The 115,343-nt window shown below is 56.4% G+C and carries 101 protein-coding genes (1 of these 101 only partly in view); 60 read left to right on the forward strand and 41 right to left on the reverse strand.

Annotated elements, in window-relative coordinates:
- A protein-coding gene (locus tag AAZT04_RS19930) for a DedA family protein (RefSeq protein WP_020825184.1) crosses the window boundary here: on the forward strand, window positions 1–488 show its 3' portion. It extends 283 nt beyond the left edge of the window; 488 of the gene's 771 nt are visible here — the last part of the coding sequence; the start codon falls outside the window, past its left edge; it ends in the stop codon at window positions 486–488.
- Between the two features lie 27 nt (window positions 489–515).
- Here the strand turns inward: AAZT04_RS19930 and ilvN (AAZT04_RS19935) are convergent, their stop codons facing one another.
- The 7 genes from ilvN (AAZT04_RS19935) to sgrR form a co-directional block, all read right to left on the reverse strand.
- Window positions 516–809, reverse strand: a complete 294-nt coding sequence (gene ilvN, locus AAZT04_RS19935) for an acetolactate synthase small subunit (protein WP_020825185.1) — start codon at window positions 807–809, stop codon at window positions 516–518.
- A gap of 3 nt (window positions 810–812) precedes the next feature.
- Window positions 813–2,507 carry an acetolactate synthase large subunit gene (ilvB, locus tag AAZT04_RS19940; protein WP_048762919.1) on the reverse strand — a complete coding sequence of 565 codons (1,695 nt, stop codon included), beginning with the start codon at window positions 2,505–2,507 and terminating at the stop codon, window positions 813–815.
- A gap of 111 nt (window positions 2,508–2,618) precedes the next feature.
- Window positions 2,619–2,732, reverse strand: coding sequence for an ilvB operon leader peptide IvbL (gene ivbL / locus AAZT04_RS19945; protein ID WP_218167600.1), 114 nt, complete (start codon window positions 2,730–2,732; stop codon window positions 2,619–2,621).
- An 88-nt stretch (window positions 2,733–2,820) separates the two neighbouring features.
- Window positions 2,821–3,525: a thiamine ABC transporter ATP-binding protein ThiQ gene (gene thiQ / locus AAZT04_RS19950; protein WP_174573728.1), complete on the reverse strand. Its 705-nt coding sequence runs from the start codon at window positions 3,523–3,525 to the stop codon at window positions 2,821–2,823.
- Between the two features lie 114 nt (window positions 3,526–3,639).
- On the reverse strand, window positions 3,640–5,244 hold the full coding sequence (gene thiP, locus AAZT04_RS19955) for a thiamine/thiamine pyrophosphate ABC transporter permease ThiP (protein ID WP_434681461.1): 1,605 nt from the start codon (window positions 5,242–5,244) through the stop codon (window positions 3,640–3,642).
- Window positions 5,220–6,206, reverse strand: a complete 987-nt coding sequence (gene thiB, locus AAZT04_RS19960) for a thiamine ABC transporter substrate binding subunit (RefSeq protein WP_434681463.1) — start codon at window positions 6,204–6,206, stop codon at window positions 5,220–5,222. Before thiB ends, thiP begins: the two co-directional genes overlap by 25 nt.
- 394 nt (window positions 6,207–6,600) lie before the next feature.
- Complete coding sequence (gene sgrR / locus AAZT04_RS19965; protein WP_046374530.1) at window positions 6,601–8,262, reverse strand: HTH-type transcriptional regulator SgrR; 1,662 nt, start codon at window positions 8,260–8,262, stop codon at window positions 6,601–6,603.
- Window positions 8,263–8,352: 90 nt separating this feature from the next.
- Here sgrR and sgrT point away from each other — a divergent pair, with 90 nt between their 5' ends.
- The 3 genes from sgrT to AAZT04_RS19980 all read left to right on the forward strand — a co-directional run bounded on the left by sgrT (window position 8,353) and on the right by AAZT04_RS19980 (window position 11,505).
- Window positions 8,353–8,526, forward strand: coding sequence for a glucose uptake inhibitor SgrT (sgrT, locus tag AAZT04_RS19970; RefSeq protein ID WP_020825191.1), 174 nt, complete (start codon window positions 8,353–8,355; stop codon window positions 8,524–8,526).
- 159 nt (window positions 8,527–8,685) lie between these two features.
- Window positions 8,686–9,891 (forward strand): sugar efflux transporter, encoded by a 1,206-nt coding sequence (locus tag AAZT04_RS19975; RefSeq protein ID WP_020825192.1) that lies wholly within the window; start codon window positions 8,686–8,688, stop codon window positions 9,889–9,891.
- 141 nt (window positions 9,892–10,032) lie between these two features.
- The gene (locus AAZT04_RS19980) at window positions 10,033–11,505 is read left to right on the forward strand and encodes a DASS family sodium-coupled anion symporter (RefSeq protein ID WP_020825193.1); all 1,473 of its coding nucleotides are present in this window, start codon (window positions 10,033–10,035) and stop codon (window positions 11,503–11,505) included.
- 134 nt (window positions 11,506–11,639) lie between these two features.
- On the opposite strand, the gene leuD is transcribed toward AAZT04_RS19980, so the two are convergent.
- The 5 genes from leuD to leuL all read right to left on the reverse strand — a co-directional run bounded on the left by leuD (window position 11,640) and on the right by leuL (window position 16,495).
- Window positions 11,640–12,242 (reverse strand): 3-isopropylmalate dehydratase small subunit, encoded by a 603-nt coding sequence (gene leuD / locus AAZT04_RS19985; RefSeq protein ID WP_020825194.1) that lies wholly within the window; start codon window positions 12,240–12,242, stop codon window positions 11,640–11,642.
- 9 nt (window positions 12,243–12,251) lie between these two features.
- Window positions 12,252–13,652, reverse strand: a complete 1,401-nt coding sequence (gene leuC / locus AAZT04_RS19990) for a 3-isopropylmalate dehydratase large subunit (protein WP_046374527.1) — start codon at window positions 13,650–13,652, stop codon at window positions 12,252–12,254.
- Window position 13,653: 1 nt separating this feature from the next.
- A complete protein-coding gene (gene leuB / locus AAZT04_RS19995; RefSeq protein ID WP_041414192.1) occupies window positions 13,654–14,745 on the reverse strand; it encodes a 3-isopropylmalate dehydrogenase in 1,092 nt (363 codons plus the stop codon).
- A 2-nt stretch (window positions 14,746–14,747) separates the two neighbouring features.
- Window positions 14,748–16,322, reverse strand: coding sequence for a 2-isopropylmalate synthase (gene leuA, locus AAZT04_RS20000; RefSeq protein WP_020825197.1), 1,575 nt, complete (start codon window positions 16,320–16,322; stop codon window positions 14,748–14,750).
- A gap of 89 nt (window positions 16,323–16,411) precedes the next feature.
- On the reverse strand, window positions 16,412–16,495 hold the full coding sequence (leuL, locus tag AAZT04_RS20005) for a leu operon leader peptide (RefSeq protein WP_104410921.1): 84 nt from the start codon (window positions 16,493–16,495) through the stop codon (window positions 16,412–16,414).
- Between the two features lie 686 nt (window positions 16,496–17,181).
- Here leuL and leuO point away from each other — a divergent pair.
- From leuO to cra, 5 genes are all read left to right on the forward strand, one after another.
- Window positions 17,182–18,129 carry a transcriptional regulator LeuO gene (leuO, locus tag AAZT04_RS20010; protein WP_129941537.1) on the forward strand — a complete coding sequence of 316 codons (948 nt, stop codon included), beginning with the start codon at window positions 17,182–17,184 and terminating at the stop codon, window positions 18,127–18,129.
- A gap of 463 nt (window positions 18,130–18,592) precedes the next feature.
- Entirely contained in the window at window positions 18,593–20,395 is a 1,803-nt protein-coding gene (locus tag AAZT04_RS20015; protein ID WP_434681468.1) for an AMP-dependent synthetase/ligase, read from the forward strand.
- 322 nt (window positions 20,396–20,717) lie between these two features.
- A complete protein-coding gene (ilvI, locus tag AAZT04_RS20020) occupies window positions 20,718–22,436 on the forward strand; it encodes an acetolactate synthase 3 large subunit (RefSeq protein WP_041414196.1) in 1,719 nt (572 codons plus the stop codon).
- A gap of 2 nt (window positions 22,437–22,438) precedes the next feature.
- Window positions 22,439–22,930: an acetolactate synthase small subunit gene (gene ilvN / locus AAZT04_RS20025; RefSeq protein ID WP_004932806.1), complete on the forward strand. Its 492-nt coding sequence runs from the start codon at window positions 22,439–22,441 to the stop codon at window positions 22,928–22,930.
- 216 nt (window positions 22,931–23,146) lie between these two features.
- Window positions 23,147–24,151, forward strand: a complete 1,005-nt coding sequence (gene cra, locus AAZT04_RS20030) for a catabolite repressor/activator (RefSeq protein WP_020825201.1) — start codon at window positions 23,147–23,149, stop codon at window positions 24,149–24,151.
- A gap of 46 nt (window positions 24,152–24,197) precedes the next feature.
- On the opposite strand, the gene AAZT04_RS20035 is transcribed toward cra, so the two are convergent.
- A complete protein-coding gene (locus AAZT04_RS20035) occupies window positions 24,198–24,638 on the reverse strand; it encodes an L-alanine exporter AlaE (RefSeq protein ID WP_048762928.1) in 441 nt (146 codons plus the stop codon).
- 869 nt (window positions 24,639–25,507) lie between these two features.
- Here AAZT04_RS20035 and mraZ point away from each other — a divergent pair.
- The 16 genes from mraZ (at window position 25,508) to lpxC (ending at window position 43,358) form a co-directional block, all read left to right on the forward strand.
- Entirely contained in the window at window positions 25,508–25,966 is a 459-nt protein-coding gene (gene mraZ, locus AAZT04_RS20040; RefSeq protein ID WP_041414198.1) for a division/cell wall cluster transcriptional repressor MraZ, read from the forward strand.
- Between the two features lie 2 nt (window positions 25,967–25,968).
- Entirely contained in the window at window positions 25,969–26,910 is a 942-nt protein-coding gene (gene rsmH, locus AAZT04_RS20045; protein ID WP_020825204.1) for a 16S rRNA (cytosine(1402)-N(4))-methyltransferase RsmH, read from the forward strand.
- Entirely contained in the window at window positions 26,907–27,227 is a 321-nt protein-coding gene (gene ftsL, locus AAZT04_RS20050) for a cell division protein FtsL (protein WP_012005204.1), read from the forward strand. Before rsmH ends, ftsL begins: the two co-directional genes overlap by 4 nt.
- A 42-nt stretch (window positions 27,228–27,269) precedes the next feature.
- Window positions 27,270–29,033, forward strand: a complete 1,764-nt coding sequence (locus tag AAZT04_RS20055) for a peptidoglycan glycosyltransferase FtsI (RefSeq protein WP_020825205.1) — start codon at window positions 27,270–27,272, stop codon at window positions 29,031–29,033.
- Complete coding sequence (gene murE / locus AAZT04_RS20060; protein WP_174573735.1) at window positions 29,020–30,507, forward strand: UDP-N-acetylmuramoyl-L-alanyl-D-glutamate--2,6-diaminopimelate ligase; 1,488 nt, start codon at window positions 29,020–29,022, stop codon at window positions 30,505–30,507. Before AAZT04_RS20055 ends, murE begins: the two co-directional genes overlap by 14 nt.
- Window positions 30,504–31,865 (forward strand): UDP-N-acetylmuramoyl-tripeptide--D-alanyl-D-alanine ligase, encoded by a 1,362-nt coding sequence (gene murF, locus AAZT04_RS20065; protein WP_262244756.1) that lies wholly within the window; start codon window positions 30,504–30,506, stop codon window positions 31,863–31,865. Before murE ends, murF begins: the two co-directional genes overlap by 4 nt.
- Window positions 31,859–32,941 carry a phospho-N-acetylmuramoyl-pentapeptide-transferase gene (gene mraY, locus AAZT04_RS20070; protein WP_012005208.1) on the forward strand — a complete coding sequence of 361 codons (1,083 nt, stop codon included), beginning with the start codon at window positions 31,859–31,861 and terminating at the stop codon, window positions 32,939–32,941. The genes murF and mraY overlap by 7 nt, the downstream gene beginning before the upstream one ends.
- A 2-nt stretch (window positions 32,942–32,943) precedes the next feature.
- Window positions 32,944–34,263 carry a UDP-N-acetylmuramoyl-L-alanine--D-glutamate ligase gene (gene murD / locus AAZT04_RS20075; protein WP_434681475.1) on the forward strand — a complete coding sequence of 440 codons (1,320 nt, stop codon included), beginning with the start codon at window positions 32,944–32,946 and terminating at the stop codon, window positions 34,261–34,263.
- Window positions 34,264–34,265: 2 nt separating this feature from the next.
- The gene (gene ftsW, locus AAZT04_RS20080) at window positions 34,266–35,462 is read left to right on the forward strand and encodes a cell division protein FtsW (RefSeq protein ID WP_104410976.1); all 1,197 of its coding nucleotides are present in this window, start codon (window positions 34,266–34,268) and stop codon (window positions 35,460–35,462) included.
- Window positions 35,463–35,465: 3 nt separating this feature from the next.
- Window positions 35,466–36,530: an undecaprenyldiphospho-muramoylpentapeptide beta-N-acetylglucosaminyltransferase gene (gene murG, locus AAZT04_RS20085; RefSeq protein WP_046374518.1), complete on the forward strand. Its 1,065-nt coding sequence runs from the start codon at window positions 35,466–35,468 to the stop codon at window positions 36,528–36,530.
- A gap of 83 nt (window positions 36,531–36,613) precedes the next feature.
- On the forward strand, window positions 36,614–38,092 hold the full coding sequence (gene murC / locus AAZT04_RS20090; protein WP_020825211.1) for a UDP-N-acetylmuramate--L-alanine ligase: 1,479 nt from the start codon (window positions 36,614–36,616) through the stop codon (window positions 38,090–38,092).
- Window positions 38,082–39,002: a D-alanine--D-alanine ligase gene (locus tag AAZT04_RS20095; RefSeq protein ID WP_046374517.1), complete on the forward strand. Its 921-nt coding sequence runs from the start codon at window positions 38,082–38,084 to the stop codon at window positions 39,000–39,002. Before murC ends, AAZT04_RS20095 begins: the two co-directional genes overlap by 11 nt.
- A 1-nt stretch (window position 39,003) precedes the next feature.
- Entirely contained in the window at window positions 39,004–39,855 is an 852-nt protein-coding gene (gene ftsQ / locus AAZT04_RS20100) for a cell division protein FtsQ (RefSeq protein WP_020825213.1), read from the forward strand.
- Window positions 39,852–41,108 carry a cell division protein FtsA gene (gene ftsA / locus AAZT04_RS20105; protein ID WP_004950148.1) on the forward strand — a complete coding sequence of 419 codons (1,257 nt, stop codon included), beginning with the start codon at window positions 39,852–39,854 and terminating at the stop codon, window positions 41,106–41,108. The genes ftsQ and ftsA overlap by 4 nt, the downstream gene beginning before the upstream one ends.
- 74 nt (window positions 41,109–41,182) lie before the next feature.
- Window positions 41,183–42,337, forward strand: a complete 1,155-nt coding sequence (gene ftsZ, locus AAZT04_RS20110) for a cell division protein FtsZ (RefSeq protein WP_004950150.1) — start codon at window positions 41,183–41,185, stop codon at window positions 42,335–42,337.
- 103 nt (window positions 42,338–42,440) lie between these two features.
- Complete coding sequence (gene lpxC, locus AAZT04_RS20115) at window positions 42,441–43,358, forward strand: UDP-3-O-acyl-N-acetylglucosamine deacetylase (protein WP_037426060.1); 918 nt, start codon at window positions 42,441–42,443, stop codon at window positions 43,356–43,358.
- A 14-nt stretch (window positions 43,359–43,372) separates the two neighbouring features.
- Here the strand turns inward: lpxC and AAZT04_RS20120 are convergent, their stop codons facing one another.
- Window positions 43,373–43,897 (reverse strand): DUF721 domain-containing protein, encoded by a 525-nt coding sequence (locus AAZT04_RS20120; RefSeq protein WP_020825215.1) that lies wholly within the window; start codon window positions 43,895–43,897, stop codon window positions 43,373–43,375.
- Window positions 43,898–43,923: 26 nt separating this feature from the next.
- Here AAZT04_RS20120 and secM point away from each other — a divergent pair, with 26 nt between their 5' ends.
- The 3 genes from secM (at window position 43,924) to mutT (ending at window position 47,765) form a co-directional block, all read left to right on the forward strand.
- Complete coding sequence (gene secM / locus AAZT04_RS20125) at window positions 43,924–44,457, forward strand: secA translation cis-regulator SecM (protein ID WP_041414203.1); 534 nt, start codon at window positions 43,924–43,926, stop codon at window positions 44,455–44,457.
- Between the two features lie 90 nt (window positions 44,458–44,547).
- Window positions 44,548–47,259 carry a preprotein translocase subunit SecA gene (gene secA, locus AAZT04_RS20130; protein WP_020825217.1) on the forward strand — a complete coding sequence of 904 codons (2,712 nt, stop codon included), beginning with the start codon at window positions 44,548–44,550 and terminating at the stop codon, window positions 47,257–47,259.
- Window positions 47,260–47,360: 101 nt separating this feature from the next.
- A complete protein-coding gene (gene mutT, locus AAZT04_RS20135; protein ID WP_020825218.1) occupies window positions 47,361–47,765 on the forward strand; it encodes an 8-oxo-dGTP diphosphatase MutT in 405 nt (134 codons plus the stop codon).
- A gap of 41 nt (window positions 47,766–47,806) precedes the next feature.
- Here the strand turns inward: mutT and yacG are convergent, their stop codons facing one another.
- The 3 genes from yacG to coaE are packed head-to-tail and all read right to left on the reverse strand — an operon-like array spanning window position 47,807 to window position 49,421.
- Entirely contained in the window at window positions 47,807–47,998 is a 192-nt protein-coding gene (gene yacG / locus AAZT04_RS20140) for a DNA gyrase inhibitor YacG (protein WP_020825219.1), read from the reverse strand.
- A gap of 50 nt (window positions 47,999–48,048) precedes the next feature.
- Window positions 48,049–48,801: a cell division protein ZapD gene (gene zapD, locus AAZT04_RS20145; RefSeq protein ID WP_020825220.1), complete on the reverse strand. Its 753-nt coding sequence runs from the start codon at window positions 48,799–48,801 to the stop codon at window positions 48,049–48,051.
- 5 nt (window positions 48,802–48,806) lie between these two features.
- On the reverse strand, window positions 48,807–49,421 hold the full coding sequence (gene coaE, locus AAZT04_RS20150; protein ID WP_434681481.1) for a dephospho-CoA kinase: 615 nt from the start codon (window positions 49,419–49,421) through the stop codon (window positions 48,807–48,809).
- A 459-nt stretch (window positions 49,422–49,880) separates the two neighbouring features.
- Here coaE and AAZT04_RS20155 point away from each other — a divergent pair, with 459 nt between their 5' ends.
- Window positions 49,881–50,924, forward strand: a complete 1,044-nt coding sequence (locus AAZT04_RS20155) for a GMP reductase (RefSeq protein ID WP_020825222.1) — start codon at window positions 49,881–49,883, stop codon at window positions 50,922–50,924.
- A 65-nt stretch (window positions 50,925–50,989) separates the two neighbouring features.
- Here AAZT04_RS20155 and hofC read toward each other — a convergent pair whose 3' ends face one another.
- The 4 genes from hofC to nadC all read right to left on the reverse strand — a co-directional run bounded on the left by hofC (window position 50,990) and on the right by nadC (window position 55,170).
- On the reverse strand, window positions 50,990–52,189 hold the full coding sequence (hofC, locus tag AAZT04_RS20160) for a protein transport protein HofC (protein WP_046374514.1): 1,200 nt from the start codon (window positions 52,187–52,189) through the stop codon (window positions 50,990–50,992).
- Window positions 52,186–53,634, reverse strand: a complete 1,449-nt coding sequence (gene gspE, locus AAZT04_RS20165) for a type II secretion system protein GspE (RefSeq protein ID WP_046374513.1) — start codon at window positions 53,632–53,634, stop codon at window positions 52,186–52,188. Before gspE ends, hofC begins: the two co-directional genes overlap by 4 nt.
- Window positions 53,631–54,080 (reverse strand): prepilin peptidase-dependent pilin, encoded by a 450-nt coding sequence (gene ppdD / locus AAZT04_RS20170; protein WP_046374512.1) that lies wholly within the window; start codon window positions 54,078–54,080, stop codon window positions 53,631–53,633. Before ppdD ends, gspE begins: the two co-directional genes overlap by 4 nt.
- 199 nt (window positions 54,081–54,279) lie before the next feature.
- On the reverse strand, window positions 54,280–55,170 hold the full coding sequence (gene nadC / locus AAZT04_RS20175) for a carboxylating nicotinate-nucleotide diphosphorylase (RefSeq protein ID WP_046374511.1): 891 nt from the start codon (window positions 55,168–55,170) through the stop codon (window positions 54,280–54,282).
- A gap of 85 nt (window positions 55,171–55,255) precedes the next feature.
- On the opposite strand from nadC, the gene ampD reads away from it, so the two are divergent.
- Window positions 55,256–55,852, forward strand: a complete 597-nt coding sequence (gene ampD, locus AAZT04_RS20180; RefSeq protein ID WP_020825227.1) for a 1,6-anhydro-N-acetylmuramyl-L-alanine amidase AmpD — start codon at window positions 55,256–55,258, stop codon at window positions 55,850–55,852.
- Window positions 55,852–56,706 (forward strand): beta-lactamase regulator AmpE, encoded by an 855-nt coding sequence (gene ampE, locus AAZT04_RS20185; protein ID WP_020825228.1) that lies wholly within the window; start codon window positions 55,852–55,854, stop codon window positions 56,704–56,706. Before ampD ends, ampE begins: the two co-directional genes overlap by 1 nt.
- Window positions 56,707–56,776: 70 nt before the next feature.
- Here the strand turns inward: ampE and hemL are convergent, their stop codons facing one another.
- Window positions 56,777–58,066: a glutamate-1-semialdehyde 2,1-aminomutase gene (hemL, locus tag AAZT04_RS20190; RefSeq protein WP_046374509.1), complete on the reverse strand. Its 1,290-nt coding sequence runs from the start codon at window positions 58,064–58,066 to the stop codon at window positions 56,777–56,779.
- Between the two features lie 179 nt (window positions 58,067–58,245).
- On the opposite strand from hemL, the gene clcA reads away from it, so the two are divergent.
- Together clcA and erpA are read left to right on the forward strand one after the other, a co-directional pair.
- Window positions 58,246–59,685, forward strand: a complete 1,440-nt coding sequence (clcA, locus tag AAZT04_RS20195; RefSeq protein ID WP_401527470.1) for a H(+)/Cl(-) exchange transporter ClcA — start codon at window positions 58,246–58,248, stop codon at window positions 59,683–59,685.
- A gap of 89 nt (window positions 59,686–59,774) precedes the next feature.
- Entirely contained in the window at window positions 59,775–60,119 is a 345-nt protein-coding gene (gene erpA, locus AAZT04_RS20200) for an iron-sulfur cluster insertion protein ErpA (RefSeq protein WP_004950184.1), read from the forward strand.
- 58 nt (window positions 60,120–60,177) lie between these two features.
- Here the strand turns inward: erpA and AAZT04_RS20205 are convergent, their stop codons facing one another.
- The 4 genes from AAZT04_RS20205 to mtnN all read right to left on the reverse strand — a co-directional run bounded on the left by AAZT04_RS20205 (window position 60,178) and on the right by mtnN (window position 62,776).
- Window positions 60,178–60,426, reverse strand: a complete 249-nt coding sequence (locus AAZT04_RS20205; RefSeq protein WP_116691283.1) for a hypothetical protein — start codon at window positions 60,424–60,426, stop codon at window positions 60,178–60,180.
- 226 nt (window positions 60,427–60,652) lie between these two features.
- The gene (locus AAZT04_RS20210; protein ID WP_020825232.1) at window positions 60,653–61,267 is read right to left on the reverse strand and encodes a TRIC cation channel family protein; all 615 of its coding nucleotides are present in this window, start codon (window positions 61,265–61,267) and stop codon (window positions 60,653–60,655) included.
- A complete protein-coding gene (gene btuF, locus AAZT04_RS20215; RefSeq protein WP_176984200.1) occupies window positions 61,267–62,073 on the reverse strand; it encodes a vitamin B12 ABC transporter substrate-binding protein BtuF in 807 nt (268 codons plus the stop codon). The genes AAZT04_RS20210 and btuF overlap by 1 nt, the downstream gene beginning before the upstream one ends.
- A 1-nt stretch (window position 62,074) precedes the next feature.
- The gene (mtnN, locus tag AAZT04_RS20220) at window positions 62,075–62,776 is read right to left on the reverse strand and encodes a 5'-methylthioadenosine/S-adenosylhomocysteine nucleosidase (protein WP_020825234.1); all 702 of its coding nucleotides are present in this window, start codon (window positions 62,774–62,776) and stop codon (window positions 62,075–62,077) included.
- Window positions 62,777–62,905: 129 nt separating this feature from the next.
- Here mtnN and dgt point away from each other — a divergent pair, with 129 nt between their 5' ends.
- Together dgt and degP are read left to right on the forward strand one after the other, a co-directional pair.
- Window positions 62,906–64,423 (forward strand): dGTPase, encoded by a 1,518-nt coding sequence (gene dgt / locus AAZT04_RS20225; RefSeq protein WP_020825235.1) that lies wholly within the window; start codon window positions 62,906–62,908, stop codon window positions 64,421–64,423.
- Window positions 64,424–64,613: 190 nt separating this feature from the next.
- Window positions 64,614–66,053: a serine endoprotease DegP gene (gene degP, locus AAZT04_RS20230; RefSeq protein WP_020825236.1), complete on the forward strand. Its 1,440-nt coding sequence runs from the start codon at window positions 64,614–64,616 to the stop codon at window positions 66,051–66,053.
- A gap of 221 nt (window positions 66,054–66,274) precedes the next feature.
- On the opposite strand, the gene barA is transcribed toward degP, so the two are convergent.
- Entirely contained in the window at window positions 66,275–69,007 is a 2,733-nt protein-coding gene (gene barA / locus AAZT04_RS20235; protein WP_261135767.1) for a two-component sensor histidine kinase BarA, read from the reverse strand.
- Window positions 69,008–69,075: 68 nt separating this feature from the next.
- Here barA and rlmD point away from each other — a divergent pair, with 68 nt between their 5' ends.
- The 8 genes from rlmD to AAZT04_RS20275 all read left to right on the forward strand — a co-directional run bounded on the left by rlmD (window position 69,076) and on the right by AAZT04_RS20275 (window position 80,113).
- Window positions 69,076–70,425, forward strand: a complete 1,350-nt coding sequence (gene rlmD, locus AAZT04_RS20240) for a 23S rRNA (uracil(1939)-C(5))-methyltransferase RlmD (protein WP_261135765.1) — start codon at window positions 69,076–69,078, stop codon at window positions 70,423–70,425.
- A 9-nt stretch (window positions 70,426–70,434) separates the two neighbouring features.
- Entirely contained in the window at window positions 70,435–72,666 is a 2,232-nt protein-coding gene (relA, locus tag AAZT04_RS20245; protein WP_020825239.1) for a GTP diphosphokinase, read from the forward strand.
- 155 nt (window positions 72,667–72,821) lie between these two features.
- Window positions 72,822–73,616 carry a nucleoside triphosphate pyrophosphohydrolase gene (gene mazG, locus AAZT04_RS20250; protein WP_116691278.1) on the forward strand — a complete coding sequence of 265 codons (795 nt, stop codon included), beginning with the start codon at window positions 72,822–72,824 and terminating at the stop codon, window positions 73,614–73,616.
- A 375-nt stretch (window positions 73,617–73,991) separates the two neighbouring features.
- Window positions 73,992–75,629, forward strand: a complete 1,638-nt coding sequence (pyrG, locus tag AAZT04_RS20255; RefSeq protein WP_020825241.1) for a glutamine hydrolyzing CTP synthase — start codon at window positions 73,992–73,994, stop codon at window positions 75,627–75,629.
- A gap of 81 nt (window positions 75,630–75,710) precedes the next feature.
- On the forward strand, window positions 75,711–77,006 hold the full coding sequence (eno, locus tag AAZT04_RS20260; RefSeq protein ID WP_020825242.1) for a phosphopyruvate hydratase: 1,296 nt from the start codon (window positions 75,711–75,713) through the stop codon (window positions 77,004–77,006).
- Between the two features lie 297 nt (window positions 77,007–77,303).
- Window positions 77,304–78,494 carry an NAD(P)/FAD-dependent oxidoreductase gene (locus AAZT04_RS20265; RefSeq protein WP_048762943.1) on the forward strand — a complete coding sequence of 397 codons (1,191 nt, stop codon included), beginning with the start codon at window positions 77,304–77,306 and terminating at the stop codon, window positions 78,492–78,494.
- A 10-nt stretch (window positions 78,495–78,504) separates the two neighbouring features.
- Window positions 78,505–78,876 carry a hypothetical protein gene (locus tag AAZT04_RS20270; protein ID WP_020825244.1) on the forward strand — a complete coding sequence of 124 codons (372 nt, stop codon included), beginning with the start codon at window positions 78,505–78,507 and terminating at the stop codon, window positions 78,874–78,876.
- 46 nt (window positions 78,877–78,922) lie between these two features.
- The gene (locus tag AAZT04_RS20275; RefSeq protein WP_020825245.1) at window positions 78,923–80,113 is read left to right on the forward strand and encodes a methionine gamma-lyase; all 1,191 of its coding nucleotides are present in this window, start codon (window positions 78,923–78,925) and stop codon (window positions 80,111–80,113) included.
- Window positions 80,114–80,147: 34 nt separating this feature from the next.
- Here the strand turns inward: AAZT04_RS20275 and AAZT04_RS20280 are convergent, their stop codons facing one another.
- The 8 genes from AAZT04_RS20280 to AAZT04_RS20315 all read right to left on the reverse strand — a co-directional run bounded on the left by AAZT04_RS20280 (window position 80,148) and on the right by AAZT04_RS20315 (window position 91,001).
- A complete protein-coding gene (locus tag AAZT04_RS20280) occupies window positions 80,148–81,671 on the reverse strand; it encodes an HAL/PAL/TAL family ammonia-lyase (RefSeq protein WP_434681536.1) in 1,524 nt (507 codons plus the stop codon).
- A 10-nt stretch (window positions 81,672–81,681) separates the two neighbouring features.
- On the reverse strand, window positions 81,682–82,539 hold the full coding sequence (locus AAZT04_RS20285) for a quaternary amine ABC transporter ATP-binding protein (RefSeq protein ID WP_053090385.1): 858 nt from the start codon (window positions 82,537–82,539) through the stop codon (window positions 81,682–81,684).
- 5 nt (window positions 82,540–82,544) lie between these two features.
- A complete protein-coding gene (locus AAZT04_RS20290) occupies window positions 82,545–83,390 on the reverse strand; it encodes an ABC transporter permease (protein WP_048762945.1) in 846 nt (281 codons plus the stop codon).
- Window positions 83,391–83,457: 67 nt separating this feature from the next.
- Complete coding sequence (locus AAZT04_RS20295) at window positions 83,458–84,423, reverse strand: ABC transporter substrate-binding protein (protein ID WP_048762946.1); 966 nt, start codon at window positions 84,421–84,423, stop codon at window positions 83,458–83,460.
- Window positions 84,424–84,475: 52 nt separating this feature from the next.
- Window positions 84,476–85,867 carry an amino acid permease gene (locus AAZT04_RS20300; protein WP_048762947.1) on the reverse strand — a complete coding sequence of 464 codons (1,392 nt, stop codon included), beginning with the start codon at window positions 85,865–85,867 and terminating at the stop codon, window positions 84,476–84,478.
- A gap of 100 nt (window positions 85,868–85,967) precedes the next feature.
- Window positions 85,968–87,503: a histidine ammonia-lyase gene (hutH, locus tag AAZT04_RS20305; RefSeq protein WP_020825250.1), complete on the reverse strand. Its 1,536-nt coding sequence runs from the start codon at window positions 87,501–87,503 to the stop codon at window positions 85,968–85,970.
- Window positions 87,500–89,191, reverse strand: coding sequence for a urocanate hydratase (gene hutU, locus AAZT04_RS20310; protein WP_020825251.1), 1,692 nt, complete (start codon window positions 89,189–89,191; stop codon window positions 87,500–87,502). The genes hutH and hutU overlap by 4 nt, the downstream gene beginning before the upstream one ends.
- A gap of 463 nt (window positions 89,192–89,654) precedes the next feature.
- Entirely contained in the window at window positions 89,655–91,001 is a 1,347-nt protein-coding gene (locus tag AAZT04_RS20315) for an MFS transporter (RefSeq protein WP_048762512.1), read from the reverse strand.
- Between the two features lie 321 nt (window positions 91,002–91,322).
- Between AAZT04_RS20315 and queE the strand changes: the two genes are divergently transcribed.
- On the forward strand, window positions 91,323–91,994 hold the full coding sequence (gene queE / locus AAZT04_RS20320) for a 7-carboxy-7-deazaguanine synthase QueE (protein ID WP_434681494.1): 672 nt from the start codon (window positions 91,323–91,325) through the stop codon (window positions 91,992–91,994).
- Window positions 91,995–92,023: 29 nt separating this feature from the next.
- Here the strand turns inward: queE and queD are convergent, their stop codons facing one another.
- Window positions 92,024–92,383: a 6-carboxytetrahydropterin synthase QueD gene (queD, locus tag AAZT04_RS20325; RefSeq protein WP_020825254.1), complete on the reverse strand. Its 360-nt coding sequence runs from the start codon at window positions 92,381–92,383 to the stop codon at window positions 92,024–92,026.
- Between the two features lie 437 nt (window positions 92,384–92,820).
- Between queD and cysJ the strand changes: the two genes are divergently transcribed.
- The 3 genes from cysJ to AAZT04_RS20340 all read left to right on the forward strand — a co-directional run bounded on the left by cysJ (window position 92,821) and on the right by AAZT04_RS20340 (window position 97,140).
- Complete coding sequence (gene cysJ, locus AAZT04_RS20330; RefSeq protein ID WP_434681497.1) at window positions 92,821–94,620, forward strand: NADPH-dependent assimilatory sulfite reductase flavoprotein subunit; 1,800 nt, start codon at window positions 92,821–92,823, stop codon at window positions 94,618–94,620.
- On the forward strand, window positions 94,620–96,335 hold the full coding sequence (cysI, locus tag AAZT04_RS20335; protein WP_174573751.1) for an assimilatory sulfite reductase (NADPH) hemoprotein subunit: 1,716 nt from the start codon (window positions 94,620–94,622) through the stop codon (window positions 96,333–96,335). The genes cysJ and cysI overlap by 1 nt, the downstream gene beginning before the upstream one ends.
- A 70-nt stretch (window positions 96,336–96,405) precedes the next feature.
- Window positions 96,406–97,140, forward strand: a complete 735-nt coding sequence (locus AAZT04_RS20340; RefSeq protein ID WP_020825257.1) for a phosphoadenylyl-sulfate reductase — start codon at window positions 96,406–96,408, stop codon at window positions 97,138–97,140.
- 61 nt (window positions 97,141–97,201) lie between these two features.
- On the opposite strand, the gene AAZT04_RS20345 is transcribed toward AAZT04_RS20340, so the two are convergent.
- The gene (locus AAZT04_RS20345; protein WP_434681501.1) at window positions 97,202–98,278 is read right to left on the reverse strand and encodes an aminopeptidase; all 1,077 of its coding nucleotides are present in this window, start codon (window positions 98,276–98,278) and stop codon (window positions 97,202–97,204) included.
- Window positions 98,279–98,538: 260 nt separating this feature from the next.
- Here AAZT04_RS20345 and cysG point away from each other — a divergent pair, with 260 nt between their 5' ends.
- The 5 genes from cysG (at window position 98,539) to AAZT04_RS20370 (ending at window position 103,360) form a co-directional block, all read left to right on the forward strand.
- Window positions 98,539–99,969: a siroheme synthase CysG gene (cysG, locus tag AAZT04_RS20350; protein ID WP_434681503.1), complete on the forward strand. Its 1,431-nt coding sequence runs from the start codon at window positions 98,539–98,541 to the stop codon at window positions 99,967–99,969.
- Window positions 99,970–99,978: 9 nt separating this feature from the next.
- Window positions 99,979–100,887 carry a sulfate adenylyltransferase subunit CysD gene (gene cysD, locus AAZT04_RS20355; protein WP_176984207.1) on the forward strand — a complete coding sequence of 303 codons (909 nt, stop codon included), beginning with the start codon at window positions 99,979–99,981 and terminating at the stop codon, window positions 100,885–100,887.
- A gap of 11 nt (window positions 100,888–100,898) precedes the next feature.
- Window positions 100,899–102,326, forward strand: a complete 1,428-nt coding sequence (gene cysN, locus AAZT04_RS20360) for a sulfate adenylyltransferase subunit CysN (protein WP_020825261.1) — start codon at window positions 100,899–100,901, stop codon at window positions 102,324–102,326.
- 1 nt (window position 102,327) lies between these two features.
- Window positions 102,328–102,957: an adenylyl-sulfate kinase gene (cysC, locus tag AAZT04_RS20365; protein ID WP_041414213.1), complete on the forward strand. Its 630-nt coding sequence runs from the start codon at window positions 102,328–102,330 to the stop codon at window positions 102,955–102,957.
- An 85-nt stretch (window positions 102,958–103,042) separates the two neighbouring features.
- Window positions 103,043–103,360 (forward strand): DUF3561 family protein, encoded by a 318-nt coding sequence (locus AAZT04_RS20370; protein ID WP_020825263.1) that lies wholly within the window; start codon window positions 103,043–103,045, stop codon window positions 103,358–103,360.
- A 52-nt stretch (window positions 103,361–103,412) separates the two neighbouring features.
- On the opposite strand, the gene AAZT04_RS20375 is transcribed toward AAZT04_RS20370, so the two are convergent.
- The 3 genes from AAZT04_RS20375 to AAZT04_RS20385 form a co-directional block, all read right to left on the reverse strand.
- A complete protein-coding gene (locus AAZT04_RS20375) occupies window positions 103,413–104,135 on the reverse strand; it encodes an amino acid ABC transporter ATP-binding protein (RefSeq protein WP_046374489.1) in 723 nt (240 codons plus the stop codon).
- The gene (locus tag AAZT04_RS20380) at window positions 104,119–104,838 is read right to left on the reverse strand and encodes an amino acid ABC transporter permease (RefSeq protein WP_044554269.1); all 720 of its coding nucleotides are present in this window, start codon (window positions 104,836–104,838) and stop codon (window positions 104,119–104,121) included. Before AAZT04_RS20380 ends, AAZT04_RS20375 begins: the two co-directional genes overlap by 17 nt.
- Before the next feature lie 100 nt (window positions 104,839–104,938).
- Window positions 104,939–105,709, reverse strand: coding sequence for a basic amino acid ABC transporter substrate-binding protein (locus AAZT04_RS20385; protein ID WP_048762527.1), 771 nt, complete (start codon window positions 105,707–105,709; stop codon window positions 104,939–104,941).
- A 406-nt stretch (window positions 105,710–106,115) separates the two neighbouring features.
- Between AAZT04_RS20385 and ftsB the strand changes: the two genes are divergently transcribed.
- The 8 genes from ftsB to rpoS all read left to right on the forward strand — a co-directional run bounded on the left by ftsB (window position 106,116) and on the right by rpoS (window position 112,659).
- Complete coding sequence (gene ftsB, locus AAZT04_RS20390; protein ID WP_020825266.1) at window positions 106,116–106,436, forward strand: cell division protein FtsB; 321 nt, start codon at window positions 106,116–106,118, stop codon at window positions 106,434–106,436.
- A 3-nt stretch (window positions 106,437–106,439) separates the two neighbouring features.
- Window positions 106,440–107,147: a 2-C-methyl-D-erythritol 4-phosphate cytidylyltransferase gene (gene ispD / locus AAZT04_RS20395; protein ID WP_371078704.1), complete on the forward strand. Its 708-nt coding sequence runs from the start codon at window positions 106,440–106,442 to the stop codon at window positions 107,145–107,147.
- A 10-nt stretch (window positions 107,148–107,157) separates the two neighbouring features.
- A complete protein-coding gene (ispF, locus tag AAZT04_RS20400) occupies window positions 107,158–107,631 on the forward strand; it encodes a 2-C-methyl-D-erythritol 2,4-cyclodiphosphate synthase (protein ID WP_004950274.1) in 474 nt (157 codons plus the stop codon).
- A 4-nt stretch (window positions 107,632–107,635) separates the two neighbouring features.
- The gene (gene truD / locus AAZT04_RS20405) at window positions 107,636–108,682 is read left to right on the forward strand and encodes a tRNA pseudouridine(13) synthase TruD (RefSeq protein WP_020825268.1); all 1,047 of its coding nucleotides are present in this window, start codon (window positions 107,636–107,638) and stop codon (window positions 108,680–108,682) included.
- Between the two features lie 225 nt (window positions 108,683–108,907).
- Entirely contained in the window at window positions 108,908–109,669 is a 762-nt protein-coding gene (surE, locus tag AAZT04_RS20410; RefSeq protein WP_046374485.1) for a 5'/3'-nucleotidase SurE, read from the forward strand.
- The gene (locus AAZT04_RS20415) at window positions 109,663–110,289 is read left to right on the forward strand and encodes a protein-L-isoaspartate(D-aspartate) O-methyltransferase (protein ID WP_020825270.1); all 627 of its coding nucleotides are present in this window, start codon (window positions 109,663–109,665) and stop codon (window positions 110,287–110,289) included. The genes surE and AAZT04_RS20415 overlap by 7 nt, the downstream gene beginning before the upstream one ends.
- Before the next feature lie 324 nt (window positions 110,290–110,613).
- A complete protein-coding gene (gene nlpD / locus AAZT04_RS20420; RefSeq protein ID WP_434681511.1) occupies window positions 110,614–111,606 on the forward strand; it encodes a murein hydrolase activator NlpD in 993 nt (330 codons plus the stop codon).
- A 54-nt stretch (window positions 111,607–111,660) separates the two neighbouring features.
- Complete coding sequence (gene rpoS / locus AAZT04_RS20425; protein WP_044554227.1) at window positions 111,661–112,659, forward strand: RNA polymerase sigma factor RpoS; 999 nt, start codon at window positions 111,661–111,663, stop codon at window positions 112,657–112,659.
- Window positions 112,660–112,741: 82 nt separating this feature from the next.
- On the opposite strand, the gene mutS is transcribed toward rpoS, so the two are convergent.
- Complete coding sequence (mutS, locus tag AAZT04_RS20430) at window positions 112,742–115,297, reverse strand: DNA mismatch repair protein MutS (protein WP_020825273.1); 2,556 nt, start codon at window positions 115,295–115,297, stop codon at window positions 112,742–112,744.
- Window positions 115,298–115,343 lie beyond the last annotated feature (46 nt).

Consider the following 115,343-nt stretch of genomic DNA (forward strand, 5'->3'; position numbering starts at 1 on the left):
AAGCGATGCTGGACAAGACCGAGCACGCGTTGCACCAACACAGTATGGCGACCATCCTGATTGGGCGCTTTGTTGGCCCAACGCGCCCGCTGGTGCCGATGGTGGCCGGCATGCTCGATTTGCCGCCGTATAAATTCGCGTTGCCTAACATCATCGGCTGTATTGCCTGGCCACCAGTCTATTTCTTCCCCGGTATTTTGGCCGGCGTAGCCATCGATATCCCTGCCAGCGCCAACAGTGCGTTATTTAAGTGGTTGCTGTTTGCGGTAGTGGTATTGATTTGGCTGGCCGCCTGGCTGAGCTGGCGATGGTGGCGCGAAGGCAAACGCAGCGCCGACCGGCTTGGCAAGTGGCTGTCACCGGTACGTCTGCGGATGGCCTGCGTCCTGAGCTGGGGATTGGCGATCGGCACCTTTTATTATCTGCACCAGCAACCGCTGATGCCGGTTTATCGTCACCTGCTTTGGAAGGTGCTGGCCGGTCAATGACAAGGGGGCGTGACGCCCCTTTGCACCTTACTGGAAGAAGGCTTCCAGTTGTTCAAACACCCGCACGTCTTCGCTGTGGCGTTTTACCTGCAGCACATCTTCGAGTTTTTCTACCTGGCTGATCATCTGCACCAGCCGCTGATCGTCCGCCACCAATAGCCAGATGCGGCTTTGTTTACCGTCTTTCAGTGGCAGGCAAAGAATGCCCTCCACGTTGAAGGCGCGGCGGGCAAACAGGCCGCAGACGTGCGACATCACGCCAGGGTGGTTACGTACCGCCAGTTCCAGGATCACCTGTGGGTTATTGCGTTGTTCTGACATGGCTTATTCTCCAATCATGTCGATGTTGGCAGCGCCCGGCGGCACCATCGGGAAAACTTTTTCATTAATATCAATCAGCGCATGGATCAGGCAAGGCCCTGGACGTTGGATCGCTTCGGCCAGTGCCGCCTGCGGATCTTCTGCGGCATTCAAATCGCAGGTGTCCATCCCGAAACCGGCGGCAATCTTGATAAAGTCGGTGCGCTTGGGATAGGCGGCGGCGAAAATGCGCTGCTGGTAGAACAGCGTTTGCTGCTGGTGCACCAGCCCCAACGCCTGGTTGTTCATCAGGATAATTTTCACGTCCAGGTCATGTTCGACGGCGGTCGCCATTTCCTGAATGTTCATCATCAGGCTGCCGTCACCGGAGAAACACAGCACCTTGCGCTGCGGCTCGGCCAGGGCAGCGCCGATCGCCGCTGGCAGGCCGAAGCCCATGGTGCCCAGCCCGCCGGAGGTCAACCACTGGCGCGGTCGGCTCAGCGGATAGGCTTGTGCTACCCACATCTGATGCTGGCCCACGTCGGTGGTAATGATGGCGTTTTCGTCCACGCAGCGCGCGGCAGCCAGCACCAGCCCGTAGTGGCTCAGCGGATCTTCGGCGTTAGGCATGCTGAACGGGAACTCGCGCTTGAGATCATTGACGGTACTCAGCCATTCGCTGCGTGGCTGTGCTTCAATTTGAGGCAGCAGTTGTTGCAATACCTGGCCTACGTCGGCGTGAATGGCAATATTGGCCTGCTTTACCTTGCCCAGTTCGGCGCGATCGATGTCCACGTGAATGATGCTGGCGTTTGGACAGAATTGCTCGGTCTTGCCAATCGCCCGATCGTCAAAGCGCGCGCCCAGCACGATCAGTAAATCAGCCTCTTGCAGAATAAAGTTGGTACTGCGCGCCGCATGCATACCCAGCATGCCCAGCGACAACGGATGCTGCACCGGCATGGCGCCCAATGCCATCAGCGTCATGGTGGTGGGCAGGTTGGCGCGTTCAGCGAGCTCAATCGCCTGCTGATAGGCGTTGGCGCAGATGATGCCGCCGCCCAGATACAACACCGGGCGTTTGGCCTGATTGATCATCGCGGCGGCCTGCGCCACGGCGGTAGCTTCAAAGGTTGGCGCCGCATCGGGAACGGCGATCGGCGGCAGTTCGTCCAGGCTGATAACCGCCGTTTGAACATCTTTCGGTACGTCGATCCACACCGGGCCAGGGCGGCCGGATTCAGCGATGCGGAATGCGTCACAAATCACCTGCGGCAGTTCGCGGATATCGCGGACCAAATGGTTGTGCTTGGTGATTGGAATCGAGATGCCATAGGTGTCCACTTCCTGGAAGGCGTCGGTGCCAATCATCGAAGAGGGCACCTGGCCGGTGATACACACCAGCGGGATAGAATCGAGTTTGGCGTCGGCGATGGCGGTGACCAGATTGGTCGCGCCCGGGCCGCTCGAGGCGATACAAACCGCCGCTTTCCCGTTAGCGCGTGCCATACCCTGCGCCATAAAACCCGCCCCCTGTTCGTGGCGAGCCAGTACGTGATGAATACGGGTGCTTTGGCTCAGCGCGTCATACAGCGGCAGTGCCGCGCCGCCGGGAATGCCGGCGACGGTGGTGATGCCCTGACGCTCCAGCAGATGAACGATCAACTCTGCGCCGGTGAAGCGGTTACCTTGATGTGGCGTGCCCGAAATTACCATGTTCCTATCCTTTCTCAAGGCCGGTTTGCTTTTCTGGGCAGGGGGCTAAAACTAAAAACCCCGCCCGGTTTGCGCCGGCGGGGTTTGGGAATCGATGCGTTGATTCGGACCCTACGGCGCATTGCCGACGACCACCACCACACGCACGACGACCACCGCGGCTGGTAGCGCGGTAATTAGTAGGGTCGAAGTCAGCGAGGATGCGATCACAGGGAACCTTATCATCAGTAAAAAAAGTCAGGTTTTTATAAAACCACAGGCGAAAAATTCGCACAACTGGTTTATTTGCACAGCATAAAAAACGGGCGGAAGATCACGGTTTGTGTGAAATGCCCAGCACCTTGGCTTCCGGCGCGCTGCCGTCCAGCAGCGCCTGCGTCGGGCCGTCGTAAAAAATACGGCCGTCCACCACCAGCAGGGTCCGTGGCGCGATGCGTGCGGCGTCATCCAGGTTGTGCGATACCATCAACAGCGTCAGGTTTCGCTGGTCGCAAACTTCCTGCAGCAGTTGCAGCATCTCGTTGCGTAAAGCCGGATCGAGCGCCGAAAAAGGTTCGTCGAGTAACAGGATGGGCCGCTGGCGGATCAGGCAACGCGCCAGGGCGGCACGCTGGCGTTGGCCACCGGAAAGCTGTGACGGCAGGCGAGGCAGATGTTCTTCCAGCCCTACTTGCCGGGCAATTTGCGCCAACTGCCGCTTCTGCTCTTCATTCAGCCGCAGGCCGGGATCCAGGCCTAAACCGATGTTCTGCGCCACCGTCAGGTGGGCGAACAGGTTATTTTCCTGAAACAGCATCGAGACCGGGCGCTTGGCTGGCGGCGTGCCGGTGTGGTTGCTACCGTTGAGCAGCAACCTGCCGCTGGCGGACGGCAGAAAACCGGCGATCAGGCTGAGCAGAGTGCTCTTCCCCGCCCCGCTGGGGCCCAGCACAGCGACGCGTTCGCCCGGTTGAATATGCAGGTCGAAGCGCATTGGCAGGTGTTCATACAGGTAGGTCAGTTTTTCAAGCTTTAGCATATGTCCTTCATCTTTCACGTTGCCGCTGTGTTGACTTTCTTCACTTATCCCAGTCACTTAGGGAACTAAGCTCCTGGGAATGCGCTCAGTCGCCGCCTTGCTGCAGCTTGAAATCTATCGGTCAGAGCGGCCCGGTAAGCGTTCGATCAGGGTAAACAGCAGGAAGCACAGCAACAGCAAAAGCAGCGCGGTGACCGCGCCGTCATTGCTGCGGTAGGCGCCGATCTGCTGGTACAGGTAAAAAGGCAGGGTGCGGAAATGTTCGTTGCCAAACAGTGCTACCACGCCGAAATCGCCGATCGACAGTACGCAGGCGAAGGCCAGCGCCTGGGCCAACGGGCGGCGCAGTGCTTTCAGCTCAATCCAGCGTAGCCGCTGACAGCCCTGAATATCCAGCGACAGGCACAGCGGATTATAACGTTCGGCCAAGTCGCGCATGGGGTTTTCCAACACTTTTAGCGCATAGGGCACTGCCATCAACGCATTGGTGAGGATCACCAGCGCGTACGGCGACTGCGGCAGCCCGACGGTGTCGCTCAACAGCAGGAAGAAACCGGTGGCCAGCACAATGCCCGGCATCGCCAGGATCACCATACCGCTCAACTCCAGCGCGTGCCCCCAACGCAGTCTCTGTTGCAGCTTCAGCTCACGGCTGCTCCACAGCAGCATCATGGTCAGCATGACACAAAGTACGCCCGCCCCCAGAGCGATGAGTAACGAAGTGAACAATGCCTGCCACAACACCTGTTGCTGCAGGACGCTAACCATCGTTTGATTGGCGCCGTCGGCGATCACCGCCAGCAGTGGGGGCAACAGCAGCAGCAACGCGGCGGCAATCAGCAAAAAGTCACTGATGCGTCGCCACAGGCTGTCTTCCGGATTACGCCAGATAGTGGCATGGGTATTGCCGACCGGCAGCCCCTGGCTCAGGCGCTGGCTGAAGATCACCAGCCCCAGGCAGCATGCCAGTTGGATCAGCGCCAGCAGCGCGGCGCGGCTGAGATCGTAGTCGTAACTGAGCGCCTGATAGATGGCCAGTTCGATGGTGGTTGCCTGCGGCCCACCTCCCAGCGACAGTACGGTGGCGAAGCTGGCGAAGCACAGCATAAAGATCAGCGCGCCGCTCGGCAGGATTTGACGGCGCAGCGCCGGCCACTCGACAAAGCGAAACTGCTGCCAACCGCTCATGCCGAGCTGGGCTGCCAATTGGCGCTGTTCAACCGGGATGTTTTCCAGCGCCTGCAGCAACAGACGTGTCGCCAACGGCAGGTTGAAGAACATGTGCGCCAGCAGGATGCCCTGCAGACCATAAGGCGTGAAACTGTAGTTAATGCCCAGCCAGCCACACAGCATTGCCAACCAGCCCTGGCGGCCATATACGCTGAGCAGGCCGAATACCGCCACCAGCACCGGCAGCACCAGCGTCATGGCGCAGAGCCGCAGCAGTAACTGACGACCGGGGAAACGGCGGCGATAGAGCGCCCGAGCCAGCAGGATCGCGGGTAGCACCGAGATCAGCGCGGACAGCAGGGCCTGCCAAAACGTGAAGCGCACTACGTGCCACAGGTAGCTGTCTTGCCATATACCACGCCAATCGCTGTCCGGCGCGTGCCGCCACAGCGACCCCATCGCCAGCACGGCGATGGTCAGGATCAGGCCGGCGGCCAGCAGCCCCGGCCATAGCCAACGCGGGATCAGTGGCTGACGGCGGTTTGCCATGCCCGGATCCAGTTACTGCGTTGTTTGGCCACGTCTTCTGCGCTGTACTGCAGTGCGGTCTGCGGGACGGTCATTTGGTCAAATCCGGCCGGCAGTGAGGTCTTGATCACCGGGTACATCCAGTTGCCGGTAGGAATGGCGTTTTGGAACGCCGGGGATACCATAAATTGCATAAAGCGTTCCGCCAACTCAGGTTGCTTGCTGGCCTTGAGTTTGCCCGCCACTTCCACCTGCAGATAATGGCCTTCACTGAAGTCGGCCGCGGCGTAGCTGTCTTTTTTTTCTTCAATCAGATGGTAGGCCGGGGAGGTGGTGTAGCTAAGCACCAAATCGCCTTCGCCTTTCAGGAACAGGCCATAGGCTTCGCTCCAGCCCTTGGTCACGGTGACGGTTTTCTTCGCCAGCTTCTGCCAGGCTGCCGGTGCCTGATCGCCATACACTTTCTGCATCCACAGCAGCAGACCCAAACCTGGGGTACTGGTACGCGGATCCTCATAGATCACTTTCCAGTTCTGGCTGCTGTCGACCAGCTCATGCAGGCTTTTGGGCGGGTTTTTCAGCTTTTCTTTGTTGTAAACGAAAGCAAAGTAGCCGTAGTCATAGGGGACGAAGGTTTTGTCTTGCCAGCCGCCCGGTACGTTCAATTTGCTGCTGTCGACGTCGCTTGGCGCGAATAGCCCGGTTTGTTGCGCCGCCTGCAGCAGGTTGTTGTCCAGCCCCAGCACCACGTCGGTGGCGCTGTTTTTGCCTTCCATGCGCAGGCGGTTAAGCAGTGAGACACCGTCTTCCAGCGCGACAAATTTCAGCTCGCAATCACATTGGGCCTCAAAGGCTTTTTTGACCGCCGGGCCAGGGCCCCAGTCAGCGGCGAAGGAATCGTAGGTGTAGACCGTCAGCGTGGGCTTGGCGAACACCGGTGCGGCGCACAGCAACAGTAACAAGGGCAGACTTTTTTTGACCACTTTGCACTCCTGAAAATTTAGGGGGGCAAGGGTATCTGAGGGGGCAAGCGGCTGATGCCGGATCGCTGGGCTCAAATCCCTCCGCCGGTATTGACCGGATCAGGTTCGACGGGTTTATCCCCTTCATACTTGAAGTTGCAGCGGTGTTGGCTTCTCTCTCTCACCCCAGTCACATAGGAATTCTATGTTCTTGGGGATTTATGAGCCTCGTCCATGAGGCTCGCCCTTCGGGCCAACGCAAGCGCTGTTCAAATCGGTTCCCGACCGATTTGTCGCTCGGTTGCCGCCTACCTGCAACGTCAATTATTTTGGGTATATCTCAGCAATAAATCGTTTTTCGCACCCCGTTGAGACGGCGCCATTGTAAAGACTAACGGGCGCCGGTGAAAGGTGCTTATGCTTCCGGCGGCGCAAACCAGGCGGATTTGAAATCAAACCAACCCAGAGTGTTCATTCGCACGCCGCGCATGCTGCGCTGGCCATGCAGTTGCAGCCAGTGGTGGAACAGAGGATGCAATTGATGGCCGCTGACCAGACGTTGGCAAAAGTCCGCCAGCGGCAGGGCATTGGCGCGCCACAGCGCCGCATCTTCGGACAAGTCCTCACTCATGCAGTGCTGCATCAGCGGCAGTTCATACAGGGTGGCGAACAGTGAGAACTCCAGCGGCAGGTAAAAGTTGGCGCTGCCGAGCCACAAATCGGTGCTCGCGTCGCCTTTATGCCAGGTAGCGTAATCGACAATCTGAATATTCAGCTTAATGCCGTGCTGCGCCAGCAGCGGCTCGATCGCCTGCTGAATGGCGTGGAACTCCGAATGTTCGCTGTAGTAGGTCAGGGTCAGTTCGGTCAATCCGGCCGGTTTGGGCTGCAATGCCAGCGCGCGATTGTGGTGCCAGCGCGGCAGAATGCCGTAGGCCGGTGACCAATAGCGTTGATAAACAGGGCCGGCGTTGCTCAGGAGCGAAATAGGGTTGATCAGTTCGCATAACCAGCTGCGGATGACCGGATCGGCCGCCAGCGGGGAGCGCTGATCGAATAGCAGAAAATAGCAGCCTTCTTCCAGTCGACTTTCCAGCTCGTTTTTCCCGGTATCGTCCGCCTGGAGCTGTACGCCGGAGTGCACCAGTTCTTCGGTTACCTCTGGCAGCACCCAGATATTGACCTCGTCGATCAGTGCGCGATAGCCAAAGTAATCATCAAAGGCGTGAATTTTCATCTGGCTGCGGTGATTGCGCACCACGCTATAGGGGCCGGTACCGACCGGATGGCGCGAGAACTCCGGCAGGCTCTGCCACTCGCGCGGCAATATCATGGCGTGTACGCTGCCCAGCAGCCACGGCAGCCAGTAATCGGGGCTGTGCAGATGTACGTCAATCACGTAGGGCGTCGGCGACGTCACGCGTTCGATATGGGAGAACAGCGGTTGTGGCATCAACCGGCTGAGCGAACTGATGACATCTTCCATTTCCAGCTCGCGCCCATGGTGGAAATGAATGGCCGGGCGTAAATAAAAGCGCCAATGCAATGGCGTTAAAGCTTGCCAGTGATGAGAAAGATCGGATTCCAGTTCCCCGTTTTCCTCATTTATCCGCGTCAGGCCGCTGAAAATTTGTCTCGCCAAATGGGTTTCCGAGCGGCGCAGCGCCGAGCCTGGCAACAGATTGTACAGTTGCCGGTAGTAGAGCACGCGCAGGATATGTTTACCCTGACGAAAGCTGCGGCCCAGTTGGGACAGCAGCATCTGCCGCACCACATTTTTATCGCCGACCAGTTGCACCAGCTGATCGATACGATCCTGCTCCAGCAACTCCTCGGCACGCTGCTGCTGCAACGCCAGACCGGTATAGTGAAAGGTCAGTTGCGAACGCTTGCCGCGCCCCGATTCTGCCTGCCAGGTCAGCCAGCCCTGCTGCTGCATGGCGCCCAGTAACGAACGCACGTGGCGGCGCGAGCAACTGAGCACTTCGGCCAGCTCTTGTAACGTGGTTTCGGTCGGTTCGCCATGGCAGCGCTGCCACAGGCGAATGAACTGCTGTTGCAATCTGGAAGTGGACATAAAAGAGGAAGGCTCCGGCGGTAACCCATCAATTTATCTTTCCCTATATTACGCCGATAATTTTCCTCAATGAAAGGGGGAGGGCGACGGATGAAAGTTTTCTTGTCAAAACAGTTCTATCAGCGCTACTTCAGCGCAGTACGCCGGCAGCACGCTGACTGGTTGGGACTGGTACCTGAACAGGCGCGGCTGGAGATGTTGGCCCACCTGACCCAATGGGATATCGCGTCAATGACGGACAAGCAATACCGCGAGCACCTCTGAGGCTTCGGTAGCGAAAGTGTTTCTGAGTAATGGTGCTGTTCACCAGCCAGTGGGGTCATACCCACTGGTTTTTTTATTGTGGGCTGTGGGGATATTCTTGCAATTTTTTCCCCTTGGCCTAAGGTTCTGTCTTCCGCATTAAGGGCCTGAGACGAAGATATGAAACGACTGCATTGGCTGCCACGCCGCTTTAATCCCGTCTTTGCCGCTTTCCTGCTGATTGCTTTCCTTTCCGGTATTGCCGGAGCGCTATTGGCGCCGACCCTGAGCCTGTTTTTAACCACCGAGGTTAAGGTCCGACCGCTGTGGGTCGGTCTGTTCTATACCGTTAACGCCATTGTCGGCATCGCGGTCAGTTTTCTGCTGGCCAAACGTTCGGACACGCGCGGCGATCGACGCAAGCTGATCCTGGTGTGCTGCCTGATGGCGGTCGGCAACTGCCTGCTTTTTGCCTTCAACCGCGACTATTTGACGCTGATTACGGCCGGGGTGCTGTTGTCGGCAATTGCCAACACCGCCATGCCACAGATTTTCGCACTGGCGCGGGAATATGCTGACAGCTCGGCACGTGAAGTGGTGATGTTCAGCTCGGTCATGCGTGCGCAGCTGTCGTTGGCCTGGGTGATTGGCCCGCCGCTTTCGTTTACGCTGGCGTTGAATTACGGCTTTACGGTGATGTTCGTTATTGCCGCGGCGACCTTTGCAATTTGTGCATTACTGGTGTGGTTTACGCTGCCTTCGGTGCCGCGTGTCGCGCCGGTAGAACCTGCCGATACGCTAATCGCAGCGCCTTCGGCACCGATTGCCCCAGTCAGCGCCTGGCGGAACCCGGATGTCAGGCGGTTGTTTATCGCCTCGGTGCTGATGTGGACCTGCAATACCATGTACATCATCGACATGCCGCTGTATATCACCGCCGATCTGGGCCTGCCGGAGAACCTGGCGGGACTGCTGATGGGCACGGCGGCCGGGCTGGAGATCCCGGCGATGCTGCTGGCCGGTTATTACGTCAAGCGCTTCGGCAAACGCAATATGATGCTGTTCGCCGTGGTGGCAGGCATCCTGTTTTATGCCGGGCTGGTGGTGTTTAAATTCAAGCTGGCGCTGATGGTATTACAGCTGTTCAATGCCATCTTTATCGGCATTATCGCCGGTATTGGCATGCTCTATTTCCAGGACCTGATGCCAGGGCGGCCCGGTGCGGCGACAACGCTGTTTACCAACAGTATTTCTACCGGGGTGATCCTGGCCGGGGTGCTGCAGGGCGCGTTGGTGGAAAACCTGGGTCATTACGCGGTGTATTGGCTGGCGGCACTGCTGGCGGTGGCGGCGTTATGGATGAGCGTTCGCGTGCGAGAAGTGTGAGTTTAAACGTCGTCAACATTGACGCATGTCATTGAGAACATTACGCCAACGGCCCAAGCTAAACGAAACCGGAGCCCGATCGCTGTGCTCCCGCCCATCTTGCTGCTGAGATGCCGATCCGTTTAGAAAAGTGGGTATGTTATGGATAAACTAACACCGCTCAAACCTGTCCCTTCCCTGTGTGCCGTCGTCGTCGCTCTGCTTATCTGGTTTGTGATCCCGGTTCCCGAAGGGGTTGCGCCCAATGCCTGGCATCTGCTGGCGCTGTTTATCGGCACTATCATCGCCATCATCGGCAAGGCAATGCCGATTGGTGCGGTTTCGATAGTGGCCATCGCACTGGTGGCCGTAACCGGTGTCACTAACCCCGGCAAACCGGGCGCGGCGCTCAATGATGCACTCAGCGGGTTCTCCAACCAGTTGATTTGGTTGATCGGTTTTTCGATCATGATCTCCCTTAGCCTGAACAAAACCGGGCTGGGCGCGCGCATTGGCTACTACTTTATTTCGTTGTTCGGTAAGAAGACGCTGGGGATCGCCTATGCATTGACGCTGGCGGAAACCACCCTGGCGCCAGTCACCCCAAGCAATACCGCCCGAGGCGGCGGGATTATCCATCCGATCATGAAGTCAATCGCCGACAGCTTCGGCTCGCGGCCCGATCTGAATACCTCAGGCAAAATTGGCCGCTATCTGTCGCTGGTGAATTACAACATCAACCCTATCACGTCGGCGATGTTTATCACCGCGACTGCGCCTAACCCGCTGATCGTCAGCCTGATCGCCAAGGGGACGCACGGCAACTTCGAACTCTCCTGGTCAATGTGGGCAATTGCTGCTCTGGTGCCGGGCGTGTGTTCGTTGATCGTTATGCCGCTGGTCATTTATCTGTTGTATCCGCCGGAGGTGAAAAGTACCCCGGACGCGCCGCGCTTCGCCCGCGACAAGCTACAGGCTTTGGGGCCAATCACCTTGCCGGAGAAAATCACCCTGGCAGTGTTTGCTCTGTTGCTCGTGCTATGGGCCGGCATTCCGGCGATGATCTTCGGCCCGGCGCTGGCGGTTAACCCCACCACGGCCGCGCTGATTGGCCTGGCGGTGCTGTTGGCGACCGGCGTGCTGAGTTGGGAAGACGTTTTGAAGCACAAAGGGGCCTGGGATACGGTGGTGTGGTTCTCTGCGTTGGTGATGATGGCCAGTTTCCTCGGCAAGTTGGGGCTGATTAGTTGGCTGTCGCAGACCGTGGGCAGCGGTATTGATCATATGGGGATGAGCTGGGTGGGCGGCACCGTGCTGTTAACCATCATCTATCTGTATTCGCACTACTTCTTTGCCAGCACCACCGCACACGTCACCGCCATGTTTGCCGCCTTCTTTGCCGCTGGCGTTGCGCTCGGGGCGCCACCGGCGCTGTTGGGCCTGATCCTGGCGTTTTCGTCTTCTCTGATGATGTCACTGACCCACTATGGTACCGGGACGGCGCCGATCATTTTCGGTTCCGGCTATGTGACGCTGGGCGAATGGTGGAAAGCCGGTTTTGTGATGAGCGTGATTAACCTGCTGATTTGGATGTTAATTGGTGGGGCCTGGTGGAAGTGGCTGGGTTACTGGTGATACCCGTCATACTTGAAGCTGCTGCGGTGTTGGCTGCGTAAGCGCACCCCTGTCACTTAGTTCACTAAGCTCCAGGGGATTTACTTACTTGCCGCCTTGCCGCAGCTCCAATTATTTAGGGTATTAGCCGCTGATCAGTTCAGAAACGCGGGCTGCTGCGCCTCGTAGCGTGAAATATCCGCTTCGTGTTGCAGCGTCAGGCCGATGCTGTCCAATCCGTTAATCATGCAGTGGCGGCGGAAGCTGTCGATCTCAAACGGGTAGCTTTTGCCGCCGGCATTGACCGTCTGGTTCTCCAAATCGACCACGAATTCGACCCCTTCGTTGTCTGCGACCAGTTTGAACAGTTCATCAACCTGCTGTTCGCTCAAAGTAACCGGCAGCAGCTGGTTGTTGAACGAGTTGCCGTAGAAGATATCGGCGAAGCTGGGCGCAATCACCACTTTAAAACCGTAATCGGTCAGTGCCCACGGAGCGTGCTCGCGTGAGGAGCCACAGCCAAAGTTTTCGCGCGCCAGCAGGATGCTGGCACCCTTGTAGCGCGGCTTGTTCAGCACGAACTCAGGGTTTGGCTGCTGGCCGGCGTCATCGAGGAAGCGCCAGTCGTTAAACAGGTGCTGGCCGAAGCCGGTACGCGTCACTTTCTGTAAAAACTGTTTTGGAATGATGGCGTCGGTGTCGACGTTAGCCGCGTCCAGAGGCACGACCAAACCAATATGTTGAGTAAATTTAGACACGTTAGCCCCTTAGTGAATATCACGGATATCGGCGAAATGACCGGCAACGGCCGCCGCCGCTGCCATCGCCGGGCTGACCAGGTGAGTACGTCCACCGCGGCCCTGACGCCCTTCGAAGTTACGGTTGCTGGTGGAGGCACAGCGCTCACCGGGGTTCAGACGATCGTTGTTCATCGCCAGGCACATTGAGCAGCCCGGCAGACGCCATTCGAAACCGGCTTCAATAAAGATTTGATCCAGGCCTTCCGCTTCCGCTTGAGCTTTCACTGGGCCGGAGCCCGGCACCACGATCGCCTGTACGCCATTGGCAACCTTGCGGCCTTTGGCGATTGCCGCAGCCGCACGCAAATCTTCGATACGTGAGTTGGTACAAGAGCCGATAAACACTTTGTCGATCGGCACTTCGGTCAGCTTGATGCCCGGTTTGAGGTCCATATAGGCCAACGCTTTTTCTGCCGAGGCACGTTCCACCGGATCGCTGAACGATTCCGGCGCCGGGATTGCCTGATTAACGGCAATAACCTGCCCTGGGTTGGTACCCCAGGTAACCTGTGGCGCGATGTCTTCGGCGCGCAAGGTCACTACGGTATCAAATTTGGCGTCGTCATCTGACTTCATGGTGCGCCAGTAGGCGACGGCCTGCTCCCAGTTGTTGCCGGTTGGGGCAAACTGACGGCCTTTCAGGTATTCAAAGGTGGTGTCGTCCGGAGCCACTAACCCGGCTTTGGCGCCCATCTCGATCGCCATGTTGCACAGGGTCATGCGGCCTTCCATGCTCAGCGCTTCAATCGCTTTGCCACAGAATTCCACGACGTGACCGGTACCGCCGGCGCTGCCGGTTTTGCCGATGATCGCCAGCACGATGTCCTTGGCAGTAATGCCTTCGGCGGCATCACCGGTGACTTCAATCTTCATGGTTTTGGCGCGACCCTGTTTCAGGGTTTGGGTAGCCAGCACATGTTCCACTTCCGAGGTACCGATACCGAAGGCCAGCGAGCCGAAGGCTCCATGCGTCGCGGTATGAGAGTCGCCGCAGACGATGGTCATGCCCGGCAGCGTCATGCCCTGCTCAGGGCCGATGACGTGTACGATGCCCTGGAAAGGGTGGTTCAGGTCATACAGCGAGACGCCGAATTCAGCACAGTTCTTGATCAGCTCCTGCATTTGAATACGCGCCATCTCGCCGCTGGCGTTGATGTCTTTGGTTTGGGTCGAGACGTTGTGGTCCATAGTGGCGAAGGTTTTGCCAGGTTGGCGCACCTTGCGGCCCATGGCGCGCAGACCATCAAATGCCTGTGGCGAAGTGACTTCGTGCACCAGATGGCGGTCGATATACAACAGCGGCGTTTCGTTCGGCGCTTCGTACACCACGTGGGCATCGTACAGCTTCTGATATAAGGTCTTGGCCATGTTATGCCCCCTGAGCTACAAAGCGGGCGATGATGTCACCCATTTCATCGGTGCTGATGGCTTTACCGGTACCTGCCAGATCGGCGGTGCGGTAACCCTGTTCCAGCGCCTGGTTGATTGCGCGTTCTACGGCATCCGCTGCTTCAGTGGCACCCAGGCTGTAACGCAGCAGCAGGGTGGCGGACAGGATCTGGGCGATTGGGTTGGCGATGCCTTTACCCGCGATGTCCGGTGCAGAACCGCCTGCGGGCTCGTATAAACCGAAGCCTTGCTCGTTCAGGCTGGCGGACGGCAGCATGCCCATCGACCCGGTGATCATTGCGCACTCGTCGGACAGGATATCGCCGAACAGGTTGGAACACAGCAGCACGTCGAACTGCGACGGGTCTTTGATCAACTGCATGGTGGCGTTGTCGATATACATATGCGACAGCGACACATCTGGGTAATCCTTGGCGACCTGATTGACCACTTCGCGCCACAGAATCGAGCTCTGCAATACGTTGGCTTTATCAATCGAGGTCACTTTATTGCGGCGCTTGCGGGCAGATTCGAAGGCGATGCGCGCAATGCGTTCGATCTCGAAGCGATGATAGACCTCGGTGTCGAAAGCGCGCTCCTGCATACCCTGGCCTTCACGGCCTTTCGGCTGGCCGAAGTAGATACCACCGGTCAGTTCACGCACGCACAGAATATCGAAACCGCGGGCGGCGATGTCGGCCCGCAGCGGGCAGAACTCTTCCAACCCTTGATACAGGCGAGCAGGGCGCAGGTTGCTGAACAGTTTGAAGTGCTTGCGCAAGGGCAGCAAGGCACCGCGTTCAGGTTGTTCTGCCGGCGGCAAGTGTTCCCATTTCGGGCCACCTACTGAACCGAACAGGATGGCATCGGCTTGCTCGCAACCGGCGAGGGTTGCCTGTGGCAGCGGACTGCCATGACGATCAATGGCAATACCACCGACGTCGTACTCGGCTTCGGTGATGCGGATATCAAAGCGCTGACGCACTGCGTTCAACACTTTACGCGCTTGGGCCATTACTTCCGGGCCGATTCCGTCTCCGGGCAAGACGGCAATGTGGTAGGTCTTCGTCATGTTCACACCGTTTCCTGATTATTTTGATGTTTGTTTTGCTGCAGACGCTGCTTTTCTTTTTCTACCTGCTGGGAGCGCCAAATATTGTTCAATACGTGAACCATCGCCTTGGCGGAGGATTCCACGATGTCGGTCGCCAGACCTACGCCATGGAAGCGGCGGCCGTTGTACGACACCACGATATCAACCTGGCCCAGAGCATCGCGCCCCTGACCCTTGGCGGTTAATTGATATTTCACCAGTTCGATCGGGTAACCGGTAATACGGTTGATTGCCTGATAAACCGCATCAACCGGGCCATTGCCGGTGGCAGCTTCGGCTTTCTCTTCTTCGCCGCAGACCAATTTCACCGAGGCGGTGGCCATAATGCTGCTGCCCGACTGCACGCTGAAGTAATCCAGGCTGAAGTGCTCTGGTTCTTCCTGCTGCTTATTAATGAAGGCCAGCGCTTCCAGGTCGTAATCGAACACCTGGCCTTTTTTGTCGGCCAGCTTCAGGAAGGCGGCGTACAGATTGTCCAGGTTGTAGTCCTGTTCCTTATAGCCCATCTCTTCCATACGGTGTTTCACCGCAGCGCGACCGGAACGGGAAGTCAGGTTCAACTGTACATCCTTCAGACCTATGGTCTGCGGGGACATGATTTCGTAGTTTTCGCGATTTTTCAGCACGCCGTCTTGGTGAATACCGGAGGAGTGGGCGAAAGCATTGGAACCGACGATCGCTTTGTTGGCCGGGATCGGCATGTTGCACAGCTGGCTGACAATCTGGCTGGTACGGAAGATTTCCTGATGATTGATATTGGTGTGCACGTTCATGATGTCCTGGCGCACTTTGATCGCCATGATCACTTCTTCCAGCGAGGTGTTGCCTGCGCGTTCACCGATACCGTTCAAGGTCCCTTCAACCTGGCGGGCGCCAGCCTGTACTGCGGCGATGGAGTTGCCGACCGCCATGCCCAGATCGTCGTGGCAGTGGACGGAGATAATGGCTTTATCGATATTCGGTACGCGGTCATACAGGGTGGTGATAATACCGCCAAACTGGTTCGGGGTGGTGTAGCCCACGGTGTCCGGGATATTGATGGTGGTCGCGCCGGCATTGATAGCGGCTTCCACCACGCGACACAGGTTATCGATTGGCGTACGGCCGGCGTCTTCACAGGAGAATTCTACGTCGTCAGTGTAGTTACGGGCGCGTTTCACTGAGCGTATTGCCATCTCCAGCACTTCGTCGAACGAGCGCTTCAGTTTTGATTCAATATGCAGGGTCGAGGTGGCCAGGAACACGTGAATGCGGAACGCTTCGGCGACGCGCAATGCTTCGGCCGCGACGTCGATGTCTTTATCTACGCAACGTGCCAGGCCACAGACACGGCTGTTTTTAATCTGGCGAGCGATGGTTTGCACGGATTCGAAATCACCCGGTGAGGAGACAGGGAAGCCTACTTCCATGACGTCGACACCCATTCTCTCCAGCGCCATCGCTATCTGAATCTTCTCTTTCACGCTCAGGCTGGCCTGCAGCGCTTGCTCGCCATCACGCAAAGTTGTATCGAAAATAATGACTTGTTGGCTCATCGGGTGGTTCCTTATCGTGTTTATTTCACGCTAAGCGGGTAAAAAAAAACCCGCGCAGTAGCGCGGGTTTGTTATGAGGGTGGGCTGAATCAGCTCTGAACTCCGTCCACCGGCATACCGCGCAAACAAGATGCGTTAAGTAGTAGGCCTAGTAGACGGTAAGTGTGGTTCATAGCGGTTCAACTCTCTAAATGAATGTCGTTGCCTAATTTGATACGTTATTGGCTTGGCTATGTCAACACCTGATTGAAAATGAGGGTACTCCTTAAGTAGCCGATTAACAGACCTTAAGCGGTAGAACATAGTTCGGTAAAAAATGACATTTTCAGATAAAAACTAAAGGTGGTTTTGCGGCCCAGTTAGCATAAACGAAATGAATATATATCCTCGCAATTGCTTCTGACTGTCATTGCGTTAAAATTAAAAATGCAAAAATCACGAAGCCGTGTTTGCCAAAATTAAAAATGGCGGATTCTGTATTTTTAGCATTCATACCTTATAAGAGGAGTGTGTTTTTTAAAATCGTTAGTAAAGTTAACAGATACCCAAAGGTAACAGGTTGGTTATTGGATGACGTATGCTTTCGAATACTGTCTGGTGGGACACCAGTAATGGAGAACGACGGCTTGTTATGAAAGCCATTAAAAGGATGTCAGAAGATTTTATGCTGTCGATGAAGATAACGTAATGAAAACTGAATTTTGGCTTTAAACCATGTTGGTACATAGGACGATGCTCGAGCCCGGCTTAAACTGGCGGCTGAGATATGACTAATTCTTTCTTGCGTAATTAAAACTGCGATTTCGCTGTTTTAGTTAGGTTTGATGAATTATCTACACAGGACTTAGTGGAGTGGGATATGTCGGAATTTAATTCGGAAATTGTTGTTGATAAAGACGCTGGTGATATTCATTTACGCAGCGTCGATCTGAATTTGCTCACGGTATTTGATGCGGTTATGCAGATGCAGAATATTACCCGAGCGGCGGGTCTTTTGGGGATGTCGCAACCGGCGGTGAGCAATGCCGTCGCACGTTTGAAACTGATGTTTAACGATGAGCTGTTTGTACGCTGTGGGCGCGGCATTCAACCTACAATACGGGCGAAACAGCTGTTCGGTCCGGTCAGGCAGGCATTGCAACTGGTGCAAAATGAGTTACCGGGCGCGGAGTTCGAGCCCTTTACCAGTGAGCGCGTTTTCTCTATCGCAATTTGTAGTCCGCTTGATTTACGTTTGGGGGCGTCAATAGTCAACCATTTAAAGGAAATTGCGCCCCAGACTCATCTAAAAATAAAATCTTATATAAGCAATAACATCGATAATCAATTGCGTTATCAAGAGGTCGAGTTCGTCATCGGTTATATAAACTTTGAATGCTCCGAGTTTAAACGCGTGGCGCTTTTTGAAGATGAGCTGGTGTTGGTTGCTGCCAAGAAACATCCTAGAATTAAAGGCGAAATTACACCGAAACAGATTATGGCAGAGCCGCATGCAGTAGTTTCATTAGAGAGTTTTTACTCTTTCAGTAAACCTTACTATATAGAAGAGTCGATGCAGCGCCTCGTCACTCAGCAATGTACAGATTTATATAGCGTGTTGAATATCGTTTCCAATACTAACACAATTGCTATTGTTCCAGCCTGGTTGGCCCGGCAGCAGGCTGACGCATTGCAATTGCAGCTTATTTCGCTGCCCTGGAATGAAAATAAGGCTACCTGTTACCTTGCTTGGCATGAATCTGCAGAACGTGATAAGGGGCATCAGTGGATGAAAATCGTGCTTGGCCAGCCTGATACACCAGAGTAAATCAGCTTACCAATTACCCCCGAGATGATGATTTCTTATTGGGGGTGATTTGTACTGTCGATTTACTAGGAATTACCTTGGGATTAACTAAGAGTTATCTTTATTTTCCCACTCTGCATTAACTCCTTTCGAAATTTGTCAGATAGGCACATTAAAAAAATCAATATAAAATTATATCCTGTAATTTTAATTATATTTGGTTTTTATCTCTGTTTATAAACCCGCCTCCGAGCTCTGCATTTTGCGATCGGGATAAAACCTTTTCATTCCCCTTCTGTCCAATGGTGAGACGCGGTGAAATTAACCTGAGTTTTAGCTCACACTTCTACGCTGAAATCTCTTTTCCCGCCGCCATAGACTAGGTAGACTGCGCGAAAAAAAGTAAACACGTGTAAGCTGAGTTGTGAGGAGAGGTTATCCCACACTTCGCTAACTGTTTGATTCATTTCAGGCTTAGAGCGCTATGATCAATAATCTGCTGCAATACCATTTGACTCACCGTATACAGCACCAAATTTCTCACCGTGCCGATCGCACTGCTTTTCGCCAATGGTCTCCCCAGGGGGAGACCCAAATGACCTGGAAGCAGGTCGATACGCATATCAATCTCATCGCCAGTGCGCTGTTGGCATTGGGTACCGACGTGCAGGAACGTATCGCGATTTTTGCCAATAACTGCATGGCCTGGTCGCTGGCGGATTTGGCCATTCTGCAATTACGGGGTGTGAGCGTGCCGCTGTATGCCACCAACACGCCGGCCCAGGCGGCTTTTATCATCAATGACGCCGATATCCGTATTCTGTTTGTCGGCGAGCAGGCTCAATTGGATGCCGCCATCGCGCTGCGCGGTGTATGTCCGCAGTTGAGCCACATTATTGTATTTGATGACAGCGTCGACCTGCATGGCTGTGAGATTGCCCAACACCTGAGCACCTTTGAACGTGAAGTCGACGTAGCGGCGTTCTCATCCCAATTGCAGCAACGCATAGCCGATTGCGATCTGCGGGATCTCTTCACGCTGATCTATACCTCCGGCACCACCGGCGAACCCAAGGGTGTGATGCTGGATTATCGCAATCTGGCTGCGCAGCTTTATCTGCATGATGAGCGGCTGACGGTGAATGAAGAGGATGTGTCTCTCAGCTTCCTGCCGATGTCACACGTGTTTGAACGGGCCTGGAGCTTCTTCATCATGCACTCTGGCGCGCAAAACGTGTTCTTGCCGAATACCGATTGGGTGCGCGAAGCCATGGCAGCGGTACGTCCGACGCTGATGTGCGCGGTGCCGCGCTTTTACGAAAAAATCTTCAGCGCAGTGCATGAAAAGGTCGCGCGTGCGCCTTGGCTGCGTCGGGCATTGTTCCATTGGGCGATTGTCTGCGGTGAGCGCAAGTTCCTGCAGGAGCGCGCCGGTAAGCCATTGGGCAAGCTATTCGATCTTTCTCATCGCTGGGCCGATAAACTGGTGCTGAGCAAGCTGCGCGGTATCCTCGGCGGGCGTGTACGCTTCTTGCCGGCCGCGGGCGCCAAACTGGACGACAATGTCATCCTGTTTTTCCAGGCGATGGGCGTTAACATCAAATACGGCTATGGCATGACCGAAACCTGCGCCACCGTTTCCTGTTGGGAAGAGGGTAATTTCCGCTTTGGCTCGATTGGCAAGCCCTTGCCGGGGGTTGAAGTGCGTATCGGCGAGGAGAATGAAATTCAGGTGCGTGGGCCGGTGGTGATGCGCGGCTATTTCAATAAACCGCTGGAAACCGCCGCCTCCTTTACCGAGGATGGCTGGTTGAAGACCGGCGATGCCGGCGCCATGGATGAAGGCGGCAACCTGTTTATCACCGAACGCCTGAAGGATTTGATGAAAACTTCTGGCGGCAAGTACATAGCTCCGCAGATGTTGGAAGGCACGCTGGCGCAGGATCGCTTTATCGAGCAGGTGGCGATCATCGCCGATGCGCGTAAATTCGTTTCCGCCCTGATCGTGCCCAGCTTTGAATCTCTGGAAGAGTATGCGAAATCCATCAATCTGAAGTATCAGGATCGGATCGAGCTGTTGCGTCACAGCCATATTCTGGAAATGTTTGAAAGCCGCCTGCGTGAGATGCAAAAAGAGCTGGCGCGCTTTGAACAGGTAAAAAGATTTACCTTGTTGCCTGCCGCCTTCTCGATGGAGTTGGGTGAGCTGACGCCAACGTTGAAGCTACGTCGTAAGGTCATTTCACAGCGCTATCAGCGTGAAATTGACTCCATGTACCAGGATTAGGTCAGAGATTGTCGCCGGACGGATTGTTCGGCGAAAAAAACAGCATAATTCTTGCCTGATATAGTTCTGTAATTCCTCGCCTGATTGAAACAATGCCTAGCCCGAGCCGCTGGCGGCTAGTGCATTGTTTCTGTAAACCCCAGATCTCCAGCCGCTTGGCAATAACCATTCCATTACCAAGCCTTTTTGCTGTTTGCCTGCCCAATATTCTGACGTTATGTTAATCAGTTAGAACCAATCCACAAAAACTTTGGGGCAATGCCCCACAGCAGGCGCTACGTTCCGGCGCCAGACAAGAATAAGTAAGCCTGGAGGCAAACCCATGGAGATGTTGTCAGGAGCCGAGATGGTCGTCCGATCGTTGATCGATCAGGGCGTTAAGCACGTATTCGGATATCCGGGCGGGGCGGTACTCGATATTTACGATGCCCTGCATACGGTCGGAGGCATCGATCACATATTGGTGCGCCATGAGCAGGGCGCAGTGCATATGGCCGATGGCTATGCGCGCGCTACCGGTGAAGTCGGGGTGGTTCTGGTGACCTCAGGGCCGGGAGCGACCAATGCGATCACCGGCATTGCGACAGCCTATATGGACTCCATCCCGATGGTGGTGCTTTCCGGGCAGGTTCCCAGCTCGCTGATTGGTTACGATGCCTTCCAGGAGTGCGACATGGTCGGGATTTCTCGCCCGGTGGTCAAACACAGTTTCCTGGTGAAGCGTACCGAAGATATTCCCGGTATTTTGAAGAAAGCCTTCTACCTGGCTTCTACTGGCCGCCCAGGTCCGGTGGTGATTGATCTGCCGAAAGACATCGTTGGCCCGGCAGTAAGAATGCCTTATGCCTACCCGCAGGAAGTGAGCATGCGCTCCTATAACCCGACGGTGCAGGGCCACCGCGGGCAGATTAAACGCGCATTGCAAACTATCCTTTCGGCCAAGAAGCCCGTTATGTACGTCGGCGGCGGCGCGATTAATTCGGCCTGTGACGGTGAACTGCTGGAGCTGGCAGAAAAACTGAATTTACCGGTTACCTGCACCCTGATGGGATTGGGCGCGTTTCCCGGCACGCACCGCCAGAGCGTCGGTATGCTCGGTATGCACGGGACTTACGAAGCCAACAAAACCATGCATCACTCTGACGTGATCTTTGCCGTCGGCGTGCGCTTTGACGACCGTACCACCAACAACCTGGCGAAATATTGCCCGGATGCCACCGTGCTGCATATCGATATCGACCCTACCTCAATCTCCAAGACGGTTGATGCCGATATCCCGATCGTCGGTGATGCCAAGCAGGTGTTGACCCAGATGCTGGAATTGTTGGCACAGGAAGACAAAACGCAGGATCACGATGCGCTGCGCGATTGGTGGCAGTCTATTGAACAGTGGCGTGCGCGCGACTGCCTGGGCTACGACAAAAACAGCGGCACCATCAAGCCGCAGGCCGTGATTGAAACCCTGCATCGGCTGACCAAGGGCGACGCTTACGTTACCTCCGATGTTGGCCAGCACCAGATGTTCGCCGCACTCTACTACCCGTTCGACAAGCCACGCCGTTGGATCAACTCCGGCGGGCTGGGCACCATGGGCTTTGGTTTGCCTGCCGCGCTGGGCGTCAAGCTGGCATTGCCTGATGAAACCGTGGTGTGCGTGACCGGCGACGGCAGTATCCAGATGAATATCCAGGAGCTTTCCACCGCATTGCAGTACAACCTGCCGGTGATCGTAGTGAACCTTAATAACCGCTATCTGGGGATGGTGAAGCAGTGGCAGGACATGATCTACTCAGGCCGTCACTCCCAGTCCTATATGGATTCCCTACCGGACTTCGTCAAGCTGGCGGAGGCTTACGGTCATGTGGGCATCGCCATTCGTACGCCGGATGAACTGGAAAGCAAACTGGCGCAGGCGCTGGCCGAAAAAGAGCGCCTGGTATTTGTCGATGTGACCGTCGATGAGACCGAACATGTTTACCCAATGCAGATCCGCGGTGGAAGCATGGACGAAATGTGGTTAAGCAAAACGGAGAGGACCTGATCATGCGCCGAATTTTATCTGTCTTGCTGGAAAACGAATCCGGTGCGTTATCGCGTGTGGTGGGTTTGTTCTCTCAGCGTGGTTACAACATCGAAAGCCTGACGGTCGCGCCGACCGACGACCCTACGTTGTCGCGTATGACGATCCAAACCGTCGGCGATGAGAAGGTGCTGGAGCAGATCGAAAAGCAATTGCATAAGCTGGTGGACGTGCTGCGCGTCAGTGAATTGGTGCAGGGCGCACACGTCGAGCGAGAAATCATGCTGGTGAAGCTGCAGGCCAGCGGTTACGGGCGTGAGGAAGTGAAGCGTTGTGCCGATATTTTCCGCGGTCAGATCGTTGACGTTACCGCTACGCTGTACACCGTTCAACTGGCCGGCACCAGCGATAAGCTGGATGCATTCCTGAGTGCGGTGCGTGAAGTTGCCGAAATTGTTGAAGTGGCGCGTTCCGGCGTGGTCGGCGTATCGCGCGGCGATAAAATCATGCGCTGAGGGGGGAGATTGGCGTAATCTGAGGGCGCGGCCAGGCTGCGCCCTTTGTTTTTCGGCGTTTTTTGCCCGTTTGCTGGCACCTTTCGGCAAAAGCGGTTGCTAGGCAGAGTTTTCTGCTGTTAGATCGCAGAGGCTGGATTGAATAACCGCACAGGATGCGATGGTTAATCCGGGCATGGTTTTCACTTCTATTTTCAGCGTCATTAAGGGGTTAACGTGAAACTGGATGAAATCGCGCGTCTCGCGGGCGTTTCGCGCACTACGGCCAGTTATGTCATCAACGGCAAGGCGAAGCAGTATCGTGTCAGCGATAAAACCGTCGAGAAAGTGATGGCCGTGGTCAGGGAGCACAACTATCACCCAAATGCCGTCGCGGCAGGGCTGCGCGCCGGGCGAACGCGCTCTATCGGTCTGGTGATCCCGGATCTGGAAAACACCAGCTACACCCGGATTGCCAACTATCTGGAGCGTCAGGCACGCCAACGCGGCTACCAGCTGTTGATTGCCTGTTCGGAAGATCAGCCGGATAACGAAATGCGCTGCATCGAACATCTGCTGCAACGTCAGGTCGATGCACTGATCGTTTCCACCGCTTTGCCGCCGGAGCATCCATTCTATCAGCGCTGGGCCAACGATCCGCTGCCGATTATTGCCCTGGACCGTGCGCTGGATCGCGAGCATTTCATCAGCGTGGTGGGTGCCGATCAGGAGGATTCTTTCGCGCTGGCGCAGGAACTGCGTACCTTCCCGGCGGAGTCTGTGCTGTATCTGGGCGCGTTGCCGGAGCTTTCCGTCAGCTTCCTGCGTGAACAGGGCTTCCGTCAGGCCTGGCAGGATGACGAGCGTCATGTCGATTATCTGTATGCCAATAGCTATGAGCGCGAGGCTGCTGGCGTGCTGTTTGCCGAATGGCTGAAAACCCATCCGATGCCACAGGCGCTGTTCACCACCTCATTCTCATTGTTGCAAGGGGTGATGGACGTGACCTTGAAGCAGCGTGGCCGCTTACCGACCGATCTGGCGATCGCCACCTTCGGCGACCATGAGCTGCTGGACTTCCTTGAGTGCCCGGTGCTGGCGGTTGCGCAGCGTCACCGTGACGTGGCCGAACGCGTATTGGAGCTGGTGCTGGCCAGTCTGGATGAGCCGCGTAAACCTAAACCGGGTCTGACGCGTATTCGCCGCAATCTGTTCCGCCGCGGCAGTCTGAGCCGAAAATAATCCTATAGCAGGGGCGCTTAGCTGCGCTCCTGTTTCAAACTCCCCGTTATACGTAGCCTGTTACCCTGAACAGCCTTCTGCAGTATTCGAGAAAATACCCGTACACCACACCCATCGCCATCGATACCACAGCATTGCTGGCCACGGCCGTTATGATCTGCTGCCCGTCGGCACCGACGCTCCACAGGATCGCGGCATAAACCGGCGATTGGAAACTGACATAGGCCAGCAGATCGGCAAGGTTACGCAATAAAAAGGGGTATCGATCAGCACGCCTGGCGATGCGGATGAACAGGTCCCGATAGCGCCCATAGGGCCAGGCGATCAGGATATTCACCGGAATCGACAGCAAGCGGGACGAGAGCGATTGTTGAAAGCTCATGCCGGAGACCAGAATTTCTATCGCCATACCGGCGATAAAGCAATACACCACCAGAGCAAAGGTATCGGCGGCGGCACTGCGCCAGTGAGTGGTAGGCGAGAGCATGGTGCAATCTCCGGAATGTTGGTTAATGTTCTGTTAAATTTATTTTTTATAGTTGTTAATTCTGGTTTTTTCTTTCATTTGTAGTTTACATTGCCAGTTGGTGTTGGATAAGTAGCTTAATATTTTTATTTGGCGGCGTTGGGTGGTTTTTGTGCTGAGGACAGACGGCAGAATGTGGCGCGAAGGGATTAAAAATGGACTATTCCTAACTATTCAATTAAAACAATGGGTTGCATAATTTCTGACGATAAAGCTGTTTTCCGCAGTAAAAATTGTGGTCATTAAACATGTAAGGAAATGAAACCATAATTGTAAACAGGTATTTTGGGAGTAATCTTACTAAATTGATTTGAATCGAAATTAACTCGCCTCGTAATATCCGAGTAATTTATTTTTCCATCTGGCTTATCAGCGGCACTTTAATTGAAGTAAAATAGCGGCCGACTTGAGGATGAATAACCGTTGTACGTTATTAACTCAATGGCTTACGCCGTATTTCGTTTGTAGGGCGAGTTAACGCTGAGCCTTGTCTGGCGCGGCTCGCGCTCGGTTACTGCGATGTGATTGCCGAGCTGAAAAATGAGACATCGATTGCAGAAGGAAGTATTGACTTAATTAATCGCCAATTTGTCAGGTTTTTAATCAGGTTCTTTCCGCTTAGAAAATTCTCCCCGTTTATCATGATGTTAATTTTTAATCATCTAATAAATAGCGTTCCTTTCGCGAGTCAGCTCCCAAAATGACCGAAGAAATATTGCCAAAGCGCTGGCGCTCTGGCTTGACAAGGTTTTCATACCCTCCGTAAACTCCATTATGTGGGAATTTGTGGGGTAAAGTGGTGAAAACGGTCGTGAAGGGGTAACTCAGGTATGTTCCGTGGAGCAACGATGGTTAACCTCGACAGCAAAGGGCGGCTTGCCGTACCCACCCGATATCGGGATTTGCTGAACGAGCAATCGCAAGGCCAAATGGTTTGCACCATTGACCTCCACCAGCCCTGCCTGCTGCTCTACCCACTGCCCGAATGGGAAGTTATTGAACAAAAGTTATCCCGTCTGTCGAGTATGAATCCCGCCGAGCGTCGCGTTCAGCGCCTGCTGTTGGGTCATGCCAGTGAGTGTCAGATGGACAGCGCCGGCCGTTTGCTGTTAGCCACTACGCTACGTCAGCACGCCGGGCTTACCAAAGAAGTGATGCTGGTCGGGCAGTTCAACAAGTTTGAACTGTGGGATGAACAGACCTGGTATCAACAAGTCAAGGATGATATTGACGCAGAACAGTCGACTCAGGAACCGTTGTCTGAGCGGCTACAGGACTTGTCGCTATAAGCATGTTGGAAAACTATAAACACACTACCGTACTGTTGGATGAGGCGGTTAACGGCCTCAACATTCGCAGTAACGGCATCTATATCGACGGTACTTTTGGCCGCGGTGGCCATTCGCGTCTGATTCTGTCCCAGCTTGGGCCGGAAGGACGTTTGTTGGCAATTGACCGCGACCCACAGGCGATTGCAGCCGCCAAGTCTATTGATGACCCTCGTTTTAGCATCGTACACGGCCCATTTTCAGAGTTGTCGCACTATGTGCGGGAACGCGAATTAGTAGGGAAGATTGATGGCATCTTGCTCGATCTGGGGGTTTCTTCACCGCAGTTGGATGACGCGGAACGCGGTTTCTCCTTCATGCGGGACGGTCCACTGGACATGCGCATGGACTCCTCAAGCGGTCAGTCAGCCTCCGAGTGGCTGATGAAAGCGGAAGCAGACGATATCGCCTGGGTGCTGAAAACCTTCGGCGAAGAGCGTTTTGCCAAGCGTATCGCTCGCGCCATCGTAGAAAGAAATCTCGTCGAGCCGATGACCCGTACCAAAGAGCTGGCGGACTTGATCGCCAACGCCAGCCCGTTCCGGGATAAGCACAAGCACCCGGCAACCCGCAGCTTCCAGGCGATCCGTATCTACATCAACAGCGAATTGGAAGAGATCGAACGTGCGCTGGACGGCGCGCTGGAAGTGCTGGCCCCGCAGGGCCGTCTGTCGATCATCAGTTTCCACTCGCTGGAAGACCGCATTGTTAAACGCTTCATGCGTCACCATAGCCGCGGCGCTCAGGTGCCGGCTGGTATCCCGCTGACGGAAGAGCAACTGCGCAGTATGGGCGGACGCACGCTGAAAGCGCTGGGCAAGATGATGCCTGGGGATGCTGAGGTGGCGGAAAACCCACGTGCACGTAGCTCAGTGCTGCGTATTGCCGAGAGGATGCCGGTGTGATTGGCAACGAACGCCACGGTCTGGTCGGCGTGATTGGCGGCGATTTGCTGCGTAACGCCAAGATCCCACTGATTTTGCTGATTGCTTCGTTGGTGTCTGCGGTTTTCGTCGTGACCACCGCGCACCGCACCCGCTTGCTGACTGCCGAGCGCGAGCAGTTGGTTCTGGAGAGAGACGCCCTGGACATTGAGTGGCGCAACCTGATTCTTGAAGAGAACGCCCTTGGGGATCACAGTCGGGTAGAACGCATCGCAACGGAAAAACTGCAGATGCAACATGTTGATCCATCTCAGGAAAATATCATCGTTAAACAATGAATGGTTTAACTGAAATCATTACACGGAGTAGAAAGGGAACGCATGAAAGCAGCACGCCCCGGTAAGTTGAAACGCCAGGAAGATCAGGCCAGCTTTGTAAGCTGGCGTTTTGCGTTGCTGTGCGGCTGTATTTTGCTGGCGTTGGTAGGGCTGATGCTGCGGGTGGCTTATCTGCAGGTGATTAACCCGGACCGCTTGGTAAAAGAAGGCGACATGCGCTCACTGCGCGTGCAGGAAGTACCGACTGCGCGCGGCATGATCAGCGATCGTTCAGGTCGGCCGCTGGCGGTAAGTGTGCCGGTGAATGCAATCTGGGCGGATCCGAAAGAGCTGAATGAGCGCGGTGGTATCACGCTGGATAGCCGCTGGAAGGCCCTGTCCGATGCGCTGAATGTTCCGCTGGATCAGCTTTCTACCCGCATCAACGCCAACCCTAAAGGGCGCTTTGTCTATCTGGCGCGCCAGGTGAATCCGGCGATCGGCGACTACATTCGCAAGTTGAAACTGCCGGGGATTTACCTGCGTCAGGAATCCCGTCGCTACTATCCTTCCGGCCAGGTGACTTCGCACATCATAGGCGTGACCAACATTGACGGTCAGGGGATTGAAGGCGTCGAGAAGAGCTTTGACCGCTGGCTGACCGGGCAACCGGGCGAGAGAACCGTGCGTAAAGACCGCTTTGGCCGGGTCATCGAGGATATCTCTTCGGTGGACAGTCAGGCGGCGCATAACCTGGTGCTGAGCGTCGATGAGCGCCTGCAGGCATTGGTTTACCGCGAACTCAACAACGCCGTGGCCTTCAACAAGGCTGAATCCGGTACTGCGGTGCTGGTGGACGTGAATACCGGCGAAGTGTTGGCGATGGCCAACAGCCCGTCTTACAACCCGAACAATATGGCCGGTACGCCGAAAGAAACCATGCGTAACCGTGCTATCACCGATATTTTTGAGCCTGGTTCCACCGTAAAACCTATGGTGGTCATGACGGCATTGCAGCACGGCATTGTGAAAGAAAACAGCGTGCTGAATACCGTCCCTTACCGTATCAACGGCAAGGAAATCAGGGACGTTGCGCGTTACGCGGAACTCTCCCTGACCGGGATCTTGCAGAAGTCGAGTAACGTCGGCGTTTCACGGCTGGCGTTATCGATGCCGTCCTCAGCGTTAGTAGATACTTACTCTCGTTTTGGATTGGGAAAAGCGACCAATTTGGGGCTGGTCGGAGAAAGCAGTGGCATATACCCAAAAAAACAACGGTGGTCTGACATAGAGAGGGCCACCTTCTCTTTCGGCTATGGGCTAATGGTAACCCCGTTACAGTTAGCGCGAGTCTACGCAACGATCGGCAGTCTGGGCGTTTATCGCCCGCTGTCGATTACCAAAGTTGACCCACCGGTTGCCGGTGAGCGCGTCTTCCCCGAACCTGTGGTGCGCACCGTTGTGCACATGATGGAAAGCGTTGCCCTACCGGGCGGCGGTGGGGTGAAGGCGGCCATCAAGGGCTACCGCATAGCCATCAAAACCGGTACCGCCAAAAAAGTGGGCCCGGACGGCAAATACGTCAACAGATACATCGCTTATACCGCCGGCGTGGCGCCGGCCAGTAATCCTCGTTTTGCTCTGGTGGTGGTAATCAACGACCCGCAGGGTGGGAAATACTACGGTGGTGCGATCTCCGCGCCGGTGTTTGGCGCCATCATGGGCGGCGTATTGCGCACCATGAACGTTGAACCGGACGCGTTGCCTACCGTTGAGAAAAGCGATTTTGTAACTAACAGAAAAGAGGGTTCAGGTGGCAGATCGTAATTTGCGCGATTTACTCGCTCCGTGGGTGCCAACGGCTCCCGGGCGCGCGCTGCGGGAAATGACATTAGACAGCCGTATTGCGGCTGCCGGGGATCTGTTTGTCGCCGTTGTCGGCCATCAAACGGATGGACGCCGCTATATTCCGCAGGCCATCGCGCAGGGCGTTGCCGCTGTGATTGCCGAAGCTGAAGGCCAGGCCGAAGACGGCGCTATCACCCAAATGCACGGCGTGCCGGTGATTTACCTGAGCCAGCTCAACCAACGCCTTTCCGCACTGGCCGGGCGTTTTTACCATGAACCGGCGGAACGTCTGCGTCTGGTCGGCGTTACGGGTACCAACGGCAAAACCACCACGACTCAGCTGCTGGCGCAGTGGGGCCAACTGCTGGGTGAAACCAGCGCCGTAATGGGCACCGTCGGCAATGGTTTGCTGGGCCAGGTTTGCCCAACAGAGAATACCACCGGCTCTGCGGTAGATGTTCAACACGTATTAAACGAGCTGGTCGATCGCGGCGCCACCTTCGCTGCGATGGAAGTTTCCTCCCACGGCCTGGTGCAAAACCGCGTGGCGGCGCTGCCGTTTGCCGCTGCGGTGTTTACCAACCTGAGTCGCGATCATCTGGACTACCACGGTGATATGGCCAATTACGAAGCGGCCAAGTGGTCGCTGTTCGCCAGTCACGAAGTAGGCCAGGCGATTATCAATGCCGATGACGAAGTCGGTCAGCGCTGGCTGAGCCAATTGCCGGATGCGGTTGCTGTCACCATGCAGGACAACCTGCAGCCTGGCTGTCACGGTCGCTGGCTGAAAACCACCGCGGTTAACTATCACGATAACGGCGCCACTATTCGCTTCAGCTCAAGCTGGGGCGACGGTGAGATTGAAAGCCGCCTGATGGGGGCGTTTAACGTCAGTAACTTGCTGTTGGCGTTGGCGACCCTGCTGTCGTTGGGGTATCCACTGGATGAACTGGTGGCCAGCGGTAATCAGCTGCAACCCGTGTGTGGCCGCATGGAAGTCTTCAACGCGCCGGGTAAACCGACGGTGGTGGTCGATTACGCCCACACCCCGGATGCGCTGGAAAAAGCGTTGGAAGCCGCGCGCCTGCACTGCCAGGGGCAGTTATGGTGCGTGTTTGGCTGCGGCGGCGATCGCGACAAGGGCAAGCGTCCACTGATGGGCGGCATCGCCGAACAGTTCGCCGATCGCGTCGTTGTTACCGACGATAACCCTCGTACCGAAGAACCGCAGGCGATCATCGCCGATATCCTGACTGGCTTGCTGGATGCCGGACGCGCTCTGGTGATCCACGGTCGTGCGGAAGCCGTAACCAGCGCCATCATGCAGGCAAAAGAACAAGACGTGGTGCTGGTGGCCGGTAAGGGTCACGAGGATTACCAACTGGTGGGGAATCGCCGTCTGGATTACTCCGATCGCACCACCGTCGCGCGTTTGCTGGGGGTAGTAGCATGATCCCTGTCTCCCTTCAGGCACTGGCCGACGTATTGAGCGCTGAGCTGATCGGCGCCGATTGCCAAATCGTTGAGGTGACGACAGATACCCGTCAGGTAACCGCCGGTTGCCTGTTTGTGGCATTGAAAGGTGAGCGTTTCGACGCTCACGATTTTGCTGTTGATGCAGTAGCCGCAGGCGCCGGGGCGCTGCTGGTAAGTAAGCGCTTATTGGTGGATGTTCCGCAACTGGTGGTGAAAGACACCCGTCTGGCGTTAGGCCAACTTGCTGCCTGGGTACGCAAGCAGGTACCGGCCCGAGTCGTGGCGTTAACCGGCTCATCGGGCAAGACTTCGGTGAAAGAGATGGCCGCCGCTATCCTGCGTGAGTGCGGCGAAGTGCTTTATACCGCCGGCAATTTCAATAATGACATCGGCGTGCCTTTGACGCTGCTGCGTTTGCAGCCGCAGCACGACTTTGCGGTGATTGAGCTGGGCGCTAACCACATTGGCGAAATCGCTTATACCACCGCATTAACTTGTCCGCAGACCGCCCTGGTAAATAATCTGGCGGCCGCTCACCTGGAAGGCTTTGGTTCTTTGGCCGGTGTTGCCCAGGCGAAGGGCGAAATTTTTACCGGTTTGCCGGCTGACGGCGTGGCGATCATCAACGCCGACAACAACGATTGGCCGCATTGGCAGAGCATGCTGGAGGGGAAAACCGTTTGGCGATTCTCTCCGCAGGCGGCAGAAGGCGTCGATTTCTTCGCCAGCGATGTACAAGTCAACGGTGAAGGCACACAGTTTACGCTGCACAGCCCGTTCGGCACTGCGCCTATCGCGCTGCCCCTTCCGGGGCGTCATAACGTCGCCAACGCGTTGGCGGCAACGGCACTGGCAATGTCGGCCGGTGCATCGCTCGAGGCCGTGCGTCAGGGGCTCAAGCAACTGAAGGCGGTACCGGGACGTTTGTTCCCGATTGCCCTGTCTGCCGGCAAGCTGCTGTTGGATGACAGCTACAACGCCAACGTTGGCTCAATGACGGCCGCTGCGCAGGTACTGGCGGAAATGCCGGGTTACCGCGTGATGGTGGTGGGCGACATGGCAGAGCTGGGGGCGGAAGCTGAAGAGTGTCACCGTCAGGTGGGCGAAGCGGCTCGGCTGGCGGGAGTCGATAAGGTACTGGGCGTGGGGCCATTGAGCCAAACGCTGATTGCCGCCGCCGGTAACGGCGAACATTTTCAGGATAAGGCAGCGGTGACCGCGCGCGTGGCGGAGTTACTGTCGGAACATGCGGTAATTACCGTGTTAATCAAGGGTTCACGTAGTGCCGCAATGGAGCAGGTAGTACGCGCGTTACAGGAGAAAGCACCATGTTAGTTTGGCTGGCCGAGCATTTGGTCAAATATTATTCCGGCTTCAACGTCTTTTCCTACCTGACGTTCCGAGCCATTGTCAGCCTGCTGACCGCGCTGTTCCTTTCCTTGTGGATGGGGCCGCGGGTGATCAAACGCCTGCAGGAGATGTCCTTCGGCCAGGTGGTGCGTAACGACGGTCCAGAGTCGCATTTCAGCAAACGCGGCACGCCGACCATGGGCGGCATCATGATCCTGACCTCCATCACCGTTTCGGTGCTGATGTGGGCCTATCCGTCCAACCCTTATGTTTGGTGCGTACTGTTCGTGCTAGTGGGTTACGGCATCGTCGGTTTCGTTGACGACTACCGCAAGGTGGTGCGCAAAGACACCAAAGGGCTGATCGCCCGCTGGAAATACTTCTGGCAGTCGGTGATTGCGCTGGTGGTTGCTTTCGCCATGTATGCCGTAGGTAAAGACACGCCAGCCACCGAGCTGGTTGTGCCGTTCTTTAAGGACATCATGCCTCAGCTTGGCCTGTTGTATGTGCTGCTGGCTTACTTTGTCATCGTGGGGACCAGCAACGCGGTCAACCTGACCGACGGGCTGGACGGCCTGGCGATTATGCCGACGGTGTTCGTGGCCGCCGGTTTTGCACTGGTAGCCTGGGCGACCGGTAACATGAACTTCGCCAACTACCTGCATATTCCATATTTGCGTCACGCCGGTGAACTGGTGATCGTCTGTACCGCCATTGTCGGCGCCGGCCTGGGCTTTTTGTGGTTCAACACCTATCCGGCCCAGGTCTTCATGGGCGACGTGGGTTCGTTGGCGCTGGGCGGCGCGTTGGGCACCATTGCGGTGCTGCTGCGCCAAGAGTTTTTACTGTTGATTATGGGCGGCGTGTTCGTGGTTGAAACGCTGTCGGTGATTTTGCAGGTGGGGTCGTTCAAGCTGCGCGGGCAACGTATTTTCCGCATGGCGCCGATTCACCACCACTATGAATTGAAAGGCTGGCCGGAACCACGCGTGATCGTGCGCTTCTGGATTATTTCGCTGATGCTGGTGCTGATTGGCCTGGCGACGCTGAAGGTGCGGTAACTATGGCGGATTATCAGGGTAAGAAAGTGGTCATCATCGGGCTGGGCCTCACCGGCCTGTCCTGTGTTGATTTCTTTATGGCGCGCGGCGTAACGCCACGCGTTATGGATACCCGCATGTCACCTCCAGGGCTGGACAAGCTGCCTGAAAGCGTTGAGCGTCACCTGGGTGATTTGAATCAGGATTGGCTGGTGGCGGCGGATTTGATCGTCGCGAGTCCGGGCATGGCATTGGCGACCCCGGCATTGATCGCTGCTGCAGAGGCGGGCGTAGAGATTGTCGGCGATATCGAGTTGTTCTGCCGTGAAGCCCAGGCACCGATCGTGGCGATTACCGGTTCCAACGGTAAAAGCACCGTCACCACCCTGGTGGGTGAAATGGCAAAAGCCGCAGGTTGGGCGGTGGGCGTCGGTGGCAATATCGGCCTGCCTGCGTTGAGCCTGCTGCGTCAGGAATGCCAACTGTACGTGCTGGAGCTGTCGAGCTTCCAACTGGAAACCACTTACAGCCTGCACGCGGCTGCGGCGACCATTTTGAACGTCACCGAAGATCATATGGATCGCTATCCGTTTGGGCTGCAGCAATACCGTGCCGCCAAGCTGAAGGTCTATGAAAATGCCAGCCTGTGCGTGGTCAATGCCGACGACGCATTGACGATGCCGATTCGCGGGGCGGATCAGCGTTGCATCAGCTTTGGCGCCGATGTGGGCGACTATCACCTGAACCGCCAACTGGGCGAGACCTGGTTGCGCGTGCGCGGCGAGAAAATCCTGAACACCCGCGAAATGAAGCTGACTGGCCGCCATAACTACACCAATGCGTTGGCGGCGCTGGCACTGGCCGATGCGGTGAACATCCCGCGCGCTTCCAGCCTGAAAGCGTTGACCACCTATACCGGTTTGGCGCACCGCTTCCAATTGGCCTGGGAACATAACGGCGTTCGCTGGATTAACGATTCTAAAGCCACCAACGTTGGCAGTACCGAAGCGGCGTTGAATGGTCTGCAGGTGGACGGCACCTTGCATCTGCTGTTGGGTGGCGACGGCAAATCGGCCGATTTCTCCCCGCTGGCGCGCTATCTGCAAGGCGATAACGTTCGCCTTTACTGCTTCGGCCGTGATGGCGAACAGTTGGCTCAGCTACGGCCGGAGGTCGCTACGCTGACCGAGACTATGGAACAGGCTATGCAGACGATAGCCGGCCGGGTGCAACCTGGCGATATGGTGTTGCTGTCACCCGCCTGTGCCAGCCTGGATCAGTTCCGCAATTTTGAAGTACGCGGCGACGAGTTTACTCGTTTGGCACAGGAGCTTGGCGGATGAGACTGCGCTTGCCGAACTTCGGGCTGACAGAGCTCTTTAAAAACTGGGTGGCGGGATCGCGAGATAACGATTCGGCCAATATGGTGCTGTACGACCGTACCCTGCTGTGGCTGACCTTTGGGTTGGCCATTATCGGTTTTGTGATGGTGACTTCGGCTTCGATGCCGATCGGTCAGCGCCTGGCGGACGATCCGTTCTTGTTCGCCAAGCGTGATGCGTTGTACCTCGGGCTGGCGTTCGGTCTGTCGATGGTGACCTTGCGCATTCCGATGGAAGTTTGGCAGCGCTATAGCAACATCATGCTGCTGTTGTCGATTGTGATGCTGTTGATCGTATTGGTGGTCGGCAGCTCGGTAAACGGGGCATCGCGCTGGATCTCGCTGGGGCCGCTGCGTATTCAGCCGGCAGAGCTGTCCAAGCTGTCGCTGTTCTGTTATCTGGCGAGTTATCTGGTGCGCAAAGTAGAAGAGGTGCGCAGCAACTTCTGGGGCTTCTGCAAGCCGATGGGCGTCATGGTGGTGTTGGCCGTGCTGCTGCTGGCTCAGCCGGACCTCGGTACCGTGGTGGTGCTGTTTATCACCACGCTGGCAATGCTGTTCCTGGCCGGCGCGAAAATGTGGCAATTCCTGGCGATTATCGGATCCGGAGCTTTCGCGGTAGTGCTGTTGATCATCGCCGAACCTTACCGTATGCGCCGTGTGACTTCGTTCTGGAATCCGTGGGCCGATCCGTTCGGCAGTGGCTACCAGCTGACCCAGTCACTGATGGCCTTTGGCCGTGGTGAGTTCTGGGGACAAGGGCTGGGTAATTCGGTGCAGAAACTCGAGTATTTGCCGGAAGCGCACACCGACTTTATCTTCTCGATTTTAGGCGAAGAGCTGGGCTATATCGGTGTGGTTTTTGCATTGTTAATGGTATTCTGCGTCGCTTTTCGTGCTATGTCGATTGGCCGCCGTGCGCTGGAGATTGATCAGCGCTTTTCTGGCTTCTTGGCCTGCTCAATTGGCGTGTGGTTTAGCTTCCAGGCGCTGGTCAACGTCGGTGCCGCTGCCGGAATGCTTCCCACTAAAGGCTTAACGTTACCGCTGATAAGCTATGGCGGTTCGAGCCTGTTGATTATGTCGACGGCGATCGTGCTGTTGCTGCGTATTGATTATGAAACGCGTCTGGCTAAAGCCCAGGCGTTTGTGAAGAGGTAAGGGATGAGCGGGAAACCTAAGCGTTTAATGGTGATGGCAGGCGGTACCGGCGGACACGTGTTCCCGGGACTGGCAGTCGCACATCATCTGATGGCGCAGGGCTGGCAGGTGCGCTGGCTTGGAACCGCAGACCGAATGGAAGCCGATCTGGTGCCAAAGCACGGGATCGAGATTGATTTCATCCGTATTTCCGGCTTGCGCGGCAAAGGGCTGAAGGCCCAGCTGAGCGCGCCGCTGCGTATCTGGCAAGCCGTACGTCAGGCGAAGGCGATTATGCGCAGCTACCAACCGGACGTGGTGCTGGGGATGGGTGGCTACGTTTCTGGTCCTGGCGGTTTGGCCGCATGGCTGTGCGGCATCCCGGTGGTGCTGCATGAACAAAACGGCATTGCCGGGCTGACCAACCGTTGGTTGGCGCGCATTGCCAAGAAGGTCCTGCAGGCCTTCCCTGGCGCGTTCCCCAATGCGGACGTGGTGGGCAACCCGGTACGCACTGACGTATTGGCGCTGCCGCTGCCAGCAGAGCGATTGACGGGGCGTGAAGGGCCCATTCGCGTACTGGTGATTGGCGGCAGTCAGGGTGCCCGGGTGCTGAATCAGACAGTTCCTGAAGTCGCGGCGAGATTGGGCGATAGAATTACGCTCTGGCATCAGGTAGGCAAAGGTGCGCTGGAAAATGTGTTGCGCGACTACGAGAGGGTAGGGCAGACGCAACACAAAGTGACCGAGTTTATTGATGACATGGCGGCGGCGTACGCTTGGGCTGATGTCGTGGTGTGCCGCTCCGGCGCGCTGACGGTCAGCGAGATCGCCGCAGCGGGCCTTCCTGCGATCTTCGTGCCTTTCATGCACAAAGACCGCCAACAGTATTGGAATGCCCGCCCGCTGGAAGAAGCCGGTGCGGCAAAGATTATCGAGCAACCGCAGTTTAACGCCGATGTGGTGGCGGAGCTGCTGGCTGGCTGGGATCGTCCTACGCTGCTGGCTATGGCCGAAAAGGCCCGTGCCGTGGCCATTCCGGATGCTACCGAACGCGTAGCTGCGGAGCTGGTGCGCGTCGCCAAATAATATGCAGGGGTCCGGTTCACCGGGCCTGAATTAAAGAATGTCATGTAGGGGCCCGGCATGCCGGACCTGGATTAGAGAGAGTGATGAATACACAACAACTGGCGAAACTACGTACTATCGTGCCCGAGATGCGACGCGTCCGGCACATTCACTTTGTCGGCATCGGTGGCGCCGGCATGGGTGGTATCGCCGAAGTGTTGGCCAATGAAGGTTATCAAATCAGCGGTTCCGACCTGGCACCGAATCCGGTAACCCAGCAGCTGAGCGCGCTCGGGGCGACGATTTACTTCCATCACCGCCCGGAGAACGTACTGGATGCCAGCGTAGTCGTGGTTTCTACCGCGATTTCTGCCGACAACCCGGAAATTGTCGCCGCCCGCGAAGCGCGTATTCCGGTAATCCGCCGCGCAGAGATGTTGGCCGAACTGATGCGTTTTCGTCACGGCATCGCCGTTGCCGGTACGCATGGCAAGACCACGACCACGGCAATGGTGTCGAGCATTTATGCCGAAGCCGGTCTGGACCCGACCTTTGTTAACGGCGGGCTGGTGAAAGCGGCAGGAACTCATGCGCGTTTGGGCTCCAGCCGTTACCTGATTGCGGAAGCGGATGAGAGCGATGCTTCTTTCTTGCATCTGCAACCGATGGTGGCGATTGTCACCAATATCGAAGCCGACCATATGGAGACCTACCAGGGCGACTTCGAAAACCTGAAGCAGACGTTTATTAACTTTTTGCACAACCTGCCGTTCTACGGCCGTGCGGTGATGTGTATTGACGATCCGGTGGTGCGTGAATTGCTGCCACGCGTGGGTCGCCATATCACCACTTACGGTTTCAGCGACGATGCCGACGTTCGCATCGAGAGCTACCGTCAGGTTGGAGCCCAGGGCCACTTCACCCTGAGCCGCCAGGACAAGCCGCTGATGACGGTGACGCTGAATGCGCCGGGTCGTCACAACGCGTTGAACGCGGCGGCGGCAGTGGCGGTAGCAACGGAAGAGGGCATTGACGACGCAGATATCCTGCGTGCGTTGGCCAGCTTCCAGGGAACCGGTCGTCGCTTTGATTTCCTCGGTGAATTCCCGCTGGAGCCGGTGAATGGCAAAAGCGGCAGTGCGATGCTGGTGGACGATTATGGCCACCACCCGACCGAGGTCGACGCGACGCTGAAAGCCGCACGTGCAGGCTGGCCGGACAAGCGTCTGGTGATGATTTTCCAGCCGCACCGTTACACGCGTACTCGCGATCTGTATGACGACTTTGCCAATGTGCTGTCGCAGGTGGACGTGCTGCTGATGCTGGACGTTTACTCTGCCGGTGAAACGGCAATTCCAGGGGCGGACAGCCGCTCGCTGTGCCGTACCATCCGCAGCCGCGGCAAGCTGGATCCGATTCTGGTGTCTGATGCGGATACCGTGCCGGAAACCCTGGCAGGGTTGCTGCAAGCGGACGATTTAGTGCTGGTGCAGGGCGCCGGCAACGTGGGGAAAGTCGCACGCAAACTGGCTGAGCTGAAGCTGCAGCCTCAGAAAAAAGAGGAGGAACATCATGGCCGATAAAGTTGCCGTACTGCTGGGTGGCACCTCCGCTGAACGTGAAGTGTCATTGCAATCCGGTGCCGCCGTGCTGGCCGGGCTGCGTGAAGCCGGTATCGACGCTCACGGCATCGATATCCGTGATTTCCCGGTCACCCAGTTGAAAGAACATGGGTTTACCAAAGTATTTATCGCGCTGCATGGCCGAGGCGGTGAAGACGGCACCCTGCAAGGCATGCTGGAGTTCCTCGAACTGCCTTATACAGGCAGTGGCGTGATGGCTTCGGCACTGACCATGGACAAGTGGCGCACCAAAATGGTGTGGCAGTCGATGGGCCTGCCGGTGGCGCCTTATGTTGCGCTGAACCGTCAGCAATATGCCGGTGCAGAAAAAGAGGCGCTGATCGCGCGCGTAGAGGCCTTGGGCCTGCCGCTGATCGTCAAGCCGAGCCGTGAAGGCTCCAGCGTTGGTATGAGCAAAGTGACCGAGCGTGGCGCTCTTGAAGCGGCTCTGGAAGAAGGTTTCCGTCATGACGACGACGTGCTGGTCGAGAAGTGGCTGAGCGGTCCGGAATACACGGTAGCGATGCTGGGTGATCGGGTATTGCCTTCCATCCGGATTCAACCGGCCGGCGTGTTTTACGATTACCAGGCCAAGTACATCTCGGACGATACCCAGTATTTCTGTCCGAGCGGCCTGGGTGCGGAACAGGAAGCTGAAATGGCGTCTCTGGCGTTACGCGCCTATCGTGGGCTGGACTGCAGCGGCTGGGGCCGTGTTGATGTGATGCAGGATAGCGATGGCAGCTTCTATCTGCTTGAGGTGAATACCTCGCCGGGCATGACCAGTCATAGCCTGGTGCCGATGGCAGCGCGCCAGTCTGGTTTAAGCTTCTCGCAGCTGGTAGCGAGAATTTTGGAATTGGCCGACTGATATGTCGCAAGCTGCCCTGAATGCGCGTGAACGCGAGGTGGACAACAACCCGCGACGCAGCAATGGAACCCAGTTGGCGGGAATGATTTTCCTGCTGATGGTGTTGGGAACGGTCCTGTGGAGTGGGTGGGCGGTGATTGGCTGGATGAAAGACGCCAGCCGCCTGCCGCTGTCACGACTGGTAGTGACCGGTGAACGTCACTACACCACCAATGACGATATTCGTCAGGCTATCCTGGCGCTGGGATCGCCGGGGACGTTCATGACGCAGGATGTGGATATCATCCAGCAGCAGATTGAACGCCTGCCGTGGATCAAGCAGGCCAGCGTGCGCAAGCAGTGGCCGGATGAGCTGAAGATCCACCTGGTGGAATATGTCCCGGTGGCGCGCTGGAATGATTTGCACATGGTAGATGCCGAAGGCAAATCCTTCAGCGTGCCTGCAGAACGAATTGGCAAACAGAAGTTGCCGTTGCTGTATGGTCCGGAAGGGAGCGAACAGGATGTTCTTGAAGGTTACCGGACCATGAGCAGCATGTTAGCGGCCAGCAAATATACGCTGAAAATGGCGGCCATGAGCGCCCGCCATTCCTGGCAGCTGGCTTTGGATAATGATGTTCGGCTGGAGCTGGGACGCGACGATCGCACCGGACGCCTGCAGCGCTTTATCGAGCTTTACCCGGTATTGCAGCAGCAGGGGCAGGCAGAAAGCAAGCGAGTCAGTTATGTCGACTTACGCTACGAGGCCGGTGCATCGGTAGGTTGGGCCCCCGTGTTTATCGACCCGCAGGCTGCAGGCGATCGGCAGAACAGTAATCAGCAACAGAATCAGGCACAGGCAAAACAACAATGATCAAGTCGACGGACAGAAAACTGGTAGTTGGACTGGAGATCGGTACTGCAAAAGTCTCCGCATTGGTAGGGGAAGTTCTGCCCGATGGCATGGTCAACATTATCGGGGTGGGCAGTTGCCCGTCTCGCGGTATGGATAAGGGTGGCGTTAACGACCTGGAGTCGGTAGTGAAGTGCGTACAGCGCGCTATCGATCAGGCCGAACTGATGGCGGATTGTCAGATTTCTTCGGTTTACCTCGCATTATCGGGTAAACACATCAGCTGCCAGAACGAAATAGGGATGGTTCCTATTTCCGAAGAGGAAGTGACACAGGAAGATGTGGAGAACGTGGTGCATACCGCTAAATCGGTACGCGTCCGTGATGAACACCGCATCCTGCACGTCATCCCTCAGGAATACGCCATCGATTATCAGGAAGGCATCAAAAACCCGGTCGGGTTGTCCGGCGTGCGTATGCAAGCCAAGGTGCACCTGATCACCTGCCATAACGATATGGCTAAGAACATCGTTAAGGCAGTAGAACGTTGTGGTCTGAAAGTTGACCAACTTATTTTCGCCGGTCTGGCCGCCAGCTATGCGGTACTGACCGAAGATGAGCGCGAACTCGGCGTTTGTGTGGTGGATATCGGCGGCGGCACCATGGATATGGCGGTGTACACCGGCGGTGCACTGCGCCACACCAAAGTGATCCCTTATGCCGGGAACGTGGTCACCAGCGATATCGCTTACGCCTTCGGCACGCCGCCGACAGACGCGGAAGCGATCAAAGTTCGACACGGCTGTGCGCTTGGGTCGATTGTTAGCAAGGATGAAAGTGTAGAGGTGCCAAGCGTTGGAGGACGTCCTCCTCGGAGTCTGCAAAGACAGACACTGGCTGAAGTGATTGAGCCACGCTACACCGAACTGTTGAATCTGGTTAACGATGAAATTTTGCAATTGCAGGAGCAACTGCGTCAGCAAGGGGTGAAGCATCATCTGGCAGCGGGTATTGTGCTGACCGGTGGCGCCGCCCAGATTGATGGCCTGGCAGCCTGTGCGCAACGGGTGTTCCACACCCAGGTACGCATCGGCCAACCCTTGAACATCACGGGTCTGACGGATTATGCGCAGGAGCCTTACTACTCTACGGCGGTAGGTCTGCTGCACTATGGAAAAGAGTCTCACCTGAGCGGTGAGGCAGAAGTAGAAAAACGCGCCTCGGTGGGCAATTGGTTTAAACGTATCAATAGCTGGCTGAGAAAAGAGTTTTAATGTTTCAACAAAGAGATCATGCTGAGTAATCTTTTTATGATCTCGCAGCGACAGGCACAAAACGGAGAGAAACTATGTTTGAACCAATGGAACTAACCAATGACGCGGTGATTAAAGTCATCGGCGTCGGCGGTGGCGGTGGCAACGCCGTTGAACACATGGTGCGCGAGCGCATCGAAGGTGTTGAATTCTTTGCCGTGAATACAGACGCTCAGGCGCTTCGTAAAACGGCAGTTGGCCAAACCATCCAGATCGGTAGCGGTATTACCAAAGGTCTGGGTGCAGGCGCGAACCCTGAAGTGGGTCGCAATTCAGCGGAAGAAGACCGTGAAGCCCTGCGCGCCGCACTGGATGGTGCAGACATGGTCTTCATTGCAGCCGGCATGGGCGGCGGTACCGGTACCGGTGCAGCGCCAGTCGTCGCTGAAGTTGCTAAAGACCTGGGTATTCTGACAGTGGCCGTGGTGACCAAGCCTTTCAATTTTGAAGGCAAGAAACGCATGGCGTTCGCTGAGCAGGGTATCGCAGAATTGTCCAAACATGTGGACTCACTGATCACTATCCCGAACGACAAGCTGTTGAAAGTTCTGGGTCGCGGCATTTCTCTGTTGGACGCGTTTGGTGCGGCTAACGACGTGCTGAAAGGCGCGGTACAGGGTATTGCCGAACTGATCACCCGTCCGGGCCTGATGAACGTCGACTTCGCCGACGTGCGCACCGTAATGTCCGAAATGGGCTACGCGATGATGGGTTCCGGCGTTGCCTGTGGTGAAGACCGCGCTGAAGAAGCTGCGGAAATGGCGATTTCCAGCCCACTGCTGGAAGATATCGATCTGTCCGGCGCTCGCGGCGTGCTGGTCAACATCACCGCCGGCTTCGACCTGCGCTTGGATGAGTTCGAAACCGTGGGTAACACCATTCGTGCTTTTGCTTCCGACAACGCGACCGTGGTAATTGGTACGTCGCTGGATCCGGAAATGAACGACGAACTGCGCGTAACCGTGGTTGCGACCGGTATCGGCATGGACAAACGTCCGGAAATCACTCTGGTCACCAATAAACAGGCCAGCCAGCCAGTGATGGATCATCGCTACCAGCAGCACGGTATGTCGCCGCTGCCGCAGGAAGTGAAACCTGCCGCCAAGGTGGTTAACGATCCGACTGCGCAGCCTAATAAAGAGCCCGACTATCTTGATATTCCAGCCTTCCTGCGCAAGCAGGCAGACTAAGAATATCCTGAGAATTTGGAATCTCCGCTCTTTGTGCTAAACTGTCCCGCCAGCCATGCTGTATGCTTGGCTGGTAGGATTGATAACATTGCGAGATAAAACGATGATCAAACAAAGGACATTAAAACGTATTGTTCAGGCGACTGGTGTCGGTTTACATACCGGCAAGAAAGTCACGCTGACAATGCGACCCGCGGCGGCTAATACCGGGGTCATCTATCGTCGCACTGACTTGAATCCACCGGTTGATTTTCCGGCTGATGCAAAATCCGTGCGTGATACCATGCTCTGTACCTGCCTGGTCAATGAGCATGACGTGCGTATTTCTACCGTTGAGCATCTTAATGCCGCGCTGGCTGGGTTGGGCATCGACAACATCGTTATCGAAGTTGACGCTGCTGAAATCCCTATCATGGACGGCAGTGCCAGTCCGTTCGTCTTCCTGTTGCTGGATGCCGGCATTGAAGAACTGAACTCTGCGAAGAAATTCCTGCGTCTGAAAGACACCGTGCGTGTTGAAGATGGCGACAAGTGGGCCGAGCTGTCCCCGCATAACGGGTTCCGCCTGGACTTCACCATCGACTTCAACCACCCGGCGATCGACGCCAGTACGCAACGCTACCGCCTTGATTTCTCTGCCGACTCGTTCGTGCGTCAAATCAGCCGTGCGCGTACTTTCGGCTTCATGCGTGATATCGAATATTTACAGTCCCGTGGCCTGGCCTTGGGCGGCAGCTTTGACTGCGCTATCGTGGTAGATGATTACCGCGTGCTGAACGAAGACGGTCTGCGCTTCGAAGACGAATTCGTGCGTCACAAAATGCTGGACGCCATCGGCGACCTGTTCATGTGCGGCCATAATATCATTGGCGCGTTTACCGCGTACAAGTCTGGTCATGCGCTGAACAACAAGCTGCTTCAAGCAGTTCTGGCGAAACAGGAAGCGTGGGAATACGTCACCTTCCAGGACGAAGCCGAAATGCCACTGGCATTCAAAGCTCCGTCAACCGTATTGGCATAAGTCGATACCGCTGATTACTTATCACGACTGGTAGCGTTGGCACTCTCTCCGGCCAACGACGCCAGTCGTTCTAATATCTTGCGCAGTTTTTCCGGGCTCCGGCTCGCCAATACCCTTAATTCCCCAGCACTTTCCTGACTCAGATGACGCATAGGCACGCTTGACTGCGTATTTCCTGCCGTTTTTGCGGCGTCCTGCACAAGGTTGTTCCCTTTTGCCATCAAGGCCGGATTAATCCTGATGTCGATCGACGACAATGATGGTAGAATTTGCGCTCGTAGTGCTGATAATAAAGCCGGTTGTTCGTAACGTAGACGCATCATCCAGCTGGCATTTGCCGTTTCTAGCACTAAAATACCCTGTCGGAAATTTGCGACGCGGCACCAAGGATGCAGTTGAACGGGCAACAGGCCTTTCACTGCACGGTTAAGCTTAAGCAACGCGACTGCGCGTTGTTGGACGTTATGCAGTGGCCCTTTGTCTTCTGCAGACGCGTCGTCGAACAGGGAATCTAATAATTGTGGACGGCTATCGCGCATAATGGGCTCCGGCGGATTATAAACTCGTGATCGGTATTCTAAATCGTTGGCGACAATTTGGCAGACGTTATTTCTGGCCCCATCTCCTTTTAGGGATGGTTGCGGCCACGCTTGGCGTACCTACCAATCTGACCGGCAACCCCGATCAAGCCGCTCTGCCGAGCACCTCGTCCAGCCTGAACCGGCAAAATTCTGCCAGTGGCGCCTTCAATAGCCTGGCGTTACTGCAGGAAGCGCATCGTCGTCCGACCTTTAGCGTCGACTACTGGCACCAGCATGCGCTTCGTACCGTCATTCGTCACCTCTCTTTTGCGCTTGCGCCGCAGGCCGTTTACGCGCGGGTGCAGGAAAGCGAAGCGGAAGTGACCGAACCCCCATTGCAGGTGGCGCAACTGGCGCTGCTTTCTACCCTTAATGCGCTGCTGACGCACGAGCCGAAGCCGCCGACCATCATTCGTACCACTCATCACGCCGTGCTACCCGCTGTTGCGCAGCATCAGGCCGGGTTGTGGCTTGCGCAAGTGCAGGGCATTCGCGCCGGACCTGTAGCCTTAAGCTGATTTCTTGCCCCTCGGGCGACAAAAAAAACCTAAAAAATAACATCAAGTTGACTGCCTGTGTTGGCCGTCATGACAGAGATATCAAACATCATGTTAGTGAAATTATTGACCAAAGTTTTTGGTAGCCGTAACGATCGTACGCTGCGCCGCATGCGCAAATCGGTTGAGCTGATCAACCAGATGGAACCGGACATGGAAAAACTGTCCGATGACGAACTGAAAGCCAAGACCAATGAGTTCCGCGCGCGCCTGGAAAAGGGTGAAGTGCTGGAAAACCTGCTGCCTGAGGCCTTCGCGGTAGTGCGTGAGGCGAGCAAGCGCGTCTTCGGCATGCGTCACTTCGACGTGCAGCTGCTGGGCGGCATGGTGCTGAATGACCGCTGTATCGCAGAGATGCGCACCGGTGAAGGTAAAACCCTGACCGCAACCTTGCCGGCCTATCTGAACGCCCTGAGCGGTCGTGGCGTGCACGTGGTAACCGTCAACGACTATCTGGCGCAGCGTGACGCCGAGAACAACCGTCCGCTGTTCGAGTTCCTCGGTTTGAGCATTGGTATTAACCTGCCGGGTATGCCGGCACCGGCCAAGCGTGAAGCCTATGCCGCGGACATTACCTACGGCACCAACAACGAATACGGTTTTGACTATCTGCGCGACAACATGGCGTTCAGCCCGGAAGAGCGCGTTCAGCGCAAACTGCACTATGCGCTGGTGGATGAGGTTGACTCCATCCTGATCGATGAAGCGCGTACGCCGTTGATCATCTCTGGCCCTGCTGAAGACAGCTCCGAGATGTACATCAAGGTTAACAAGCTGATCCCTAAACTGATCCGTCAGGAAAAAGAAGATTCGGATTCTTTCCAGGGCGAAGGCCACTTCTCGGTTGACGAAAAGGCGCGCCAGGTGCACCTGACCGAACGCGGCCTGATCCTGATCGAAGAAATGCTGATGGAAGCCGGCATCATGGACGAAGGGGAGTCACTGTACTCACCGACCAACATCATGCTGATGCACCACGTGACTGCGGCTCTGCGTGCCCATGTGCTGTTTACCCGTGACGTTGACTACATCGTAAAAGACGGTGAAGTCATCATCGTCGACGAACACACCGGCCGTACCATGCACGGCCGTCGCTGGTCCGATGGCCTGCACCAGGCGGTGGAAGCCAAAGAAGGCGTGGAAATCCAGAACGAAAACCAGACTCTGGCCTCCATCACCTTCCAGAACTACTTCCGCCTGTACGAGAAGCTGGCTGGGATGACCGGTACCGCCGACACCGAAGCTTTTGAATTCAGCTCGATCTACAAGCTGGATACCATCGTGGTGCCGACCAACCGTCCAATGCTGCGTAAAGACATGCCGGATCTGGTCTACATGACCGAGCATGAGAAGATTGGCGCCATCATTGAAGATATTCGTGAGCGCACCGCTAACGGCCAGCCGGTTCTGGTCGGTACGATTTCAATCGAGAAATCCGAAGTGGTTTCGCGTGAGCTGGAGAAAGCCGGTATCGCCCATAAGGTGTTGAACGCCAAGTTCCACGCCATGGAAGCGGACATCGTTGCTCAGGCCGGCCAGACCTCTGCGGTTACCATCGCTACCAACATGGCCGGTCGTGGTACCGATATCGTGTTGGGCGGCAGCTGGCAGGCAGAGATTGCCCAGTTGGAAGATCCAACCGAAGAGCAAATCGCGGCGATTAAAGAGGCCTGGAAAATCCGTCACGATGCCGTACTGGCAGCCGGTGGCCTGCACATCATTGGTACCGAGCGTCATGAATCTCGCCGTATCGATAACCAGTTGCGCGGCCGTTCCGGTCGTCAGGGTGATGCCGGTTCATCCCGCTTCTACCTGTCGATGGAAGATGCCTTGATGCGTATTTTCGCCTCCGATCGCGTTTCCAACATGATGCGTAAATTGGGGATGAAAGAAGGTGAGGCCATTGAGCACCCATGGGTCACCAAAGCAATTGCCAATGCCCAGCGTAAAGTAGAAAGCCGCAACTTCGACATTCGTAAGCAATTGCTGGAATACGATGACGTGGCCAACGATCAGCGCCGCGCGATCTACAGCCAGCGTAACGAACTGCTGGACGTGTCTGACGTTAGCGAAACCATTGCCAGCATCCGTGAAGACGTGTTCAAAACCACTATCGACGGCTACATTCAACCGCAGTCGCTGGAAGAAGAGTGGGATATTCAGGGGCTGACCGAACGTCTGAAAAACGATTTCGATCTGGATATGCCTATCGCCGAATGGTTGGATAAAGAGCCTGAGCTGCACGAAGAAACGCTGCGTGAGCGTATTCTGGAAAAAGCCAAGGAAGAGTACCAGCGTAAAGAAGAAGTGGTTGGCACCGAGATGATGCGCAACTTCGAGAAAGGCGTGATGCTGCAGACGCTGGATTCCCTGTGGAAAGAGCATCTGGCGGCCATGGACTACCTGCGTCAGGGCATCCATCTGCGTGGTTATGCGCAGAAAGATCCTAAGCAGGAGTACAAGCGCGAGTCCTTCAACATGTTTGCTACCATGCTGGAATCACTGAAGCATGAAGTGATCAGCGTGCTGAGCAAGGTTCAGGTGCGGATGCCGGAAGAGGTTGAAGCCTTGGAACTGCAGCGTCGTGAAGAAGCCGAGCGTCTGGCCAAACAGCAGCAGCTGAGCCACTATGAAGAAAACGCGCTGGTGACTGAAGATCCTAATGCACCGACCATCGCAGAACGTAAAGTGGGCCGTAACGATCCGTGCCCATGCGGTTCCGGTAAAAAATACAAACAGTGTCACGGTCGTCTGCAGAACTAAGCCGACACTGTTTAACGAATAAAACCCAGGGGTTCAGCGTGCTGAGCCCCTGTTTTTTGGGGCTGCATTCCGCGTTCCAACGACTCAATCAGGAGGATGCGATGAAACATCTGAATATCGCCGTCGGCATCATTCGTAACGCCCAGCAGGAAATCTTCATTACCCGCCGCGCGGCCGATTCGCATATGGCCGGTTTCTGGGAGTTTCCCGGCGGCAAAATTGAACAGGGTGAGACGCCGGAACAGGCGCTTAGCCGTGAATTATTGGAAGAGACCGGCATTGAAGCCCAGCGTGCGGAGTTGTTGGACGTGCTTGAGCATCAGTTTAGCGATCGCATCGTCACGTTGAATTTCTATCTGGTGGAAGCCTGGGCCGGTGAACCCTTCGGTCGCGAAGGCCAGCCTATGCGCTGGGTAAAACAGGCTGACCTGCGGGAAGAAGAGTTCCCTCAGGCCAATATCAGCATTATCAAACTGCTGGTGGAGCAGGCTAACGCCGCGCAGTAATACAACCGGCCTGGCGGCTGCCGGGCCGATCAGAACGACGATCAGCGATCGTCTGCTTCACTCCACTCTTCGCTTTCGGAAAGATCGCTGTTGCTGGGAATGCGCTTCTCTTCATCGGCCCATTCGCCCAGATCAATCAGCTGACAGCGTTTGCTGCAAAACGGACGAAATGGGCTCACCTCTCCCCAAACCACACCTTTGCCACAGGTTGGGCATTTCACTACGGTAGTCATATCTATTCCTTACTCCCTTCCAACGCGTGAAAGGTCTTGATGTCATTGGATCAGCAACAGGCCAACTCAAAGGTTAGTCGTTCCGGTACCACGCCGAGCTCACTGTCCAGCGGCAGAAAGCGAATCGCATAGCGCGTCTTATGGCCGGAAATTTGTGGGTAAAGCTGGTGCGCCAGATTGATGCGTAAGCGCAGCAGATCCGCCCCCTCGGCGTTATCCTGGAAAAAACCGTTCAGGCTGATCTGATTGCGAAATGGCCCGGCCTGACGGATCAGATCCAGCACCATAGTCAGTGCCTGGTTTAATGGTTCCAGCGTTTGCAACCATTCGGCTACGTCGTTATCTCGCTCTTGCTGTGGTGCATGCATCCACATGTGCAGCGTCGGCAAGTCAAAGCTGCAGCACCCACCGGGGATGCTCAGACGTTGCCGCACCAGACTAATCAACCGATCTTCGCGCAGCGCCTGACCCAGTCGCGGCGCAGACATCAGTGCGGCACCACGTTGCTTCAACTGGTTGCGCAACTGATCCACCAGCGACATATCGACGCCCGGAACATCGGCCCACGCCAGCAATTTTTGCTGCTGACGTTCCAGCTCTTTCAGTAGCTCGGTACGTACTTCACCGCGCTCCAGCACGTCCAGCAGATCGGCGATGGTGCGGAAAAATGTCAGGGCGATGGCCGTTTCGCTTAAGGCTCGCTGGCCATGCAGCTGTTGCAGCAAAAATTCCATGCGCAGCCAGGTGCGCATTTTTTCATTCAACGGATGTTCAAAAAGAACGCTTGGGGAAACATCACTCATTCAGTTTAATCCTGTCGGGTCGCTGATGCCGCCAGCTCAAGGTAACGGCAATGCAGTGCGGCAACCAATGGCTCTATCCCCTGAGCGGTGCCGCTATTATCAATGATGTCGTCTGCAGCGGCCAGGCGCTGCTCACGCGTGACCTGTGCGGACAGTATGTTCTGTGCCTGCTGACGGCTGATACCGTCGCGGGCGATGGTTCTGGCCAACTGAGTCTCGCTGTCGACGTCAACCACCAGCACGTGATCGGCGCGCGCCTGCAGGTTGTTCTCGACCAGCAATGGCACCACCCAGAGAGCGTAGGGGCTGGTAACTTGCGCCAGTTGACGTTGAGTTTCCTGATGAATCAGCGGGTGCAGCAGTTGGTTTAGCCAACGCTTTTCATCAGGGTTACTGAAGATACACTGACGTAAGGCGGCACGGTTCAGTGAACCGTCCGGCTGCAACATTTCATTACCAAAACGTTCGGCGATGGCAGCCAGTGCCGGGGTTCCTGGCTCGACAACCTGTCGGGCGATAACGTCAGCATCGACCACCGTCACGCCGTGGCGAGCGAAGGCGTCTGCCACGGTGGACTTACCGCTGCCGATACCCCCTGTCAACGCAACAATGTAGGCCATGGTAGGGAATGCACCTGAGGTTCATAAAAAAATAATAGACGAATCATAAAGCGATCGCACAGAAGTGCAAGTAAGCCGGCGGCGCTTGCCGTGCCGCTTAGGCTGTACGGTGATAAAAAGCGCAGCCGGAAAGGGAAAATGAGCGTGAGGTCACACTGCGGTGTCGCAGGTAAATTTGTCGGATTGTAGCGCAAAAAAAGGAGAATTCGCAGTCTTGTCCGGCGATTATTAGCGCGTATGATAGCGTCACTGGAACTGGCATTAATCTATACCCGTCATTCTTCAAGCTGCAGGTGTGTTGACTGCGAGTGTTCACCCGGATCACTTACATTAAGTAAGCTCATCGGGACTCTCGCCCTTGTCGCCTTCCTGCAACTCGAATTATTTAGGGTATACCCCGTCGCTTTTCAAGCCATTGCGTTTTGCGATCCGTCGCCATAAACCAGGAAATCATAAGTCATGCGTATTGAAGAAGATTTGAAGTTAGGCTTTAAAGATGTGCTGATTCGCCCAAAGCGTTCCACGCTGAAAAGCCGCTCAGAAGTTGAACTGGAACGTCAGTTTACCTTCAAACATTCTGGCTGTAGCTGGTCTGGTGTGCCGATCATCGCCGCCAACATGGACTCAGTCGGTACCTTCAGCATGGCAGAGGCCCTGGCTTCCTTCGATGTTCTCACCGCCGTACACAAACACTACACCGTAGAGCAGTGGGCCGCCTTTGTGCAGCGCGTACCGGCATCGGTACTGCGCCACGTGATGGTTTCAACCGGCACGTCCGACGCTGACTTTGTGAAAATGCAACAGATCCTGGCGCTATCACCCGAGCTGAAGTTTATCTGTATCGACGTAGCCAATGGTTATTCCGAACATTTTGTCGCTTTCCTGCAGAAAGCGCGCGAAGCCTGTCCAAAACATGTTATCTGTGCCGGTAACGTCGTCACCGGTGAAATGGTGGAAGAACTTATCCTGTCCGGCGCCGACATTGTTAAAGTCGGTATTGGTCCAGGCTCTGTCTGCACGACCCGCGTGAAAACCGGTGTCGGTTATCCGCAGCTGTCTGCGGTGATCGAATGCGCTGATGCGGCACACGGCCTCGGCGGCCAAATCGTTAGCGATGGCGGTTGTTCGGTGCCGGGCGACGTAGCGAAAGCCTTTGGCGGCGGTGCTGATTTTGTCATGCTGGGCGGCATGCTGGCCGGCCACGACGAGTGCGAAGGCACCATTGTGGAAGAGAACGGTGAGAAATTTATGCTGTTCTACGGCATGAGCTCCGAGTCGGCGATGAAACGCCACGTCGGCGGCGTTGCCCAGTACCGTGCGGCCGAAGGGAAAACTGTCAAACTGCCGTTGCGCGGCGAAGTTGAGTTCACCGTTCGCGACATCCTTGGCGGCCTGCGTTCCGCTTGCACCTACGTCGGCGCGGAACGTTTGAAAGAGCTGACCAAGCGCACCACCTTTATCCGCGTTGCAGAGCAGGAAAACCGCGTCTTCGGCAGCAAGTAAGCAGCGCGTATCGATACCAGCAATTTGTGGGCGCAGTTCAATGCTGCGCCCAATCACTGACGGACTTACCCCAAAACATTCCCCAACTGAAATATCGGCAGATACATGGCGATCACCAATGTGCCGACGATCCCGCCTACCACCAGCATTAACAGGGGCTCCAGCGTTTGCGCCAGGGTATCGGCCAGCTCAAAGGTTTGCTGTTCATGCCACGCGGCCAGTTTGCCCAATAGGGTATCTAACGAACCGGATTCTTCGCCCACGCGTACCAGTTGCTGGCACAGCGTTGGGAAAAGCGCCTGCTGTTCCAGGGCGCGATGAAAAGTCTGCCCTTGCGAAATCTGTTGCCTGATGTTGTCAATTGCCTGGCGATAAAACAGGTTATCCACCGACAGCGCCGCCGCAGCCAACCCGTCAACCAGGCTGAGCCCAGCTTGCTGAGTCATGGCCAGAATACGGAATATTTGGCTCAGGCAGCCGCCTTTAATCAAGTGCGCAATCAGTGGCAGACGCAACAGCGCCGCCTGTTCGCGCCTGCGCCATTGAGGCTGCGGATGCAGACGACGAAGATAGGTGTATGCCATACAGACCAGAATCGCCGTTAGCCAGGGACCGCTGTCGATCAGCAGGGTGGAAAGGTTCAGCAATCCTTGGGTAAACCACGGCAGCGGCGCATTGAATGACTGATAGACGCCGGCAAATTCCGGCAACACCATCACCAGCATCAAAATGCTTACCAACAGCGCCACCGCGCAGATAAACAAAGGGTAACGCAGTGCCTTGATGACTTTCTTTTGCAGTTTTTGCTGTGCTTCCTGTTGTTGGGCCAGTTGCAGGCAGCATTCGTCCAGGTGACCGGTCAGCTCACCAATGGCGATTAGCTGGCGGTAGATCAGAGGAAACACGGCACGTTGCTCAGCGATAACTTCAGAAAATGGCTGGCCCTGGCGTACCTGTTCACTCACTTCCCGCAGCAGGCAGCGCCAGGCAGCTGACGGGTGCTCTGCCGCCAGCAATTGTAACCCGCTGACCAGCGGCAATCCGGCCTGTAGCAATGTTGCCAACTGGCGGGTGAACTGAATCAGGGGTTCCCCACGCCATTGACCCGGTGAAATACGTTTTCCGCTGTTGATCTGGCAGGGTTGCAGCCCTTGTTCGATAAGCCACTGGCTGACCTCATTCTTCTTACCGCTCATCAGCTCACCCTCACGCAGTTGTCCGTGCGGGTCAATTGCCTGCCAGAGGAAAAGGCGCAGCGTTTTCACTGAGCGCCTCCGCCGTCGGCAATGATACCGACAATGCGGTATACCTCCTCCAGCGAGGTGACGCCCTGAGCGACCAGCGTTAGTCCGGCTTGCAGCAACGTGGTTTGCCCCTGCTGCCGGGCGATGTCAGCCAACATGCTGGGGGCGGCCCCCTCCAGCAGGCCGGCTTGCACCTCTGGGGTAATGGTCAACAGTTCATATACCCCGGTGCGGCCATAGTAGCCGCTGAAGCAGTGCTCGCAGCCATCGGCCTTCCAGGGCAGCAGAGGTGTTGCCCAAATGGCCGCGGGAAAACGTACGGGCTGGCTTTGTTGATAGCGGCAGTGGCTGCATAACTTACGCACCAGACGTTGTGCGATCACCAGCTTCAGACAGGCGGCAATCAGGTAGCCCGGGATGCCCATATGAGTCAGGCGCGTCAGGGTTTCGCTGGTGGAATTGGTGTGCAAGGTGGAAAGCACCAGGTGGCCGGTTTGAGCGGCTTTTACTGCGATCTCCGCCGTTTCCCGATCGCGGATCTCACCGATCATGATGACGTCCGGATCCTGTCGCAGCAAGGCGCGTAATACGCGGGAGAAATCCAGTTCCGTTTTGGCGTTGGTCTGCGTCTGATTGATACCGAACAGGGGAATTTCAATCGGATCCTCGACGCTGCATAAATTACTCTGCGCGTCATTCAACTGACGCAGACCGCCGTATAGCGTGACGGTTTTGCCGCTGCCGGTGGGGCCGGTGACCAGGATCATGCCCTGCGGGCAGGATAAGGCAGAGGAAAACTGCACCAGTGCTGTCGGATCCATACCCAACCGATCTAACGGCAGCTCCTGGCGTTCAGTTTGCAAAATTCGCAGCACCACTTTTTCGCCGTGCAGGGTGGGCAGGGTGGCGATACGCATGGAGTAGCTAGCGTTATCCAACCGCACGCTGAGCTGACCATCCTGCGGCAGGCGGCGCTCGGCGATGTCCAACTGCCCCATGATTTTCAGTCGAGCCGTGAGGCGAGCCGCGAGCGTGAATGGCGGTGAGGTTATCACCTGCAACACGCCGTCGATGCGTAGCCGGATACGGAGAGTCTGCTGGTAAGGTTCGAAATGAATGTCCGAGGCTCGTCGCTGAATGGCGATGCGGAGCGTCTGATTGATAAATTGCACCACGGGTGCGTCACTGTCGTCGTTTAATGATGCCGCGTCGAATTGCTCCTCCGAAGTGGGCTGCTCGCGTCTATCGCCCTGCATTTGCCGCCTGTTCAGTTCCAATTCCAGCCTGGCTGCCGGCCACTGTTCCAGATGAATGCGTTTGCCGGTGGCAAAACGCAGGGCTGATAATAGCGCTTGTGGTGCCTCCGTCGTGAGGGCCACGTTCAGGCACTGGTCATCTTCACTGAGAGCCAGTGCCTGATAGCGTTGGCACAGGGTATGGATTTCTTCGCTGATTGCCGTACTCATGATGTCGGCGCCGCGGCGGTAGTGTCAAAACGGAAAACTTCCTGACAGGTTTCCTGCAGATTGCTGTTTTCGCTGGTGCACAGGCGTGTCCAACGCGTCAGGCCGCTGGCATTTTGGGTTGGCGTCAGTGCGACCGTCAATCCCTGCAGCGTTTGCGAGCCGGTGAGCGAGATCACGCCCTGGCTGACCTGAACCGCGCTGACGTAACGTGAGGCGTCGCCGGTAGGGATGCCTTTGCTGCCGGCGTTACAGCCGGTCGGCGTGCCGCTGTCGAGCACGCACAGTTCAACGGCCAGCTTATACGGCGTCATGGTTTGCAGCATGTCGGTCATCGCTGCCTTTTGGATATAGCGCTGATAGGCAGGAATACCTATGGCGCTCAGTATGGCGATAATGGCGATCACCACCATCAGTTCTATCAGGGTAAAACCGCGCTGCGTTTCCATCCGTTGCTTCCTCCATGTCAATGTGGAGGCCAGAGTAATCAGGCCAGCGGGGCGCTTCGAGCGGGTGATGGCTGTTTTTAGGCGCAGTTCCACAGCATTCGATCGAGGTTGCAGCAGAGGGGAAAAGAGATGGGGCGAGCTTCGCAGTTTTGATGAAAAAACACCTCCCCGGTAGTTCAGGGAGGTGCGGAGAGAGGGGTTATTTGAAGCGCATGGACAGATCGAGGGCGGTCACATGTTTGGTCAGCGCGCCCACAGAAATATAGTCCACGCCGGTTTCGGCGAAGGTACGCAGAGTTTCGCTGGTCACGTTGCCGGACACTTCCAGCTGTGCACGGCCCTGAGTTTGCGTCACGGCGGCGCGCATCATGTCGACGCTGAAATTGTCCAGCATGATAATGTCTGCACCGGCGTCCAGCGCCTGCTGCAGTTCATCCAGCGACTCGACTTCCACTTCGACCGGCACCTCGGCATGCAGCCAGAATGCTTTTTCGACCGCTTTTTTAATCGAGCCGGAGGCAATGATGTGGTTTTCCTTGATCAGGAAGGCGTCGGACAGCCCGAGACGGTGGTTGCTGCCGCCGCCGCACAATACGGCATATTTCAGCGCGGTGCGCAGCCCTGGCAGGGTCTTGCGGGTGTCGAGCAAGCGGGTTTTCGTCCCCTGCAACAGTGCCACATAGCGGCTGACTTCGGTTGCTACGCCGGAAAGCGTCTGCACAAAGTTCAGCGCAGTGCGCTCACCGGTAAGCAGCACCCGAGCCGGGCCTGTCAGTTTGCAAAGCGCTTGTTCTGGCACCAGACTATCACCGTCCGCCACCAGCCAATCCACTTTCACCTGGTTGCCCAACTGGATAAAGACTTCATTCAGCCAGCGTTTTCCGCAAAAAATACCGGGTTCGCGGGTGATGATCGTGGCTTCGGCCTGGGTATCGGCCGGCAACAATTGCGCGGTAATATCGCGTTCGGCATCGACTTCGCCTCCCAGGTCTTCACGCAGCGCCTGGGCAACGGCATAGGGGATATCGCTTTCAATTCGTTCAAGAAGCTCGGTGCGGCGAGTGTCGGCACTGTAGCGGCGTGTCGGCATAGAAAACTCCGAAATGGACGGTAAGATCGTAGGGGGAACATGCTACTCTGTTGCCGTGACAAGTACCACCGCCCAGAGGTGTCTGATGCAGTTAGAACAAGGCTGGATTGTCGGGGTAACCCGGGTTGTCTCGCCGCATTGCGATCTTCGCCCGAATGAGGAGGCGCCTTCGCTGCTGGTGATCCACAATATCAGCCTGCCGCCCGGCGAGTTCGGCGGCCCCTATATCGATCGGCTGTTTACCGGTACTCTTGATCCTGCGGATCACCCCTATTTTTCTGATATTCATCAACTACGCGTTTCGGCGCACTGCCTGATCCGTCGCGACGGTGAAATCATTCAGTATGTGCCCTTTGACCGACGAGCCTGGCACGCGGGCGTTTCGTCGTATCAGGGACGAGAGCGCTGTAACGATTTTTCGATCGGCATTGAACTGGAAGGTACCGATCATGTGGCGTTCACGCCGCAGCAATACCAAAGTCTGAACGCGGTGACCGCGCTGCTGATCCGGCATTATCCGACGTTGGCGGCGCATATCACCGGGCACAGTGACATTGCCCCAGGCCGTAAAACCGATCCCGGCCCGGCGTTTGATTGGGATTTATATCTGGCATCTCTGGAACAACCTGGCGGGCCAGATGACGCTATGCTTGGAACAATGGAAAGGGAGAGGAGTCGCTAATGACGCTGTTTACGCTGTTACTGGTTCTGGCGTGGGAACGTTTATTCAAGCTGGGTGAGCATTGGCAGTTGGATCATCGCCTTGAGGTGGTATTTCAACGGCTGCATCGGTTTTCACTGGCGCAAACGCTGCTGATGACGCTGGCCTGGATGGTGGTGGTGGCAGGGATTTTGTGGCTGTCCCAGGGACTGTTTTTCGGCGTAGTGACGCTGTTGCTGTGGATCGTCATTGATTTGCTGTGTGTCGGCGCAGGGATCAAGCGTAAACACTATCGGGCCTATCTGAAGGCCGCTCGGCAGGGGGATGCCCATGCCAGCGATCAAATGGCGGAAGAACTGGCGTTGATCCACGGTTTGCCGGTGGATTGCAGCGAAGAGTTGCGCTTGCGTGAACTGCAAAATGCGCTGCTGTGGATTAACTTTCGTTATTATCTGGCGCCGCTGTTTTGGTTTGTGGTCTGCGGGCCTTACGGGCCGATTGCGCTGGCAGGTTACTCTTTCCTGCGCGCTTACCAGACCTGGCTGGCACGCCATAACACGCCGCTGGAGCGTTCGCAGTCAGGCATCGATCATCTGCTGAACTGGCTGGACTGGATCCCGGTGCGTCTGGCCGGCGTGGCTTACGCGTTGTTTGGCCACGGTGAAAGAGCGTTACCGGCGTGGTTTGCGTCGCTGGGCGATCGTCACTCTTCGTCGTATCAGGTGCTGACGCGGTTGGCGCAGTTTTCACTGGCGCGCGATCCCCATATGGATCCGGTGCAGACGCCAAGGGCAGCGGTCAGCCTGGCGCGTAAGGTGACGATGATTATCGTGGTGGTGGTGGCGCTGCTGACCATTTACGGAGCCTTGCTCTAAAGCCACGGCGGGGGTCACGATGGAAATAAAAACGGGCGCCTGGCGCCCGTTTTTATTGGCTTGATGCGTCTTACAGTTTGGCGAAGCAGCGACGTGCGGCATCGATGGTGCGCTGAATGTCTTCCTTGCTGTGCGCAACGGACATAAAGCCGGCCTCAAAGGCAGAAGGCGCCAGATACACCCCTTCTTCCAGCATCAGGTGGAAGAAGCGCTTAAAGCGTTCTACGTCGCACTGCATCACGTCCTGGTAGCAGGTCACTGCCGGTGCATCGGTAAAGAACAGGCCAAACATCCCGCCAACGTGGTTAACCACCAGCGCGATGTTTTCTTCTTCAGCCGCGTGCAGCAGGCCAGACGCCAGCATATCGGTCAGCTCGGTCAGGGTCTGGTGGATACCGACCTGAGAGACTTCGGTCAGACAGGCGTAGCCGGCCGCCATCGCAATCGGGTTGCCTGACAGGGTGCCCGCCTGATAGACCGGCCCGGTTGGCGCCAGCGCGTCCATCACTTCACGACGGCCCCCAAAGGCACCGACAGGCATGCCGCCGCCGATGATTTTACCCAAACAGGTCAGGTCCGGCACCACGCCATAATGAGCCTGAGCCCCGGCCAGCGCCACGCGGAAGCCGGTCATGACTTCGTCGATAATCAACAGCGCACCATACTTGTCGCACAGTGCACGCAGGCCCGGCAGGAACTCCGGCAGCGGCGGCACGCAGTTCATGTTGCCAGCGACCGGCTCGACGATGATGCAGGCGATCTCGGAAGGATATTGTTCAAATGCAGCCTGCACCGAATCCAGATCGTTAAAGGTACAGGTCAGGGTATGCTTGGCGAAATCGGCCGGTACGCCCGGGGAGTTAGGCTGACCCAGGGTCAGCGCGCCGGAGCCGGCTTTGACCAGCAGGCAGTCGGCGTGGCCGTGGTAGCAGCCTTCAAATTTGATGATTTTGTCGCGGTTGGTGTAACCGCGCGCCAGACGGATGGCGCTCATGGTGGCTTCGGTTCCCGAGTTCACCATCCGCACCATGTCCATGGTCGGCACCAGTTCGGTAACCAGCTCCGCCATTTTAACTTCCATCTCGGTCGGCGCGCCAAAGCTCAGGCCGCGCTGCGCCGCTTCAATGACCGCATTGCGGATCGCCGGGTGGTTGTGTCCCAGCACCATCGGGCCCCAGGAACCGACGTAGTCGATATAACCTTTGCCGTCGACGTCGAACAGGTAAGCCCCGTCCGCCCGTTCGATAAACAGCGGCACACCGCCAACGCCGTTGAATGCACGCACCGGAGAGTTAACCCCGCCTGGGATTACCTGTTTTGCCTCGGCATACAGACTTTCGGACTTGCTGTTTAAGCTCATAGAACGGCTCCTGGATTCTCTTTTGAATGATTTGACCGCGCTATTCTAGTGAAGTGTTCGTCGATATGAAACGATCACAGTCAGATACCTATTTAGAGGGGCGATCGATTAGCGGGTGGGTTAGAATAATCAACTAGCCTATTTGTATTACATTTAATTCCATTAATGAATAACCCATTATGACTGAATTACAGCAACAGCCGCGGGTGGCGCAGGCCCCACGTCTAAAACGCAGTGACGCAGTGCGCCAGCTTTTACGTCGGGATAAAACGCCGGTGGCGATCCTGTTTATGGCGGCGCTGGTGGGCACTCTGGCGGGGCTGCTCGGGGTGGCCTTTGATAAGGCGGTAGATTGGGTGCAGCAGCAGCGCTTTTCCGCGCTGGCGCAGGTCGCCGATTATTGGATCCTAGTTTGGCCGCTGGCCTTTATTCTTTCCGCCGCGCTGGCGATGTTGGGATATTACCTGGTACGTCGCTTTGCTCCTGAGGCTGGGGGATCGGGCATACCGGAGATCGAAGGGGCATTGGAAGAGCTGCGCCCGGTGCGTTGGTGGCGGGTGATCCCGGTAAAATTTATCGGCGGTATGGGCACCTTGGGTGCGGGTATGGTACTGGGCCGCGAAGGGCCTACGGTGCAGATGGGCGGCAACGTCGGGCGCATGGTGCTGGATATCTTCCGCATGCGCGGTGCCGAAGCGCGCCATTCTTTGTTGGCAACCGGTGCAGCCGCCGGCCTGTCTGCGGCCTTTAACGCCCCGCTGGCGGGCATTTTGTTTATCATTGAAGAGATGCGGCCGCAGTTCCGCTACAACCTGATTTCGATTAAAGCGGTGTTTATCGGCGTCATCATGTCGAGCGTGGTGTTCCAGCTGTTCAACGGGGAAGGTTCGGTGATTGCGGTGGGCAAGCTTTCCTCGGCGCCGATCAATACCCTTTGGCTGTATTTGGTGCTGGGGGCAATATTTGGTGCGGTGGGGGTGATGTTCAACGCGTTGGTCTTCCGCACTCAGGATATGTTCGCTCGCCTGCACGGCGGAAAAATGCGCAAAATTTTGTTGATGGGCGGTTTGCTCGGCGGTATTTGCGGCATTCTGGGGCTGATCCAGCCCGAAGCCGCTGGCGGTGGTTTTGGCCTGATCCCGATCGCCGCAGCGGGCAACTATAGCGTCGGCATGCTGATGTTTATTTTTATCACCCGAGTGATCACCACACTGTTGTGTTTCGGTTCCGGGGCACCGGGCGGCATTTTTGCGCCAATGCTGGCGTTGGGCACGCTGTTTGGCACCGCTTTTGGCCTGGCCGGCGGGCATTTGTTCCCCGAGTACGGCATCGAAGCTGGCACCTTCGCTATTGCCGGCATGGGCGCCCTGTTTGCTGCCACGGTGCGTGCGCCGTTGACCGGGATCGTGCTGGTGCTGGAGATGACCGACAATTACCAGCTCATCCTGCCAATGATAATTACCTGTCTGGGTGCTACGCTGGTGGCGCAGTTCCTCGGGGGCAAGCCGTTGTATTCCTCCATATTAGCCCGCACCTTACAACGGCAGGAAGCGCCGCAGGCCAGCGAGGCGGCCGATAAAACAGGTAAAGAAAATACAACAAATGCGGTGAATACTTGAACGCAACACTCAGGTATTGGATAATCATTAACATTAATCCGGCCGCCATTGTAGCGACCTGATGCAGAACAATGTTGGGAGTAAAGAGTATGAGTGATGAAACAGCACTGCCCCTGCAATTTACCGAGGCAGCAGCAAGCAAGGTTAAAGTCCTGATTGCTGATGAAGAAAATCCGAATCTGAAGTTGCGGGTTTACATTACCGGTGGCGGTTGCAGCGGATTCCAATACGGCTTCACTTTTGACGACAAGGTCAACGATGGTGATATGACTATCGAGAAGCAGGGCGTCGCGCTGGTGGTTGACCCGATGAGCCTGCAGTATCTGGTGGGCGGCTCGGTCGACTATACCGAAGGCCTGGAAGGCTCGCGCTTCGTGGTGACTAACCCGAACGCCAAAACCACCTGCGGCTGTGGATCTTCCTTCAGCGTCTGATCCTGCGTGCAGCAGTACTAAACCCGCCAACCTCACCGGTTTGCGGGTTTTTTTATGGCTACCATTCTACGGTGACCAATTCTCGATAGGTTTCACTGCCGCTTTCGTTTTGTAACCTGCTACGGGTCACCTTAGGTTGGGTGTCGGTCGCATTGCCGCATTTCACCTGAGGGACGGCGTCGCTGATATCTACGCTGCACATAGGCATTAAGGTCAGGCTGACGCCGATTTTGCCGCTGGTGGTACCGGCGTAAGCGAGAGAGCTGCACAGCAGTACGCCGAACAATAAGATAATATTTTTCATCATTAGGACAAAGCCATCCGTAAGCAATCACATAATGGCTTATCGGCAAAAAGTTAATAAAATTTAACAGGACGGGAGAATGGTTAACTTGAACTTAAAAAGTTTATTACATTGTTTTCCCTGATTTTTTCAGACGCAGATAATAACATTTGTTTATTAATTGGTCGAATATTCTGCTATAGGGAGTGGGGGCGTGATAAGACTCCGCCCGGGATCGGGCGGAGTGGGATTAGCGCTCGAGGATAAATGCGGGCAGTTTCAGGTGCCAGCGAATGGCCGCCAGCCTGATGGCTAGCGTGATGACCATGCCAAGCATCATCGCCTGCTGCAGCGGCATACCGAAAGTGGCGAAGGCCGTGGCATGTACGATGCCGCCGATAATACAGGCAGTAGCGTAAATTTCGGTTCGCAGGATCATGGGGATTTCACGCGCCAGCACATCGCGGATAATGCCGCCGCCAACACCGGTGATCACGCCCATACAGATTGCCACTAATGGGCTGGCATCGGCGGCAAAGGCTTTGTTTACCCCGATGCCGACGAACACCGCCAGCCCGACGGCATCCAGCACCGGCAAGATCCATTTAGGCAGGCGGCGCGGCTGGCGCACCAGCAGCAGCGTCAGTACGCAGGTGATCATCGCCACCACCAGATCGGTTGGATCCTTTACCCAAAATACCGGCCCGTTAGCCAATGCCATGTCGCGAATGGTGCCGCCCCCGACCGCAGTGACCACGCCAAGCACCAGCACGCCAAAGGGATCCATCCGCAGCTTGCCCGCCAGCAATACGCCGGAAATGGCGAAAACTGCCGTGCCCAGGATATCCAGCCAAAACACCAGCATTAATGGATCTCCGCCAGTTGGCTGCACAGCTGTTGCGCAGCCAGCATGATGCGGGGACCGGCGCGGTTGAACCAGTCGCCATTGAGCGCAATCACCGGTACCTGCAGTTGCGGCGCCCAGAAGGCTTTTACGCTGGCAATCTCTTTTTGGTCACCGGTAATAACGATGGCCTGGGGTTGACGCGCCAACACCTGCTCACGACTGATTTGCGGCCACGGCATGCGGCTGTCGGCAAAGATGTTTTCCGCACCGCACAGCGACAACACCTGGCTTTGCAGGGTAGCACCGGAAGTGGTGAACAGGGGCTGGGTGCCGAATTGCAGCAGGACCCGTCTTGGCTGAGTGTGAGGATATTTGTTTTTCAGGTCGGCAATTTGCTGACGAAGAGCGTCTGCGGCCAGATGCGCCTGTTCAGGATGCGGGCTGTATTGGGCCAGTTGATCCAGCGAGCGGGGGATATCATCCAGAGTCGTGGCGTCGGCATAGAAAATCGGAATGCCGAATGCGGCGAGCTGATCCAGCACTCGCTGCGGATTGCCACCGCGCCAGGCGAGGATCAGATCCGGCTTTAGCGCCAGTACCCGCTCCAGATTGATGCCTTGCCAGGAGGCGACCTGCTCGAGTTTCTTGGCTGCTGGCGGATAATCTGAATAGGCGCTCACCGCCAGCAGCGTGTCGCCCATGCCGGCGGCATAGGCAAGTTCGGTGGTATTGGGTGCCAGGCTGATCACGCGCTGGGCAGCGCCGACAGGCAGCGCCACCCATAATGCCAGCAGCCACAACAGGGCTGAAAAGCGTCGCGTCACATTAACCGCGCTTAGCCAGGGTCTGCAGCATGGCGTTAACCATCAGCGTGGATTGCTGAGCGGCCACCACCAGGAACTCGTCGAAGCTCATGTGCGATTCACTGTCGGCAACGTCAGAGATTGCGCGTACCACGACAAACGGGGTGCCGAACAGGTGGCAAACGTGGCCCACGGCCGCCGCTTCCATTTCTACTGCCGCCACGCTCGGGAAAGTCGCGCGAATGCGGGCCAAAGGCTCTGCGCCGTTAATGAAGGCATCGCCGCTGCAGATCAGGCCGCGTACGGCGTTCAGATCCAGTTGCTTGATGCAGCTTTCCGCCAGGGCAATCAGCGCGTCGTCCGCGACAAACGCCGCCGGGCAGCCGGCCATTTGGCCTGGTTCGTAACCGAAAGCGGTCACGTCGGCATCGTGATAACGCACTTCTTCGGACACCACGATATCGCCGACCTTCAGCGTGCTGGCCAGGCCACCGGCAGAACCGGTGTTGATCACCACGTCCGGCTTGCAGTGTTCCAGCAGCAGGGTGGTCCCCATGGCCGCAGAAACCTTACCGATGCCGGACTTCAGCAACGCCACGTCAACGCCGCCGATCTGGCCGGTATAGATTTCACAGCCCGCGCGTTGAATGGTCTGACGGTTTTCGATTTGATCGCGCAGCAGGGTGACTTCCTGCTCCATTGCGCCGATGATGCCTACTTTCATAAATAACACTCGCTGATTGGGTGTGGGAATTGCGCCATAGTCTATCATGGCTCTCATAGAGAGATAATGCGTTGCATATGCCGTCGGGAATTGTTATCACGGGGGCTGGGCGCAACGGCGGAGAAACAGATGTCCGGGATCGACTTTAAGCAGAAAATCAGCTTCCAACGGCCCTTCAGCAACCCCATTGAAGCCGAAGAAGAATACGACATAGTGCGGCAGTTCGAGAGCGATCGCGGGCGTATTGTCAATTCCGCCGCCATTCGCCGTCTGCAGCAAAAAACCCAGGTGTTCCCGCTCGAACGTAATGCCGCGGTGCGCAGCCGCCTGACGCACTCCATGGAAGTGCAACAGGTAGGACGGCATATCGCCAAAGAGATCCTTAATCGTTTCAAACAGGCAGGGCGGATCGACGAGCTCGGCCTGACCAAACTGCTCGATCCTTTTGAAAGCATTGTCGAAATGGCCTGCCTGATGCATGACATCGGTAATCCGCCTTTTGGCCATTTTGGCGAGTCGGCAATTAACGACTGGTTTGCGCAAAGGCTGGATCCTGCCAGCTGCGGCAGTGAGCCCGCCAGTAACGATCGCTGCCAGGTCAGCGTATTGCGTCTGCACGAAGGTGAGAGCGATCTTAACCGCCTGCGCAGCCGCATTCGTCACGATCTCAGCCACTTCGAAGGGAATGCCCAGGCAATCCGGTTGGTGTATACCCTGCTGAAGCTTAACCTGACCTATGCACAGGTGGGCTGTATCCTGAAATATACCCGCCCGGCCTACTGGGCCAGCGATATTCCAGCCAGCCACAACTACCTGATGAAAAAACCGGGCTTTTATCTGGCGGAAGAGGCATTTGTCGATCGGTTGCGGCGTGAGTTGAATATGGGTGAGTTCGACCGTTTCCCTCTGACCTATATTATGGAAGCCGCTGATGATATTTCGTACTGCGTGGCGGATTTGGAAGACGCGGTGGAAAAAAACATTTTCACCGTCGAACAGCTTTACCAGCATTTAACTCAGGAGTGGGGTGAGGTAACGCCGGGCGATCTGTTTGATAAAACCGTGGCCAGTGCTTTTCGCAAGATCGATCGCGGGGGCGCACGTCGCAGCACCGAAGATCAATTCTTCATGTATTTACGCGTTTTCACCGTGGCGCGTTTGGTCCCGCATGCGGCGCAGCGTTTTATTGATAATCTGGATGCGGTTTTCCAGGGAAACTTTAATCAGGCGCTGTTGGAAGATTCCAGCCCGGCTTACCAACTGCTGAAAATATTCAAGAATGTGGCCTTCAAACACGTCTTCAACCATCCTGAAGTCGAACAGTTGGAGCTGCAGGGCTACCGGGTGATCAGCGGCCTGCTGGATATCTACAGCCCGTTGCTGGCAATGTCTTTGGCGGATTTTACCCGGCTGGTGCAGGAAGACAGCCATCGTGCTTATCCGATAGAAACCCGCCTGTTTCACAAGCTTTCGACTAAACATCGCCTGGCGTATATCGAAGCGATTGAAGGTTTGCAGCACCTGTCGCCCGAGCAATTGGCGATCCGGGAGTATTATTTCCGTGCGCGTTTGCTGCAGGATTATATCAGCGGCATGACCGATCTTTATGCCTATGACGAATACCGCAGATTAATGGCAGCGGAATAATTCAATCCGCTAATAAATATTATTTTAAGCAGTGTGCTTGGCGCCGAGAGCTTATTTGGAGTTTTGTAAAGACGGACAATATTTGTTTACTATTACCAATAATCTGCGCCGGAACTTCGGGTTATTAATAGGCTCTCACTATGCACAAAGACCCTAATACTTTCTGATCGACTTTAGAAGAGACACACAGATGAAAAAAACCGCATTAGTTCTGAGCGCATTGGCATTCAGTATTGGTATGGCGATGGGCCCGATGACGGCCGTCGCCGCAGAAACCGCGTCTTCCAGCACCCAGCAATTGCCAAGCCTGGCACCGATGCTGGAAAAAGTGATGCCTTCCGTGGTGAGTATTAATGTTGAAGGCAGCACCACGGTCAATACGCCGAAAATGCCGCAGCAGTTCCAACAGTTCTTTGGTGAGGATTCACCGTTCTGCCAGGATGGTTCGCCGTTCCAGGGCTCGCCGATGTGCCAGGGCGGCGCTGGTGCTGAACCGGGGGCGCCTGATCAGGGCACGCAGCAAAAATTCCAGGCGCTGGGCGCCGGGGTAGTGATTGACGCGGCCAAGGGCTACGTCGTCACCAACAACCACGTGGTGGATAACGCCAACAAAATCCAGGTTCAACTGAGCGACGGTCGCAAATTTGACGCCAAGGTGATCGGCAAGGATCCGCGTTCCGATATTGCGTTGATCCAACTGAAAGACTTTAAGAACCTGACGGCGATCAAGATGGCGGACTCCGAGCAACTGCGAGTCGGTGATTACACCGTCGCGATCGGCAACCCCTATGGACTGGGTGAAACAGCCACTTCCGGTATCGTTTCTGCACTGGGCCGCAGTGGGTTGAATATCGAAAACTACGAGAACTTTATCCAGACCGATGCGGCGATTAACCGCGGTAACTCTGGTGGCGCCTTGGTGAACCTTAACGGCGAACTGATCGGCATTAACACCGCGATCCTGGCGCCGGACGGCGGCAACATCGGTATCGGTTTTGCTATCCCGAGCAACATGGTGAAAAACCTGACCGCGCAAATGGTCGAGTACGGTCAGGTCAAACGCGGTGAATTGGGCATTATGGGTACCGAACTGAACTCTGAACTGGCGAAAGCGATGAAGGTGGACGCGCAGCGCGGGGCATTCGTCAGCCAGGTGATGCCGAAGTCTTCTGCCGCCAAAGCGGGTATCAAGGCCGGTGACGTGATTGTCACCATGAACGGTAAAGCTATTTCCAGCTTTGCGTCCTTCCGCGCGGAGATCGGCACTCTGCCGGTGGGCAGCAAAATGTCGTTGGGCATTCTGCGCGACGGCAAGCCTGTTACCGTGGACGTTACGCTGGAACAAAGCGCCCAGACTCAGGTTGAGTCCGGCAATATTTACACCGGTATTGAAGGTGCCGAACTGAGCAATGGCCAGGTCGGCAACCAGAAAGGCGTGAAGGTAGATAGCGTTAAAGCCGGCAGCGCTGCCGCCCGTATTGGGCTGAAAAAAGGTGACGTGATCCTGGGCGTTAACCAACAGCCGATCCAGAACCTGGGTGAACTGCGCAAGATCCTCGACAGCAAACCTTCGGTGCTGGCGCTGAATATCCTGCGTGGCGACACCAGCCTGTACCTGTTGATGCAGTAATGACCCCCAGGTTTTTACCAAAAAGGCACGCTATGGCGTGCCAGAGTTTGGTGACAAAGTGCTCTGTTGTTTAAAGGTAGGGGCGCTGCATGCTGCGCCTAATAGCATAATCAATGGGTTAAATCGGGTCGAACATGTTCGACCCCTACCGGTTTAGCCCTTATGCGGCTAAGTCAGCAGTCTGAGGCACGCTACGGCGTGCCTTTTTATTGCCTGTTACTTCAGGCCAAATGAGCGCGCGCGGCTTGGCAGACCAGCTCAATCTCATCCAGCAGCTCCAGCCATTCCGGCTCCAAATCATCGCTGCTTACACCCCGACGCAACTGCTGTTCAATGTAGAAACACAGCTGTTTCAGACGCGGTACGCCGCTGTAGCTGCAACTGCCGTGCAGTTTGTGGATCAAATCCAGAATGTCGGCGTCCGGCGTGCCGTCGAGCATCGCTTGCACGCGTTCGCTAACCTGTGGCAGGAAGTCGAGCAGCATCTGCAACAGGTCACGGGCCAAATCGGGCTTGTTGGCCGCCTGACGCAGCGCCAGGGCCCAGTCGAGCGACAACGGCGGTTCATTAACGGAAACGGGTGCCGGCGTTACCGGGTCGGGTTCGCCGCTGTGATAGCGGGCCAACACGCGGGTCAGCATGGCTTCGTCAATCGGTTTGGCCAGATAGTCGTCCATGCCTGCCTGCAGCAAATGTTCGCGTTCGCCGCTGACCGCATGGGCGGTGACGGCGACGATCGGCGTTGAATTGTGGTGCGGCAGTTGGCGGATCAGCTCGCTGGTTCGAATACCGTCAATATTGGGCATCTGGATATCCATCAGGATCAAATCCAGCACGTTATCGCGCGCCAGCAGCAGCGCTTCTTCCCCGCTTTCACACAGCAGGGTTTTTTCCACCTGCTCGGCCAGCAGGGTGCCGATCAGTTTCAGGTTGGCCGGGTTATCGTCAACCGCCAGCACCGTTAGCGGCAGGCGTTTACGTTCCGGCAGCGCAGTGATGCGCGGCGGCGTTTCCATGCGCAGCAGCGGGAACAGGCGATTACTGGTGATTGGCTTGATCAGGCAACCGGCGGCGCCCTGTTGTTTAAGCATTTCGGCGTTGATTTGCGACTGGCAAGGCAGCGCCAGAATCACCCGGTCGGCGACTTTCAAAGCCGCCAGCAGCTTGCTTTCGTGCTGGGCCATATTGTCGCGGAAGGGGATTGGCACGCCCACCAGCAGGAAATCGTAATGTTTCTTCGGCAGTTGGGCCAGCGTAGGTGAATGGGTAATCACCAGTTGGGTGACGTTCAGCATATTGAGCGTCGCCTGTGCTGCCATCGGGTTGGCTTCGATATACCCCAACGTCTTGCCTTGCAGATCCGGCAGACTTGGCGGCAGCGACAGCATGCCTTCGTGCAGATCGAGCGTGATGTGGAACCAGAAGGTCGAGCCGCGATTCAACTGGCTGTGGAAGCAGATATCGCCGCCCATTTCTTTCACCAGCTTCTGGGTGATCACCAGCCCCAGGCCGGTGCCGCCGTGACGGCGTGAAATACTGGCGTCCGCCTGACGAAACGCCTGGAACAGCTGTGATTGCTGTCGTTCGGAGATGCCGATGCCGGTGTCGTGGATTTGTACTTCCAGCTCAATCTGGCGGTCTTGCAGGCCGCGCAGTTCGACACGGATATCGATGTTGCCGGTTTCGGTAAACTTGATCGCGTTGCCCAGCAGGTTGGTAATGATCTGCTGTAGCCGCAGTGAATCGCCGATCACCTGCTCTGGAACGTCGTTGTGCACGTCCAGCGTCAGCTCCAGCCCTTTTTCGTGGGCGCTCGGTGCCAACAGCACAATGACCTCGTCGAGGGTTTCACGCAGCGAGAACGGAATATGCTCCAGCACCAGCTTGCCGGCCTCCAGTTTGGAGAAGTCCAGCACGTCGTTGATGATGGTCAGCAAGTTGTTGGCCGAGCGCTCGATGGTTTGCAGGTAGTCGGTTTGGGTGACGCTCATTTCGGTTTTCAGCATCTGACGGGTAAAGCCAATCACGCCGTTGAGCGGAGTACGCAGCTCGTGCGACATGTTCGCCAGGAATTCGGATTTGATGCGGGCCGCTTCCTGGGCGCGTTTTTTCGCCAGATCCAGCTCGACGTTCTGGATCTCCATTTGCTCCAGGGTTTCGCGCAGGTCGGAGGTCGCCTGATCGATGTTCTGCTGCATCTCTTCATGGTAGGCCGTGAGCGACATCGCCATTGAGTTGATGCCGTTCTTCAGCATATGCAGTTCGCCCAGCATAAAGCCTTCGACGCGGCTGTCGAGCTGACCGCGGCGGATGCGATCGACGGTATTGACCATATTGCGGATCGGGCCGGTGACGTCGCGCATCAGACGGTAAGCGAACAGAATGGCGATACACATGCACAACAGCAGCAGCAGGGTGGAAACGAAGACCTCTTTGTATTGCTGCAGGCGAACCGACTGCAGATCCAGCTCGATTGCCACATAACCCAGGCGGTTGTCCTGCTGGAGATCGCTGCTGGCAGCCTGGTCCGGGTACTGGCTCTCCGCCAGGATCGGGGTGCGCAGGATCAGCGAGTCACCGCGCCGGGTCAGCATCAGATCCGTGGGGATCGGAACCCCCTTCGGCAACTGCAATTGGGTAAAGTTGTGATGGTAATTGGAGGTGACAAACAGATTATTCTGCGCATCAAATACCGTAATTGAACGCACAATATCTGAATGACGGCGGTGTAACAGACTGACCAACTGCCTGACCGACTCGCGGCTGCGGAACGTCATGCCGTACTCGCTGGCCACTGCCAACGGTTCGATAATGCTGGCGCCGGCGTCAACCAGTTGTTCTTGCAATTCATTGTAGCGATGCACTACGAAGAAAGTGCTGAGCAACAGACCAATCAACAGCGTTGGGGCCAGAATCAGGATCATCATGCGCGCCCGCAGGCTGTATTTGGTCATGGGTTTCCAATGTGGGAGAATTGCCGGACAATCTCTACTTTAAATGAACCAGCACTCAATCGACAAATATGGCGCAATTCTACTCTCCGAAACGTCGCGTGACGACCCGGCAAAATTCTCCCGTGCTAACACTGACGGTAGACAACCTCGATCCCTTTGGTCAGGGCGTGGCGCACCACAACGGCAAAGCGATTTTCGTCCCCGGGGTATTGCCGGGCGAGCAGGCGGAAGTCCAACTCACGGAAGAAAAAAACAAGTTTGCCAAAGGCAGGTTAAAGCGCCTGCTCAGCCGCAGCCCGCAACGTGTCGAACCGCGCTGCCCACACTTTGGCGTGTGCGGCGGTTGCCAGCAGCAACACGCGGATGAAAGCCTGCAGCAGCAGAGCAAGGCGGCGGCCCTGGTGCGAATGATCGCTCGCGAAACCGGCGTTACGCCGCAGCAGGAGCCGGTGATCGCCGGTCCACAATACGGCTATCGCCGTCGCGCCCGTCTCGGGCTGTTGTGGCAGCCCAAACAGCAGCGTCTGGTAATGGGCTTTCGCCAGGCGGCGTCCAGCGATCTGGTGCCGGTGACGCGGTGCCCGGTGCTGCATCCTGAACTGGAACAATTACTGACGCCGTTGCGATCTTGCCTGAGCGCATTGCAGGTCTCCAGACGACTTGGGCATGTCGAACTGGTGCTGGCAGATAACGGCCCGGTACTGGTTCTGCGCCATCTCGACGCCTTGAAAGAGGATGACCGCCAGGCCTTGCAGGCTTTTGCGCGGACAAAAAACGTAACCATTTATTTGGCACCGGACAGCGATAGCCTCGAAAAACTGTGCGGTGAAACGCCGTATTATCAGGTCGACGGGCTACGCTTAGACTTCAGCCCGCGTGACTTTATTCAGGTAAATGACCACGTAAATCAGCAAATGGTGGCCCAGGCCCTTGAATGGCTCAGTATTCAACCCAATGATCGGGTATTGGATCTGTTCTGCGGCATGGGCAATTTTACCCTGCCGTTGGCGCGACGCGCCGCTGCGGTGGTAGGCATAGAAGGTGTTGCCACACTGGTAGCGAATGGGCAATATAATGCACATAAGAATAGGCTGAATAACGCCAGCTTCTTCCATGAAAATCTGGAGGAGGACGTTGAGCAACAACCTTGGGCAGCACAAGGATTTGATAAAGTGATGCTGGACCCTGCCCGTGCGGGCGCGGCCGGAGTGATGTCACATATTGTTAAACTGGCGCCAGAGCGGGTGGTTTATGTTTCCTGTAACCCGACCACGCTGGCACGCGACAGCAAAGTGCTGCTGAGCGCCGGTTATCGTCTTGCACGTGTGCGGATGTTGGATATGTTTCCGCATACGGGGCATCTTGAGTCAATGGCGCTGTTTATTAACGGTTCTGCGCCAGAGGTCGCTGCAAAGTAGGGAGAGGGTATGGTTGCGGTAAGAAGTGCACATCTGAACACGGCTGGTGAATTTGCTCTCGACGAGTGGATTGCCAGCTTGGGGCTACCTAACCCGCAGTCATGTGAGCGATTAGCCGCAACCTGGCGTTACTGTGAGCAGCAGACCCAGAACCATCCTAATGCACCGCTGTTGCTGTGGCGCGGGCTGGAAATGGTCGAGATCCTCTCTACTCTGAGCATGGATAACGACAGCATGCGCGCCGCGCTGCTGTTCCCGCTGGTGGACGCCGGCATCGTGCAGGAAGAAACCCTGACCGAAGAGTTCGGCAAGGGCATCACCTATCTGGTGCATGGCGTACGCGATATGGACGCCATCCGCCAACTGAAAGCCACTCAAAACGATTCGATGGCCTCCGAACAGGTCGACAACGTGCGCCGCATGCTGTTGGCGATGGTGGAGGATTTCCGCTGCGTGGTCATCAAGCTGGCGGAGCGGATCGCTCACCTGCGCGAAGTGAAAGATGCGCCGGAAGACGAGCGCGTGCTGGCGGCAAAAGAGTGTTCGAATATCTATGCGCCGCTGGCTAACCGTCTGGGTATCGGGCAGCTCAAATGGGAGCTGGAAGATTTCTGCTTCCGCTACCTGCATCCGGACGAGTACAAACGCATCGCCAAGCTGCTGCACGAACGCCGCATCGATCGCGAACAGTTTATTGACGATTTCGTCGCCTCGCTGCGTAATGCGATGGTCGATGAAGGCGTCAAGGCGGACATCTACGGCCGTCCAAAACACATTTACAGCATCTGGCGCAAGATGCAGAAGAAGGCGTTGGCGTTTGACGAGCTGTTTGACGTGCGCGCGGTACGCGTGGTGGTCGAACGCTTGCAGGACTGCTATGCCGCGCTGGGGATTGTGCATACCCACTTCCGCCATCTGCCGGATGAGTTCGACGACTACGTCGCCAACCCGAAACCCAACGGTTATCAGTCGATCCACACCGTAGTACTGGGTCCGCGCGGGAAAACGCTGGAAATTCAGATCCGCACCCGGCAGATGCATGAAGATGCAGAACTGGGTGTCGCCGCGCACTGGAAATACAAAGAGGGTGCGGTTGCGACGGTTCGCTCAGGCTACGAGGAACGTATCGCCTGGCTGCGCAAACTGATCGCCTGGCAGGAAGAGATGGCGGACTCCGGCGAGATGCTCGACGAGGTTCGCAGCCAGGTGTTCGACGATCGGGTTTATGTATTTACCCCGAAAGGCGACGTGGTGGATCTGCCAGCAGGCTCTACGCCGCTCGACTTCGCTTATCATATTCACAGCGACGTCGGCCACCGTTGCATCGGTGCCAAAATTGGCGGCCGCATCGTGCCCTTTACCTACCAGCTGCGGATGGGTGACCAGATTGAAATCATCACCCAGAAGCAGCCGAACCCAAGCCGCGACTGGCTGAACCCGAACCTCGGTTATATCACCACCAGCCGTGGACGCTCCAAGATCCACAACTGGTTCCGCAAGCAGGATCGCGATAAAAATATCCTTGCCGGTCGCCAGATGCTGGACAGCGAGCTGGAACACCTCGGTATCAGCCTGAAAGAGGCCGAGAAGCTGCTGATCCCGCGTTACAACATGAATTCGCTGGATGAAATACTGGCGGCGATTGGCGGCGGTGATATTCGCCTGAATCAGATGGTGAATTTCCTGCAGGGCAAGTTCAACAAACCGAGCGCCGAAGAGCAGGATCGCGAAGCGCTGCGGCAGTTGGTGCAGCAGAAAGCGCCGCCGGCAACCCGCAGCAAGGACAACGGCCGGGTGGTGGTGGAAGGGGTAGGCAACCTGATGCACCACATTGCCCGTTGCTGCCAGCCGATCCCGGGCGACGATATTATCGGTTTTATCACCCAGGGGCGCGGCATCTCCATTCACCGTGCGGACTGTGACCAACTGGTGGATCTGCAATCGCACGCGCCGGAACGTATCGTGGATGCGGTGTGGGGCGAAAGCTATTCCAGCGGTTACTCGCTGGTGGTGCGCGTGATGGCCAACGATCGCAGCGGCCTGCTGCGTGACATCACCACCATTTTGGCCAACGAAAAGGTCAACGTGCTGGGCGTCGCCAGCCGCAGCGACACCAAAAAACAGCTGGCAACCATCGATATGGACATTGAAATCTACAACCAGCAGGTACTGGGCCGGGTGTTAGCCAAGCTCAATCAACTGCCGGACGTGATAGACGCCAAACGCCTGCACGGCAGCTAACTCACCTGCGTCTTTCGGGCCACATCATTGTTGGCCAGGCTCCGTGGCTTCAGTTATCGTAGTGGGCGAACCTATTCGCCCCGATTGACCCGGGCGCAGCACGCTGCGCCGCTACATTAATGACCGGCGCCGATTCTTTTGTCAGAGACTTTCTTATGACCCAATCTTCTCCACTGCACCGCTTGTTGAACATCATGAAAACGCTGCGCGATCCGCAGGTCGGTTGCCCATGGGACCGCAAACAAACCTTCGCCACCATCGCCCCTTACACGCTGGAAGAAACCTACGAGGTACTGGACGCTATCGAACGTCAGGACTACGGCGATCTGCGTGACGAACTGGGGGACCTGCTGTTCCAGGTGGTGTTCTACGCCCAGATGGGCCAGGAGCAGGGGCTGTTTGACTTCGACGAGGTGTGTAACGCCATCAGCGACAAGCTGGAACGTCGTCATCCGCACATTTTCGGGGAAGCCGAGGCTGCCGACAGCGAGGCCGTTGCGGCCCGCTGGGAGCAGTTGAAGGCCGGTGAGCGTGCAGAGAAAGCGCTGCATTCTGCGCTGGATGACATTCCTCAGGCGCTGCCGGCGCTGATGAAGGCGCACAAGATTCAGAAACGCTGCGCTTCGGTCGGTTTTGACTGGCATACGTTGGGCCCGGTGCTGGACAAGGTGTACGAAGAGATTGACGAAGTGATGCATGAAGCGCAGCAGGCGGTAGTCGACGAACAGAAACTGGAAGAGGAAATCGGCGATCTGCTGTTCGCCACGGTGAATTTATCGCGCCATCTTGGCCATAAGGCAGAAAATGCGTTGCAGGCAGCCAACCGCAAGTTCGAGCGCCGTTTCCGTCAGGTAGAAGAGATTATCCAACGGCGTGGGCTGCAGATGGGCGAAGCAACGCTGGAGCAGATGGAAGAGGCGTGGCAGCAGGTTAAGCGCCAGGAAAACTAATCTGCCGCTCGGGTGTCCTAGGATTGTCGCAGTAGCTTAATCTTGATCGGCGACAAGGTTCACCTAAGCTGAAACGGTTAAGCTCGGAGTCATAGTTTGCTGAACCGTGACTTACCGACAGCAAAACGCCAACAAACTGAAATCTAAGGCGTTTTATTGTCTCGAAAGGGCGGAAAAATAAATTTTTCTGTGCTAACTCATTGTTTTAAAAAGACAGGCTCTGGCAGGCCGATAGAGTAAACCCTGATGAACCCTTGATGGTGACAGAGATGATGGACAGTAAAACGATCGTTTGTAGGTCTGGAGAGGTTCGGGTATACTACTTTCCCGTCTTGGTTCTTCCATCGTCTTTAAACCTAAACTCTCAGGTTCAGCATGACAACTAATTATATTTTTGTGACCGGCGGGGTCGTATCCTCTCTGGGTAAAGGCATTGCCGCAGCCTCTCTGGCGGCTATTCTTGAAGCCCGTGGCCTCAACGTTACCATCATGAAACTGGACCCGTACATCAACGTGGATCCGGGCACCATGAGCCCGATTCAGCATGGGGAAGTTTTCGTCACCGAAGACGGCGCAGAAACCGATCTGGATTTGGGTCACTACGAGCGCTACATCCGCACCAAAATGTCGCGCCGCAACAACTTCACCACCGGTCGCATTTACTCCGACGTTCTGCGTAAAGAACGCCGTGGCGACTATCTGGGCGCAACCGTACAGGTCATCCCGCACATCACCAACGCGATCAAAGAGCGCATCCTCGAAGGCGGCGAAGGCCACGACGTGGTGTTGGTTGAGATCGGCGGTACCGTCGGCGATATCGAATCGCTGCCGTTCCTGGAAGCCATCCGCCAGATGGCCGTGGAAGTGGGCCGTGAGCACACCCTGTACATGCACCTGACTCTGGTGCCGTACATGGCCGCTGCCGGTGAAGTGAAAACCAAACCTACTCAGCATTCCGTAAAAGAACTGCTTTCCATCGGTATTCAGCCAGATGTGCTGATTTGCCGTTCCGATCGCACAGTTCCTGCTAACGAACGCGCGAAAATCGCACTTTTCTGTAACGTGCCGGAAAAAGCCGTTATCTCCCTGAAAGACGTTGATTCTATTTATAAAATCCCAGGCCTATTGAAATCTCAGGGGCTTGATGATTATATTTGTAAACGATTCAGCCTCAACGCGCCGGAAGCTAACCTGGCCGAGTGGGAGCAGGTTATTTACGAAGAAGCCAATCCGGGCGGCGAAGTGACTATCGGTATGGTCGGCAAATATGTCGAACTGCCGGATGCTTATAAGTCGGTGATTGAAGCGCTGAAACACGGCGGCCTGAAAAATCGTCTGACCGTGAACATCAAGCTGATCGACTCGCAGGATGTTGAAACCCGCGGCGTAGAAGTGCTGAAAGGTCTGGATGCGATCCTGATCCCAGGCGGCTTCGGCTACCGTGGCGTAGAAGGCAAGGTGATGACCGCGCGTTATGCGCGTGAAAACAACATCCCTTATCTGGGCATCTGCCTGGGTATGCAGGTGGCGCTGATGGAGTTCGCCCGCAACGTTGTGGGTATGGAGAACGCCAACTCAACCGAGTTTGTGCCAGACTGTAAGTACCCGGTGGTGGCATTGATCACCGAATGGCGTGACGAAGACGGCAACGTCGAAGTCCGTACCGAAGAAAGCGATTTGGGTGGCACGATGCGTGTCGGTGGCCAGCAATGTCACCTGACCGACAATAGCCTGGTGCGTCAGATGTACGGCGAACCGACCATTGTTGAACGTCATCGTCACCGTTATGAAGTTAACAACATGCTGTTGAAGCAAATTGAAGCCGCCGGGCTGTTGGTTGCCGGCCGTTCCGCAGACAACAAGCTGGTTGAGATTATCGAACTGCCGAATCACCCGTGGTTTGTAGCTTGTCAGTTCCACCCGGAATTTACTTCGACGCCGCGTGATGGTCATCCGTTGTTCGCCGGCTTTGTGAAGGCCGCTGGTGAGTATCAGAAGCGCCAGGTGAAATAAAATATTTGGTAGGCGGCGCGCGGTGAGAACCGCGCGCTGTTTGTCTGGAGTTTTAGTTTAACTTGTACTGAGGAAAACCTAATGTCCAAAATCGTTAAAGTCATCGGTCGTGAAATCATCGACTCCCGCGGTAACCCGACTGTTGAAGCCGAAGTGCATCTGGAAGGCGGTTTCGTAGGTCTGGCTGCTGCGCCGTCAGGTGCTTCTACCGGTTCCCGTGAAGCACTGGAACTGCGTGACGGTGACAAGTCTCGTTTCCTGGGTAAAGGCGTACTGAAAGCCGTTGCTGCAGTAAACGGCCCGATCGCTCAGGCAGTATTGGGCAAAGATGCCAAAGACCAGGCTAACATCGACAAGATCATGATCGACCTGGACGGTACTGAGAACAAATCCCAGTTCGGCGCTAACGCCATTCTGGCGGTTTCCCTGGCAGCGGCTAAAGCGGCTGCAGCTTCCAAAGGTATGCCGCTGTATGAGCACATCGCTGAGCTGAACGGCACTCCAGGCAAATTCTCTATGCCACTGCCTATGATGAACATCATCAACGGCGGCGAGCACGCTGACAACAACGTCGACATTCAGGAATTCATGATTCAGCCGGTTGGCGCGAAAACCCTGAAAGAAGCCGTTCGCATCGGTTCTGAAGTTTTCCATCACCTGGCGAAAGTGCTGAAGGCCAAAGGCCTGAACACCGCTGTAGGTGACGAAGGCGGCTACGCACCAAACCTGGGTTCCAACGCCGAAGCGCTGGCTGTTATCGCTGAAGCGGTAAAAGCAGCAGGCTACGAGCTGGGCAAAGACGTGACCCTGGCGATGGACTGTGCGGCTTCCGAGTTCTACAAAGACGGTAAATACGTCCTGGCCGGCGAAGGCAACAAAGCCTTCACTTCCGAAGAGTTCACTCACTTCCTGGAAGAGCTGACCAAACAATATCCAATCGTGTCTATCGAAGACGGCCTGGACGAATCTGACTGGGATGGTTTCGCATACCAGACCAAAGTGCTGGGCGACAAAATCCAGCTGGTGGGCGACGACCTGTTCGTTACCAACACCAAGATCCTGAAAGAAGGTATCGAGAAAGGCATCGCTAACTCCATCCTGATCAAATTCAACCAGATCGGTTCTCTGACCGAAACTCTGGCTGCTATCAAGATGGCGAAAGACGCAGGCTACACCGCGGTGATCTCTCACCGTTCAGGTGAAACCGAAGACGCAACCATCGCCGACCTGGCTGTGGGTACTGCGGCTGGCCAGATCAAAACCGGTTCTATGAGCCGTTCTGACCGCGTTGCTAAGTACAACCAACTGATCCGTATCGAAGAAGCGCTGGGTGCACGCGCTCCGTTCAATGGCCTGAAAGAAGTTAAAGGTCAGTAATAACGGTTTGGTTCGTTGCTAAATGAAACCCGCTCCGGCGGGTTTTTTTATCACTGGTTATTTACATAAGTGATAGTGAGTTATTTATTATTATTGAACTAATATCGTATTATCTGTTTTTTAACTTGATGTATTAATTATAATAATAAAATTCCTATTTTATATATTCTCTTTTCTATTGCTTTATATTTTTTCGTTACTAGACTGCCAGTAAGGCAGAAGAATTAAGCCTGTATTCCTGCCTCCATTCGTTTCCCTAAAAATTGCCGAGCCGTGACTCGGCTGGGTGAGGGTTTGATGCGAAACAGGATTGTGATAGTCGGTGGGGGTACCGGAGGGACCATATTGGCCAATTTACTGGCCACGAAATTACATCGGGAAATATTGAATAATAAAGTTGAGTTATTGATGATTTCGGATTCTCCGATTCATTATTATAAACCCGCTTTTATGTACGTTGCCTTTAACGCTTTTTTCAAACAGGAATTAACCCGCTCACAGCAAAGTCTGCTGCGTCCGGAAATTCAGTTTATTGTCGATAAAGCGGAGCGCTTTGATTTAACTCAGCGAGTGATCCATACCCGCAGTGGCAAACAGTACCCGTATGATTTTCTGGTGTTTGCCACCGGCTGCGTGCCCTGGCCGGAGCGTATCGAAGGGTTGGCGCAGGCAGGCGATCATTTTTACCAATATCAGGCCGCCCGCCAGCTGGCACAAAAGCTGTCGAGCATCGAAAAAGGCCGAATTTTTATCACCGTCTCCTTCCCCGAAACGCCCAATGTGCCGCACCAGTGCGGTATTGCCCCGATAGAAACCACCCTGATGCTCGATGATTACCTGCGTCGACGCGGAGTGCGTAAAGCGGTTGAAATTGTTTATACCTACCCCAGTGTTTCGCAGTTGCTGCGTAACTGCCTGTTTTTACAGCGTCCAACCGCAGAGGCCTTGCCCGGTATTTTCGCCGCGCGGGATATTCGCCATCAGCGCGGGTTTACTCTCAGCCGGGTGGATGAGCAGCAGAAAATCGCTTTTTCCGCCGAAGGTGAGCAGCAGCCGTTCGATATTTTGATGGCTACCCCACCTATCCGTGCGGTAGAGGCAGTGCGGAACACGGGGCTGAGCGAGGGGCATAACGGCGAAGGCTGGTTGCCGACCGACCATCAGACGCTGCAGGTCTACGGCCAACAAGGGGTCTATGTCATCGGCGATACGGTGGATTTGCCGGTCAGTAAGGCCGGTGGCTCCTGCCACAATCAGGCGCCGGTGATTGCCGACAATATCGTGGCGGAACTGAGGCTGGGCCAGACCGTTAGCCACTACGACGGCAAGGTGCAGGCCATTGCTCAAATGGGGCTGCAAGCCGGGATGCCGCTGGTTTACGACTACCGCAACGATGTGTTGCCGACGCCTTCAACCAAAGTCGGCGGCATGTTGCGCAACGGTTTTAATCGCGGACTCTACTGGGCGACGGTACGCGGGCTGATTTAACGGAGGGCCTATGAACGCATCTGAACATGAACCCCTGGCGGCTTTGCTGGAGAAGCTACAGCCGCTGCTGGCCGGCGGTCGGCTCGATAACGTGGTCGATCTGTTGTCGCTGCTGTCTGACCTGGTGGATATCGCCGATAACGCGCTGGTGGAAAAACTCTCCGGCGTCTTTGAAGGCCTGGTGGCTGCGGGATGGGAGGGCGGAATGGCGTTGAAAATGGCGCATACCGAGTTGCAGTTGGATCCCTCACCCGTCAATTTTCGTGCGCTGTACGCCTTGTTGCGGCAGCCGGATACCTTACTGGGCCTGATGCTGGTGCTGCGTACTTTGCAAATCGTTGGCCAGCGTATGCGCAGCAGCGCACTGCCCACGGACGTTTGAACGAACTAAGCATCATTGTTTTCACTCACTCAGGTAAGGAGTTGTCATGTCTGCCATCTTCAGGCAAGCCTTTGCAACACGCGCGATCCATCACGGTTACGATCCTCAGCAGTATCTGGGAGCGCTCTGTCCCCCGGTGTTTATGAGCTCGACCTTTACGTTCCCGACGGCGGAATATGGTGGTGCCTGCTTTGAAGGCACTGAGCCGGGGTATTTTTATTCACGCATCGCCAACCCGACCCTCAACCTGCTGGAACAGCGGATAGCCAATCTGGAGGGGGGCGAAGCTGCGGTGGCGTTTTCCTCCGGTATGGGCGCTATTACCGCCTGCTGCTGGACACTGCTCAATCCGGGCGACGAGCTGATCGTAGACGAGACGATTTACGGCTGCACCTTCAGTTATTTTCATCACGGATTGGCGCGCTACGGCGTGAAAATCACTCACGTCGACCTGACCCGCCCGGAGCGTCTGGCAGCGGCGATCGGCCCCCGGACCCGCATGGTGTATTGCGAAACGCCGGCCAACCCGAATATGCGGTTGGTCGATATTGCCGCAGTCGCCGAAATTGCTCACCGCCAACAGGCGCTGTTGCTGGTGGATAACACCTATTGCACCCCGTATCTGCAACGGCCGCTGGAACAGGGGGCTGATATAGTGGTGCACTCCGCAACCAAATACATCGGGGGGCATGGCGATCTGTTGGCTGGACTGGTGGTGACGCGGCAGGATTTGGCGCAGGACATCCGTTTAGTTGGGCTGAAAGACATGAACGGTGCGGTGCTGTCGGCTCAGGATGCGGCATTGCTGCTGCGCGGTTTGAAAACCCTGCCGTTGCGTATGGAACGCCATTGCGACAACGCCCAGCGTTTGGCGGAAATGCTGGCTCAGCATTCGGCGGTAGAACGTGTCTATTATCCCGGGCTGGAGGATTTTCCCCAGTATGAGTTGGCGCAGCGGCAAATGGCGCGGCCAGGCGGCATGCTGGCGTTTGAACTCAAAGGCGGCATGGCGGCGGGCATCCGCTTCCTCAATGCGCTGCGTTTGATCTTGCGCGCGGTCAGCTTGGGGGATTGCGAATCGCTGGCGCAGCATCCCGCCAGCATGACCCACTCGGCCTACAGCCCCGAAGAGCGGCAGCGTCACCATATCAGCGACGGGCTGATACGCTTGTCCGCCGGTCTGGAAGATCTTGGCGACCTGCAGGCCGATATCCGCCAGGCCTTGGCGCAAAGCTAGCTTTGATGCCCCACCCAGCGGGGAGGGGCAAGCGTTAATCTAGCGCAGGGGCAATTTCCACCAGCGCCTGTTCGTCCTGCAATAGCGCGGCGCTGCTGGCAATGTCGGGCGCCAACCAGCGATCCTGATGGTAAGGTTCTACCCTTTGACGCAGCAGTCGCCAGGCGCGCCCGGTACCTTCGCCGACGCGTTGCGGTTGCAAAAACTCGAAGGCCTGCGCCGCCAACAGATATTCAATCGCCAGGATCTGGTTAACGTTGGCCAACAGCTTATGCAGCCGCAATGCCGCACCGGTCCCCAGACTGAGGTGATCTTCCTGCAGCGCCGAAGTGACATAGTTATCCACTACGCAAGGCTGGGCCAGCTGGCGGTTCTCTGCGCACAGCGATGCCGCCACGTATTGAGCGATCATCATGCCGGAGTTGACGCCCGGCTCACTGACCAAAAATGGCGGCAAACCGCTGACCAGCGGGTTAATCAGACGATCGATGCGCCGTTCCGCAATACCGCCGAGTTCGGCGATAGCGATCGCCAACACATCGGCGGCCATCGCGACCGATTCGCCGTGCGGATTGGCCTGTGACATGATGCGGAAATTATCCGGTGTGCCAAGCAGCAGCGGGTTATCGGTGGTGCCGTTCAGCTCGGTTTCAATCTGTCGTTCGGCATGAGCCATCTGATCGCGGCAGGCACCGTGCACCTGTGGAATCGAGCGGATGCTCAGCGCATCCTGAGTGCGAATACCTTTGCTGGCGGCAATCACCTCGCTGCCGTGCAGTAGCGTCCGCAGATTGGCACCCACCCGTTGCATGCCTGGGTGCGGTTTCAACGCCAGTATTTCCTCGTCGAAGGCGGCAATTTGTCCGCGTAAAGCTTCAAAGCTCATGGCACCCAGCACGTCTGCCCAACGCGCCAGTCGCCAGGCGTCGGCCAGCGCCAGGCAGCTCAGTCCGGTCATGCAGGGCGTACCATTGACCAGACACAGGCCATCTTTGGCCCCGAGCGGTGGCAGCGTTATGCCTTCTTCCGCCAGCGCCTGAGCGGCGGCGACGATTTGCCCACGATAGCTGACCTCGCCGAGCCCGAGCAGGGCAACGCCGACGTGCGCCATATGGGTCAGATAGCCGACCGATCCCTGCGACGGCACCTGAGGCGTGACGCCGTGGTTAAGCAGCGCCAGCAGCGCCTCAACCACCGACCGGTGGATGCCGGATTTGCCATGGCTGTAGTTCACGATAGCGCAGCAAATAATGGCGCGGGTCTGTTCGTCGCTCAGCGGTGTACCTACCCCACAGGCGTGGCTCATCAAGGTATTGCGCGAAAGCTGTGCCAACTGTTCACCGTGCAGCGCCTGGTTACAGAGCGCACCCAGGCCGGTATTGACGCCGTAGGCGCGTTGTTCACTGGTGACGATTTGCTGAACGATAGCCTGTGCGTTCTCAATACGTGCCCAGGCCGCGTCAGACAGGCTGAGCTGCACCCTCTGGCGCGCCACCGCCACCACATCCTGCCAACGCAGCGGCTGGCGGTCGATCTCTACTGACGAAGGATAGTGCATTTGGGTTTCCTCAGGCATGGGCTACCCTCCTCGGGCGGGGCTTTTGCACATTTTCATCCAGCGCCAGACGGCGTTGCACGAAGCGGTTAACGTATTCGTCGGCCGGGTTGTTAAGAATGTCCTGCGGCGTGCCGACCTGGATCAGTTTGCCGTCCTTGAGGATCGCGATCCGGTTGCCGATGCGAACCGCCTCATCGAGATCGTGGGTGATAAATACCAGCGTTTTGTGCAGCTCTTTTTGCAGCGCCAGCAGTTGATCCTGCATCTCGGCGCGAATCAACGGATCCAGTGCGCTGAAGGCTTCGTCCAGCAAAATGATGTCGGTATCGGTGGCCAGCGCACGCGCCAGCCCGACGCGTTGGCGCATGCCGCCGGAGAGTTGATGCGGATAGGATTTCTCATAGCCCTTCAGCCCTACGGTGTTGATCCAGTGCAGCGCACGCTCCTGATACACCTCTTTATTCTCCCCCCGCACTTTCAGGCCGTAGCCCACGTTGTCCAGCACCGTTTTGTGCGGCAGCAGGCCAAAGCTCTGAAACACCATGCTGATCTTGTGGCGACGGAAGTGCTCAAGCTGTTTTTCGTCGTAGCGCAGGATATCTTCACCGTCTACCAGGATCTGGCCGCTGGTGGGATCGATCAGACGGTTGAAGTGACGTACCAAGGTGGATTTTCCCGATCCGGACAGGCCCATGATCACGAAGATCTCACCGGCTTCGATCGACATCGACAGATCGTGCACGCCGATCACGCAGTCCGTCGCGGCCTGCACTTCCTGCTTGGTTTTTCCTTGTTGGCTCAGTGCCAGCGCCGCCGCCGTTTTATGGCCGAAGATCTTGTAGACGTTTTTGATTTCTATTTTGTTCATCGGGGTTACCTCGCAACGGCGGTGTGGCCGTAAGCCTGAGTGATGCGATCAATGACCACGGCCAGAATGACGATAGCCAGCCCGGCTTCCAGTCCCAGCCCGACGTTCAGCGTCTGAATGCCCACCAACACGTCTTCCCCTAGCCCACGAGCGCCGATCATTGACGCGACCACTACCATCGACAACGACATCATGGTGGTCTGGTTGATACCGGCCATGATGCTCGGCAGCGCCAGCGGCAACTGGACGCCGAACAGCTTCTGCCAGCGGTTGGCGCCAAAGGCGGTGACGGACTCCATCACTTCTTTGTCCACCTGGCGGATGCCCAAATCGGTCAGGCGGATCAGCGGTGGTGTGGCATAGATCACCGTCGCCAGAATGGCCGGCACCTTGCCCAGGCCGAACAGCATCAATACCGGGATCAGGTAGACGAAGCTCGGCATGGTTTGCATCACGTCCATCAGCGGCATCATTACCGCCCGTACGCGATCGCTACGCGCCGCCAATATGCCTTGCGGAATGCCGATAATCACCGCCAGCAGCGTGGCGACCAGCACCAGCGCCAGGGTTTGCATCAATTTGTCCCACATCCCGGCGGTACCGACCAGCAGCAACAGGCCGACGATCACCAGGGTTGGCAGCCAACGGCGGGTGGCGTGCCAGGCCAGTAGCCCGACCACGGCCAGCATCACCCACCATGGGGTGGCGCGCAGCAGGCTTTCGAGGTGGATCACCGCCCACAGCAGGGTGTCGGAGATCTTGCGGAACATATCGCCATAGTTGGTGACCAACACGTCGACCCAGCGGTTGATCCAATCGGCGATGGAAAAGGTAAAGCGTTCTGGAAACATAAATTTTCCCCTGTCTGGCCCGAAACCTATCCGATTACGGGTGAGTGTTCACGGAATGCCAAAGCGCTTACAAGGAAGCCTCAATTTTTTTCGCTGCGTCTTCGCTGACCCACTGTTTCCAGATATCCGGGTGCTGCTTGAAGAACTCCAGCGCCAGCTTCTGGGAGCTGATGCGTTCCTTGCTCATGCGCGCCAGATTCTGATTAATCAGACTGAGCGGCAGATTCACTTTTGACAACACCTGTACCAGCTCAGGTGCCTGCTGGTTAAACACGCTGGAAATGCCGACCTTGATGTGGATATTCTTGTCCACGCCCGGTTCTTCCAGTTTCACCAGATCGAGCTGGCCCATGATTGGGGTAGGGGACCAATAGTAGAAGAGGATAGGTTCGCCGCGACGGTAGCTGGAAAGAATAGCGGTATCCAGCGCCGGGCCGGTGCCTGGGCGGAAGTTGGTGAATTTGTCGTCCAACTTGAATTTTTTCAGGATCGCGCTGTTGTCCAGTTCGCAGGTCCAGCCGGCGGGGCAGTTGTAAAAGCGGCCTTTGTCCGGCTCTTCCTGATCGCGAAACACTTGAACGTATTTCGCGAGGTCCGGGATGCTTTTCAGATCCGGCGCCAGCGGTTTCAACTTACGCTTGGCATCGCCTTCAATCACATAACGTGGCACGTACCAGCCTTCAACTGCGCCGACAATGGGGGCGCCGACGCTGACCGCTTTACCCGCTTTCTCGGCCTTGTTCCAGACCTCACTGCGGCCGATCCACTCTTCGGCGAAAATCTGAATGTCGTTGGTGCCGACCGCCTGCTCCATGGTGATGGAGTTGCCCGGCAGGGCGTCGGTTTTGCAGTCGTAACCCTTTTGCAGTACGTATTGCATCACGTCGGTCAGCAGCATGCCGCTTTCCCAGTTCAGTCCGGCGAACTTGACCGGTTTGCCGGATTCGCACCAGCCTGCTGCGCGTGCGGAGAGGCTGCCTGTCATCAGCCCGAGCGCGATCAGCGGTATCCATAATTTGTGTCGTGTTTGCATGGTGATACTCCACTTTAATGACGAAGAGCCCGGGAACGGCGGGCTCGTGAGACTAATACTGTGGTGAGGACGTGACGGGTGAACCCCCGCCTTTTTTACGTACCCACAACCAGTAAGCCAGGGTAAGGAAGGCTACCCACACCAACCCTACGTACAGGGCAATGCGGCTGTCTTCGAAGTAACCGAGCAGGCCGATGACGAACAGCATAAATATCGTCGCCAGTGCCGGTGCGACCGGCCACCAGGGAACCGGGAAGCTCAGTTTGCTGACCTCTTGCGGCGTCAGCGTGCGGCGCATGGCAATTTGTGACAGCAGGATCATCAGCCATACCCAAACGGTGGCGAAGGTGGCGATGGAGGCGATGATCATAAACACCTGTTTTGGGATCAGGTAATTGAGCACCACCCCCAACAGCAGGGCAATGGACATCACCAGCACCGTCATCCAGGGCACGCCGTTACCGGTCAGGCGAGTGAAGCTTTTGGGTGCCTGACCTTCCTGCGCCATACCGTACATCATGCGGCCGGCACCGAAGATATCGCTGTTGATGGCGGAAATGGCGGCGGTGATCACCACCACATTCAGCACGTTGGCGGCGGAACTGATGCCCAGATTGCTGAAGATCTCAACAAACGGGCTGCCGTTTTGGCCGATGCTGTTCCAGGGATAGATTGCCATCAACACCAGCAGCGTCAGCACGTAGAACAGCAGAATGCGAATCGGTACCGCATTGATCGCTTTCGGCAGCACCTTCGCGGGGTCTTTTGCCTCGCTGGCGGTAATGCCGATGATCTCAATGCCGCCGAAGGCGAACATCACCACCGCCAGCGAAGCAACCACGCCGCCGATGCCGTTAGGCATAAAGCCACCGTGCTGCCACAGGTTGCTGAGGCCGGTGGCGTGCTGAGCCTGACCGAAGCCAAACAGCATCACCGCCGCGCCGCCGATGATCATCGCGACGATTGCCGCCACCTTGATCAACGACAGCCAGAACTCCATTTCGCCGAACACTTTCACGCTGCACAGGTTGAGCGCGCCGATGAACATGATGATGCTGAGTACCCACACCCATTGGGCAACGTCCGGGAACCACAGCCCCATATAGATGCCGAAGGCGGTGACGTCCGCCAGGGCAACAATCACCATTTCGAAGGTATAGGTCCAGCCGGTGAGGAAACCGGCCAAGGGGCCAAGGTAGTGGCTGGCATAATGACCGAAGGAGCCGGAGACCGGCTGATGCACCGCCATTTCACCCAGCGCGCGCATTACCATAAAGACCGCCGCGCCGCCGACCAGATAAGCCAGCAGCACCGCAGGGCCAGCCAATTGGATGGCTCCCGCGGAGCCGTAGAACAGACCGGTGCCGATGGCCGAGCCGAGCGCCATAAAGCGGATATGCCGCGCGTTTAGTCCGCGTCTGAGTTGTGTCGTTTCGTTACGCATGTTGCTTCCCGTCGAGTTTTTACGGCAGAACAGGCACGCGCTATCCGCACCGGGTGGAACGCACCCGGTGGGACAGAACAAACTGCGTGGTAGGTTTTATTTATGCCTGACTAGGCAGCAGCGCCGAAGGCATCAGCGAGTTCAGATGACCGGCCGCCAACAGCAGGCTGGCGGCTTCAATGTCGGGGGCGAAGAAACGATCCTTGTCGTAATAACTGACTTGCTCGCGCAGTATACGGCGTGCCTGCTCCAGACTTTCGGTGGTTTTCAGGCCCTTGCGCAAATCCAACCCCTGGCAGGCCGCCAGCCATTCGACGGCCAGAATACCGCGCACGTTATCCGCCATTTCCCACAGACGGCGTCCTGCAGCCGGTGCCATCGAAACATGGTCTTCCTGGTTGGCGGAGGTCGGGATGCTGTCGACGCTGGCCGGATGCGCCAGCGCTTTGTTTTCGCTGGTCAGTGCCGCGGCGGTAACCTGGGCAATCATAAAGCCGGAGTTCACGCCGCCGTTGTCCACCAGGAAAGGCGGCAACTGCGACATGTGTTTATCCATCATCAGCGAGATGCGACGCTCGGACAGCGAGCCGATTTCGGCAAATGCCAGCGCCAGATTGTCGGCGGCCATTGCGACCGGTTCGGCGTGGAAGTTACCGCCGGACAGGACATCGCCCTGTTCTGCGAATACCAATGGGTTGTCGGACACCGCATTGGCTTCGACCTCCAGCACTTCGCTGGCTTGGCGGATCTGCGTCAGGCAGGCACCCATCACCTGCGGTTGGCAGCGCAGGGAGTAGGGATCTTGTACCTTTTCACAGTTGCGATGCGAGTCGGACACTTCGCTGCGTTCGCCCAGCAGATGACGGTAAGCGGCGGCGGCGTCGATCTGGCCACGTTGGCCGCGTACGGCGTGAATACGTGCGTCAAACGGGCTGCGAGAACCCAGAGCGGCTTCCACCGTCAGGCTGCCGGTGACCGTGGCTGCGGCGTACAGATCTTCCGCGTCAAACAGGCCGCGCAGCGCGAAGGCGGCGGAAACCTGGGTGCCGTTCAGCAGCGCCAGGCCTTCTTTTGCCGCCAGCGTGAGCGGCTTCAGGCCAGCTTTGGCCAGTGCCTCGGTGGCAGGCAGCCATTCCCCTTGATAGCGGGCCTTGCCTTCACCCAGTAGCACCAGACTCATGTGTGCCAGCGGAGCCAAATCGCCGGAGGCGCCCACGGAGCCCTTCAGCGGGATGTGCGGATAGACTTCGGCGTTGACCAAGGCCATCAGCGCCTGGATCACTTCCAGACGGATGCCGGAGAAACCGCGCGACAGGCTGTTGATCTTCAATACCATAATCAGGCGAACCAGATTGTCGTCGGTCGGTGCGCCAACGCCTGCGGCATGTGACAACACGATCGAACGTTGCAGGTTTTCCAGGTCTTCACGTGCAATGCGGGTAGACGCCAGCAGGCCGAAACCGGTATTGATGCCGTAGGTGGTGCGGTTTTCTTCGACAATGCGCTCAACGCAGGCCACGCTCTGCTGGATAGCGGCGTAGGCATTGTCGTCCAACGTCAGGGTCACCGGGTGTTGATAAACGTCGCGCAGTTGCGTCAGAGTCAGTTGGCCTGGGCGGATAGTCAGCGCTTTCATGCTTTGCCTCCTTGAGTCGCGGCCACCATCGGCAGGTTCAAACCTTGCTCACGGGCGCATTCAATCGCAATGTCGTAACCGGCATCGGCATGACGCATCACGCCAGTGGCAGGGTCATTATGCAATACGCGGGCGATACGTTCGGCGGCTTCGTCGGTGCCGTCACAAACGATAACCATACCGGAATGCTGCGAGAAGCCCATGCCGACGCCACCGCCGTGGTGCAGGGAAACCCAGGTCGCACCGCTGGCGGTATTGAGCAGGGCGTTAAGCAGCGGCCAGTCGGAAACGGCGTCCGAACCGTCCTGCATAGATTCGGTTTCGCGGTTCGGGCTGGCGACCGAGCCGGAGTCCAGATGGTCACGACCGATCACGATCGGTGCGGACAGTTCGCCACTGCGTACCATTTCGTTGAAAGCCAGGCCCAGCTTGGCGCGCTGGCCCAGACCGACCCAACAGATACGTGCCGGCAGGCCCTGGAAGCTGATGCGTTCGCGTGCCATATCCAGCCAGCGATGCAGATGCTCATCATCCGGGATCAGCTCTTTAACCATGGCGTCGGTTTTGTAGATATCTTGCGGATCGCCGGACAGTGCAGCCCAGCGGAACGGGCCGATGCCGCGACAGAACAGCGGACGGATATAGGCAGGCACGAAGCCTGGGAAATCGAAGGCGTTGTTGACGCCCATTTCTTTCGCCATCTGACGAATGTTGTTGCCGTAGTCGAAGGTCGGTACGCCCATTTTCTGGAACGCCAGCATGGCTTCGACGTGTTCAGCCATCGACTGCTTGGCGGCGGTCACCACCTGCGCAGGTTCGGTTTGTGCACGTTCGCGGTACTCTTCCCAGCTCCAGCCTTTTGGCAGATAGCCGTTCAGCGGATCGTGGGCACTGGTCTGGTCGGTGACCATGTCCGGGCGCACGCCACGGCGCACCAGTTCTGGCAGAATGTCTGCCGCATTGGCGCACAGGGCGATGGAGATGGCTTTGCCTTCGGCAGTGTATTTTTTAATGCGGGCCAGCGCGTCGTCCAGATCCGTCGCTTGTTCATCGACGTAACGGGTCTTCAGACGGAAATCGATACGGCTTTGTTGGCATTCGATGTTCAGTGAACAGGCGCCTGCCAGCGTAGCGGCCAGCGGTTGCGCGCCGCCCATACCGCCCAAACCGGCGGTCAGCACCCAGCGGCCCTGCAGGCTGCCGTCGTAATGCTGGCGGCCCGCTTCCACGAAGGTCTCGTAGGTGCCCTGGACGATGCCCTGGCTGCCGATATAGATCCAGCTGCCAGCGGTCATTTGGCCGTACATGGCCAGGCCTTTGGCGTCCAGTTCGTTAAAGTGTTCCCAGGTGGCCCAATGTGGCACCAGGTTAGAGTTGGCAATCAGTACGCGTGGCGCGTTGCTGTGGGTTTTGAATACCCCGACCGGTTTGCCGGACTGAACCAGCAGCGTTTCGTCTTCTTCCAACGTTTTCAGGGTGGCGACAATTTTGTCGTAGCAGTCCCAGTCACGCGCGGCGCGGCCAATACCGCCGTACACCACCAGCTCATGCGGGTTTTCCGCCACTTCCGGATCGAGGTTGTTCATCAGCATGCGCAACGGCGCTTCGGTCAGCCAGCTTTTTGCATTTAATTTTGTGCCGCGTGGCGCGCGTACATCGACATTGCGAACTTTGTTATTTGCAGTCACAGCATTTTCCTCAAACAGTATCGGTGCAGATCCCATGGTGCGGTGGGGTGAATCACCACGCCATAACAATGCGTAGGGTTTATTAACATATACTTGTATGTACAAGCATATGCAACACCGACCAGTGGGCGGCTAAAAAGGCATAAGAGAAAGTTATTTTTGTTTTAAATCAATATGATAGTTTCTGTTTTGACGCCTGAGCTATTAGGCTCGCACTGAAGAACAGTGAGCTATTCAACAAAAATGAATTAAAAATGGGTCATTTTTGAGCGGCAAATCACAATAAATTTACATACCCATTACAAGTTAGGGCGAGCGATAAAAAAGTCCTATCGCTGGAGGGGGTGAAGCCGTTGACAGAGTGCTGTGTTGTTTTGTGGTAGGGGCGCCGCATGCTGCGCCCAATAGCATAATCAATGGGTTAAATCGGGTCGAACATGTTCGACCCCTACCGGTTTAGCCCTTATACGGGTTTGTCAGCCGGTTGCAGCACTGCTCTTCGGGTCATTTTGAAAACTGTAGCGATGGCGGCGATCAGCGCCGGCACGCACAGGAACATCAAAATGCTCTGCACTTCCCATTGCATGGCCAGCAGCTGTGCCCCCATCATGGTGCCCGCCACGCCGCCAAAGCGGCCGATGCCCTGCATCCAGGCTATGCCGGTTGCGCGACTGTGGGTCGGGTAGAAAGTGGCCGCCAGCGTTTGCAGACCGGATTGCGCACCGTTCATGGTGATGCCCATCAGGAAGATAAACGTACCCAGCAGCACGATATGGCTGTCCTCGGTCGCCATTGCCACAATCAGCAGGGCGGTAATGACAAAGCCGCTCGACACCACTTTATGGGCATTCCAGCGGTCCATCAGCCAGCCGGCCACCAGAATGCCGAGCGTGCCGCCGAAGGTGAACAGCGAGGTCAAAATAGCCGACTGTTCCAGTTGATAGCCCAGCCCCTGCATTAGGATCGGCATCCAGCTCAGCAGCACGTAATAAATCACCAGGCCCATAAAGTACGTCAGCCACAGCATCAGCGTGCCGGTCAGATAAGGGCGGGTGAACAACAGGCCGACGCTGGTTTTGGACTGTGCCAATTTCTCTTCATACAGATAAAAGCGCGTCACGTTATCGAGATTCTGGCTAACAAAACGCTGGGCGATACGTTTGATTTTTGCCGCATCTTTGCCGCGGTTTACCATGTATTTCACCGATTCCGGCAGGAACAGGATCAACAATACCGTCAGCGCCAACGGAGCGATCGCGCCCAGCAACAGCACGCTATGCCAGCCATACGCCGGGATCAGCCAAGACGAAATCGCACCACCGCCGGCCGCACCCAGCGGGAAGCCGCAGTACATGGTGTTAATAGCCAACGAACGACAGCGTTGTGGCGCATATTCGGAAATCAGCGTGATGGCGTTCGGCATCGCCGCCCCTAATCCCAGGCCGGTGAGGAAGCGCCACAGCGTCAGGCTATTGAGCGAGCCGGCGTAGGCGGTAGCCAGGCTCGACAGGCCGAAGAACAGACAAGAAAACACCAGCACCCGTTTGCGGCCGATACGATCGGAAATCGGTCCGGCGACCAGAGCGCCAAGGGACAGGCCCAGCAGCGCGGCGCTCAGCACCGGGCCCAGATCCTGTTTAACAATGCCCCAGTCTTTGGCGACCGAAGGAGCGATATACCCCATGGCCGCCGTGTCAAAGCCATCAATGGCCAGGATCAGGAATCCCAAAATGATCAAGGTCCAGTGAAACAGCGAAAATTTGCTGTCATCGATGGCCTGCTGAATATTCAACTCGGTGGAATGAGCCATGGCAACCTCTAACGCAGATGTGATTGTGTGGATAAATCGCCGGAACTGATGCCCGGCTTGTGCTTGCCTGTATATACATCTGCGCGCAGGCGCTTTATGTCAAATATATTTATCTTATGCGTTAAATAAATGTTGTTTTTGCGAAGCAGATTACATCGTAAACACAAGGAGATTGCTCAGTAAGCAAATAAAATGAAGCGGATAGCCGGTGAGATACGCTGGCGAAGGCGGGTAGGATAAAATTTAATACAATTTCGCCCGTTTGGTCGCCGGGCTGGAATCTGCGATAATCCCTTTTTACCTTTCCAGATTGAGAAACCGATGCAGTACCCGATTAATGAAATGTTCCAAACCTTGCAGGGCGAAGGCTTTTTCACCGGCGTTCCAGCCATCTTTATTCGCTTGCAGGGCTGCCCGGTAGGATGCAGCTGGTGCGACACCAAACATACCTGGGAAAAGGAAGCCAATCGGGAAGTCGATATGCAGCGGATCCTGGTGAAAACCGAAGAGAGCGACGCCTGGGGCAGCGCCAACGCCGAGCAGCTGTTGGCGGTGATGCGTCAACAGGGTTATACCGCACGCCACGTGGTAATCACCGGCGGCGAGCCCTGCATCTATGATCTGACTCCGCTGACCCAGTTGCTGGAAGACAACGGGTACGGCTGCCAGATTGAGACCAGCGGCACCCACGAAATCTGGTGTTCGGCGAAAACCTGGGTGACGGTATCCCCCAAGGTGAATATGCGCGGCGGTATGAAGGTGTTGGATCAGGCTTTGCAGCGCGCTGATGAAGTGAAGCACCCGGTTGGGCGTGAGCGCGATATCGAAGCATTGGATGCGCTGCTGGCGACGCTGCATGATGAGAAGCCGCGTATTATCGCGCTGCAGCCGATCAGCCAGAAGGAAGAGGCGACTCGCCTGTGCATCGAAACCTGCATTGCGCGCAACTGGCGCCTGTCGATGCAGACCCATAAATATCTGAACATCGCATAAAATTCAGGGCGCCATTGGGCGCCCTTTCTTTAACCTTTATACACGCATCCCGCGGTACAGGTTTCTTTCACCATCACCGCAGTTAGCTCCGGCAACTGGGGTTTGAGCTGTTGCCAGATCCAGGCGGCAAGCACTTCGCTTGTGGGATTTTCCAATCCTGGAATATCGTTCAGATAATGGTGATCCAGGCGCTCCCAAATAGGGGAGAACACGGCTTTAAGCTCGGCGAAATCCATCACCCAACCGGTATGTGCATCCACTTCACCGGTTACTTCCAGACGCACCATAAACGAATGCCCGTGCAGACGGCCACATTTATGGCCCTCAGGTACGTGCGGCAAACGGTGTGCGGCTTCAAACTGAAAATCTTTAAACAGCGTGGTTGCCATTATTACGGCCTCGTTGACTCAAAAACCGCCGAAGTTTACCGGAAACGGAGCCTGCTTGCCATTTATACCGCTATGGTCTACCGCTGCTGTGGTCAATGCACGGTTAACACTTTTTTTGTTTGGTACCGACTGGACCTATCGGTTGGGGTAATGAGTGGTAAATGCGATTCATTCAAATAACGTTAAAAAAACAGCTTTATTTTCATGGTGATAAAAATCTCTGCTTAGCGCTTTAAGCACTATCCGTTACCAGAAAAACAGCTTAGTCATTTTGGTTATTAATTATTGCTATCCCTTATTTAATCGTTGCTATTGTGCTCGGTAACCTTACAAACTCTCCTGATCTTTTCAGGACCGCAGACTGAACGAAAAGACAGCGACTGACACTGGCGAGCACCTGGCTGGATAGGTGCCAAGTATAGGAAATAAGTACTGCAATGACGACTCAGGCTCCTCCAACATCGATGCTCCCGCTGACACCCGAACAGCTGGCGCGCCTGCAGGCGGCGATTGGTGAATATTCACCGACGCAGCTGGCGTGGCTGTCAGGTTATTTCTGGGGAATGGTTAATCAACAGCCTGGTGCGGTAGCCATTGCGCCGCCTGCAGCCGCTGCCGCCAGCATCACGCTGATTTCCGCCTCGCAGACCGGTAATGCTCGCCGCCTGGCGGAACAATTGCGCGACGATCTGTTGGCCGCCAAGCTGAGCGTCACGCTGGTTAATGCCGGCGACTACAAATTCAAGCAAATTGCCCAGGAACGTCTGCTGGTGATCGTCGCCTCCACCCAAGGGGAAGGTGAGCCGGCGGAAGAGGCGGTTGCCCTGCATAAATTCCTGTTCTCCAAGAAAGCGCCGAAGCTTAACGAAACCGCGTTTGCGGTCTTTGGCCTGGGGGACACTTCCTACGAAAACTTCTGTCAGTCGGGTAAAGATTTCGACGGCAAGCTGGCCGAACTGGGCGCTGAGCGTCTGGTCGAGCGGGTAGATGCCGACGTGGAATATCAGGAGCTGGCTACCGCCTGGCGTAAACAGGTGGTGGAGGTGTTGAAAGCGCGCGCACCGGCTGAAAACGCCGCACCGGGCGTGCTGGCCAGCGGTGCGATTGACCTGATCGACAGCAGCCCGTACAGCAAAGAACAGCCTCTGACCGCACAACTGGCAGTGAAGCAAAAAATTACCGGCCGCGCCTCAGACAAAGACGTGCGCCATATTGAAATCGACCTGGGTGATTCTGGTCTGCGTTACCAACCGGGCGATGCGCTGGGCGTGTGGTTCGATAACGACCCGGCACTGGTGGATGAACTGGTGCAACTGCTGTGGCTGAAGGGCGACGAACCGGTGGAAGTGGAAGGAAAAACCTTGCCGCTTTCGCAAGCGTTACGCAGCCATTTTGAACTGACGCAGAACACCGCGCTAATCGTCGATAAATACGCGGCTCTGTCGCGCGACGAGAAGCTGATTGGTTTGTTAGCGGATAAAGCCGCGCTGCAGCATTACGCGCACAACACGCCAATCGTCGACATGGTGCGACAGGCGCCAGCCGATCTTAACGCCGAGCAGTTGATTGGCCTGCTGCGTCCGTTGACGCCGCGCCTGTATTCCATCGCCTCGTCGCAAGCCGAGACCGAAAACGAAGTACACGTGACCGTCGGCGTGGTGCGTTACGACATCGAAGGGCGCGCCCGCGCAGGCGGTGCCTCTAGTTTCCTGGCCGATCGGCTGGAAGAAGATGGTGACGTGCGGGTGTTCATCGAACATAACGACAATTTCCGCCTGCCGGCCAACCCGGAAACTCCGGTGATCATGATTGGGCCAGGCACGGGCATTGCGCCGTTCCGCGCCTTTATGCAACAGCGTGATGCTGACGGTGCCGGCGGCAAGAACTGGTTGTTCTTCGGCAACCCGCACTTTACTGAAGACTTTTTGTATCAGGTCGAATGGCAGCGCTATGTGAAAGATGGCCTGCTGACCCGCATCGATCTGGCCTGGTCACGTGACCAGCAGCATAAAGTCTATGTCCAGGACAAATTGCGCGAACAGGGCGCGGAAGTGTGGCGTTGGATCCAGGAAGGCGCGCACATTTACGTCTGTGGCGATGCGAACCGCATGGCAAAAGACGTGGAAAACACATTACTGGAACTGGTGGCCGAGCACGGTGGCATGGATACCGAGCTGGCGGATGAATTTTTAAGTGAGCTGCGCCTTGAGCGCCGTTATCAGCGAGATGTCTACTGATGAGTGATAAACACCCGGGACCTCTGGTGGTCGAAGGCAAATTGGCCGATGCCGAGCGTTTGAAGAAAGAAAGCAACTTCCTGCGCGGCACCATCGCCGAAGACTTGAAGGACGGCCTGACCGGCGGTTTTAACGGTGACAACTTCCTGCTGATCCGCTTCCACGGAATGTACCAGCAGGACGACCGTGATATCCGCGCCGAACGCGCCGAACAGAAGCTGGAACCGCGCCACGCCATGATGCTGCGTTGCCGTCTGCCGGGGGGGATTATCTCCCCACAGCAGTGGCTGGGCATTGATAAGTTCGCGCAGGAAAGCACGCTGTACGGCAGCATCCGCATCACCAACCGTCAGACTTTCCAGTTCCATGGCATTGTGAAGGGCAACGTTAAGCCGGTTCACCAGCTGTTGGGTCGTCTGGGATTGGACGCGCTGGCTACGGCTAACGACGTCAACCGCAACGTGCTTTGCACCTCTAACCCGGTGGAGTCCGAGCTGCACCAGGAAGCCTACGAGTGGGCGAAAAAGATCTCCGAACATCTGCTGCCGCGTACCCGCGCCTATGCTGAAGTGTGGCTGGATCAGGAAAAAGTGGCGACCACCGACGAAGAACCGATCCTCGGGGCGACTTATCTGCCGCGCAAGTTCAAAACCACGGTGGTGATCCCACCGCAAAACGACGTCGATCTGCACGCCAACGACATGAACTTTGTCGCTATTGCCAAAAACGGCAAGCTGGTGGGCTTTAACCTGCTGGTAGGCGGCGGCCTGTCGATTGAACACGGCAACAAGAAAACCTATGCGCGCAAGGCCAGCGAATTTGGCTATATCCCGCTGGAGCACACGCTGGCGGTCGCCGAAGCGGTGGTAACCACTCAGCGCGACTGGGGTAACCGTACCGATCGCAAGAACGCCAAAACCAAATACACGCTGGAACGCGTTGGGGTTGATACCTTCCGTGCCGAAGTGGAAAAACGGGCCGGTATCACCTTTGAACCGATCCGCCCGTACGAATTTACCGGCCGCGGCGATCGCATTGGTTGGGTTAAAGGCATTGATAACCAGTGGCACCTGACGCTGTTTATCGAGAATGGTCGTCTTCTGGACTATCCGGGACGCCCGTTGAAAACCGGCGTTGCCGAGATCGCCAGGATCCACAAAGGGGATTTCCGTCTGACGGCCAACCAGAACCTGATCGTTGCCGGCGTACCGGAAAGCGAGAAGGCGAAGATCGAAACGATCGCTCGTGAACACGGATTGATCGACGACGGGGTCAGCGTGCAGCGTCAAAACTCGATGGCCTGCGTATCCTTCCCGACCTGCCCATTGGCGATGGCGGAGGCCGAGCGTTTTCTGCCGGCGTTCGTCACTAAAGTGGAAGGGATCCTGCATAGCCACGGTGTGGGTGACGAGCACATCGTATTGCGCATTACTGGCTGTCCGAACGGCTGTGGCCGCGCGCTGTTGGCGGAGATTGGCCTGGTCGGTAAAGCGGTTGGCCGCTATAACCTGCATTTGGGTGGCAACCGGGAAGGTACGCGTATTCCGCGCATGTACCGTGAAAATATCAACGAAGAAGAAATTCTGCGAGAGATTGACCAACTGGTGGGCCGCTGGGCCACAGAGCGTAACGCGGGCGAAGGCTTCGGTGATTTCACTATTCGCGCCGGGGTGGTCAAGCCGGTAATTGATTCGGCGCAGGATTTCTGGGACTGACGCCGTTTGGCCCCGCTTTCACCGGGGGCCGATCCGCGCGGTATGATTCAAGCATCAGGAGGCTGGCAACATGGCTGAATTCGATCTGGCGGCGCTGAATGCGCTGCCCAAGTCTGGGCAGGCGTTGGCACTGGCGGTAGTTAATGGCCAGTTGGAAACGCTTTCCGCCGAGCAACGTGTGGAATGGGCGCTGGAACATCTGCCCGGCGAGTTTGTGCTCTCTTCAAGTTTCGGCATTCAGGCAGCGGTATGCCTGCATTTGGTTACGCGGATCAAACCGGACATTCCGGTGATCCTCACCGATACCGGCTATCTGTTCCCGGAAACCTATCAGTTTATCGATCAGCTGGTCGACAAACTGAAGCTGAACCTGCAAGTGTTTCGTGCCGAGCAGTCGCCCGCCTGGCAAGAGGCTCGCTACGGGAAACTGTGGGAGCAGGGCGTTGAAGGTATCGAAAAATACAACCTGATCAACAAGGTTGAGCCGATGAACCGCGCATTGGAAACTCTGGGCGGGCAAACCTGGTTCGCTGGCCTGCGCCGCGAGCAATCCGGCAGCCGCGCCAATCTGCCGGTACTGGCGGTGCAACGTGGGGTGTTCAAGATCCTGCCGATTATCGACTGGGACAACCGCAAGATTTATCAATACCTGACCGAGCACGGCCTCAGTTATCACCCGCTGTGGGAACAAGGCTATCTGTCAGTGGGGGACACTCACACCACGCAGAAGTGGGAACCAGGCATGAGTGAAGAAGAAACCCGTTTCTTTGGCCTGAAGCGTGAGTGTGGCCTGCACGAAGGCTAATCACGTATCAACATCGTCAAAGGGCTCAGCATTCGCTGGGCCCTTGGCGTTTTCAGAGAGACTACTTTTTCTGTTTTTGTGCTTTGGGTGGGTGCGCCTGCGCCAGCTCTTTAATCAGCGGCAGCAAAATCTGCACGCTCTCGCGGCTGCGCTTGTCGATGCGCCCTGGCAGATTGCGTTCCAGATATTGCAGGTTATCGTACTGCGGGCGATGCCAGGTGATGCCCTGCGGGAAGTGCGGGCTCACGGCGCGTTGCTGATAACCGTCTTTATCGCCCAGTGTCCAGTTGGTGGCTTCGACCGACAGCACCGGGATACCGGCTTTATCAAACACTTCCTGATCGGAACAGCAGCCGGTGCCTTTCGGGTGTGCTTTGCTGCCCGGGTTGGTGGCGGCAGCGATGCCGTAGCGGTGGGCAATATCCAGTGCGCGATCGCGGCTCTGTTTCGCCAGCTTTGGCGGCGTATTGAGACCGGCGTTGAAATACAGGCGATCGCCGGTAATCAGGCTGTCGAGGTTAACCACCAGTAGGGTATTGCGTTTCTCTTCGTCGCTCATGCGCTGCAGGTAGTTCTGCGCGCCCAGCGAACCCAGTTCTTCGGCGCTGGTGGCGACAAAGCGCAGGCCGTAAGCGGTGGGGGTGTTCTTAAGACGCTCCGCCAGTTCCAGCATCACGCCGACGCCAGAGGCATTGTCGTCGACGCCCTGCAGTGTCAAGCCGCCGAGATTGTTGTCCAGATCGGCGTCGCTTCGCGGCGTGTAGGTATCGAAATGCGCCACGATCAGAATCTGCTGAGGAAGGCTGCCATTTTTAGCGGCGATCACCGAGCTGGCGGTGATGTTATTCCAGTTCTTCTTGCCGTCTTTACTGGTGTACAGATAGCGGGTGTTGAAACTGCGGATATCGCTCTGATACCCCATCTTGCTGAACTGCTGTTTCAGATAGTCTGCGGTGAGCAATTCTGCCGGGCTACCGGCCATGCGGCCAGGAAAATAAGTGGCGATGTGGCGAGTCTGCTCGGCGGCGAATTTGCCCATCGGGGCCTCTTTTGCGGGCTGAGTGGCGGCCGAAACGCTGAAAACACCGCCGAGCGCTGCCACCAGCAGGCCGGTCTTCAGGTAAAAACGGGAAAACATACCGAAAAATCCTTCTTTGATATCGACAAGACCGATTATTTTTGCGGTGTCCAGTATGAGACGGTCGGCAAGATTAAACAATTTCTCCCGCTCTTAAATTTGGCGTAAATGCGCAAACCTTAGTCGCAATTATCGCCGGTTAAGCCGTGTGCTGCGGCCTATATTCCATAAAGTAACTAGTCATTCCTTTTCGTCATTTCAGAGGCCAAATCTCAGCCCGTATAGTCACACTATCATTCTGCATATATGAAAAGGCTGTTGTGGACTATCTACCTATATTTGCCGACCTGAAACAACGCCCGGTGTTGGTCGTTGGCGGCGGCGAAGTGGCTGCGCGCAAAGTGGATCTTCTCCTGCGCGCCGGGGCTGAAATACGGATAGTTGCGCAGTCACTCTCACCCATACTCGAAGAACTGCATCAGCAGGGGCGTATCCGCTGGCAGGGGCAGGCTTTTGCCGCTCAGCAATTGGATATGGTGTTCCTGGTGATTGCCGCAACCGACGACAGCGCGCTGAATGCCGAGGTGTTTGCCGAAGCGGATAAACGCCGGGTGCTGGCTAACGTGGTCGACGATCAGCCGCGCTGCTCGTTCATCTTTCCGTCGATTATCGATCGTTCACCGCTGGTGGTTGCCGTCTCTTCCAGCGGCCAGGCGCCGGTGCTGGCACGTATGCTGCGTGAAAAACTCGAAGCTTTGTTGCCCGCCAGTCTGGGGCAGATGGCGGAGGTGGCCGGACGTTGGCGCGGCCAGGTAAAACAGCGACTGAATGCGATCGGCGAACGTCGTCGCTTCTGGGAAAAAACATTCTGCGGACGTTTTGCCACGCTGGTGGCCAATGGCCAGTCCGCACAGGCCGAGCGGCAGTTGGAGCAGGATTTACAGCAGTTTGCCCAGGACGGCGAAGGCACCCAGGGCGAAATTGCGCTGGTGGGCGCAGGGCCGGGCGACGTGGGGTTATTGACCCTGCGCGGGCTACAGGTGATGCAGCAGGCCGATGTGGTGCTCTACGACCATCTGGTCAGCGATGAGATTCTGGATCTGGTGCGTCGCGATGCCGAGCGCATCTGCGTGGGCAAACGTGCCGGAGCACACTCGGTGATCCAGGAAGAAACCAACCGCCTGTTGGTGGAACTGGCGCAGCAGGGCAAGCGCGTGGTGCGATTGAAAGGCGGAGATCCCTTTATCTTTGGCCGCGGCGGCGAAGAGCTGCAGGTGGCCGCCGCTGCGGGTATTCCGTTCCAGGTGGTGCCGGGCGTTACCGCGGCGGCCGGCGCAACGGCCTATGCCGGCATTCCGCTGACGCACCGCGATCATGCGCAGAGCGTGACTTTTATTACCGGCCACTGTCGTCCCGACGGCGACGGGCTGGACTGGGCAGACTTGGCGCGAGCGCGTCAGACTCTGGCTATCTACATGGGCACCATGAAGGCGGCGGACATTAGCCAGCGCCTGATAGCCCACGGCCGCGCGCCCACCACGCCGGTGGCGGTGATCAGCCGCGGCACGCGCGCGGATCAGCTGGTGCAAACCGGCACGCTGCAACAGCTTGAAAAATTGGCTCAACAGGCACCTTTGCCGGCGCTGCTGGTGATCGGCGAAGTGGTAGAGCTGCATCATCAAATTGCCTGGTTTGGGCATCAACCGCAGACGGAAGGGGCATCGCGGCCCGCCGTCGTGAATTTGGCTTAAGGATCTGTTATGGACGAAAAACGACTCACTCATTTGCGGCAATTGGAGGCGGAGAGTATCCATATCATCCGTGAAGTCGCCGCTGAATTCGGCAACCCGGTGATGCTCTACTCCATCGGTAAAGACTCTTCCGTGATGCTGCATCTGGCGCGTAAAGCCTTTTTCCCGGGTACGCTGCCGTTCCCGTTGCTGCATGTGGATACCGGTTGGAAATTCCGTGAAATGTACGAATTCCGCGATCGCACTGCAAAAGAGTACGGTTTTGAACTGCTGATCCACAAGAACCCGGAAGGCGTGGCGATGGACATCAACCCGTTCGTTCACGGCAGCGCCAAGCATACCGATATCATGAAAACCGAAGGCCTGAAGCAGGCGCTTAACAAATACGGTTTTGATGCCGCCTTTGGCGGTGCCCGCCGTGACGAAGAGAAGTCACGCGCCAAAGAGCGTATCTATTCATTCCGTGATCGCTTCCACCGTTGGGACCCAAAAAACCAGCGTCCGGAGCTGTGGCACAACTACAACGGCCAAATCAATAAGGGCGAGAGCATTCGCGTGTTCCCGCTGTCGAACTGGACCGAGCTGGATATCTGGCAATACATTTTCCTGGAAAAAATCGACATCGTGCCGCTGTATCTGGCAAAACCGCGCCCGGTGGTAGAGCGCGACGGCATGTTGCTGATGGTGGACGACGATCGTATCGATCTGCAGCCTGGCGAAGTGATCAGCCAGCGCATGGTGCGTTTCCGCACGCTGGGCTGCTGGCCGCTGACCGGTGCGGTGGATTCCGAAGCGGAGACGCTGCCGGAGATCATCGAAGAGATGTTGGTGTCCACCACCAGTGAGCGCCAGGGACGGATGATCGACCGCGATCAGTCCGGCTCGATGGAGCTGAAAAAGCGTCAAGGGTATTTCTAAGGAGCCGCCGGATGAACAACGCAATTGCACAACAAATCGCTGAGCAGGGTGGGGTCGAATCTTACCTGCATGCGCAGCAACACAAAAGCCTGTTACGGTTCCTGACCTGCGGCAGCGTCGATGACGGCAAAAGCACCCTGATCGGCCGCTTGCTGCATGATACCCGTCAGATCTACGAAGATCAGCTGTCTACGCTGCACAGCGACAGCAAACGTATCGGCACCCAGGGCGAGAAACTGGATTTGGCGCTGCTGGTCGATGGCCTGCAGGCCGAGCGCGAGCAGGGCATTACCATCGACGTGGCCTATCGCTATTTCTCGACCGAAAAGCGCAAATTTATTATTGCCGATACGCCGGGGCATGAGCAGTACACCCGCAATATGGCGACCGGGGCCTCGACCTGCGATCTGGCGATCCTGTTGATCGATGCGCGCAAAGGGGTTCTGGATCAAACCCGCAGGCACAGTTTTATCGCCACGCTGTTGGGCATTCGCCATCTGGTGGTGGCGGTCAATAAAATGGACCTGGTGGATTACCAAGAGTCGGTGTTCGAACAGTTTAAACAGGACTATCTGACCTTCGCCCAGCAGTTGCCGAACGATCTGGACATCAAGTTTGTGCCTTTGTCGGCGCTGGATGGCGACAACGTGGCCAGTGAAAGCGCCCAGATGCCTTGGTACAGCGGCCCGACGCTGCTGCAGGTGCTGGAGAGCGTGGATGTGATCAGCGAACGCGAGACGCAACCGCTGCGTTTTCCGGTGCAGTATGTCAACCGTCCTAACCTGGATTTCCGGGGCTATGCGGGCACGCTGTCCGCCGGTGTAGTGCGCGTAGGGCAACGCGTGAAGGTATTGCCTTCCGGCGTGGAATCTACCGTAGCGCGTATTGTGACCTTTGATGGCGATCTGCAGGAAGCGGTGCCGGGCGAGGCGATCACGCTGGTGCTGGCAGATGAAGTGGATATTAGCCGCGGCGATCTGCTGGTCGATGCTGGGGAAACCCTGAAAGCGGCGCAAAGCGCGCTGGTGGACGTGGTGTGGATGGCTGAAAAACCGCTGTTGCCGGGCCAAAGCTATGACATCAAAGTGGCTGGCAAAAAGACCCGTGCGCGGGTAGAAGGCATACGCCACCAGGTGGAAATCAACTCGCTGGCGCAGCATCAGGCGGACACTTTACCGCTCAACGGCATCGGTCTGGTCGAACTGACCTTCGATGAACCGCTGGTGCTGGACAGCTATCAACGCAACCACGATACCGGTGGGCTGATCTTTATCGATCGCCTGAGCAACGTTACCGTGGGGGCTGGCTTGATCCGCGAAACCTTGCAGGACGCTCAGGCATCAGCCGGCGACTTCAGCGCATTTGAACTGGAACTGAATGCTCTGGTGCGTAAACACTTCCCACATTGGGGCGCGCGCGACCTGATTGGGGGAAAATAACGTGACCGACGCTCAACTGCGGCCGACCGGGCCGGATGATGACAACGTGGTCTGGCATCCGCATGCGGTAACGCGTGCGGATCGCGAAGTCCGCAACGGCCACAAAGGCGTGGTGCTGTGGTTTACCGGGCTGTCCGGCTCGGGCAAATCTACCGTCGCCGGCGCGCTGGAACAGGCACTGCACGCCCATGGTGTCAGCACCTATCTGCTGGATGGCGACAACGTGCGTCACGGCCTGTGCCGCGACCTCGGTTTTTCCGACGACGACCGGCGCGAAAATATTCGTCGCGTGGGCGAAGTGGCGAAACTGATGGTGGACGCCGGCCTGGTGGTGTTGACCGCTTTCATTTCCCCACATCGCGCCGAACGGCAGATGGTGCGCGAACTGCTGGATGAAGATCGTTTTATCGAGGTGTTTGTCGACACGCCGTTGGCGGTTTGTGAAGTGCGCGATCCGAAAGGATTGTACAAAAAAGCCCGTGCCGGCGAGCTGCGTAATTTCACCGGTATCGACTCGGTTTACGAGGCGCCACAACGGCCGGATATTCACCTTGATGGCCAACAATTGGTAACAAATTTGATTGCGCAATTGTTAGACGTGCTGCGTGGTCGGGCTATTATCAAACCCTGAATTCAGAAAAGCGTGTGGCGTTTTTGCGCCATACGCTTTTTACGCTAAGCCCGCCGGAGAGCGCGCCGAATAACCAGGGATCGCTATGCAAAATGTCTCGCCTATCTTGATTGACGCAAACCAGGAGAAAGAGGAGCCCTCTTATTCTTTCCTGGGCGGTGTCTGCGGCTTTGTTTTCTACTGGCTGGCCTTCGCAGTGCCGTTTTTGGTTTACGGCTCCAACACCCTTTTCTTCCTGCTCTACACCTGGCCGTTCTTCCTGGCGCTGATGCCGGTTTCGGTGCTGATTGGCATCACGCTCAGCATGCTGCTGCGTGGCCGGTTGATTTTTACGCTGTTGCTGACCGGGACCATCGTTCTGTGCCTGTTCTGGCTGGTGTTCAGCTTTTTGACCGGTTGGTGAGGGAAAGGGCGCAGTCGCCTGCGCCCGAAGCATTGCAAAGCCGTGCCGAAGGTTACAAAACTTTGCTCAGAAATGCCTGAGTGCGCGGATTGGCCGGCTGGCTGAAAATCTGCTGTGGCGAACCTTCTTCCTGAATGATCCCTTGATCGATAAACAGCACCCGATCTGCCACTTCCCGGGCAAAGCCCATCTCATGCGTCACCACCACCATCGTCATGCCTTCGTGCGCCAATGACTTCATCACCGCCAGCACTTCGCCGACCAGCTCGGGATCCAGTGCGGAGGTCGGTTCGTCGAACAGCATGATTTTCGGTTCCATCGCCAGCGCGCGAGCAATGGCGACCCGCTGTTGCTGACCGCCGGACAGGCTGTTGGGATAAGCGTCGATTTTGTCCAGCAGGCCCACCTTTTGCAGCAGCGCCTCTGCCCGCAGTATGGCCTCTGCGCGCGACAGCTTTTTCACGCCCATCGGCGCCATGATGATGTTTTCCAGCACCGTCATATGCGGGAACAGGTTAAAGCGTTGAAACACCATCCCGACGCTCTCACGCATTTTATTGAGATCGGTTTTCTGGCTGTGTATGGCAAAACCGTTCACCAGGATCTCACCGCCGGACAGGGTCTCGAGCGCGTTGATACAGCGCAGGAAGGTACTTTTACCGGAGCCGGACGGGCCGATGACGCAGACCACTTCGTTGGCTGCGATTTCGCAGGAAATACCACGCAGCACGTGGCTTTCGCCGAATTGTTTTTGCAGGTTATGTACGCGAATCACTTTTCCCGAACCTCTTTTCCATGTGTTGCACCATCAGCGAAAGCAGGAAGGTGAGGACCCAATAGACCAGCGAAATGGTCAGGTAGGGTTCCCAATAGGTGGCATAGGCGCCGGAAACCGTGCGGGCGGCATAGGCCAGATCGGCAAGACCGATGGCGGAGGCCAGCGAAGAGTCTTTGACGATGGCAATGGCATTGTTGCCCAGCGGCGGCAGCATGCGGCGAAACGCCTGCGGCAGGATCACTTTGCGCATGGTTTTGCCGTAGCTCATGCCCAGCGAACGCGAAGCTTCCATCTGACCGCGATCGATAGACTGAATGCCGGCGCGGAAAATTTCCGAGACGTATGCACCCGCGTTCAGCGTAATCGCCACCACGCAGGAGAGAAATGCGCCGTAATCGGAGCGCAACGCGCGGGCGAAATCGGTGCTCATCAGGCCGCTGGTGACCAGCAGACCGTCACGTGGGTTGATAAACAGCGGTACCAGCGCGAAATGCACCACCATAATCTGGACAAACAGCGGCGTACCGCGGAAGGCGCTGATGTAGATGCGCACCGGCCACTGAACGCCATAATGCAGTATCGGTTTCCAGATGCCGTGTGGTGCCTGCGCCAGACGGCCGAGCCCGAGGAGCAGCCCCCAGGTGGTGCCCAGTATCACGCAGATAATGGTGCATTTGATGGTCATCCAGGCGCCTTCCATAAACAGCGGGGCGTACTCCTGGATTATCTCCCAACGGAAATTCAAGGTCGGATCCTTCTTAAAAAGTCTTCAGACTGCTGTGTTGACGAACGACGATCGATTATTCGGCGGGCAGTGTGGGGACGTTGCTGTCAAACCAGGTCTGGTAGATTTTGGCGTAGGTGCCGTCGGCGATGATTTTCTTCAGGCCGGCGTTGATTTTGCCGCGCAGTTCGTCATTGCCTTTGGCCACGGCGATACCGAAATACTGACGTTCAAATTTGGCATCGGACACCAGTTTGAACTCTTTTTCCGGATGGGTTTTGATATAGAACTTGGCCACGCCGACGTCGCCCACGGCCGCGCCGATACCGTCTTCATACAGCTCTTGCAGCATTAACGGGGTATTGTCGAAACGTTTGATGGCGGTGTTGTTTTTGCCTAACACGTCGGACACCACGATGTCGCCGGTGCTGGAGTTGACTACGCCGACCTTCAGCGCTTTCAAGGCGGCAATGGAGTCTACGCCAGAGTCTTTGGGGACCACGATAGCCTGCTCTGCCGGGAAGTAAGGTGCAGAGAAATCAACCATTTGTTTGCGTTTATCGGTAATGGTGATGCCGGAAATAATGATGTCGCGATCGCCGGAGTTCAGCGTGGCGAAAATACCTTCCCACGGCGTATTCACCAGTTTGACCTGAAAGTTCTCGGCCTTGGCTACCGCCTTGATGATATCGATATCAAAGCCTTCCAGCTGTTTGCTGCTGTTTTCGAATTCGAACGGACGGTAGGTGCCGCCAGAGCCGACGACGTAGGTAGGTTCAGCCGCCAGGACGGAGGCCGACAGGGTGGCAGCCAGACAGGCGCCAATCACAACTAAAGATTTAAACATCGCTATCCCCGGTAATTAAAAATGATTCATTGGATTTATTTATGCACTATGAGTGCATAAAAATAATCTTTAATGAATAAAAACACAACTCCTACCTGATGATGAAATTTTTAATGGTGTTAAATATGCAGTTTGTGCTTGTGGCTGGCGAATGCTTTGGTGAAATCAGCGGGTAGCCAGTTTTTCTTACTGCATAACCGGAAAAAACGTTGAAGGAGAAAAATGCAGAGGCGTTGGTTGGTTTTTCTGTGATGAAAGTGGTTTTTTTTGCCGCTTTCGAAGTGAATTTAGGTTATAAACTCAGGAAATTATCATCCTACTCTGAATTTGGCGGCGAAATGCCGTTCTCTGTGTGGAGTCCAACGAAAAGTTGTGGGATGATTGGTCGGTTTTTCAGGGGGCGGAGATGGGAAAACTTACGCTGCTATTGCTGGCATTGCTCGGTTGGTTACAGTATTCACTGTGGCTGGGCAAAAATGGTATTCACGATTACGTGCGGGTCAATGAAGACGTTGCGCTCCAACAGGGCAGCAATGCTAAATTGAAAGCGCGTAACGATCAGCTGTTCGCCGAGATCGACGATTTGAACGGCGGTCAGGAAGCGATCGAAGAGCGTGCGCGCAATGAGCTGAGCATGATTAAGCCCGGTGAGACTTTCTATCGTCTGGTTCCTGACCAATCCAGACGCAACGCGGCGTCCGCCTCGCAAAATAACCTACAAAAGTAACGCATGAATCACTCCGCAGGAACCTTTCCATCGGTGATCGCCGTCCTGCCCGCTGCCGGTATTGGCAGCCGCATGCAGGCTGATTGCCCAAAGCAATATTTAACCATCGGCCACCAAACCATTCTCGAACACGCGATCCACGCGCTGCTGCGCCATCCGCGTATTTCGCAGGTGATTGTGGCGATAAGCCCCGACGATCAGCAGTTTCACCAGTTGCCGATAGCGCAGGATCCCCGCGTGCAGGCTACCATTGGCGGGCAGCAACGCGCCGACTCGGTAATGGCCGGCTTGCAGCTGGCCGGCGAGGCAAAATGGGTGCTGGTGCACGACGCGGCGCGCCCCTGTCTGCATGCCGACGATCTCGACCGCCTGTTGGCGATTACCGAACATAGCGACGTAGGGGGCATTCTGGCGGCGCCGGTGCGTGACACCATGAAGCGCGCAGAGCCTGGCCACGGGGCCATTTCTCATACGGTAGAACGTCAGGACCTGTGGCATGCGTTAACGCCGCAGCTGTTCCCACTGGCGTTGCTCAAGCAGTGCCTGCAGCGCGCGCTGGATGACGGGGCGACGGTGACCGACGAGGCGTCGGCCCTGGAGCACTGCGGCTATCATCCGCTGCTGGTCAATGGGCGTTCGGACAATATTAAGGTCACGCGGCCGGAAGATTTGGCGCTGGCGGCATTCTATTTAACTCAGTTAGACAATTAAGGAGCGCATCATGCGTATCGGCCACGGTTTTGACGTACACAAATTTGGCGGCGAAGGCCCGTTGGTGATCGGTGGCGTTCGTATTCCTTATGAAAAAGGTTTGCTGGCCCACTCTGATGGCGACGTAGCACTGCACGCCGCGACCGATGCCCTGCTGGGCGCGGCGGCACTGGGGGATATCGGCAAGCTGTTCCCGGATACTGACCCGGCCTTCAAAGGTGCCGATAGCCGCGAGTTGCTGCGCGAAGCCTGGAAACGCATCCGCGCCAAGGGCTATCGTCTGGGCAACCTGGACATCACTATTATTGCCCAGGCCCCTAAAATGGCCCCGCATATCCCGCAGATGCGCATTTTCCTGGCGGAAGACCTGCAATGCCATATGGACGACGTTAACGTTAAGGCTACCACCACCGAACAACTCGGTTTCACCGGGCGTGGCGAGGGTATTGCCTGCGAAGCGGTTGCCTTGTTGATCAAGGAATAAGCGCATGGATATGGCTAACCTGACCTGGCTGCATGGCCAGCCGCAAAGCACCGGCGTGCTGAAGGCCAACCCGGAAGATTTCGTGGTGGTGGAAGACCTGGGCTTTGAGCCGGATGGCGAAGGCGAACACGTGCTGGTGAACATCCGCAAAAACGGTTGTAACACCCAGTTCGTCGCCGATTACCTGGCGCGCTTTGCCGGTATTCATGCCCGCTCCGTCAGCTACGCGGGCTTAAAAGATCGTCATGCGGTAACCGAACAGTGGTTCTGTTTGCATCTGCCAGGGAAAGAGACGCCGGACTTTACCCAGTTCTCACTGGAAGGCTGTGAAGTGCTGGCCAGCGCCCGGCACCTGCGCAAAATGCGGATTGGCACCTTGAAAGGCAATGCCTTTACTCTGGTGCTGCGTCATATCTCCGATCGTCAGGATGTAGAACAACGTCTGCAGGCGATTGAGACCGGCGGTGTACCGAATTACTTCGGCAGTCAGCGCTTTGGGCGCGGCGGTAACAACCTGGTGATGGCGCGACGTTGGGCGAATGACGAGATCCGGGTGAAAGAACGCAGCAAGCGTAGCTTTTATCTTTCTGCCAGTCGCAGCGCGCTGTTTAACCTGATCGCCAGCCGGCGATTGGCCAATCAGCAGCAACATACCGTGCTGGAAGGGGATGCCCTTCAACTTAGCGGTCGTGGCAGTTGGTTTGTTGCCAAACCGGAAGAGCTGGAAGCGTTGCAGCAACGCCTGGAAGCCGGTGAGCTGATGATCACCGCACCTTTACCCGGTGATGGCGAACCGGGCACCGCCGGGGAAGCGTTGAGCTTTGAACAGCAGTGTCTGCTGGAACAGCCGGAGCTGATGTCGCTTTTAAAGCGCGAACGCGTAGATCCGGCCCGCCGAGCCTTGCTGTTACAGCCGAAAGATATGCAGTGGGACTGGTGGGACGATGCCACCGTCGAACTGCGTTTCTGGCTGCCGGCCGGCAGTTTCGCCACCAGCGTGGTGCGCGAAATTATGCGGCAGGACAGTAGCGATGCGGATATTAGCGAGTAATAATCAAGAAACCTGCGCAAGCAGGTTTTTTTTCGCCAGAAGAATGACTCGTGGCGGTTCTGCCTTGAGTTCCCTGCCTTTTCCCATGGTCACTGGACATGGCGGGGGCAGTAAACATAATATCTGCTGATTAAGCGCCTCCTTTTGGGCGGTCATACCGAGTAGTTAAATCCCAGGCTGCGTTGAGCGGTGCCTGGTTGAGAGATAAAAAGAAGACAACCTCTTATGCGGATATTGCTGAGTAATGACGACGGTGTTACCGCCCCAGGCATTCAGGTGCTGGCGGCAGCGCTGCGAGAGTTTGCTGAGGTGCAGGTTGTGGCACCCGATCGTAACCGCAGCGGTTCTTCCAATGCGCTGACGTTGGAATCCCCATTGCGCACCCTGACGATGCCCAATGGGGATATCGCCGTACAGCAAGGAACACCGACCGATTGCGTATACCTGGGAGTGAATGCCCTGATGCAACCTGCGCCGGATATCGTGGTTTCCGGTATCAATGCCGGCCCCAATCTGGGCGATGACGTGATCTACTCCGGCACCGTGGCTGCCGCCATGGAAGGGCGCCATTTGGGCTTGCCTGCGCTGGCCGTGTCGTTGAACGGCCATCAGCATTATGCTACCGCGGCGGCGATCACCTGCCGGGTGCTGCGGGCCCTGTTGCGTGAACCGTTACGCACCGGAAAAATTCTGAATATCAACGTGCCGGATTTGCCGTTGGACGAGATCAAAGGCATTCGCGTGACCCGCTGCGGCAGTCGCCATCCGGCCGACAAAGTGTTCTGCCAACAGGATCCTCGTGGGCAAAACCTTTACTGGATTGGGCCTCCGGGTGATAAGTTTGATGTCGGGCCGGACACGGATTTCGCTGCGGTAGAACAGGGTTATGTCGCGATTACACCCTTGCAGGTGGATTTGACCGCTTATGCGGCCCAGGATGTAGTAAAAACGTGGTTAACCAAAGCAGGGGTTGGCGGGGAATGGTGAACAAGCGTATGCAAACATTGCTGACGCAACTGCGTCAACAAGGGATCCAGGACGAACGATTACTGCGGGCCATTGAGGCAGTGCCGCGTGAACGCTTTGTTGATGAAGCGCTTGAACACAAAGCTTATGAAAATACGGCGCTGCCTATCGGCTCAGGTCAAACGATCTCCCAGCCTTATATGGTGGCACGGATGACCGAACTCTTAAACCTGACGCCCACATCCAGGGTATTGGAGATCGGCACGGGTTCCGGTTATCAAACCGCCATACTGGCGCACCTGGTGCAGCATGTGTGCTCCGTTGAGCGTATCAAGGGATTGCAATGGCAGGCGAAACGTCGCCTGAAGCAACTCGACCTTCACAATGTTTCTACTCGTCACGGTGACGGTTGGCAGGGGTGGGCTTCGCGGGGGCCGTTCGATGCCATTATTGTCACCGCCGCGCCGCCGGAGATCCCCCCGGCGTTGATGGAACAGCTAGACGACGGCGGTATTTTGGTTTTGCCGGTCGGTGAGCAGGCTCAGATCCTCAAGCGTATTCAGCGCCAGGGGAATGAATTTACTATCGATATCGTCGAAGCGGTGCGCTTTGTACCACTGGTGAAAGGCGAACTGGCCTAGCGATTGTCTGAATTTTCGACAGGATATGAAATCTGTTGCACTTTCATCACCTCCGGTTAAGGTTTTAGCGTTTCAATAAAACTAATTTTCAATACAATTGCCTTTCTGCGCAGTTGTCTTATGGTGCAGCAGCGCTAATGTGGTTAGCATGGCGCGCTGTTTTGAGGCTCCGGTATGAGGTTTTCTGACGTTCAGAAATCGGCCGCGGGCACCTTTCATTGTAGGAACGTAGAGAATGTTAAAAGCTCAGCTACGATGTAAAGGGTATTTTGGATATATCGCTGATATTGCTGTCATGGGGGAAGCATGAGCACGGGAAGCCCAATGATTACATTACGCCGGGTTGCGGTGTGTACGATGGTAAGTTTGTGGTTGGCGGGTTGTTCGAACAATGCGTCGACATCGGCCCCTATCAGTAGCGTGGACGGCGGTGGTGCCGGAGCCGCTGCATCCAGCAATGCTGGGGCGCAGGTGGGCTCTGAGGGACACATTGTTTACAACCGCAGTTATACTTCGATCCCCAAAGGGAGCTACAGCGGTAATACCTATACGGTTAAGCGCGGAGACACGCTGTTTTACATCGCCTGGATCACCGGAAATGATTACCGTGACCTGGCTCAGCGTAACAATATTCCTGAACCCTACAGTCTGAATGTGGGTCAAAACATTCAGCTTGGTAATGGTTCGGCTACCGGAAATGGCGGCATGCTGGCGGCGACAGACGCAACCAGCGGCGGCGTACCTAAGCCACCATCGACCTCCCAGATACAAACTGCAACGGTTGATTCTCAATCAACTAACGCGTATTCTGATAATTCGGGTAAACAGAATGTAGGTAAGATGTTACCTGCAGCAGGCGCAGTGGCGGCAACTACCGCAACAGCTCCTGTTACCGCACCGGTCGTTGCTCCACCAGTGAGCAGCACCGTCAGCAACAGCACTCCGGTAAGTACCTGGAGATGGCCGACTGACGGTAAGATTATTGATAACTTTTCCTCATCAGAAGGTGGGAATAAAGGTGTCGATATCGCCGGTTCCCGTGGGCAGCCTATCTTCGCTACCGCCGATGGTCGTGTAGTGTACGCAGGCAACGCTTTACGGGGTTACGGTAATCTAATCATCATCAAACACAATGATGATTACCTGAGCGCCTACGCTCACAACGACACAATGCTGGTCCGGGAACAACAAGAAGTGAAGGCGGGTCAAAAAATAGCCACCATGGGTAGCACCGGAACCAGTTCAGTACGTTTGCATTTTGAAATTCGTTACAAGGGGAAATCCGTAAACCCGCTGCGTTATCTTCCGCAGCGATAGATTGGGCAGAATACGCTGTTATTCTGCTCGCGGTATCACGGGTAGGAGCAGCATATGAGCCAAAATACGCTGAAAGTTAACGAGTTACATGATGATGCGGATTTCGACGAGAACGCAACGGAAGCGGAATCATTCGACGAAAAAGCACTGGTAGAAGAAGAGGCCAGTGAGAATGATCTAGCGGAAGAAGAGTTGTTGTCACAAGGCGTGACCCAACGCGTATTGGATGCGACGCAGCTCTATCTGGGCGAAATCGGTTATTCTCCGCTGCTTACCGCAGAGGAAGAAGTTTATTTTGCGCGGCGTGCACTGCGCGGTGACGTGCCGTCCCGCCGCCGAATGATTGAAAGCAACCTGCGGTTGGTGGTGAAAATCGCCCGCCGCTACAGCAACCGCGGCCTGGCGCTGCTGGATCTGATTGAAGAGGGCAACCTCGGTCTGATCCGCGCAGTGGAAAAGTTTGACCCAGAACGCGGTTTCCGTTTCTCGACCTACGCTACCTGGTGGATCCGGCAGACGATTGAACGGGCGATCATGAACCAAACCCGTACCATTCGCTTGCCAATCCACATAGTTAAAGAACTGAATGTCTATTTGCGCACCGCGCGCGAGCTTTCTCATAAACTGGATCATGAACCGAGCGCTGAAGAGATTGCAGAGCAACTCGACAAGCCGGTGGATGACGTCAGCCGCATGCTGCGCCTGAACGAACGTATCACTTCTGTGGATACGCCGTTGGGTGGGGATTCGGAGAAAGCGTTGCTGGACATTCTGGCAGACGAGAAAGACAACGGACCGGAAGACACCACGCAAGACGATGACATGAAACAGAGCATCGTGAAATGGCTGTTCGAACTGAACGCCAAACAGCGTGAAGTGCTGGCGCGTCGCTTTGGCCTGTTGGGCTACGAAGCGGCGACGCTCGAAGATGTAGGCCGCGAAATTGGCCTGACTCGCGAGCGAGTACGTCAGATCCAGGTTGAAGGTTTGCGTCGCCTGCGTGAGATACTGCAGATGCAGGGCCTGAGTATCGAGGCACTGTTCCGCGAGTAACGTCGGCAGTTGAACCGCATCAAAATAAAAACGGTGAGCATCATGCTCACCGTTTTTTTATGCCAGTTATTTATACGTCGAGCTAGACCATATTCTTCAGGCGATAAATCCATTCCAGTGCCTGGCGCGGAGACAATGAATCCGGATCCAGAGCCTCAAGTGCTTCAACCGCCGGTGAGGTTTCCTCATTCAGCAGCGTCATCTGAGTGGCGTCAACGGTACCGCTGGCGGTATGGTTGGAGATAGCCTCCAGTTCACGCAATTTCTGGCGTGCGCGTTTGATCACTTCACGTGGCACCCCGGCCAATGCGGCAACCGCCAGCCCGTAACTTTTGCTGGCGGCACCGTCCTGCACGCTGTGCATAAAGGCGATGGTGTCACCGTGCTCAAGCGCATCCAAATGCACGTTAACCACGCCTTCCATTTTTTCCGGCAGGGTGGTCAGCTCAAAGTAATGAGTGGCGAACAAGGTCATGGCCTTGATGCGGCTGGCCAGATTTTCGGCGCAGGCCCAGGCCAGGGATAAACCATCATAGGTCGAGGTGCCGCGGCCAATCTCGTCCATCAGCACCAGACTATGTTCGGTGGCGTTATGCAGGATATTGGCCGTTTCGGTCATCTCAACCATAAAGGTGGAGCGGCCGGAAGCCAGATCGTCCGCTGCACCTACGCGGGTAAATATGCGATCGACCGGGCCAATGACTGCCTTGCTTGCCGGCACGTAGCTGCCGATATGGGCCATCAGTACGATCAGCGCCGTTTGGCGCATATAGGTACTTTTACCGCCCATGTTAGGGCCGGTAATGATCAACATTCGGCGTTGGGGCGACAGTGACAGCGGGTTGGAAATAAAGGGTTCGCTCAACACCTGCTCCACCACCGGGTGGCGACCTTCGGTGATGCGCACGCCAGGCTGCTCGCTCATGGTCGGGCAGGCGTAGTTCAGCGTTTCGGCGCGTTCTGCCAGGTTGGCCAGTACGTCCAGTTCTGCCAATGCCGCCGCGCTTTGTTGCAATTCACCCAGATGCGGCAACAGCAAATCGAACAGTTCTTCGTACAGACCTTTCTCGATGGCCAGCGCTTTCCCTTTAGAGGTCAGCACCTTGTCTTCGTACTCTTTCAGTTCGGGAATGATGTAGCGTTCGGCGTTTTTCAGCGTCTGACGGCGTACGTAATGGATCGGTACCAGGTGGCTTTGCCCGCGACTGACCTGAATGTAATAGCCATGAACACCATTGAAACCGACCTTCAGCGTATCCAGCCCCAGTTTTTCGCGCTCGCGGATCTCGAGACGGTCGAGATAGTCGCTGGCACCATCGGCCAAGGCTCGCCATTCGTCCAGCTCACTGTTGTAGCCGGGGGCGATAACGCCACCGTCGCGAACCAGCACCGGCGGGGCTTCCACCACGGCGCGCTCCAGCAAGTCCTGCAGTTCATCAAACTGACCCACCTGGGACAGCAGATGCTGCACATGCGGAGTATTTACGCCTTTTAACAGCGCATGGATATCCGGTAGCTGCTGGAAGGCATGACGCATGCGTGCCAGATCGCGCGGACGTGCGCTGCGCAACGCCAGACGGGCGAGGATACGTTCCAGATCGCCGACCTGACGCAAAGAAGGTTGCAGTTCAGCATACAGATCCTGCAGTGCGCCTATGGCTTGCTGACGATCATTCAGTACCTTGATGTCACGAGTAGGCATATGCAGCCAGCGCTTAAGCATGCGGCTGCCCATGGCCGTCACGCTGTGATCGAGGATCGCCGCCAGGGTGTTTTCAGTGCCGCCGGACAGGCTCTGGGTCAGCTCGAGGTTACGCCGGGTGGCGGCGTCCATGATGATGCCGTCCTGTTGACGCTCCATGGTGATGCCACGGATGTGCGGCAATGAGGTGCGCTGGGTATCTTTTACATACTGCAGCAGGCAGCCGGCGGCACGCAGTGCCTGATGGGCCTGTTCAACGCCGAAGCCGGTAAGATCGCGGGTGCCGAACTGCAGGTTAAGCTGCTGACGGGCGGTCTCCGGTTCGAATTCCCACAGCGGGCGACGACGCAGACCATGGCGCTGTTCAATCAGCGACATCTGTTCAAAGGTTTCGGGATAAAGCAGTTCGGCGGGGTTGGTGCGTTGCAGCTCGGCTGCCATGGTTTCGATATCTGCCGGTTCGGCAACGCGGAAACGGCCGGAGCTGATATCCAGCGTCGCGTAACCAAAGCCACGTGCGTCTTGCCAGATGGCAGCCAGCAGGTTGTCCTGACGCTCCTGTAGCAAGGCTTCGTCGGTGATGGTGCCAGGCGTGACAATACGCACCACTTTGCGCTCAACCGGACCTTTACTGGTGGCCGGATCGCCGATTTGTTCGCACAGGGCAACGGATTCGCCAAGCTGCACCAGTTTGGCTAAATAGTTTTCCACCGCATGATGGGGAACGCCGGCCATGGGAATAGGCTCCCCTGCTGAGGCACCGCGTTTGGTCAGCGAGATATCCAGCAGTTGGGACGCGCGTTTGGCATCATCATAGAACAGCTCGTAAAAGTCGCCCATGCGGTAGAACAGCAGGATCTCGGGATGCTGAGCCTTGAGGCGCAGGTACTGCTGCATCATTGGCGTGTGTGAATCGAGCTTGTCGGTGCTATTCATAAGATTACTGTTTCCAATCCATTGAATTTGAAATGAGTTTTGACGT

The organism is Serratia sp. Je.1.23.a, assembly GCF_051129805.1.
GTDB classification, from domain to species: Bacteria; Pseudomonadota; Gammaproteobacteria; order Enterobacterales; family Enterobacteriaceae; genus Serratia; species Serratia liquefaciens.

Bases quoted from the DNA above. Each gene is read 5' to 3' on its own strand.
- ilvN (WP_020825185.1), bottom strand. From the start codon at position 809: ATGTCAGAACAACGCAATAACCCACAGGTGATCCTGGAACTGGCGGTA.
- ilvB (WP_048762919.1), bottom strand. From the start codon at position 2,507: ATGGTAATTTCGGGCACGCCACATCAAGGTAACCGCTTCACCGGCGCA.
- ivbL (WP_218167600.1), bottom strand. From the start codon at position 2,732: ATGATAAGGTTCCCTGTGATCGCATCCTCGCTGACTTCGACCCTACTA.
- thiQ (WP_174573728.1), bottom strand. From the start codon at position 3,525: ATGCTAAAGCTTGAAAAACTGACCTACCTGTATGAACACCTGCCAATG.
- thiP (WP_434681461.1), bottom strand. From the start codon at position 5,244: ATGGCAAACCGCCGTCAGCCACTGATCCCGCGTTGGCTATGGCCGGGG.
- sgrR (WP_046374530.1), bottom strand. From the start codon at position 8,262: ATGTCCACTTCCAGATTGCAACAGCAGTTCATTCGCCTGTGGCAGCGC.
- sgrT (WP_020825191.1), top strand. From the start codon at position 8,353: ATGAAAGTTTTCTTGTCAAAACAGTTCTATCAGCGCTACTTCAGCGCA.
- AAZT04_RS19975 (WP_020825192.1), top strand. From the start codon at position 8,686: ATGAAACGACTGCATTGGCTGCCACGCCGCTTTAATCCCGTCTTTGCC.
- AAZT04_RS19980 (WP_020825193.1), top strand. From the start codon at position 10,033: ATGGATAAACTAACACCGCTCAAACCTGTCCCTTCCCTGTGTGCCGTC.
- leuC (WP_046374527.1), bottom strand. From the start codon at position 13,652: ATGGCCAAGACCTTATATCAGAAGCTGTACGATGCCCACGTGGTGTAC.
- leuB (WP_041414192.1), bottom strand. From the start codon at position 14,745: ATGACGAAGACCTACCACATTGCCGTCTTGCCCGGAGACGGAATCGGC.
- leuA (WP_020825197.1), bottom strand. From the start codon at position 16,322: ATGAGCCAACAAGTCATTATTTTCGATACAACTTTGCGTGATGGCGAG.
- leuL (WP_104410921.1), bottom strand. From the start codon at position 16,495: ATGAACCACACTTACCGTCTACTAGGCCTACTACTTAACGCATCTTGT.
- leuO (WP_129941537.1), top strand. From the start codon at position 17,182: ATGTCGGAATTTAATTCGGAAATTGTTGTTGATAAAGACGCTGGTGAT.
- AAZT04_RS20015 (WP_434681468.1), top strand. From the start codon at position 18,593: ATGATCAATAATCTGCTGCAATACCATTTGACTCACCGTATACAGCAC.
- ilvI (WP_041414196.1), top strand. From the start codon at position 20,718: ATGGAGATGTTGTCAGGAGCCGAGATGGTCGTCCGATCGTTGATCGAT.
- ilvN (WP_004932806.1), top strand. From the start codon at position 22,439: ATGCGCCGAATTTTATCTGTCTTGCTGGAAAACGAATCCGGTGCGTTA.
- AAZT04_RS20035 (WP_048762928.1), bottom strand. From the start codon at position 24,638: ATGCTCTCGCCTACCACTCACTGGCGCAGTGCCGCCGCCGATACCTTT.
- mraZ (WP_041414198.1), top strand. From the start codon at position 25,508: ATGTTCCGTGGAGCAACGATGGTTAACCTCGACAGCAAAGGGCGGCTT.
- rsmH (WP_020825204.1), top strand. From the start codon at position 25,969: ATGTTGGAAAACTATAAACACACTACCGTACTGTTGGATGAGGCGGTT.
- AAZT04_RS20055 (WP_020825205.1), top strand. From the start codon at position 27,270: ATGAAAGCAGCACGCCCCGGTAAGTTGAAACGCCAGGAAGATCAGGCC.
- murF (WP_262244756.1), top strand. From the start codon at position 30,504: ATGATCCCTGTCTCCCTTCAGGCACTGGCCGACGTATTGAGCGCTGAG.
- mraY (WP_012005208.1), top strand. From the start codon at position 31,859: ATGTTAGTTTGGCTGGCCGAGCATTTGGTCAAATATTATTCCGGCTTC.
- murD (WP_434681475.1), top strand. From the start codon at position 32,944: ATGGCGGATTATCAGGGTAAGAAAGTGGTCATCATCGGGCTGGGCCTC.
- murG (WP_046374518.1), top strand. From the start codon at position 35,466: ATGAGCGGGAAACCTAAGCGTTTAATGGTGATGGCAGGCGGTACCGGC.
- murC (WP_020825211.1), top strand. From the start codon at position 36,614: ATGAATACACAACAACTGGCGAAACTACGTACTATCGTGCCCGAGATG.
- AAZT04_RS20095 (WP_046374517.1), top strand. From the start codon at position 38,082: ATGGCCGATAAAGTTGCCGTACTGCTGGGTGGCACCTCCGCTGAACGT.
- ftsQ (WP_020825213.1), top strand. From the start codon at position 39,004: ATGTCGCAAGCTGCCCTGAATGCGCGTGAACGCGAGGTGGACAACAAC.
- ftsA (WP_004950148.1), top strand. From the start codon at position 39,852: ATGATCAAGTCGACGGACAGAAAACTGGTAGTTGGACTGGAGATCGGT.
- ftsZ (WP_004950150.1), top strand. From the start codon at position 41,183: ATGTTTGAACCAATGGAACTAACCAATGACGCGGTGATTAAAGTCATC.
- lpxC (WP_037426060.1), top strand. From the start codon at position 42,441: ATGATCAAACAAAGGACATTAAAACGTATTGTTCAGGCGACTGGTGTC.
- AAZT04_RS20120 (WP_020825215.1), bottom strand. From the start codon at position 43,897: ATGCGCGATAGCCGTCCACAATTATTAGATTCCCTGTTCGACGACGCG.
- secA (WP_020825217.1), top strand. From the start codon at position 44,548: ATGTTAGTGAAATTATTGACCAAAGTTTTTGGTAGCCGTAACGATCGT.
- mutT (WP_020825218.1), top strand. From the start codon at position 47,361: ATGAAACATCTGAATATCGCCGTCGGCATCATTCGTAACGCCCAGCAG.
- yacG (WP_020825219.1), bottom strand. From the start codon at position 47,998: ATGACTACCGTAGTGAAATGCCCAACCTGTGGCAAAGGTGTGGTTTGG.
- zapD (WP_020825220.1), bottom strand. From the start codon at position 48,801: ATGAGTGATGTTTCCCCAAGCGTTCTTTTTGAACATCCGTTGAATGAA.
- coaE (WP_434681481.1), bottom strand. From the start codon at position 49,421: ATGGCCTACATTGTTGCGTTGACAGGGGGTATCGGCAGCGGTAAGTCC.
- AAZT04_RS20155 (WP_020825222.1), top strand. From the start codon at position 49,881: ATGCGTATTGAAGAAGATTTGAAGTTAGGCTTTAAAGATGTGCTGATT.
- gspE (WP_046374513.1), bottom strand. From the start codon at position 53,634: ATGAGTACGGCAATCAGCGAAGAAATCCATACCCTGTGCCAACGCTAT.
- ppdD (WP_046374512.1), bottom strand. From the start codon at position 54,080: ATGGAAACGCAGCGCGGTTTTACCCTGATAGAACTGATGGTGGTGATC.
- nadC (WP_046374511.1), bottom strand. From the start codon at position 55,170: ATGCCGACACGCCGCTACAGTGCCGACACTCGCCGCACCGAGCTTCTT.
- ampD (WP_020825227.1), top strand. From the start codon at position 55,256: ATGCAGTTAGAACAAGGCTGGATTGTCGGGGTAACCCGGGTTGTCTCG.
- ampE (WP_020825228.1), top strand. From the start codon at position 55,852: ATGACGCTGTTTACGCTGTTACTGGTTCTGGCGTGGGAACGTTTATTC.
- hemL (WP_046374509.1), bottom strand. From the start codon at position 58,066: ATGAGCTTAAACAGCAAGTCCGAAAGTCTGTATGCCGAGGCAAAACAG.
- clcA (WP_401527470.1), top strand. From the start codon at position 58,246: ATGACTGAATTACAGCAACAGCCGCGGGTGGCGCAGGCCCCACGTCTA.
- erpA (WP_004950184.1), top strand. From the start codon at position 59,775: ATGAGTGATGAAACAGCACTGCCCCTGCAATTTACCGAGGCAGCAGCA.
- AAZT04_RS20205 (WP_116691283.1), bottom strand. From the start codon at position 60,426: ATGATGAAAAATATTATCTTATTGTTCGGCGTACTGCTGTGCAGCTCT.
- AAZT04_RS20210 (WP_020825232.1), bottom strand. From the start codon at position 61,267: ATGCTGGTGTTTTGGCTGGATATCCTGGGCACGGCAGTTTTCGCCATT.
- mtnN (WP_020825234.1), bottom strand. From the start codon at position 62,776: ATGAAAGTAGGCATCATCGGCGCAATGGAGCAGGAAGTCACCCTGCTG.
- dgt (WP_020825235.1), top strand. From the start codon at position 62,906: ATGTCCGGGATCGACTTTAAGCAGAAAATCAGCTTCCAACGGCCCTTC.
- degP (WP_020825236.1), top strand. From the start codon at position 64,614: ATGAAAAAAACCGCATTAGTTCTGAGCGCATTGGCATTCAGTATTGGT.
- barA (WP_261135767.1), bottom strand. From the start codon at position 69,007: ATGACCAAATACAGCCTGCGGGCGCGCATGATGATCCTGATTCTGGCC.
- rlmD (WP_261135765.1), top strand. From the start codon at position 69,076: ATGGCGCAATTCTACTCTCCGAAACGTCGCGTGACGACCCGGCAAAAT.
- relA (WP_020825239.1), top strand. From the start codon at position 70,435: ATGGTTGCGGTAAGAAGTGCACATCTGAACACGGCTGGTGAATTTGCT.
- mazG (WP_116691278.1), top strand. From the start codon at position 72,822: ATGACCCAATCTTCTCCACTGCACCGCTTGTTGAACATCATGAAAACG.
- pyrG (WP_020825241.1), top strand. From the start codon at position 73,992: ATGACAACTAATTATATTTTTGTGACCGGCGGGGTCGTATCCTCTCTG.
- eno (WP_020825242.1), top strand. From the start codon at position 75,711: ATGTCCAAAATCGTTAAAGTCATCGGTCGTGAAATCATCGACTCCCGC.
- AAZT04_RS20265 (WP_048762943.1), top strand. From the start codon at position 77,304: ATGCGAAACAGGATTGTGATAGTCGGTGGGGGTACCGGAGGGACCATA.
- AAZT04_RS20270 (WP_020825244.1), top strand. From the start codon at position 78,505: ATGAACGCATCTGAACATGAACCCCTGGCGGCTTTGCTGGAGAAGCTA.
- AAZT04_RS20275 (WP_020825245.1), top strand. From the start codon at position 78,923: ATGTCTGCCATCTTCAGGCAAGCCTTTGCAACACGCGCGATCCATCAC.
- AAZT04_RS20280 (WP_434681536.1), bottom strand. From the start codon at position 81,671: ATGCACTATCCTTCGTCAGTAGAGATCGACCGCCAGCCGCTGCGTTGG.
- AAZT04_RS20285 (WP_053090385.1), bottom strand. From the start codon at position 82,539: ATGAACAAAATAGAAATCAAAAACGTCTACAAGATCTTCGGCCATAAA.
- AAZT04_RS20290 (WP_048762945.1), bottom strand. From the start codon at position 83,390: ATGTTTCCAGAACGCTTTACCTTTTCCATCGCCGATTGGATCAACCGC.
- AAZT04_RS20295 (WP_048762946.1), bottom strand. From the start codon at position 84,423: ATGCAAACACGACACAAATTATGGATACCGCTGATCGCGCTCGGGCTG.
- AAZT04_RS20300 (WP_048762947.1), bottom strand. From the start codon at position 85,867: ATGCGTAACGAAACGACACAACTCAGACGCGGACTAAACGCGCGGCAT.
- hutH (WP_020825250.1), bottom strand. From the start codon at position 87,503: ATGAAAGCGCTGACTATCCGCCCAGGCCAACTGACTCTGACGCAACTG.
- AAZT04_RS20315 (WP_048762512.1), bottom strand. From the start codon at position 91,001: ATGGCTCATTCCACCGAGTTGAATATTCAGCAGGCCATCGATGACAGC.
- queE (WP_434681494.1), top strand. From the start codon at position 91,323: ATGCAGTACCCGATTAATGAAATGTTCCAAACCTTGCAGGGCGAAGGC.
- queD (WP_020825254.1), bottom strand. From the start codon at position 92,383: ATGGCAACCACGCTGTTTAAAGATTTTCAGTTTGAAGCCGCACACCGT.
- cysJ (WP_434681497.1), top strand. From the start codon at position 92,821: ATGACGACTCAGGCTCCTCCAACATCGATGCTCCCGCTGACACCCGAA.
- cysI (WP_174573751.1), top strand. From the start codon at position 94,620: ATGAGTGATAAACACCCGGGACCTCTGGTGGTCGAAGGCAAATTGGCC.
- AAZT04_RS20340 (WP_020825257.1), top strand. From the start codon at position 96,406: ATGGCTGAATTCGATCTGGCGGCGCTGAATGCGCTGCCCAAGTCTGGG.
- AAZT04_RS20345 (WP_434681501.1), bottom strand. From the start codon at position 98,278: ATGTTTTCCCGTTTTTACCTGAAGACCGGCCTGCTGGTGGCAGCGCTC.
- cysD (WP_176984207.1), top strand. From the start codon at position 99,979: ATGGACGAAAAACGACTCACTCATTTGCGGCAATTGGAGGCGGAGAGT.
- cysN (WP_020825261.1), top strand. From the start codon at position 100,899: ATGAACAACGCAATTGCACAACAAATCGCTGAGCAGGGTGGGGTCGAA.
- AAZT04_RS20370 (WP_020825263.1), top strand. From the start codon at position 103,043: ATGCAAAATGTCTCGCCTATCTTGATTGACGCAAACCAGGAGAAAGAG.
- AAZT04_RS20380 (WP_044554269.1), bottom strand. From the start codon at position 104,838: ATGGAAGGCGCCTGGATGACCATCAAATGCACCATTATCTGCGTGATA.
- AAZT04_RS20385 (WP_048762527.1), bottom strand. From the start codon at position 105,709: ATGTTTAAATCTTTAGTTGTGATTGGCGCCTGTCTGGCTGCCACCCTG.
- ftsB (WP_020825266.1), top strand. From the start codon at position 106,116: ATGGGAAAACTTACGCTGCTATTGCTGGCATTGCTCGGTTGGTTACAG.
- ispD (WP_371078704.1), top strand. From the start codon at position 106,440: ATGAATCACTCCGCAGGAACCTTTCCATCGGTGATCGCCGTCCTGCCC.
- ispF (WP_004950274.1), top strand. From the start codon at position 107,158: ATGCGTATCGGCCACGGTTTTGACGTACACAAATTTGGCGGCGAAGGC.
- truD (WP_020825268.1), top strand. From the start codon at position 107,636: ATGGATATGGCTAACCTGACCTGGCTGCATGGCCAGCCGCAAAGCACC.
- surE (WP_046374485.1), top strand. From the start codon at position 108,908: ATGCGGATATTGCTGAGTAATGACGACGGTGTTACCGCCCCAGGCATT.
- AAZT04_RS20415 (WP_020825270.1), top strand. From the start codon at position 109,663: ATGGTGAACAAGCGTATGCAAACATTGCTGACGCAACTGCGTCAACAA.
- nlpD (WP_434681511.1), top strand. From the start codon at position 110,614: ATGATTACATTACGCCGGGTTGCGGTGTGTACGATGGTAAGTTTGTGG.
- rpoS (WP_044554227.1), top strand. From the start codon at position 111,661: ATGAGCCAAAATACGCTGAAAGTTAACGAGTTACATGATGATGCGGAT.
- mutS (WP_020825273.1), bottom strand. From the start codon at position 115,297: ATGAATAGCACCGACAAGCTCGATTCACACACGCCAATGATGCAGCAG.